Origin of the sequence: Mycobacterium pseudokansasii (assembly GCF_900566075.1) — a bacterium.
In the GTDB taxonomy this organism is placed as follows: domain Bacteria; phylum Actinomycetota; class Actinomycetes; order Mycobacteriales; family Mycobacteriaceae; genus Mycobacterium; species Mycobacterium pseudokansasii.
In genome coordinates this window covers 4,896,351-5,011,693 of sequence record NZ_UPHU01000001.1, presented here as the reverse complement: position 1 = coordinate 5,011,693, position 115,343 = coordinate 4,896,351, and the positions used below count along the sequence as shown (strand labels likewise).

At 66.1% G+C, this 115,343-nt stretch carries 100 protein-coding genes, 2 tRNA genes and 5 pseudogenes (2 of these 107 cut by a window edge); 53 read left to right on the top strand and 54 right to left on the bottom strand.

The genetic code is table 11. From position 1 onward, the window contains the following. The 3 genes from EET10_RS22475 to EET10_RS22465 all read left to right on the top strand — a co-directional run. A protein-coding gene (locus EET10_RS22475; RefSeq protein WP_122502503.1) for a glycosyltransferase family 4 protein crosses the window boundary here: on the top strand, positions 1–88 show its final stretch. The gene continues 1,034 nt to the left of window position 1, outside the view; the window shows 88 of its 1,122 coding nt (coding positions 1,035–1,122); its start codon lies off the left edge, out of view; its stop codon occupies positions 86–88. Between the two features lie 94 nt (positions 89–182). Beyond that, positions 183–932, top strand: a complete 750-nt coding sequence (locus EET10_RS22470) for a class I SAM-dependent methyltransferase (protein ID WP_063468409.1) — start codon at positions 183–185, stop codon at positions 930–932. A gap of 245 nt (positions 933–1,177) precedes the next feature. After that, positions 1,178–1,840, top strand: a complete 663-nt coding sequence (locus EET10_RS22465) for a class I SAM-dependent methyltransferase (protein ID WP_063468410.1) — start codon at positions 1,178–1,180, stop codon at positions 1,838–1,840. A gap of 97 nt (positions 1,841–1,937) precedes the next feature. Here the strand turns inward: EET10_RS22465 and EET10_RS22460 are convergent, their stop codons facing one another. Both EET10_RS22460 and EET10_RS22455 read right to left on the bottom strand, forming a co-directional pair. Then, positions 1,938–2,747: a class I SAM-dependent methyltransferase gene (locus tag EET10_RS22460; RefSeq protein ID WP_244602050.1), complete on the bottom strand. Its 810-nt coding sequence runs from the start codon at positions 2,745–2,747 to the stop codon at positions 1,938–1,940. A 126-nt stretch (positions 2,748–2,873) separates the two neighbouring features. After that, positions 2,874–3,836: an FkbM family methyltransferase gene (locus tag EET10_RS22455; RefSeq protein WP_246013674.1), complete on the bottom strand. Its 963-nt coding sequence runs from the start codon at positions 3,834–3,836 to the stop codon at positions 2,874–2,876. 306 nt (positions 3,837–4,142) lie between these two features. Here EET10_RS22455 and EET10_RS22450 point away from each other — a divergent pair, with 306 nt between their 5' ends. Next, positions 4,143–5,207 carry a polysaccharide deacetylase family protein gene (locus tag EET10_RS22450; protein WP_099188520.1) on the top strand — a complete coding sequence of 355 codons (1,065 nt, stop codon included), beginning with the start codon at positions 4,143–4,145 and terminating at the stop codon, positions 5,205–5,207. On the opposite strand, the gene EET10_RS22445 is transcribed toward EET10_RS22450, so the two are convergent. The 3 genes and pseudogenes from EET10_RS22445 to EET10_RS31130 all read right to left on the bottom strand — a co-directional run bounded on the left by EET10_RS22445 (position 5,143) and on the right by EET10_RS31130 (position 7,321). After that, complete coding sequence (locus EET10_RS22445; protein ID WP_244602049.1) at positions 5,143–6,354, bottom strand: glycosyltransferase family 4 protein; 1,212 nt, start codon at positions 6,352–6,354, stop codon at positions 5,143–5,145. The two genes, EET10_RS22450 and EET10_RS22445, sit on opposite strands and share 65 nt — an antisense overlap. Before the next feature lie 98 nt (positions 6,355–6,452). Then, positions 6,453–6,967: pseudogene (locus EET10_RS22440) on the bottom strand (transposase); the annotation flags it as partial. A 144-nt stretch (positions 6,968–7,111) separates the two neighbouring features. Continuing rightward, the gene (locus EET10_RS31130) at positions 7,112–7,321 is read right to left on the bottom strand and encodes a hypothetical protein (RefSeq protein ID WP_051490434.1); all 210 of its coding nucleotides are present in this window, start codon (positions 7,319–7,321) and stop codon (positions 7,112–7,114) included. 561 nt (positions 7,322–7,882) lie between these two features. Here EET10_RS31130 and EET10_RS22430 point away from each other — a divergent pair. The 3 genes from EET10_RS22430 to EET10_RS22420 all read left to right on the top strand — a co-directional run bounded on the left by EET10_RS22430 (position 7,883) and on the right by EET10_RS22420 (position 12,914). Next, a complete protein-coding gene (locus EET10_RS22430) occupies positions 7,883–9,430 on the top strand; it encodes an amidohydrolase family protein (protein WP_051490433.1) in 1,548 nt (515 codons plus the stop codon). A gap of 438 nt (positions 9,431–9,868) precedes the next feature. After that, the gene (locus EET10_RS22425) at positions 9,869–11,902 is read left to right on the top strand and encodes a hypothetical protein (RefSeq protein ID WP_051490432.1); all 2,034 of its coding nucleotides are present in this window, start codon (positions 9,869–9,871) and stop codon (positions 11,900–11,902) included. Between the two features lie 61 nt (positions 11,903–11,963). Beyond that, positions 11,964–12,914 (top strand): class I SAM-dependent methyltransferase, encoded by a 951-nt coding sequence (locus tag EET10_RS22420; RefSeq protein ID WP_036401935.1) that lies wholly within the window; start codon positions 11,964–11,966, stop codon positions 12,912–12,914. Here the strand turns inward: EET10_RS22420 and EET10_RS22415 are convergent, their stop codons facing one another. From EET10_RS22415 to EET10_RS22365, 12 genes are all read right to left on the bottom strand, one after another. Then, entirely contained in the window at positions 12,915–13,961 is a 1,047-nt protein-coding gene (locus EET10_RS22415) for a glycosyltransferase (protein WP_036401932.1), read from the bottom strand. Then, positions 13,958–15,931, bottom strand: a complete 1,974-nt coding sequence (locus EET10_RS22410) for a glycosyltransferase (RefSeq protein WP_063468436.1) — start codon at positions 15,929–15,931, stop codon at positions 13,958–13,960. Before EET10_RS22410 ends, EET10_RS22415 begins: the two co-directional genes overlap by 4 nt. Positions 15,932–16,230: 299 nt before the next feature. Then, the gene (locus EET10_RS22405; RefSeq protein ID WP_036402251.1) at positions 16,231–16,788 is read right to left on the bottom strand and encodes a serine O-acetyltransferase; all 558 of its coding nucleotides are present in this window, start codon (positions 16,786–16,788) and stop codon (positions 16,231–16,233) included. 196 nt (positions 16,789–16,984) lie between these two features. Then, entirely contained in the window at positions 16,985–18,460 is a 1,476-nt protein-coding gene (locus EET10_RS22400) for a flippase (RefSeq protein WP_036401929.1), read from the bottom strand. Positions 18,461–18,473: 13 nt separating this feature from the next. Continuing rightward, positions 18,474–19,991, bottom strand: a complete 1,518-nt coding sequence (locus EET10_RS22395; RefSeq protein WP_063468437.1) for a sugar transferase — start codon at positions 19,989–19,991, stop codon at positions 18,474–18,476. Positions 19,992–20,007: 16 nt separating this feature from the next. After that, a complete protein-coding gene (locus tag EET10_RS22390; protein WP_246013673.1) occupies positions 20,008–20,904 on the bottom strand; it encodes a WecB/TagA/CpsF family glycosyltransferase in 897 nt (298 codons plus the stop codon). Positions 20,905–20,912: 8 nt separating this feature from the next. Continuing rightward, positions 20,913–22,064 (bottom strand): PPE family protein, encoded by a 1,152-nt coding sequence (locus tag EET10_RS22385; RefSeq protein WP_036401927.1) that lies wholly within the window; start codon positions 22,062–22,064, stop codon positions 20,913–20,915. After that, the gene (locus EET10_RS29735; RefSeq protein ID WP_167480210.1) at positions 22,061–22,228 is read right to left on the bottom strand and encodes a hypothetical protein; all 168 of its coding nucleotides are present in this window, start codon (positions 22,226–22,228) and stop codon (positions 22,061–22,063) included. Before EET10_RS29735 ends, EET10_RS22385 begins: the two co-directional genes overlap by 4 nt. Positions 22,229–22,637: 409 nt before the next feature. Continuing rightward, entirely contained in the window at positions 22,638–23,060 is a 423-nt protein-coding gene (locus tag EET10_RS22380) for a DUF5313 domain-containing protein (RefSeq protein WP_036401924.1), read from the bottom strand. Positions 23,061–23,154: 94 nt separating this feature from the next. Next, positions 23,155–23,979: a hypothetical protein gene (locus EET10_RS22375; RefSeq protein WP_122502502.1), complete on the bottom strand. Its 825-nt coding sequence runs from the start codon at positions 23,977–23,979 to the stop codon at positions 23,155–23,157. Further along, positions 23,976–24,602 (bottom strand): TetR/AcrR family transcriptional regulator, encoded by a 627-nt coding sequence (locus EET10_RS22370; RefSeq protein WP_122502501.1) that lies wholly within the window; start codon positions 24,600–24,602, stop codon positions 23,976–23,978. The genes EET10_RS22375 and EET10_RS22370 overlap by 4 nt, the downstream gene beginning before the upstream one ends. Positions 24,603–24,664: 62 nt before the next feature. After that, the gene (locus tag EET10_RS22365; RefSeq protein ID WP_036401915.1) at positions 24,665–25,174 is read right to left on the bottom strand and encodes a hypothetical protein; all 510 of its coding nucleotides are present in this window, start codon (positions 25,172–25,174) and stop codon (positions 24,665–24,667) included. 346 nt (positions 25,175–25,520) lie between these two features. Between EET10_RS22365 and EET10_RS22360 the strand changes: the two genes are divergently transcribed. Next, positions 25,521–25,772 (top strand): hypothetical protein, encoded by a 252-nt coding sequence (locus EET10_RS22360; RefSeq protein WP_036401913.1) that lies wholly within the window; start codon positions 25,521–25,523, stop codon positions 25,770–25,772. Positions 25,773–25,891: 119 nt separating this feature from the next. Then, the gene (locus EET10_RS22355) at positions 25,892–27,292 is read left to right on the top strand and encodes an IS1380 family transposase (protein WP_122502310.1); all 1,401 of its coding nucleotides are present in this window, start codon (positions 25,892–25,894) and stop codon (positions 27,290–27,292) included. A gap of 327 nt (positions 27,293–27,619) precedes the next feature. Here the strand turns inward: EET10_RS22355 and EET10_RS22350 are convergent, their stop codons facing one another. After that, a complete protein-coding gene (locus EET10_RS22350) occupies positions 27,620–29,155 on the bottom strand; it encodes a phospholipase C (protein WP_036401912.1) in 1,536 nt (511 codons plus the stop codon). A gap of 299 nt (positions 29,156–29,454) precedes the next feature. Then, complete coding sequence (locus tag EET10_RS22345) at positions 29,455–30,201, bottom strand: class I SAM-dependent methyltransferase (protein WP_036401910.1); 747 nt, start codon at positions 30,199–30,201, stop codon at positions 29,455–29,457. Between the two features lie 138 nt (positions 30,202–30,339). On the opposite strand from EET10_RS22345, the gene EET10_RS22340 reads away from it, so the two are divergent. Genes EET10_RS22340 through EET10_RS22330 form a run of 3 tightly spaced genes read left to right on the top strand, consistent with a single transcriptional unit; the run spans position 30,340 to position 32,712 of the window. After that, entirely contained in the window at positions 30,340–31,341 is a 1,002-nt protein-coding gene (locus EET10_RS22340; protein WP_122447257.1) for a GNAT family N-acetyltransferase, read from the top strand. 12 nt (positions 31,342–31,353) lie between these two features. Beyond that, positions 31,354–32,031 (top strand): DUF5642 family protein, encoded by a 678-nt coding sequence (locus EET10_RS22335; protein ID WP_063468415.1) that lies wholly within the window; start codon positions 31,354–31,356, stop codon positions 32,029–32,031. Positions 32,032–32,058: 27 nt separating this feature from the next. Further along, positions 32,059–32,712, top strand: coding sequence for a DUF5642 family protein (locus tag EET10_RS22330; protein WP_036402242.1), 654 nt, complete (start codon positions 32,059–32,061; stop codon positions 32,710–32,712). 9 nt (positions 32,713–32,721) lie between these two features. On the opposite strand, the gene EET10_RS22325 is transcribed toward EET10_RS22330, so the two are convergent. After that, a complete protein-coding gene (locus EET10_RS22325; RefSeq protein ID WP_211187979.1) occupies positions 32,722–33,318 on the bottom strand; it encodes an alpha-ketoglutarate-dependent dioxygenase AlkB in 597 nt (198 codons plus the stop codon). A 78-nt stretch (positions 33,319–33,396) separates the two neighbouring features. On the opposite strand from EET10_RS22325, the gene arcA reads away from it, so the two are divergent. Further along, positions 33,397–34,602 carry an arginine deiminase gene (gene arcA / locus EET10_RS22320; RefSeq protein WP_063468416.1) on the top strand — a complete coding sequence of 402 codons (1,206 nt, stop codon included), beginning with the start codon at positions 33,397–33,399 and terminating at the stop codon, positions 34,600–34,602. A 625-nt stretch (positions 34,603–35,227) separates the two neighbouring features. Then, positions 35,228–35,560, top strand: coding sequence for a DUF732 domain-containing protein (locus EET10_RS22315; protein ID WP_051490431.1), 333 nt, complete (start codon positions 35,228–35,230; stop codon positions 35,558–35,560). A 179-nt stretch (positions 35,561–35,739) separates the two neighbouring features. On the opposite strand, the gene EET10_RS22310 is transcribed toward EET10_RS22315, so the two are convergent. Beyond that, the gene (locus tag EET10_RS22310) at positions 35,740–37,296 is read right to left on the bottom strand and encodes a dolichyl-phosphate-mannose--protein mannosyltransferase (protein WP_063468417.1); all 1,557 of its coding nucleotides are present in this window, start codon (positions 37,294–37,296) and stop codon (positions 35,740–35,742) included. A gap of 24 nt (positions 37,297–37,320) precedes the next feature. On the opposite strand from EET10_RS22310, the gene rsmI reads away from it, so the two are divergent. After that, positions 37,321–38,178: a 16S rRNA (cytidine(1402)-2'-O)-methyltransferase gene (rsmI, locus tag EET10_RS22305; protein WP_036401898.1), complete on the top strand. Its 858-nt coding sequence runs from the start codon at positions 37,321–37,323 to the stop codon at positions 38,176–38,178. 33 nt (positions 38,179–38,211) lie between these two features. On the opposite strand, the gene EET10_RS22300 is transcribed toward rsmI, so the two are convergent. From EET10_RS22300 to EET10_RS22285, 4 genes are all read right to left on the bottom strand, one after another. Further along, positions 38,212–39,507 carry a hypothetical protein gene (locus EET10_RS22300; protein WP_246013672.1) on the bottom strand — a complete coding sequence of 432 codons (1,296 nt, stop codon included), beginning with the start codon at positions 39,505–39,507 and terminating at the stop codon, positions 38,212–38,214. 128 nt (positions 39,508–39,635) lie between these two features. Continuing rightward, positions 39,636–40,919 carry an aminodeoxychorismate synthase component I gene (locus tag EET10_RS22295; RefSeq protein WP_218028480.1) on the bottom strand — a complete coding sequence of 428 codons (1,284 nt, stop codon included), beginning with the start codon at positions 40,917–40,919 and terminating at the stop codon, positions 39,636–39,638. Positions 40,920–40,966: 47 nt separating this feature from the next. Continuing rightward, positions 40,967–41,872, bottom strand: a complete 906-nt coding sequence (locus EET10_RS22290) for an RNA polymerase sigma-70 factor (protein ID WP_122502498.1) — start codon at positions 41,870–41,872, stop codon at positions 40,967–40,969. Then, the gene (locus tag EET10_RS22285; RefSeq protein WP_122502497.1) at positions 41,869–43,083 is read right to left on the bottom strand and encodes an NAD(P)/FAD-dependent oxidoreductase; all 1,215 of its coding nucleotides are present in this window, start codon (positions 43,081–43,083) and stop codon (positions 41,869–41,871) included. The genes EET10_RS22290 and EET10_RS22285 overlap by 4 nt, the downstream gene beginning before the upstream one ends. Before the next feature lie 475 nt (positions 43,084–43,558). On the opposite strand from EET10_RS22285, the gene EET10_RS22280 reads away from it, so the two are divergent. The 4 genes from EET10_RS22280 (at position 43,559) to EET10_RS22265 (ending at position 48,971) form a co-directional block, all read left to right on the top strand. Further along, complete coding sequence (locus EET10_RS22280) at positions 43,559–45,424, top strand: putative bifunctional diguanylate cyclase/phosphodiesterase (RefSeq protein ID WP_036401894.1); 1,866 nt, start codon at positions 43,559–43,561, stop codon at positions 45,422–45,424. A 13-nt stretch (positions 45,425–45,437) separates the two neighbouring features. Continuing rightward, positions 45,438–47,141 (top strand): hypothetical protein, encoded by a 1,704-nt coding sequence (locus EET10_RS22275; RefSeq protein WP_036401892.1) that lies wholly within the window; start codon positions 45,438–45,440, stop codon positions 47,139–47,141. A 354-nt stretch (positions 47,142–47,495) separates the two neighbouring features. Then, a complete protein-coding gene (locus tag EET10_RS22270) occupies positions 47,496–48,191 on the top strand; it encodes a TetR/AcrR family transcriptional regulator (RefSeq protein WP_036402239.1) in 696 nt (231 codons plus the stop codon). A gap of 114 nt (positions 48,192–48,305) precedes the next feature. Beyond that, positions 48,306–48,971, top strand: coding sequence for a TetR/AcrR family transcriptional regulator (locus EET10_RS22265; protein WP_036401889.1), 666 nt, complete (start codon positions 48,306–48,308; stop codon positions 48,969–48,971). Positions 48,972–49,023: 52 nt separating this feature from the next. Here EET10_RS22265 and EET10_RS22260 read toward each other — a convergent pair whose 3' ends face one another. Together EET10_RS22260 and metG are read right to left on the bottom strand one after the other, a co-directional pair. Then, positions 49,024–49,428, bottom strand: coding sequence for a PAS domain S-box protein (locus EET10_RS22260; protein WP_036401887.1), 405 nt, complete (start codon positions 49,426–49,428; stop codon positions 49,024–49,026). Positions 49,429–50,022: 594 nt separating this feature from the next. Then, positions 50,023–51,576, bottom strand: coding sequence for a methionine--tRNA ligase (metG, locus tag EET10_RS22255; protein ID WP_036402236.1), 1,554 nt, complete (start codon positions 51,574–51,576; stop codon positions 50,023–50,025). A 41-nt stretch (positions 51,577–51,617) separates the two neighbouring features. Here metG and EET10_RS22250 point away from each other — a divergent pair, with 41 nt between their 5' ends. From EET10_RS22250 to EET10_RS22220, 6 genes are all read left to right on the top strand, one after another. Beyond that, positions 51,618–52,487 carry a TatD family hydrolase gene (locus EET10_RS22250; protein WP_063468423.1) on the top strand — a complete coding sequence of 290 codons (870 nt, stop codon included), beginning with the start codon at positions 51,618–51,620 and terminating at the stop codon, positions 52,485–52,487. Between the two features lie 171 nt (positions 52,488–52,658). Further along, positions 52,659–53,786, top strand: coding sequence for a resuscitation-promoting factor (locus EET10_RS22240; RefSeq protein ID WP_036401884.1), 1,128 nt, complete (start codon positions 52,659–52,661; stop codon positions 53,784–53,786). Next, positions 53,750–54,703 carry a 16S rRNA (adenine(1518)-N(6)/adenine(1519)-N(6))-dimethyltransferase RsmA gene (gene rsmA / locus EET10_RS22235; protein WP_036402233.1) on the top strand — a complete coding sequence of 318 codons (954 nt, stop codon included), beginning with the start codon at positions 53,750–53,752 and terminating at the stop codon, positions 54,701–54,703. The genes EET10_RS22240 and rsmA overlap by 37 nt, the downstream gene beginning before the upstream one ends. 59 nt (positions 54,704–54,762) lie before the next feature. Then, complete coding sequence (locus EET10_RS22230) at positions 54,763–55,725, top strand: 4-(cytidine 5'-diphospho)-2-C-methyl-D-erythritol kinase (protein WP_211187978.1); 963 nt, start codon at positions 54,763–54,765, stop codon at positions 55,723–55,725. A gap of 350 nt (positions 55,726–56,075) precedes the next feature. Then, positions 56,076–57,710, top strand: coding sequence for a fatty acyl-AMP ligase (locus EET10_RS22225; protein ID WP_036401881.1), 1,635 nt, complete (start codon positions 56,076–56,078; stop codon positions 57,708–57,710). A gap of 306 nt (positions 57,711–58,016) precedes the next feature. Then, positions 58,017–58,991: a DUF302 domain-containing protein gene (locus tag EET10_RS22220; RefSeq protein WP_063468424.1), complete on the top strand. Its 975-nt coding sequence runs from the start codon at positions 58,017–58,019 to the stop codon at positions 58,989–58,991. 52 nt (positions 58,992–59,043) lie between these two features. On the opposite strand, the gene pth is transcribed toward EET10_RS22220, so the two are convergent. The 7 genes from pth to EET10_RS22185 form a co-directional block, all read right to left on the bottom strand. Continuing rightward, positions 59,044–59,625, bottom strand: a complete 582-nt coding sequence (gene pth / locus EET10_RS22215) for an aminoacyl-tRNA hydrolase (protein WP_036401879.1) — start codon at positions 59,623–59,625, stop codon at positions 59,044–59,046. An 11-nt stretch (positions 59,626–59,636) separates the two neighbouring features. Further along, a complete protein-coding gene (locus EET10_RS22210) occupies positions 59,637–60,302 on the bottom strand; it encodes a 50S ribosomal protein L25/general stress protein Ctc (RefSeq protein ID WP_036401877.1) in 666 nt (221 codons plus the stop codon). Between the two features lie 171 nt (positions 60,303–60,473). Next, on the bottom strand, positions 60,474–61,088 hold the full coding sequence (locus EET10_RS22205; protein WP_051490455.1) for an LpqN/LpqT family lipoprotein: 615 nt from the start codon (positions 61,086–61,088) through the stop codon (positions 60,474–60,476). Between the two features lie 44 nt (positions 61,089–61,132). Beyond that, positions 61,133–61,489 (bottom strand): arsenate reductase (glutaredoxin), encoded by a 357-nt coding sequence (gene arsC, locus EET10_RS22200; protein ID WP_036401874.1) that lies wholly within the window; start codon positions 61,487–61,489, stop codon positions 61,133–61,135. Further along, positions 61,490–62,470 (bottom strand): ribose-phosphate diphosphokinase, encoded by a 981-nt coding sequence (locus EET10_RS22195; protein WP_036401871.1) that lies wholly within the window; start codon positions 62,468–62,470, stop codon positions 61,490–61,492. A gap of 85 nt (positions 62,471–62,555) precedes the next feature. Beyond that, a complete protein-coding gene (glmU, locus tag EET10_RS22190; RefSeq protein ID WP_036401869.1) occupies positions 62,556–64,049 on the bottom strand; it encodes a bifunctional UDP-N-acetylglucosamine diphosphorylase/glucosamine-1-phosphate N-acetyltransferase GlmU in 1,494 nt (497 codons plus the stop codon). A gap of 53 nt (positions 64,050–64,102) precedes the next feature. After that, a tRNA-Gln gene (locus EET10_RS22185) sits at positions 64,103–64,174 on the bottom strand. 344 nt (positions 64,175–64,518) lie between these two features. Between EET10_RS22185 and EET10_RS22180 the strand changes: the two genes are divergently transcribed. Then, the gene (locus EET10_RS22180; RefSeq protein ID WP_036402227.1) at positions 64,519–65,112 is read left to right on the top strand and encodes a TetR/AcrR family transcriptional regulator; all 594 of its coding nucleotides are present in this window, start codon (positions 64,519–64,521) and stop codon (positions 65,110–65,112) included. 5 nt (positions 65,113–65,117) lie between these two features. Here EET10_RS22180 and lysA read toward each other — a convergent pair whose 3' ends face one another. Further along, entirely contained in the window at positions 65,118–66,458 is a 1,341-nt protein-coding gene (gene lysA, locus EET10_RS22175) for a diaminopimelate decarboxylase (protein WP_063468427.1), read from the bottom strand. Between the two features lie 107 nt (positions 66,459–66,565). Between lysA and mfd the strand changes: the two genes are divergently transcribed. From mfd to EET10_RS22135, 8 genes are all read left to right on the top strand, one after another. Continuing rightward, positions 66,566–70,276 carry a transcription-repair coupling factor gene (gene mfd / locus EET10_RS22170; RefSeq protein ID WP_122502496.1) on the top strand — a complete coding sequence of 1,237 codons (3,711 nt, stop codon included), beginning with the start codon at positions 66,566–66,568 and terminating at the stop codon, positions 70,274–70,276. Next, a complete protein-coding gene (locus EET10_RS22165; RefSeq protein ID WP_036401860.1) occupies positions 70,273–71,295 on the top strand; it encodes a nucleoside triphosphate pyrophosphohydrolase in 1,023 nt (340 codons plus the stop codon). The genes mfd and EET10_RS22165 overlap by 4 nt, the downstream gene beginning before the upstream one ends. Positions 71,296–71,581: 286 nt before the next feature. After that, positions 71,582–72,322: a lytic transglycosylase domain-containing protein gene (locus tag EET10_RS22160; protein ID WP_036401858.1), complete on the top strand. Its 741-nt coding sequence runs from the start codon at positions 71,582–71,584 to the stop codon at positions 72,320–72,322. A gap of 80 nt (positions 72,323–72,402) precedes the next feature. Then, positions 72,403–73,692, top strand: a complete 1,290-nt coding sequence (gene eno, locus EET10_RS22155) for a phosphopyruvate hydratase (protein WP_036401856.1) — start codon at positions 72,403–72,405, stop codon at positions 73,690–73,692. 34 nt (positions 73,693–73,726) lie between these two features. After that, the gene (locus tag EET10_RS22150; protein ID WP_036401853.1) at positions 73,727–74,401 is read left to right on the top strand and encodes an FtsB family cell division protein; all 675 of its coding nucleotides are present in this window, start codon (positions 73,727–73,729) and stop codon (positions 74,399–74,401) included. After that, the gene (locus EET10_RS22145; RefSeq protein ID WP_036401851.1) at positions 74,394–74,885 is read left to right on the top strand and encodes a DUF501 domain-containing protein; all 492 of its coding nucleotides are present in this window, start codon (positions 74,394–74,396) and stop codon (positions 74,883–74,885) included. Before EET10_RS22150 ends, EET10_RS22145 begins: the two co-directional genes overlap by 8 nt. Beyond that, positions 74,882–75,841, top strand: a complete 960-nt coding sequence (locus EET10_RS22140; RefSeq protein ID WP_122502495.1) for a Ppx/GppA phosphatase family protein — start codon at positions 74,882–74,884, stop codon at positions 75,839–75,841. The genes EET10_RS22145 and EET10_RS22140 overlap by 4 nt, the downstream gene beginning before the upstream one ends. 105 nt (positions 75,842–75,946) lie before the next feature. Beyond that, complete coding sequence (locus tag EET10_RS22135) at positions 75,947–76,249, top strand: hypothetical protein (RefSeq protein WP_063468430.1); 303 nt, start codon at positions 75,947–75,949, stop codon at positions 76,247–76,249. A 443-nt stretch (positions 76,250–76,692) separates the two neighbouring features. On the opposite strand, the gene EET10_RS22130 is transcribed toward EET10_RS22135, so the two are convergent. From EET10_RS22130 to EET10_RS22085, 10 genes and pseudogenes are all read right to left on the bottom strand, one after another. Next, positions 76,693–77,373 carry a response regulator gene (locus EET10_RS22130; protein WP_036401846.1) on the bottom strand — a complete coding sequence of 227 codons (681 nt, stop codon included), beginning with the start codon at positions 77,371–77,373 and terminating at the stop codon, positions 76,693–76,695. Continuing rightward, positions 77,370–79,310: pseudogene (locus EET10_RS22125) on the bottom strand (DUF4118 domain-containing protein); the annotation flags it as partial. The gene EET10_RS22130 and the pseudogene EET10_RS22125, both read right to left, overlap by 4 nt. A 171-nt stretch (positions 79,311–79,481) precedes the next feature. Next, entirely contained in the window at positions 79,482–80,882 is a 1,401-nt protein-coding gene (locus EET10_RS22120; protein ID WP_122502310.1) for an IS1380 family transposase, read from the bottom strand. Positions 80,883–81,003: 121 nt separating this feature from the next. Further along, positions 81,004–81,657: pseudogene (locus EET10_RS22115) on the bottom strand (histidine kinase); the annotation flags it as partial. After that, entirely contained in the window at positions 81,645–82,556 is a 912-nt protein-coding gene (locus EET10_RS22110) for a potassium-transporting ATPase subunit C (RefSeq protein WP_063468431.1), read from the bottom strand. The pseudogene EET10_RS22115 and the gene EET10_RS22110, both read right to left, overlap by 13 nt. Then, positions 82,557–84,668, bottom strand: a complete 2,112-nt coding sequence (gene kdpB / locus EET10_RS22105) for a potassium-transporting ATPase subunit KdpB (protein WP_246013671.1) — start codon at positions 84,666–84,668, stop codon at positions 82,557–82,559. Positions 84,669–84,670: 2 nt separating this feature from the next. Beyond that, positions 84,671–86,341 (bottom strand): potassium-transporting ATPase subunit KdpA, encoded by a 1,671-nt coding sequence (gene kdpA, locus EET10_RS22100; protein ID WP_036401842.1) that lies wholly within the window; start codon positions 86,339–86,341, stop codon positions 84,671–84,673. Continuing rightward, positions 86,341–86,430 carry a hypothetical protein gene (locus EET10_RS22095; protein WP_064774912.1) on the bottom strand — a complete coding sequence of 30 codons (90 nt, stop codon included), beginning with the start codon at positions 86,428–86,430 and terminating at the stop codon, positions 86,341–86,343. The genes kdpA and EET10_RS22095 overlap by 1 nt, the downstream gene beginning before the upstream one ends. Before the next feature lie 219 nt (positions 86,431–86,649). Continuing rightward, on the bottom strand, positions 86,650–88,164 hold the full coding sequence (locus EET10_RS22090) for a sensor histidine kinase (protein ID WP_036401840.1): 1,515 nt from the start codon (positions 88,162–88,164) through the stop codon (positions 86,650–86,652). Positions 88,165–88,171: 7 nt separating this feature from the next. After that, entirely contained in the window at positions 88,172–88,945 is a 774-nt protein-coding gene (locus tag EET10_RS22085) for a response regulator transcription factor (protein ID WP_036401838.1), read from the bottom strand. A gap of 335 nt (positions 88,946–89,280) precedes the next feature. Here EET10_RS22085 and EET10_RS22080 point away from each other — a divergent pair. Beyond that, positions 89,281–90,603: pseudogene (locus EET10_RS22080) on the top strand (PPE family protein, SVP subgroup). A gap of 65 nt (positions 90,604–90,668) precedes the next feature. On the opposite strand, the gene EET10_RS22075 reads toward EET10_RS22080, so the two are convergent. The 4 genes from EET10_RS22075 to EET10_RS22060 all read right to left on the bottom strand — a co-directional run bounded on the left by EET10_RS22075 (position 90,669) and on the right by EET10_RS22060 (position 93,538). Then, positions 90,669–90,953, bottom strand: a complete 285-nt coding sequence (locus tag EET10_RS22075) for a WXG100 family type VII secretion target (protein WP_023363993.1) — start codon at positions 90,951–90,953, stop codon at positions 90,669–90,671. Between the two features lie 38 nt (positions 90,954–90,991). After that, positions 90,992–91,288, bottom strand: coding sequence for a WXG100 family type VII secretion target (locus EET10_RS22070; RefSeq protein WP_036401836.1), 297 nt, complete (start codon positions 91,286–91,288; stop codon positions 90,992–90,994). Between the two features lie 194 nt (positions 91,289–91,482). Beyond that, positions 91,483–92,658, bottom strand: a complete 1,176-nt coding sequence (locus EET10_RS22065) for a PPE family protein (RefSeq protein WP_036401833.1) — start codon at positions 92,656–92,658, stop codon at positions 91,483–91,485. Between the two features lie 55 nt (positions 92,659–92,713). After that, the gene (locus EET10_RS22060) at positions 92,714–93,538 is read right to left on the bottom strand and encodes a PPE family protein, SVP subgroup (protein WP_036401831.1); all 825 of its coding nucleotides are present in this window, start codon (positions 93,536–93,538) and stop codon (positions 92,714–92,716) included. Positions 93,539–93,895: 357 nt separating this feature from the next. Between EET10_RS22060 and EET10_RS22055 the strand changes: the two genes are divergently transcribed. From EET10_RS22055 to EET10_RS22030, 6 genes and pseudogenes are all read left to right on the top strand, one after another. Next, a tRNA-Leu gene (locus EET10_RS22055) sits at positions 93,896–93,969 on the top strand. 219 nt (positions 93,970–94,188) lie between these two features. Beyond that, positions 94,189–94,601 (top strand): annotated as a pseudogene (locus EET10_RS31115) (SDR family NAD(P)-dependent oxidoreductase); the annotation flags it as partial. A 483-nt stretch (positions 94,602–95,084) separates the two neighbouring features. After that, positions 95,085–95,969 (top strand): TIGR03619 family F420-dependent LLM class oxidoreductase, encoded by an 885-nt coding sequence (locus EET10_RS22045; RefSeq protein ID WP_122502494.1) that lies wholly within the window; start codon positions 95,085–95,087, stop codon positions 95,967–95,969. A gap of 9 nt (positions 95,970–95,978) precedes the next feature. Next, positions 95,979–97,121 carry a sulfotransferase family protein gene (locus tag EET10_RS22040; protein WP_244602046.1) on the top strand — a complete coding sequence of 381 codons (1,143 nt, stop codon included), beginning with the start codon at positions 95,979–95,981 and terminating at the stop codon, positions 97,119–97,121. Beyond that, positions 97,111–98,469: a hypothetical protein gene (locus EET10_RS22035; RefSeq protein WP_036401816.1), complete on the top strand. Its 1,359-nt coding sequence runs from the start codon at positions 97,111–97,113 to the stop codon at positions 98,467–98,469. Before EET10_RS22040 ends, EET10_RS22035 begins: the two co-directional genes overlap by 11 nt. Positions 98,470–98,660: 191 nt before the next feature. Next, positions 98,661–99,176: a hypothetical protein gene (locus EET10_RS22030; protein ID WP_136623005.1), complete on the top strand. Its 516-nt coding sequence runs from the start codon at positions 98,661–98,663 to the stop codon at positions 99,174–99,176. A gap of 5 nt (positions 99,177–99,181) precedes the next feature. Here EET10_RS22030 and EET10_RS22025 read toward each other — a convergent pair whose 3' ends face one another. After that, on the bottom strand, positions 99,182–99,970 hold the full coding sequence (locus EET10_RS22025; RefSeq protein ID WP_051490429.1) for a TolB family protein: 789 nt from the start codon (positions 99,968–99,970) through the stop codon (positions 99,182–99,184). A gap of 173 nt (positions 99,971–100,143) precedes the next feature. After that, entirely contained in the window at positions 100,144–100,521 is a 378-nt protein-coding gene (locus tag EET10_RS22020) for a DUF5709 domain-containing protein (protein WP_063468011.1), read from the bottom strand. A gap of 44 nt (positions 100,522–100,565) precedes the next feature. Here EET10_RS22020 and EET10_RS29295 point away from each other — a divergent pair, with 44 nt between their 5' ends. The 3 genes from EET10_RS29295 (at position 100,566) to EET10_RS22010 (ending at position 103,316) form a co-directional block, all read left to right on the top strand. After that, the gene (locus EET10_RS29295; protein WP_136624754.1) at positions 100,566–100,805 is read left to right on the top strand and encodes a hypothetical protein; all 240 of its coding nucleotides are present in this window, start codon (positions 100,566–100,568) and stop codon (positions 100,803–100,805) included. A 79-nt stretch (positions 100,806–100,884) separates the two neighbouring features. Next, positions 100,885–101,667, top strand: a complete 783-nt coding sequence (locus EET10_RS22015) for a hypothetical protein (protein ID WP_036401809.1) — start codon at positions 100,885–100,887, stop codon at positions 101,665–101,667. Positions 101,668–101,714: 47 nt separating this feature from the next. Continuing rightward, positions 101,715–103,316, top strand: coding sequence for an esterase-like activity of phytase family protein (locus EET10_RS22010; RefSeq protein WP_081260726.1), 1,602 nt, complete (start codon positions 101,715–101,717; stop codon positions 103,314–103,316). A gap of 4 nt (positions 103,317–103,320) precedes the next feature. Here EET10_RS22010 and EET10_RS22005 read toward each other — a convergent pair whose 3' ends face one another. Further along, the gene (locus EET10_RS22005) at positions 103,321–103,833 is read right to left on the bottom strand and encodes a nitroreductase family deazaflavin-dependent oxidoreductase (RefSeq protein ID WP_244602044.1); all 513 of its coding nucleotides are present in this window, start codon (positions 103,831–103,833) and stop codon (positions 103,321–103,323) included. Between the two features lie 71 nt (positions 103,834–103,904). On the opposite strand from EET10_RS22005, the gene EET10_RS22000 reads away from it, so the two are divergent. The 7 genes from EET10_RS22000 (at position 103,905) to EET10_RS21970 (ending at position 110,791) form a co-directional block, all read left to right on the top strand. Continuing rightward, positions 103,905–104,660 carry a dienelactone hydrolase family protein gene (locus tag EET10_RS22000; protein ID WP_122502493.1) on the top strand — a complete coding sequence of 252 codons (756 nt, stop codon included), beginning with the start codon at positions 103,905–103,907 and terminating at the stop codon, positions 104,658–104,660. Positions 104,661–104,672: 12 nt separating this feature from the next. Beyond that, positions 104,673–104,954 (top strand): DUF6295 family protein, encoded by a 282-nt coding sequence (locus tag EET10_RS21995; RefSeq protein ID WP_036401802.1) that lies wholly within the window; start codon positions 104,673–104,675, stop codon positions 104,952–104,954. A 7-nt stretch (positions 104,955–104,961) separates the two neighbouring features. Beyond that, a complete protein-coding gene (locus EET10_RS21990) occupies positions 104,962–105,732 on the top strand; it encodes a DUF427 domain-containing protein (RefSeq protein WP_036401799.1) in 771 nt (256 codons plus the stop codon). Positions 105,733–106,124: 392 nt separating this feature from the next. Continuing rightward, on the top strand, positions 106,125–107,318 hold the full coding sequence (locus EET10_RS21985; protein ID WP_036401796.1) for a YncE family protein: 1,194 nt from the start codon (positions 106,125–106,127) through the stop codon (positions 107,316–107,318). A gap of 136 nt (positions 107,319–107,454) precedes the next feature. Next, positions 107,455–109,086, top strand: coding sequence for a long-chain fatty acid--CoA ligase (locus EET10_RS21980; protein ID WP_099187647.1), 1,632 nt, complete (start codon positions 107,455–107,457; stop codon positions 109,084–109,086). 108 nt (positions 109,087–109,194) lie between these two features. Then, positions 109,195–110,253 carry an NAD(P)H-dependent amine dehydrogenase family protein gene (locus tag EET10_RS21975; protein WP_122502842.1) on the top strand — a complete coding sequence of 353 codons (1,059 nt, stop codon included), beginning with the start codon at positions 109,195–109,197 and terminating at the stop codon, positions 110,251–110,253. Positions 110,254–110,317: 64 nt separating this feature from the next. Beyond that, on the top strand, positions 110,318–110,791 hold the full coding sequence (locus tag EET10_RS21970) for an SRPBCC family protein (RefSeq protein ID WP_036402207.1): 474 nt from the start codon (positions 110,318–110,320) through the stop codon (positions 110,789–110,791). Between the two features lie 37 nt (positions 110,792–110,828). Here the strand turns inward: EET10_RS21970 and EET10_RS21965 are convergent, their stop codons facing one another. After that, positions 110,829–112,448, bottom strand: a complete 1,620-nt coding sequence (locus EET10_RS21965) for an amidohydrolase (RefSeq protein ID WP_036401791.1) — start codon at positions 112,446–112,448, stop codon at positions 110,829–110,831. 164 nt (positions 112,449–112,612) lie between these two features. Between EET10_RS21965 and EET10_RS21960 the strand changes: the two genes are divergently transcribed. Together EET10_RS21960 and EET10_RS21955 are read left to right on the top strand one after the other, a co-directional pair. Continuing rightward, a complete protein-coding gene (locus EET10_RS21960; protein WP_122502841.1) occupies positions 112,613–113,467 on the top strand; it encodes a class II glutamine amidotransferase in 855 nt (284 codons plus the stop codon). A gap of 6 nt (positions 113,468–113,473) precedes the next feature. After that, on the top strand, positions 113,474–114,325 hold the full coding sequence (locus EET10_RS21955) for a patatin-like phospholipase family protein (RefSeq protein ID WP_122447256.1): 852 nt from the start codon (positions 113,474–113,476) through the stop codon (positions 114,323–114,325). A gap of 1 nt (position 114,326) precedes the next feature. Here the strand turns inward: EET10_RS21955 and EET10_RS21950 are convergent, their stop codons facing one another. Next, positions 114,327–115,343: the 3' portion of a patatin family protein gene (locus EET10_RS21950; RefSeq protein ID WP_122502840.1), read on the bottom strand. Its footprint extends 93 nt past the window's final position; 1,017 of the gene's 1,110 nt are visible here — the last part of the coding sequence; its start codon lies beyond the right edge, outside the window; it ends in the stop codon at positions 114,327–114,329.

The following is a 115,343-nucleotide window of genomic DNA, read 5'->3' as shown; positions in this document are numbered from 1 at the left end:
CGGCGACTTCGGGCTTGACCGTTGGTATCAGCAGCTGACGCAGCTGTGGACCCGGCTGGCGAGCAGGCCGCCAGCACTTTCTCGGTGAGCAATCTTGGCGACTGCCTAGCTGAAGGTATATGTGAAAGCGGCCGTCCCGGGCTAGATTCGGTTGCCGACCCCCAGAGAACGGAAGCGACGCGTTGACACAAAGCGAAGAGTCCGCCCTGCAGTACTTCGAATCGCAATCGCAGTCCAACGAAGAGTATTGGCGTCGGTTGGGTACTGCGCCCCCGGACTGGACCGGCAAACGCGTGCTCGATGTCGGCTGTGGCGTCGGGGCGCTGTCCATTGAAATGGCGCAAGCGGGGGCCATGGTGCTGGGCGTTGATCTGGACGAGAACCTCATCGCCTTCGCCGACCGCAATCTGGTGCAGCGATTCCCCCAGGTGCGCGACCGCGTGACATTTCGAGCGGTCGACGCGCTGTCGCTCCCGGTAGCGGAACCATTCGATGTGATCGTTTCCAAGGACACCTTCGAGCATGCCCCGGACGTGGCCTCGTTGCTGAAGGCACTCGACAAGCATCTGGTCCGGCCGGACGGGATTCTCTACGTGGGCTTCAGTCCGCTGTATTACAGCCCTTACGGCGACCACGGCCGCACCGGCCTGAAAGTGCCCTGGGCGCATGCAGTATTGCCCAAGCGCGTGGTCTATGCAGCCGCGGCCCGACACAACGGCCATCCGGTGAGTTCGCTGTTGGACATCGGCCTCAACGGCACCACCCCCGACCAATTCCGGGCCGCGTTCGATGAATGCGGCCTGCGGCTTATTCACCTCGCCTACAACTGCGGCGACAAGCGGTTGCTGCCGGTGCTTGATAAAGCCCGCAAGCGGTTCCCCCGACTCGACAGATTTACCACTGTCAGCATTTACGCCGTCTTCGCTGTCTGATTGTCGTCGATCGAATTTCTGCCGCCGTCGCCGCGCGCGGTATTCAGCCTTCTTGTCTGATCGCGTGACTCGATAAATCAGTTGGCGCGGAGCAACATTGCCTGCGTTAAACCAGCGATCGTCCATTTTCTTGCGGCCATCGGTGGCAGCGATTACTCTCACTACGCAACGCTTTCCGCGAGGTGTGACGCGGAACGCCGCAAGGAAGATTCTCGGACGGGGAACCTCAAAAAGAGTCGGAGTAAATGTCCACCTGGTTACGGAACGTCGCCACGGATGTCAATTCGCGGCGATCGCTGTCTGGGCGCGCTCGGGCACGACGATGGCAGCACCTCATCGAGGCATTCCCGTCCTTGGCCGACATGCGCGTGCTGGATCTCGGCGGAACACCCGAGTCCTGGCACATGGCGCCGGTGCTGCCCAGGTCTGTTACCACGGTAAACCTGCTGCCGCAGGAGTCGCCGGTCAGCGGTGTTGTCGCGATCCAGGGCGACGCGTGCGACCTGCCTGGCGCGGTCGCGAGCGATCACTTCGATCTGGTGTACTCCAATTCGCTGCTCGAGCATGTGGGTGGCCATGTGCGGCGGCAGCGACTGGCTGACAACGTCCACTCACTCGCCGACCGCCATTGGGTCCAGACGCCCTACCGGTATTTTCCGATCGAACCGCACTGGCTGTTTCCCGGCATACAGTGGTTGCCCTACGAGGCGCGCGTGCAGGTATCGCTGCACTGGAACCGCGGCCATATTCGGACCTACACGCGTGAAGAGGCGCAGGAACAGGTCGACGAAATCGATCTGATCGGCATTTCGCAGATGCGTCGGTACTTCCCGTCATCGAACATCTGGTACGAACGATTCGGTGGTTTGATCAAGTCGTTGGTCGCTATTCAAACCGGCCCGGCGTAGGGCAGATCATCCTCGGCCGAATACCTCGCGGTGCTGAATAGCCGGCGCTCGCCCTCGACACGATGGCCCACAGGCGAATGGTTGTTATGGAACTTGGTCATCCCTCGAGCGAACCAGCTTCTCGCTTGCGTATGACGTAGGTGAGATTGTTATGCCGCCACGATAGGGCGCCAAGAGACAGGGCCCACAATGCTTTCGCATATGCCCGAGTTATCCGGATCCGAGCGCCCCTGCCTCGCACATAGTACGTGTGTCCCCGTTCTTCGAGGATCGTGCAGCCGTTTCTGTTGCAAAAGTCGCGTACCCCGGCACGGGAGATGAGCGGCGCATAATAGGTGGGAAATGGCGAATGGCCGGGCTTTCCAGCATGCGGGTAACGAACAAAGTACCGGTAATAAGCGATATGAAGTCGAAAGGGCATCCGTCTTGCGGTCCAGCCGTACACCGAGTCCCGGTCCGGGATGCGCAGCACCAGAAGCCCGCCCGGCTTGAGCCCGTTGAGCATGTTGATCAGCGCGCCCTCGGCGTCGGGTATGTGCTCGAGGACGAAGGAGTTGTAGATCACGTCGTAGCGGCCGGCTGGAATGGTCGCCGGTGCCGCGAGGTCGCCGATGATCGCCTCGTGCAGGTCACCCATCTTCTGGATACGGCTTTGCAGCGCATCCTCATCGAGGTCGATACCGGTCAACCGATAGTCGACGCCGTCGAGATCGAGCGGCCAGTCAAGCCCGCAACCGGCTTCCAGGATCTCCAGTGGGCGGCCAAGACTTTTGATGATCGACGACACCAGGACCGCATCCTCGTTGTAGGCGTCGACGGTCTTCAGCGCTGTTCGAGTGCTCACCCGGTCCTCCGCAAGTCCTCTGCAAGCTTTTCGCGCGCGACCGGCCTTCGGCGTTTCGCGCATGCCCGAAACCGTAACCGCATCGCAGAGTCAGCTCATCCAAACATGCGGCTCGCCGGTGGCGGGCGGTGTCCGCGCCGGTCGGGCTCGGTGCGAAAGGATTATGTGGCACCCGCCGGCGGCGCAACGTCAGTCGCGACCATAGGCAGTGGCGGCCGAGTTGGCCCATGTCCTCAGTCGATACTTCAGCCGCGCCGCGCTATGTTGCGCCCACCAGATCGCTCGTTTGTAACCAACGGCGCTCTGACAAACCTCCAGGTACCGGCGCGAACTCCCCGCCTGCACAGCGTTCCTGTCTTCCAATAACCGCACACACCGAAATGCCAAGTCGAACGACCCATAACAGTGATGCGCGATCATCGCCAAATGCTTCAACTGCTCGTCACTCATCCCCCCGGGGTGGATAAAGTCACGCACATAGACGACGTCGGTCTCCAAGATCTGATTCAGCGCCCGGTACGGATCGCCGATCGCAAAGTCGCCGATCACCCATCTCTTGACCTCGCCGGGGATGCAGTGCGGGACAAACCCCTGCCGTCGTAACTCTAAGTCGACCTCTCCGAATGGGGGCTGGTCTTGATACACGGTGATAAAGGACACCTCGGTCTGAATTGCCACCGCTTCAGCGAGCTTGTTGCGCCCATTTTGAAATACGGTCAGCTCACCTCCCTGGATGTCGATCTTCAGAAAATCGAGATGCTCGATTTCGCCGATGTCATCGAGCCGATGCGTGTCGAGCGGGACTCGGGCGGTCACCTGTCCGAACGGGTCGAAGAGCGTGAACAGTCCCTGCGCCAACGGGTCGGGTTCGAGCAGGCTGGTCATGGCTCCCGGAGCGGGACAGATCTTCAGAGTTGCAGGGTGGCCGTCGCCCAGCGCGTAGGGCAGGTAGCGCTCGTTGGGTCCGCAGGTCTTTTGCAACTCGAGCAACGCCTCGCGCCCCGGCTCGAACCCTGTCACACAGCACAAGCCGGCGTCGAGCATCGGCGTGTACGGCCAGTCGCCGCAGCTGCGGTTGGCCCCGACATCGACGACATAAGTGAGACGCGACGGGGCCAGGATGTCGCGCAGTGCGCCCGTCAAGAACGTCACCCCCGGTTGCTCATGCTGTGTGGGCGAAAGATCGGCTCTGCGGACGCGACGGCGACGTTGGTCTGGCATCTGAGTCTCATTGCCGCACCGGCCGATCTCGGCCAGCCGTTCATCGTTGGATTGGCCACCGACGAGAGCCTAGCTCCCTTTGCCAAGTCATACGAACGGCTCCGCGGACGGCCAAGCCCAGAGGTGCAGTGCCGGTGCTGACGCGATGCCATCGAACGCGTGCATGCCCGACGCGTCCGTTGCTTGCCTCCGGTCTTGCAGCTAGACCGGTGAGCGCTGATTAGAGTTCGGCCAATGATGGCAAGACTCATAGGCCTCACGCCGCATGCCGCCCGCGCGACCCTCAAGAACTTCGCGGCCGGATTGCTGTGCGCCGCAGGGGTGCCGGCGTTGGCCCGGCGGCGACACCGCGACCTACTCGCGATCGTGATGTTCCACGGTGTGGAGGACGAACCGTTGTCGCCGCCTTGCTGGCATGTGCTCGGTTCGCAGCTGTACCGCCGTCAACTCGAGTACGTCCGCAAGTATTTCAACGTCCTGCCGCTCGAAGAGGCCCTCGATCGCCTTGCGGCAGGGACATTGCCGCCGCGCGCGATGGCGATAACGTTCGACGACGGCACCCGCAATCTGGCCACGCACGCGGTACCGGTATTGCGCGCTCTGAAACTACCCGCCGCGGTATTTCTGGCGACGGGCCCGATGGGCAGCGACGAAGCCCTGTGGCCCGACCGTCTCTGGCTGGCGATCGCGCGCACCAAGGCAACCGCGGTCGACCTGGCCGCGCTGGGCCTGGGGACCCGTTCGCTCGACGGCACCGCCAACCGCGGTGCGGTCTACTCGGCCGCGGTTGAGCGGCTGAAAGGTTTGGCCGATGCGCAACGGATCGCCGTGCTGGACGAGATGCTCGGGGCGCTGGACTGTCGCGAGGGCGGCCCCGGTCCGTTCCAGATGCTCTCATGGGACGAAGCGCGCGAGATCGCGGACGACGGTCTGGTGACGCTGTACCCGCACACGGTGACCCACCCCGTCCTCGCCCGCTGCAGCGACGACAAGGTCGAGCAGGAGATCACGGATTCCTGTGCGACACTTGAACGTGAGATAGGTTGGTCACCAACAATTTTCGCATACCCCAATGGCCGGCTAACGGATTTCGACGCGCGCGCCAAGGAGGTGCTGCGCAGCCGCGGTGTGCGCTGGGCGTTGACCGCTGTAGCGGGATTTGCCGATAGCCGCTGCGACCCGCTGGAATTGCCGCGGTTGGCAGTCGGCAGCGATTCGTCGTTCGACTATTTCCGGCTCATGGTCTCCGGCGGCCTGCCGCGTCGCTATGGCGGTAGCCGTGGAATGGCCACCGTGGGCTGAGAGCACTGCGTCGCTGCGTCGCGGCGGCCAGCCACACGTCGTGCAGTGCTTCCCGCCAGCGGGCGACGTCGAACGTGCGGGCGCGGGCGTAGGCGGCCGCAGCCAGGCGATTGCGCAACTCCGTATCGACGATCAGGGCCTGCAGCGCCGCCGCCAACTGGGCCTGCTCGCCGGGTTTGACCAGCAGACCGTTCACCCCGTCGGTCACCACTTCCGGTATCGCGCCCACGGGCGTGGTCACCGGCACCACCCCGTTGGCCATCGCCTCGAGCACCGACATCGGAAGACCCTCGCTGTAGCTGGGTAACACGAAGATCGCCGATTCGGTCAACAGTCGGTCCCGGTCCGCGGGGCCGACCCAGCCGACGACGTCAATGGTGTCGTCGAGTGCATTGGCGCGGACAAACTCGCGCACCTGTTCCACCTCGCCGTCGCCGGCCAGTGTGACCCGCAGATCTGCCCGAATGTCGTTGGGCAGCAAACCAATTGCCCTGACAAGATCATAGCTTCCCTTGTTGGTGCCCAATCTGCCCAGCGACACCGCCGACACTGGTCGGCGGGTCCGAAGCGGTGGCGCGTCACGAGGCATGACCACGGGGTTATAGAGAAGTCGGGCTTTGGACACCTCGAAGCCGAGTCTCGCAGAGGACGCCACCATGTGAGATTCACCGAGCAGCACCACGTAGTCGGCGCGCAGCGCCGCCCGCACGGCGCGGCGCAGCGGCGCCGGCAGCCCATCGAACCAGGTGAAGAAGTGCGAGCTGTGACAATGGATAATCGTCGGGATGCCCCGCATTCGCGCTACGAACAGCGGTAGGGACTTGCGGACGACGCTGCCGCGCAACGAAAAGTGGACGTGCAGTACGTCGACCACGCCGGCCAACAACAGCACTGAAGCTTTGAGCATGCCCGAGATCCCCGTCCATAGCCACACGGGAAGGGAGTCATCTACGTAGGTGGGAACGGAGCGGATGTGGAACCGCGGGTCGTTGTCCTCGATCAGCAATTGCGTTACGGCCGCCATGCCGCCGCGGCTGTTGGGTCCAGTCGGCGCGGTCCCGACCGTAAGTACCCGGATCGGATAGCGCACTGATGCCGTCGACCGCTTGCCGCCTGGGGCATTCTCGCCGAGCCGTGGTTCAGGCAAGGACAGGGCCTCCTTGCTCCGACCTGCTGCGTCGCGGGCGGGCATCCGATGTGCGCCCCGCATCCGGGGCTCCGAAGTCAGCCGAAACTTTAGCAAAGTCACAGCGCCCCGCGTTGGCTGAAATTCGGCATTTTCCAGAGCAATAGCCAATGCCTGCGGATTGGCGCGTTACGCGGCTTGATCCGCACCGCTGATTCGTCGGGTCGTTCGACGAATTTGCCGTCCGTGAATTCGGCTCCGGCACGGACGAGGGCGACCAGGTGGGATGCGTTGGACCAGCCGCCAGCGGCGCAGGGCGGACTCGATGAGTTTGAACGCGATCGCGACACGGCGGCGCGGGAACCGGGACCTTTGGTGACCCGCTGCCGCAACCGCACGGTCGCGAAGGTCGATTCGATCGGTTCGTGTTGCGCAAATGCAGCCAATGCTCAGCCGGGAAAGCGTAGAACGCGAGCAGCACATCGACATCGTCGGTGATCTTGGCAGCAGCTTTCGGCCACTTCGCCCCGTACTCGGCGGTGAACGCCTTCGCGGCTTGCATTGCCTGCGCATTGTTTTCAGCGTTGTAGATCTCGGCCGGCTTCGCGCCCGGATGAGCCGATTTCGGTGGCGCCCAGGCAACCAGATCTGTTGCGGTCAGAACGATTTCGGGCCAGGCGGTATTGGGGTCAAAGCGTGGCAGGGCAGGTTGGCCAGACCGGCGGCTTTGGCTTCACGGACATGGGTCCTCGACGCGCGTGTTGGCGATGGAGCAGTTTCAGGCCGGCGAGTTGCCCTGGAACCACCTTGGGTGCGTGTCGGTGATGAAGGCAGCCACCCGTCTGCCGTCGGCGTCGGTGAAGCGCAGCTGCGCCCCCGGTTGCCGGCGTTCGTTGCGCAGGACCAACCGGGTCCCGGCAGGCCAAGCGGACAGGTTGACCGGGCCGGTGGCCTCGGCCACCCACGCCGCGTCGCCTCGGCCACCCACGCCTCGTCACGGATCTGAGCCTCAGCATCGGTCGCACGGTGCCAGGCATCGCCGAGGTTGACCATACCGTTGACTTGTGCGACTATTGCCGATACGTACGTATAGTTATTGATACACACGGATCGGGTGTGTGGGCGGCGGGAAGGCCATGCCGGATACGCGGTCTGCACCAGGCGCACCGGCGACGCAATGGAGCAAGGCCGTCGGCGCAGCATGCGATGCGGTGTTGGCGTTCACCCGCGCAATCTCCACGACACTGCGCATCGGCGGTCAGGCTTTGCACTCCCGCCGCCGTCGTCGTACCCGATCTGGACTCAGAGTGACGGTGATGTCACGACCGCTGTCCGGAGGCGTAACCACGCCATTGGCTGCGCTGCTTAGAAGGCAAGGTTCGACAGCGTCTACACCCGCGATTTTCAGGGTAGCGCAGCGCACGTTTACGGATGCGGATCCGGTTCTGTATGGCGCTGTCGGAGTCGATCGAACGCCAAGACCCCGCCGATTAACCAAAGGGCAACGACAATGGCTAAGCAACGTCGACTAGCGATCGCAGTCGCCTGGATGGTCGTTCTCGGCGTGTTGCTCGCTGCCTGCCGCGAGCCCGTCAGCTGGGCGATGGGAACGCCCAAACGGGATTCTCAGTTGAGCGAGGCTCGGACGGCCGCCTTCTTTGACACGATTCGCGATGATCCGGCTGCGCTCGCCGCCTTCCTCCACGCGATGCCGAAAGGCGGTGATCTGCACAACCATCCCAGTGGCGCTGAGTATGCCGAACGCTTTATCAGCTATGCCGCCGGCGATGGCCTATGCGTCGACCTCGCCCTAATGACGCTGGTGGCCCCGACTCCGCCCTGCGACGCGGGCGCTGGACGCCCGGCCGCCGCGAGCGCTCTTGCCGACCCGTCGCTGTACAACGCACTGGTCGATGCCTGGTCGATGCGGGATTGGGATCCGCAACGGCCCGGGCGTGGCCAGTTCTTCGCTACGTTTCGCCGGTTCGGCTTAGCGTGGGACCGCCACTACGAGGATGTTTTGGCCGACATAATTTCCCAAGCTGCGGCTGAAAACGTCTATTACCTCGAGCTGATGTACGGCGACGACCAGGGCCGCGCCAGTGGTGTCGGCGCGCGGATCGGATGGGACGACAATCTCGAGCGCCTGCACGGTCGGCTGCTTGCCGCGCGCATCGCCGATGCTGTGGCCATCGCACGCCGTGACCTCGATACGGTCGAAGCCCACGTGCGCAGCCGTTTACGGTGCGGCACCCCCGTGGCCGACCGCGGCTGCGCCGTTATGGTCCGCTACCTGCGGACGGTCAATCGTGCATTGCCGCCTGAGCAAATTTTCGCCCAGCTTGTGGCCGGGTACCAACTCGTTCAAACCGACCCTCGCGTGGTCGGTATCAATCTTGCCGGGATCGAAGATGGCTACGTGGCGCGGCGCGACTACCGCCTGCAGATGGCGATGCTCGACTACTTGCACGGGGTGGCACCTGACGTGCCGATCGCCTTGCACGCCGGCGAGCTGGCGCCCGGCCTCGTTCCGCCCGAGGATTTGCGATTTCACATTCGCGAAGCCGTTGAGCGCGGCCACGCACGCCGGATCGGCCACGGTGTGGACGTGATGTCGGAGGATGACCCGTCCGGCCTTCTCGCGGAGATGGCGAAGCGCAAAGTCTTGGTCGAGATCCTGTTCAAGAGCAATGCCGAAATCCTGGGCGTTACCGGCGATCAGCACCCGTTCATGACCTATCGGGCCGCCGATGTGCCGGTCGCTCTTGCCACCGATGACGAGGGGGTGTCCCGCTCCGACATGACCGCGCAATTCCACCACGCCGTCAACGCGTACCACCTCCGCTATACCGACCTCAAGCAGCTCGCGCGTCAAAGCCTCGAATACGCTTTCTTGCCTGGCAACAGCCTTTGGGCGCGGCTGTCGACAGCAGAGCCGGTGGCCGCCTGCACCGGCGATCGGCTCGGCGGGGACTCCCTCAGTCGGTCATGCAGCAACTACCTCGAGTCCAATGAACGTGCCCGCGAGCAGTGGCGACTAGAAAGCGCCTACATCCGGTTCGAAAGCGGCTACTTGCAGCACACTCAACGCACGTAGACCGGTGTGGCCCATCACCGACGTTGATCTTGATCAGAACTACATGGGCCTTCGGATCATCCTCGGAAAGGTGCGGGGTTTCTGCGCCGCCTCGCCGAGGCTCATCCACAGACCTCTGAACATTGCTCCATTTCCACGCCCACGCCGCAAATGACGTGAGGCGCGGCAAGAACCGATGCCGCGTCGGTGATCCAAAGTTCCGGTCGTCCGGCGATCGTTGCCGTGGGTTATCCGGGCAGCGTCTGCTAGGGATTGCATTGGCCGAATCGGCACGTCATTCGTGGTAGCGAGCCGGTTGCTCGTGCGAAATGGTCGTCACCGCGGCTCAGGCTCACCGAAACACCGGCGTGTCTTCGTAAGGCCGTTACAGTGCCTGCGTAGGCGCGCAGTAGTCGTCGCGGCGTTTCAGCTCGATTGGCTCTCGATGCGGTTTCAGCAATGCATACTGTTCCGGTGATGGGTCGGAAATACCTGGGCAGAGTCCTTGCATTGGCCGCTGTCATCGGCTGTTTGACCACCAGTTCCCCCGCATCCTGGGCCGAGCCCACCGAACCGGGCACCACGACCGAACCCGGCGAACCGCCCAGAACGACGGCGTCGCTGACCCTGTCCTTGCCTGACCTCGGGACTAGCTCGACCCTGGGCTTCTACGGCTTGGATGGCACGGTGCAGCTGAGCCTGCCGGTCCCGCGCGGGCTGGCGCCGGCGGCGTTGAACGCGATCGTGGAACCGCCGATCAACCTGCGGTCGGGCACGATCACCGTCACGCAGGACGAGCGCCAAATCGCGAAGGTGAACCTGCCCACCACCGACCAAGCGCCGATCGTCATTCCGCTGGCCGGGACGCAAGCGGTCAACGACTTTGCGACGGTGACACTGCGCGCGCATCTGGTGCCTCAGGACGGGTTCTGCGTCTACCCCTGGAGTCCGTTGCGACTGATCAACGCAACTGTCGGCTTCACCGGAGTCGAACAACCGCCCACGACCGTTGCCCATTTCTTGCCCCCGGTGCTGCGGAAGCTGTCCATATTTGTGCCGCAATCGCCGTCGACGGCCGAGTCCGACACGGCGATTCACGTGGCCACCTCCGCCGCCGTGCACTACGGCAAACAGAACCCGGAGATCGCCGTGGTGGCACTGAAAGAAGGACAGGCGGCGCCGCCGACGCCGCCGCAACCTCAGGAACGCCAGATCGTCGTCAAAGAAGGATCCGACAACGGGCTTTCCCTTCAGGGGCCGGGCATGCCGTGGCTGTTGATCTCCGGACCGTTGGGACCAAGCAACCAATCAGATATTGCGTTGCTGTTCGGCGACCTGTCCGCACTGGCTCTTGCCTCGAAGGCCGTCGTGACGTCGCTGAAGTCGAGTATCCAACTACCCGGCGACACCACTACGCTGCGCGAACTGGGGATGCCCGTCGTCACCTCCTCGGGGCTGCAACCGCGGCTGTCGATCGGACTGGACCAGACCCGGTTTGGCAGGTCCATTCGTGGGGTGCGCGTGCATCTGCTGGGGTCCTATTCGCCGACACCGACCACCATGGGCGGCCAGATTGAAGCAACGGTCGGCTCGGAGACCGTCGACCACTGGCCGACGGACGGCCACGGTTCCATCGACCGCTGGATCGATATCCCGGATCGGCTGCTGCAGCGCTGGACCGGTCTGAACCTGACGTTGGATGTTTCGGGCAACGTCGGGCGGTGTGGAGACTTCTATATCGCCGGAGCCGGAGACCAGCTGCTCACGCTGACGATCAACGGCGACAGCACCGTGCAGAGCAGCCCCGCCAAGCCGCCGGTGCCGGAGGGCCTGTCCTCGGTGCCACAGGCGCTGATGCCCAAGGTCCAGGTCGGCATCGAGCCGCACTCGTTCAGCGACACCGCGCGCGCCGTCGACATCATGGTGGGCCTGCAGCGAACCAGCTCCCTACCCATCGACACCGCTGTCACGGGTGTGAAACAAGCGATCGAGTCGTCGAATCCCGCGGTGGTGATTGCCGCCGACGGCTGGAATCACCCCGATATCGTGCTTCCGGTGTCGGCAGGACCCACCGGGCCGATCACCATCAACGCTCTCCAGTCCGACGGCAAGCCCACCACGCTCGCCCTCGACCCCACCGTGCGGTTCGCATCTCTTCAGACCGTCTTCAACCGCGGCCGGTCCATGTTGGTCGCAACGTCCAACGGCGCATCCGGGCAGCTCGACGAGCTGCTCAGATGGCTTGACGGCGACAGTTCGCGCTGGCCGAGCATCAAAGGTGTGGCGCTGGTGTCCATACCCGGAGAGGATCCGGTGACCGTCAATCCCATGGGTATGCCCGGCATGTCCGGCATGTCCGGTCCGGGCGCTCATTCCCCAAGTCATTCGGACTGGGGATGGCTGTGGTGGTTCGGCGGAGCGTGGGTTGCCGTGGCCGTCGTCGGCGCAGCGGTGATCGTGTGGCGCAACCGACGCGGCAGACTACGTAGCTGATTTGTCCGCGCCGCAGCGCCGCGCCCCGTGCCGTTAGCTTGCTGACCATCGAGGACTATAAGTGGAACCAAGGGGAAACAAGTTAATCGCACGCTACAAAAAAACCTACCGAATTCCCGCTGAGGCACCTATCACCGAACAAATGATATTGACTCATTGGAATTTGGAAAAGCAACTGACGCGGGAGCTGCTCGAATCTGACCCCGAGGATCGCTGGGACACTTTTGACCGGTGCTACACTCGTCTTTACGCCGAATTAGAGTGGCTCAATCAGCTTTCCGGGGAAGCCGATTCCACGACACCTCACGAAAAATTCGGCGGCTGGCTTGAACTCATCGGCGAACCCCCGAAAACAATCTATGAAATCGGCTCCGGCCAGGGCGGCCTGATCTCGTTCCTGGCCGGTTGCGGATACGATTGCAGAGGGACGGAGATTACCCGCGAACGCGGCAAGAAGTTGATATCCGAATCGCCCGCGAATCTTTCCTGGGGAATATCTGACGGCGTGCACCTCGACGAGTTCGAGCCCGCCGAAACGTACGATGTGGTGGTGTCTGACCAGGTTGTCGAGCACATACATCCCGACGATCTCGATAGTCATCTACGTAGCGTCCGCACCATATTGAAGCGCGGCGGGCACTACATATTCAATACTCCCAGCCGGTACACCGGGCCGCACGATGTCTCGCGGGTGTTCAATCGCGGTGCGCCAGAAGGGATGCACTTGAAAGAATATACCTGCCGCGAATTAGTGGAATCGGTGCGGGGGGCCGGCTTTGTATCCGCACGTTATGGATTTGCGCCCCGCCGATTCCGCATGCTGCTGACCGTGCTGGGCGCAAGAAAGGTCGCCCGGTCGGACGAAGCGGGGATGTTGTTCCTGCGGATCGTATTGTGGGTGGAGAGATTTCTGGAAATTTTACCCGTGCCCGCGTTGCGCCGTTCCAGCGGAAAGGTCTTGGGCAAGCTCGGCGTTTTCTCCGAAACTATCTCGCTGGTCGCCGAGAAATAATCAGCGCGCCGCAACCTCGGTGATGACCTCCAGCAGGCGATCCGCGACATGGTCGACTGCGAATCGCCGCGCGTAGTGGCGTGCCGCCGCGGCGCCCTGCTGTGCCGCGGTGGCCGGGTCGGCAAGGGCGTCGAAGGCGGCGGCGAGTCCGGCAACGTCGTCGACATCAATTGGGGGGCAGCCCGGCGGCTGGTATTCGGGCAGGGCGCCGGTGGTGGACACGATAGGCATGACTCCCAGCTGCATCGACAGCACTTGGACGCCGCTTTGCGAGGCGCGCCGGTAGTGGGCGACAGAGCCTTTCGCGGCGGCCAATGTCGTGACCACGTCGGAGTAGCGATAGCTGCCTGGGAGCCAACGCGCGTGTTTGGGCAGGGCGGTGGCCTCGAGTGGCCCGCCGATGAGCACCAGGTTGTCACCGCGCCAGCCGCCGCCGACGTGCCGCCGCCAGGCGTCCAGCACCACCTCAACGTTCTTGTAGGGGTGGAGCCGGCCGATCATGACGAAGTCATGGCGCCCTTCAGCCCCCACGAGCGGCGGCACCAGGTCCGGGGCAAGGTCGCTGGTGAGAGGCACGACGTGCACGCGCGTGCCGGCGACGTCGGGGCGCGTGGTGACGGCGGCTGCGACGTAGTCGCTGTAGGTGATGGTGGCCGCCGATCTGGCGCCCCAGCGGTCGAAGACGGCATGTTCGTAGGCGGGGCGACGTTCGACGGGGTCGTGCGGTCTATCGTCGTGCACCAGCTGGATGCGCGGAACGCGCCCGGCCAGCATGATCCAGCGGGGATCGCGGACCAGCTCGGCGAACACGACATGTGGACGGTATTCGCGGACACGGCGCCGGGCCGCGAGCAACGCGGGCCAGGTCGCAGCCGTGCGTATCCGCGGATCGAGCACCAGCTCGTAGTCACGGGCGGCATCGGACTCCGGGTGCAGGTCGGTGGTCACCAGGAGTACGTCGACTCCACGCCGGCGCAAGGCTTCGGCCTGTACCCGTGCCAGCGGACGCATCCAGGGTGAAAGCCATAGCGCTCGAGGCGAATTCATAGCACCGCGTCGATCGCGTCGAGGTAGGCATCGGTCATTGCCTGCACCGTGTAGTGCTGACGCATGCGAGCGAAACCGAGCCGTCCGACCGATGGCAGCGCGGTGGGCGCCGCCAGGATCCTGGCCAAGTGCTCGCGCCATCCCAACACCGAAACGGGCTCGATGACAAAGCCCGCCCTTCCGAAGTCCAGCATTTCGGGGACGGCGCATACGGCCGATGCCGCAACAGGCACCGCCCGAGCCATCGCCTCGAGAATCACCAGCGGGAACGCCTCGGAACGACTTGGGACGCAAAGCAGGTCGGCGTCGGCCAAGGCCGGCCCGGGACCCGGCGACCAGCCGCGCCACTGAACCCGATCACGCAACTCGGTCGGAGTGCGTGCCTGCAAGCGCTCCCGGTCGGGTCCATCACCGAAAATCGAGAGTTTCCAGCGCATGTCGGCAAGGCCGCCGAGCGCCTCGATCAGCAGGTGCGGGTTCTTGTGCTCGACGATGCGGGAGAGCATCACCAAATGTGGCGGGTCACCGACGGTCCGGATCGGCGGGGCCGGGTCGTCGGTGGCGACGACGCCGTTGGGTACCACGAATCGCCGTTCGCCAAGCCGATGGTGTGCGGTCAGCATGTCCCAATGGCGTTGCGCCAGCACGATGAAACCGTCGGCACGGCGCATCGCCGCGACTAAGGGCCGGGAGTAGATGGGCCGGTCGTCTTCGGGAGGAATGTGCGCGGCGACCAACCAGCGACGGCTCCGGGCGGCTGCGCGCCACAATGTGGCAAATCCTGTCTCGGTGTTGGTGTCGCCGCTGATGAGCACCGCAGGACCCGGGGGGAGGTCGATGATCGGGGCCCACCAGGGCTGGCGGACCACGCGCACACTGGGTGGGATTTCGTCGATCAGCGGGCCGAACCGTTGCACGCAGACAACGGTGACCGGGTAGCCGCGGCGGTCCAATTCCGTTGCCAGCAGCGCTTTTTGACGCTCGGCACCGCCGTACACCAGGCGGTTGGTGGCGATCACGATCGCCGGCAAGCCGTTGCGTTGGCCGGTGCGAGCCCCTACGCCGGCCCCACGCCTTGACACCTGCAGCCGCTCCAACACTTTGGCGCCGGCAAGATACACGTCCGCGTGGTGAACGCTGTGTTGATGTTCGAGCTGCAGCGCGGTATCGGCCTGCGCCAGGTCCCGGTCGCGGCGGTGTCCGGCACCCCCGCCGGTTGCCGGATCGCTCTGTTCGGCGCCGAGTTCGTCGGCCAACAGCACGCGCCAGCCCGCCGCACGGGCACGGCTTTGCCAGTCGGCCGCAGCGCCGTAGTTCACGAACTCCTCGTCGAAGCCGCCGACGGTGTTCCATGCCGCACGGCTGATCGCCAGACAGGTAGCCCCCAAAACGCCTCGGATACCCCGTGATTCGGCAGGCTGGCGGGCATAGAGGGCAGAGATCGGTGTGCCGCGTAGCGAGCCGGCGTAGCCGGCAGCGGCAACCAACGCCCGGCTCGGCGTCAGGCGGCGGGTCGCGATATCCCACGGTGGACGAGCGGGTGCGGTGTTGTCATCCACCATCGGCGAAACTGCCGCCACTCGAGGTAGGTGAAGCAATTCTCTGGTGCGCGTCAACGGTCCCCGCAGGCGGGCATCGGCATTGAGCAACAACAGGTCAGCGTCGCTCGGCGTGTGCTCCACCAGCGAGTTGAAGGCCGCGGCGAAGCCAAGAGTGACCTGTCCGGACACCCAGTGCACGCCCTTGTAGCGGGCAGCCAATTCCTCGCGACCGGGAAATGCTTCGCCGCTGTTTTCGTGGACATAGACCGTTAGCCCGGGCACATGTTCGGCGACGCTGCCGAGGCAGGTCTCGAGGAGATCGTGGTCACCGCAGGTCACGATCAGTACCGCTAGCGACCGTGTGGATGGCAGCGCCGCTGTGTCGCCGACGGGAGGCTTCAGATATGCCCGGTCCACCTCACGAGTCATGCCATTGACGCCTTCCGGCGCCACGTTCGAATAGATAGGAGCGCCGACCGGTAGAGCTGGCGAACCACCGCGGCTATGAAGACGACAGCGGTAGCCGCCGGAAGCGAAACCAGGTGGTGACGTAGGAGCACCGACGGGACACCGACTCTCGCTCCCGTTGACAGCAGTATCCGCAGAAGATGCATCACCGCGTACGGTAGCCGCACCGACGGGATACCCGCCCAAAAATCACCATGTTGGAAATACTTCATGCACCTGCGTGGGCCACTGTAACGGCGCTGCAGCGCAACCGAAAACGGTCAGTGATCGATGATTGACCGGTGTGGGCTGCGGTCCTTGACGATCCGGGCCGGGCACCCGCCGACATCGACATCGTCGGGCACCGATGTGGTGACAACCGTGCCCGGGCGGATGGCGACGCGGCTGCCGACGTCGGCGCCCAGCACCATGGCCATGGGCGAGATGAATACGTCGTCCCCGATGGTTGGGTAGTGACCGGGGCGCCCTTCGCCGATCGTCACTCCGTGATGAATGCGGCAATTCGCGCCGACCCGGGCCTTGTAGTGCACGACTATCAAACCTGCGTGTGCGATCGACAAGCCCGGCCCAAAGACGTTGCGTGGGATGTCGAATCCGAGCCTTTCGCCCAAGAGTTTGGTTCGAAGCCTCAGATATGCGGCGACGGCGTGTCCCGCCGGCGTGCGTGCCGTGTTGGTCCAATACTCGGATTTGCGTAGCAGCCGCTGAAAATGGGCCGGGCGCGCCGAGATCCGGTGGCGCAACCGCCAACGCGTTAGGCCGTGTGCTTTCAGGTCCGCAGCCAGATAAGCCCGCAAGTCTTCGCGAGTCCTGATCACGGCCACACCGTACTACCGTTTGGCAACAGGGTGGAGGTGGCTGCGGAGTTTCGCGCAGACCAAAACCCAGAACTGCCCCGTTGTTTGGGTTCGGCGATCGACTCGGGTGTCAAATCGGCAACTCGGGGACATGCTCGGCGACCCTCTTCGGCGATGTTCGTCTGCACCATGAGAAGTCGCCGGTCCATTTCGGGAGTCACGCCAGCCGCTGATTCCGGCGCGAAGAGTCCCGCAACGAGGCCAGGGCCGACCAGGTGAGCGGGCCGATCACCGCGCTGGTCGCCAGGTAGCCCGCAGCGGCGGCGCCCAGAACGAGAACCACATGCTGACCCCAAAGCAGCAGCGTCACAGCGACACTCGCTGCCGTCGGTAGCAGCAGCCGCAGCAGGAACGTCACCGGCGTCCGGTAACCGCACTGGCGGTGTAGGCACCAGCTGGCAACCATCAGGTTGGCCAGCTCCGTGCACACCAGCGCAATGCCGGCTCCCACCGCGCCCAGCCGCCAGCCCAGGGCCAGGTTGAGCACGACGTTGAGCCCGAGGGTGGCCACCGACAGCCAGAACCAGAAGCGCTGCCGGTGGCTGGCGAACAGACCCTCGCCCAGGGTGGTGGTGACGAAGCGTAGCGCTACCGCGACGAACAGCAACGCCAGCGTCGGTGTGCCGCGGCCGACGAATGCCTGGTTGCCGAACAACCTGATCAGCGGTCCGGCGAGTAACGCGCCGACCACGGCGACCGGGACGGCCAGGAAGAACATCAGCTCGACACTGCGGCGCATGAAGCCGGCGAATGCCGCGACATCGCGGGAAAACAATTCGGTGGCCGTCGAGAGCGTGGACTTGAGGAAGAACACCGAGACCACCAGGGTGTTGAGCGCGATCGACGAGGCCAAGCCGTAGACACCCACCTCGGAATGGGTGTTCACCAAGGACAAGATCACGCCGTCGGCGCGCCAGTACAAGACGGTGACCATGGTCACGCCCATCGGAAACAGGCTTTCCCGCAACAGATCTGCGGCCTCCCGCGGCGCGAAGATGGGACGCAGCGAAACATGGCGCGCCGCGGCGCCGCTCTGGATCAGCACCTGCAGGGTCGTCGGAATGAGCTGCACTGCCGCGAACCAGATGACGTCCGCGCGTTCGGCTACCAGAAACACAATCACGGCAAGCGTGGCCAACCGCCCGACGACGTCGGAGACCGCCACCGCGACGAACTGAACTTTGGTCTGAAACACCGGCTCGAGCCGCACCGTCATGGTCACGATGAGCAGCTGCGCGGACAACACGACAAGCATCACGCGCACGTCGTGGTCGCGGTAGACCAGCAACCCGGTTCCCGCCGCCAATGCCACGAGTGGAACGCAGTACAGCAGGGACAGCCCGTTGTAGATCCGGACCAGGCGCTCGAGATCGTCGCGGCCCGAGGTCACGCGACGCACGATCACCCGCCCGACGCCGAGGTCGATCAAGCTGGCCCACATCCCGATGAAGGCGACGGCAATGGTGAGCTGGCCGTAGCGGTCGGGACCCAGATAACGAGCGGTCATCGCAACCGAGACCACCGAGGCCAGCATCCCCAGCATCCGGCAGATCAGCTGGATCGAGAACGCGTGAGCCAACCGAGCGACCGGCACCGTTGGCGCAACCGCACCGGGTGCCGTCGGCTCAGTCATGGCTCACGGCCACCTAGTATGCTCCGTGCCCCGTCAGGACGGCTTTCACCGTCTTGGCGATGATCATGAGATCACCCGCCATCGACCAATTGTCGACGTAGGACAGATCCAGCCGGACCGACTCGTCCCAGGAAAGTTCGGAGCGGCCGCTTACTTGCCATATTCCGGTAACACCGGGCTTGACCAGCAGCCGCCGCTTCACGTCGACGTTGTAGTTGTCGACTTCGCGGCTCAACGGAGGCCGCGGGCCGACCACGCTCATGTCCTGCTTGATGACGTTGATGAATTGGGGGAGCTCGTCGATGCTGTATCTGCGGAGTATTCTCCCCACGGGGGTGACCCGGGGATCTTGACGAATCTTGAACAGTATTCCGCCGGCACCCTGATTCTGGGACAAAAGGCGCTCGAGTTGGGTGTCAGCGTCCACCTTCATTGTTCGGAATTTAAGCATCATGAAGGGTTCGCCATTAATGCCAATACGCTCGGAGCGGTAGAAGACGGGGCCCTTGCTGGTCAGCTTGATGGCGATAGCAGCCGCAATAAGGATTGGCGATGCCATCAGCAGGGCTGTCAGCGCGAAACAGAAGTCGAATGTTCGTTTTTGAAACCGCTGGGCGCCGGTGTAGAGCGGCTTTTCGACATGCAGCAACGGGAATCCGGCGACCGGCCGCACCGTCAATCGCGCTTCCGCGATGTCCATCATCCCCGGTGATACCACCAGGTCGACGTCCTTCGTCTCCAACTGCCACATCAAGTCTCTGATCGCGTGCATGCCGAACTGTTCCGTCTGCGTCACCACCACCGTGCCCGCGCCGCAGTCGTCAACCGCAGCCACCGCATAGGATTCGTCCCCCAGAATCGGGACATGGCGATCTTCGACCGTCAGGGTTTCGCCCCGGGGGACGCCATATCCCGGTATGCAGACTCCGACGACGACGTAACCGTCGCGTGGATTACGGTCCAGTTCATGTATCAGGCGGGAGAGTCCTTGCCGGTCTCCGATTGCCAAAGACGCCGTCTGGTATTCGCCATGGGCTCGCTTACGGCAGATATACCTACGCCAGCTGTTGCGGCTTGTCAGCAGTCCGAGCGTGCCGACGGGAAGCGCAACCGCCAGATAGCCGCGGGCCAAATCGATCTTGGCGAGCAGCGTCACCATTGCGATGATTCCGAATGTCCAGAATGACGCACTGCTGATTCGCCGGTACTCGTCGATCCCCACTCCGATAACGTGTGGTGATCGTGTGTTGAATATTGCAAGAGACGAGAGCCACAGCGCCGCGAAGAGAAATGAAAAGAGCGTCATCACCGGGCCCGGGTAGCCCGATTTGTTCGGCGAATCGCCGAACCGGACGTATTGCGCCAGCATGACGGAGGCGAAGACGATCACGGAATCGCTGATACGCAGATGGTGTGAATACCGGTGTTGCCAGCGCCGCGACGTCGTGGGATCGGGCGTGCGCACCGTACTTGACGCCGTACTTGAAGTCGCCGGCGAAACGTCGGTTCGGCGGTGCAGCAGCGAAGTCACGTCGGCGCGCTTTCCCTTAAACGGTCGCGGGTTGGGGTCGTGCGGCATCGCGGCCGGCGCTGGCGATATCGGCATGATCACTCCTTGGCGTGCTCACGCAATACGCGTTCGGATAGCAGATCAGCTGCGCTCGCACCGTACGGAGCAAAGCGATAGGACCCTGCAGCAGGTAGCGCCGGCCCAACCGCCGCGGTTCTCTGGCCAACCGGTGCAACCATTCCAATCCGATTCGCTGCATCCAGCCGGGCGCTCGGTTGGTGCTGCCCGCCAGGAAGTCGATGGCCCCGCCGCAGGCCAAGAAGACGCGAGAGCCCGTCGCGGAGCCATAACGGTCAACCCACTGCTCTTGGCGCGGCTTGCCGAGGCTGACGATCAGGATGTCGGTGCGCGCGTCACGAATCGCCGCTGCCAAGTTGTCAGACAGCGACTCGATGGTGGGCGCGTCGGGGGACCACATCCCCGAAATGGCAAGCCCTGGATACCTTTTCCGCAAGGAGTCGGCAAGCAGGCGGTGAGTTTCGGCGCCGCCGCCGAAAAAGCCGACACGGGCACCGGTATCTTCGGCCAGCGCCAACACGCCGGGAAGCAGGTCGGCGCCGGTGACTCGGGGCCACGGCTTCGCGGTGAGCAGTTGGCCCCGCCAGGCGATCGGCATGCCGTCGGCCAGTAGCAGCCATTCCAGCGGAGCGGCGGGCGCTGCCGTGACTTTCCGGAAGTGGTAGAGGTGGTCGAGGTTCACCGAGCCCACTGCCAGACCCGTCGCGGATGAGGATTGCAGCCGCGACGCGATGATCGACAGCACGTCGTCGAACTCGCGGCGCTCGACGATGGTGCCGCCGATGATCATGCGGGCAGGGGCTTCGGCCAGCGTGTCCGGGGAGGTAGCTGCGTAGGTCAGGCGCGCCGCGGTCACGTCAGGGCCTACGTGTATCCGGCCGATGGCGGGCGCGTCATCACGGTGGGCACCACCCCGTATCGGGGCCCGGCAAATCTGTTCGCGCCGGTACCGTTTCGCGGCGCCGCGCCCAACATCGCTGGCGCCGCGTTGGCGGCATCGAGACCGGCGTTCGGCAACGCGGTTACGGCACCCGTATGCGCCGCCGGGATCACACTGGTCCAGCTCGCCGGCACCGACAACGGGCCCAACGACGCTGCACTGCCCAGGCTTCCGGTCACGCCCGGTCCCACCGACGAGATCAGACCTGCCCCGGAGCTGACCGCACCGGCTGCCCCTTCTGTGACCGCTTGCGCAGCAGCAGCCGCTGCCCCGGTCAGCAAACCCTGTGCGGTCTGGGCGATTCCGAGGATGGAGGACATCGAATAGAGTGGGGTCGCTGCGGCCATGAAGTAGCTCGGAAGTGCGTAGACCGGGACGGTTGCCAGGGTGGGCATCAGCGACGAGTCGGCAAGCCCGGACAGCGGTGAAGCCAGCCCGTCCAGCAAGGCCGGAACCGAGGACACCAAGCCGGCCAGCGAGAGCTGCTCTGATCCAGCGGCAGCCGCCGCATTGGCAACGGCGCTGGCCTGCCCGGCCTCGCCGACGGGGTTGACCACCTCCGGTGGGGTCGTCAACAAGGTCAGCTCGCACGCGGTCGCCGAATTCGCGGCATACTCGTACATCGCCGCGGCGTCCTGCGCCCACATCTCGCCGTAATGGGCTTCGGTGGCGGCGATCGCCGTCGAATTCTGGCCGAAGAAGTTGGTGGCGACCAGGGCCGCGAGCAGAGCCCGATTGGCGGCCACCACCGGTGGCGGCACGGTCATCGCGAAGGCGGCCTCGTAGCCCTCCACGGCAAACGTGGCTTGGCTGGCCGTTTCCGCGGCCCGCGCGGCTACCCCGGCCGTCCAAGCCACATACGGCCCGAGTGCGGACGCCATGGACAGCGATGCAGGTCCCAGCCAGCGCCCGCTCGTCAATCCCGCGATCACCGACCGGTAGAAACCTGCGGCCGCGTGGAGTTCGGCGGCCAAGCTATCCCACATCACGGCGGCCGCCGACAGCGATGCCGGACCGGGCCCGGCATACATTCTCGTGGAGTTGATTTCTGGCGGTAAGGCGCCAAAATCGATCACTTCAGGCCCCAGGGGTAGATGGGTTCCTTGGATGCGGCGAGTCGCAACTCCGGTGCGGCCGACAATCCGCCGGCTGCCGCAGGCGCCACTTCAGCCGTAAGAGCTGCGGAGGAGGCCAGCTTGCCGCCGTTCATCGCGAGCGAGAACCCGGTGGCGAAAGACATTCAGTTCTCCCCTAACGCGTGCAGGGCGACGGAGGCGGGACCGAGCTGCAGACTTCCTTGTCTGAACGTCAGTAACCGAACCCGTTACCTGCCCTCATTGGTGTCAAGATGTTCACCCTGTCAGTAGACTGACAGTCGTATGATAACGGGCTGAACATCCGATTCGGATCGTTTTCCGCCGCTGAGCTCGCCAACTCCCCGCTTTCCAGCTGGAGAGGCCGTTCACGGGCGTTCAGTGGCGCGGGCTCCCGCCGATCGCGCGGCTACGCCGCGGACGCAGACACCGCGACCACATGCCGATCAAGCACTGGGGTCTTTCCGCACTACGTCGCATGTTGGCCCGGCCGGCGGAGACCCCAGCACGCTGGGTCCGGATTTGCGCATCAGGCCACCCGGCTCGGCGGTGTCCTCAGAAAAAGGGATTGCTGTTCGAGTACCGCTGCGCCTCTTCCGGGCGCGGTCCGTAGCGCCGGATGTACCGCTCGTGCATCTTCGCGTCCTTCTGCCGCTTGATCGCGTCCACCAGGTTCGGGTCCAGGCCATGCTGGGCCAGCCGGTGCCGGCGCCACACCTTGTTCAGCGCAAGCGAGATCAGCAACGCCCACAGGTAGATCGGCAGCGTCATCTCGAGGTGCACATACAGCGACGCGGGCAGCAGCCAAAACGGTGCCAGTACCAGAAGGGGCGGTATTGCCGTCAGCAGCAGGTACCGGCGGATCGCCCCCTTACCGGCCAGATCACGTGCGACCCAACTCCGCATCGAGTTGGGCAACCGCCGGAGCCCGTAAGCGTACGCGATGTATTGCGCGAAATTGGGTCGCCCGCTTGCCATGGCCGCTCCCGTGGTTGGGTGGTTCCTAAAGATACCCGCGCATACCCGCACGCGCGGACGCTAACAGGCCGGGCTCGTCACCCAATCCGACATGTCATGGATGTGCGGCGAGGTAGGTTTCGTTGCTCAGCGCGGCGGTCAGTTCCTCGACGTCGAACGGCCGGTCGAGCCGGGCGCGTAGCTTCCGGGGGTCCACGAGGAGTCTGACCTCGACCGTTTGCCCGGCAAACAGCCGCCCGATCAGTGGGTAGAGCCGCCGCATGATGGCGCGTTCGGCAGGGGTGCAGCGCGACGCGCAGTAGCCCACATGGCCGATCTCGTCGGTCAGGATTTCGCTGTATAGCAGTTCGATCCGTCCGGCCACGTCGGGTTCGCCGGCGAACAGGTCGCTGCCGGTGCGGCGCAGTTCGTCGAACACGATGCACCCGGCCATCTCGGCGGCGCCGACGAACACGAAGCCGCACCTTTCCGGGAGGAACACGCCTGCCTTGACGAGCTGTCGCATCAGGAATGGCGGAGCGGCCACCTGGAGCGGCAGGTCGAAAATGTCCAATGCGTATGCCAGCAGCCGGGTGTGGTAGTGCTCTTCGAGTTCTACGTACACCCGCTCGGGCGCCACGTTCTCGGCGCTGTTGCGCCCGTACGTTTCGCCGAGCCCCACGCCGAAGCGCTCCGCCTGATTGAGCTTCGCCGTCGCCAGCAAGAACAGCATTTTCGGGTCCAAGCCCGGTTCGGGTCGACGCCGGCGCAGGTTTCGTAAAAACGTCGATCGATCTGCCGGACAGACCGACCGCACCGGATGCGCCGCAAGGTCTTTGATGAACTCTTCGCGATTGGACAAGCGTCGGTTGAGCAGGTCCGCTTCGCCGTCACGCCGCACCAGGAAATCCCGATAGCCATCAATACCGGTGGTTTTCATCGTGTCTCCATCCCTTTGACAATCGTTGTCACGTACCGGCTCAACAGGGCGTCCGCCGTCGCAGAATGGTGGGCTCCCGTGGCCAGGAGGGCGTAGAGCCCGGTCAAGAAGAACACTGCGAGATCGCGCGCGTCCGCAGTCGGCGTGACCTGCCCGGCGTCCTGTGCCCGGCTGATCACGTCGATCAGGAACTCCGCCAGCGGGTGCCGGCTCAACTCGTCGTCGCCCGGTCGCGTCGACGAGAAGTGCAAACCCAGCATGTCCCGAAAAACCACTGTCCCCAAACGACGTTCGGCATCCAGCACGTGGTGTACCAACCGGGTGAACACCGATATCAGTTCACCGGCCGCGGCCCGGGCGTCGACGAGGTCGGCGACGATCCGGGACTCCTCGTTTCGCTCCAGCTCGACCAGCACTTGTTCCTTGGTGGGGAAGTGGAAGTAGAACGTCCCCCGGACCACGCCTGCCGCCGCGGCGATGGAGCTGATGTCGGCGCCGGCTATTCCGTTCCGCGCGATCTCCGCCAGCGCGGCGTCGAAAAGGCGTGCCCTCGTGTCAAGCCGTCGAGCCTCCCGGGTGCCGGCCGGCAATTCAGCCGCAGCGGTTTCCTGTGGTGACCGCACAGGGCAACCCTACGTCCATTCGCTGGCACCCGTCAATGACGGTCGTCAGCGAAGGGCGGCGCCTACGACCCCAGCGACAACAATCCGGGCGCCACGGTCCGGGTCGCATAGGTGCGTCCGCCCGAGGAAACGATGGGCACGATTCGCGGCGGTTGAGCCGCAGCGGCCGCGAACGCCGTGACGTGCTGCAGGTCGGTGCGGAAGAGAGCCGTCTCACCCGGCGGTATGTCGTACGGCACCGGGGTGCCCGACGTCTGGGCCGGCTCCAGCGACGTGCCGTCCGGCTCGGACCGGATCGCCCATCCCGCCACGGGTAGCGGGACCGGACCCACGTTGACGACCCTGACGCCGATGACGTACCGGCCGTCCGGAAGGTGGGCTGCGGCGTTCACCAGCGACGCGCGCACCTGGCTGTCGTCGTCGTTGGTCACCAGCCCGTCGGGCGTCAACCAACCCACGACCGGCGTCACCTTGGGTCCCGGGCCCGTGCGCGCCCGCCAAACCTGCCAGGTCAGCAGGGCCACCGAGAGGACGGTGGCGACCAGGCCGAGCACGAATCCGGCGACGCTCACCGGGTCGCCCTCCAGCAGTCGATCATGACCGTGAAGGCTACTGCCCGAAGGTGTTCGAAGTCGAAGCGCCGCGGTGTCCGGGCAATCGTTGGATCGCAACAACATCCCGTCGTCACCGGTATGGCCGCGCCCCGAACCATGCCATGACCATGCCGTGCCGGCGCGATTGCATCGATTCCCCGCCGACGCCGGCCAGGCCCCGGCATTACCGTTGGATAACGGTAATGCGTTGCAGCGGAGGCGATCCGGCGCCAATTCTGATGAAGTTCCAAGTTTCAACTGAGCATTTGCTAAGACCGCGTTTCGCGAGCAGTGCTGCCTACTGCTGCGGACCTAGAGTCAGGACATGAGCACGAAGTACTACCTGCAGAAGGTGCCCGTCGAATCGGTGGAACCGGGCTTTTCACTGGCCGTTCACCACGACGGCGACTATCAACTGTTCCAGGTCGAATGCACGCAACTGTCCCGGCGCAGCGGCCAACCGGTGATCATCACGCTCACTTCGGAGCCCGTTGACGGCGGCGATCCGTGGATCTTGGAGTACGAAGCCGGGACGCCGGTGGTGCGGCTCCTGGGCGTCTGCGAGGCCGCGTCTTAGCCTGAATCCGTGGATCGGCTGGTGGTTTGATCGGCGTGTGAACAGCGAAAATGCCTTCTGGCCTGGGATAATACGAGTGCTGAAGTCGTCTTTTTCCAGTGTTCAGGAAGGCATTTTCGGTGCATTCATCGTATACGTTCACTCTCGGGTCGGCGGTGTTTGACGAGCCGAATCTGGTGTCGGCCGCGGGTTTGGTTCCGGTGCTGGAATTGGCTGAGCAGACCGGGCTTTCGGAATTGATCGGTGAGCATGTGGATCTGCCGTCGACACGGGTGGCCTCCGGTGCGGTCAACCCGGTCGGGAAGCTGACCTCGATCATCGCCGGGATGATGTGCGGCGCGGACTGCATCGACGACGTCGACGTGTTGCGTGCCGGCGGCACGCCACGGGTGTTCAACGAGGTGTATGCGCCCTCGACATTGGGGATCTTCTTGCGCGAGTTCACTTTCGGGCATGCCAACCAGCTCGCGGCCGTGGCTCGCGCGCATCTGGTGGCGCTCGCGCAGCGGGTGCCGCTGTTGCCCGGCATCGAAGAGCGCGCCTTTTTGGACATCGACTCGCTGCTGCGTCCGGTCTACGGGCGCCATAAGCAGGGTGCTTCGTTCGGGCACGCCAAGATCGCCAGCCGTGCGCTGCTGCGGTTGGGTCTGTCGCCGCAGATCACCACGATCTCGACCGCGCAGGCCCCACCGGTGATCGCCGAGGCGCGGCTGCGCAGCGGTAAGGCCGGCTCCGGCCGCGCCGCGGCCTGGCAGGTCAAACAAGCCATCACCACCGCCCGCGGGTGCGGGGCCGGCAAGATCATGCTGCGCGGCGACACCGCGTTCGGCAATAAAAAGGTGATCGGCGCCTGCATCGCCGAAGGCGTCGAGTTCTCCCTGTCGATGACCCGAAATCGGGCCATTACCACCGCGGTCGAGGGCATCGACGAGGCCGCCTACACCCCGGTGCACTACCCGGGCGCGGTCGAAGACCCTGACACCGGGGCGCTGATCTCCGATGCCGAGGTCGCCGAAACTCCCTACACCCTACGGCTGGGGCGGGGCAAGAAGATCACGGCCCGACTGGTAGTGCGCCGGGTCAAAGACGCCCGCTACCCGGATGCGTTGTTTCCGGTGTGGCGCTATCACCCATTTCTGACCAACTCCGAGCTGCCCACTGCCGAGGCCGACATCACCCACCGCCGCCACGCCATCATCGAGACCACCTTCGCCGACCTGATCGATGGCCCACTGGCTCGGATCCCTTCAGGGCTGTTCGCCGCGAACTGCGCCTGGTTGGCCTGCGCGGTGATCGCCCATAACCTGCTGCGCGCCACCGGGACCCTCGCCGGCGGTCACCACATCGTGGCCCGCGGTGCCACCCTGCGCCGCGACCTGGTCAACGTGCCCGCCCGCTTCGCCGCACCGGCCCGCAAACCGATGCTGCACCTACCCGTCCACTGGCCCCGGCAAGTCGAGTGGAAAGCCCTGTGGGACAGCGTCATCGGCTACCCGACTGCGCAACCCCGCGCCGCTTGACCAAGCGGCCAGCCCCTGTCCACCCCGCCATCCAGGCCCGACCCGAGGAACCCCTAAAGGAAAAGCTGGTGCAGGCCAGCGGATCACATACACGCCAAAGTGTCCACGCCCCAGCGCCACTCGCCCGAACCCGCCGATGACCACCCGAAATCATCGATCCACGGATTCAGGCTTAGCTCACAACGCCTCACAACGCCTCACAACGCCTCAGCCTGGCGGGCGTGCTCAACGGACACCAATTCCGATGCCGCACATGGGCACTGGGCTTGGGCCTTTATGCTGTCCCGGCCGTGGCCGAGCGGATTCTCGGCGGTGTGGGATCCAGCTTCAGCACGGACCGCTGGGAATCCCGCGGACGGGTGTCGTTTCCTGAGTGGGCATTACCTGAGGGAAGGGCACCCGGTAAGGGGGAGTGACCTTCGCGAACGTTGCGACGGTGTCGGGAACGCATTGCACCTGTGGCGGAATGGCTTGCAGCGCGGGGTGGTCCAAGTTCGGCGGCGCTGGGTTGGGCGGGACGGCGAAGTTGAACGTCGACGTCATATCGCCGGTCACGCTTCGTCGCCAGGCACTCAGGTTGGGGACCGGTACACCGAACCGTTTCTCGAGCAACCGCAGCTGCGAGGTGTGGTCGAAGGTGTCGTGCACCATCAGCGGGCCACGGCTGTAGGGCGAGATGACGAAGCAGGGCACGCGATAGCCCAGGCCGATCGGCCCGCGGATGCCGCCGGAACCCGTGACCGCATCGATATCGGGCACCGTGACGTACTCTCCGGGAGTTCCCGGTGGCGCGGTAGGCGGTGTCACATGGTCAAAGAAACCCCCGTTTTCGTCGAAGCTGACGATCAACGCGGTCTTTTCCCACACCTGGGGATTGGACAGCAAGATGCGGAGGATATTGACGATCGCGGTGCCACCGACGGCCGGTGTTACCGGTAGTCCGGGATGCTCGGACACCTGAAACCCGGGCAGCACCCACGAAACCTGGGGCAGCCTGTTGGCTGCGACGTCGGCGACGAAGTCCAGGGGGTAGGTCGGGGCGATGCCGTTGCGGGCGATGTTGGAGCGCGGATCCTGAGCCTGCTTGAAGTCAACGAGCATCCCGTTGTAACCGATGACCGTGTTGTTGAGCGCTCCCAGAAGCTTGTTTTGGTACACCTTCCAACTGATGCCGGCGTCGCTGAGGTTGTCCGGCATGGTGCGCCAACTGAATTGGCCTTGCGGTTGGATGTTGGGGTCTATCAGCAGCGGACCGCCCGCAACGCCGTCTGGGTCGATCCAGGCGCTGATCCAGTACAGCCGGTTGGGCGAAGTTCCGCCCAGCAGCGAACAGTAATAGCCATCGCAGAGGGTGAAGGTATCAGCCAGCATGTAATGGATCGGTTGGTCTTGGCGCGTGTAATAACCCATCGACACCGGGACGTTGCCCTGCAGCGTTTGCTGTTCGGCCTGCGCGGGCAACCAATTGTCGTTGGCGCCGTTGTTCCATGACTTGTGGATGGTGATCCATTGATGGGCGGGGTCGTTCACGCACGCGCCGTTGAGGACGGGGCCCCTGGTGGTGTCGAAACGGTATGGGATGGTCACGCCGGTGGGATCAATCGACTGGGTCTGCGGGTTCCAGCCTTTTTGCTGGAATGCTGGCGAGGGCGTGTCGAATCCATTGATGCCCGACAGCGTGCCGAAGAAGTGATCGAATGACCGGTTCTCCTGCATCAACAACACAAAGTGCTCGATGTCGGTCAAATGGCCGGAGCATGGGCCGGCCCCGTAGGCCCGTTCGATCACCGGGCCAGCCAGGGACATCAGCGCGCCGGCGCTGCTTGCGGCGGCCATTCTGGCCATGAACTCTCGCCGCGACATCCCGTCGACCGGGTGCCTACTCACCACCACGTCCTCCCTGCGCACGCTGGGTTCAGGGTAGATTTGCGCTGACGATTAACCGGGACACGAATCCGGTGTGTCGGGCGCCGATTTTGGCGTTGCTCGCCACAAGCAGTGCGTCGTTTCGCAAGGCCCGGGCGTTTCCGGAGTTCCTGGCAACCAACGGCCCAGGTCTTTGGTGAACCGGCCCTGATTGCACCGGTGGTTTGCTGGTATCCGCGTGGCGCTGTCGAGTCGCGGCGCTGGACGGGTTTTGCGTCCGGTCGCCGGGGCGGGCCTTACCGGGGCCGGGTGGCCGCGACGAACTGCAGCGCACGCTGTGTCTGCTGCTCGATGTCGACCAGACCGGCCGAGGAGAACAGGTCGACGAAGCTGTGCCCGTCGAACATGGTCAGCCCGATCAAGTCAGCTGTTGCCGTCAGTGCCTTGCGAACCGGCGCCGCTTGCCCGGCATAGCTGGTCAGGATCGCGATCCGGCCGCCGGGCCGCAATACCCGCAGCATTTCACCGGTGACCCGGAACGGTTCGGGCATCAGGTACAGCGCGCCGAAACAGCAGACAGCATCGAATGTTTGGTCGCCGAACGGCAGCGTGCGCGCGTCGCCGCGGACGTAGCAGGTCTGCGGCCCGCAGTTGTCCACCACGGCACGAGTCAGCATCGGTTCGGAGATGTCGAATCCCACCGCGAGGCCGCCGGCCGGCAGGCACCGGGCCAGTGGCGCGGTGAAATTGCCTGGGCCGCAGGCCACGTCAAGCAACCGGTGGGCGCGCGATAGCCGCAATGCCGTGGCCGCGCGGCGCTGCTCGCCGCGGGTGGTGACACCACTGGCGAGGTAGAAGGACGTCGGCCGCCACAACCGCTCATATACGGTCGCGACGAACCGGCTGTTCATCGCCTTCTGCGCAACCGTTGGAACGGGCGAACTCGTGGACTCACCGAGCACGTCGAGGAAGCCGTGCCGCAGCACCGCCGGCGCCGCGAGCAGACCACGGGTCAACTCGCGCGGATCCTGGCTGGTGTTCATCGCAGGTTTGGTCCGAGAGGCCGGGGTTGAATTGTCTGGTGTCAGGCTAGTCTGCGCCGTGCGGTGTTGCCGCAGCGGCGGCCGACGCCATAGCCTGGGGCGGATCGGACCGCGAGCCGGGCTTGGCGCTGTGGCGGATTGGACGGGATGGCCGAATTGACCGGCGCTAGGACAGCAGAGCTCGCCGGAATGGACATCTTCGCGGGATGTCCGGCCGATGACCTGCTGCCACTGGCTGCCCGGCTGGCTCCGCTGCGTGCCCCGGCCGGCCAGGTCCTGATGCGCCAGGGTGAACAGGCGGTATCCTTCCTGCTCATCTCGGCGGGTAGTGCCGAGGTCATCCATGTCGGCGACGACGGTGCGGTGATCGTCGAGCAGGCGCTGCCGGGCATGATCGTCGGGGAAATCGCCTTGTTGCGTGACATCCCGCGGACCGCGACGGTCACCACCGTCGAGCCGCTGGCCGGCTGGATCGGTGGCAGCGAAGCCCTGGACCGGATGGTCAACATCCCCGGGATCATGGAGCGGCTGGTACGCACGGTTCGCCAGCGCCTGGCCGCGTTCATCACCCCGGTCCCGATACGGGTTCGCGACGGCACCCCACTGCTGCTGCGCCCGGTGCTGCCCGGCGACAGCGAGCGCACCGTACACGGGCACGTCCACTTCTCCAGCGAGACGATCTACCGCCGGTTCATGTCGGCCCGGGTCCCCGACGCGGCGATGATGCACTACCTGTCCGAGGTGGACTACGTCGACCACTTCGTGTGGGTGATGATCGACGGCGTCGATCCCGTGGCCGACGCGCGTTTCATCCGTGACGAACATGATCCGACGGTCGCCGAAATCGCGTTTACCGTCGCCGACGCCTATCAGGGCAGGGGGATCGGCAGCTTTCTGATCGGCGCGCTGTCCGTCGCCGCCCGCGTCGGCGGCGTCGAGAGGTTCTCCGCGCGGATGCTTTCGGACAACGTGCCGATGCGCACCATCATGGACCGCTACGGCGCGATCTGGCAGCGCGAGGACATCGGGGTCATCACCACGGTCATCGACGTGCCCGGCCCGCGTGATCTGGGCTTCGGGCGCGAGCTGGCCGAGCAGATCAGGGGAGTGGCCCGCCAGGTGATCGAGGCCGTGAGCTGAGGGCCGGCGACCTTGCGGCCGTGGTGGATTGGCGCGATGGCGACGGTGCTGGCGGCCGCATGTGCGCAATCGCCGGCGCCGGTGACCGCACCGACCCATACCTCACCGCCGGCTCATCGCGCGACCGTCAACCCGGCCAACATCAAAAGACTCAGCCGTGAGTTGCCGCCCGGCTACGAGGTGACCAAAGACATTCCCGCCGGGGCAGCACCGCGAGTGGTCTGGGGTCTTGGTGCCACTGCGATCACCGTGCCCGCCCAATGCGCGATACTCGCCGACCCGGCCGGCGGCCGCGGCCAGTCCGCGCAGGGCGTATCCGGCTCTGGCGCGGGTGGCATTGTCGACGCCATCGTGGTTTCGGCTCCGCCGGGTCCGCTTTCCCCGGCCGCCGGACTGGTTGCGGGCTGCGCGCAGTGGACGATGTCCGACGGGCACACCACGGCCAGCATCCGTCTGTCCGACCCGCCACGCATCGACGGTGCCGAAACCGCGGCCATGGTGGCAGACGTTCGTACATCCGTGGAGTCTGGTACCGAAATCGATTCGCGCACCTATACTTTCGTGGCCTACCTGGGTGACTACTACGCGTTCACCACGCTGACCACCGACCCCGGGTCAATGCTTCCCCCGCTGCCACCGCAGTTTGCCGCCGATCTGCTGGTCAAAACGGTGTCGGCGGTACGCGGCTGAGCATCCCCGTTGGGTAGGGTGGCCACGATGTCGAAGGTGGTACTGGCGCTGGCAGCGGTGTGCTTGCTGGTCGGTTGTTCGCCGGGTGCCTCCCAGTCGACAAAGGCCGACATCGCCAAGGTCATCGACGTCAAGTCCAGCTTCGGACCCGGGTTCACTGTCAACGACGTCCCGCCCAGGGCTATCGATCCGCAGTTCTTCGCGGCCCGCAAGCTGCCCGACGGCCTGAGTTTCGATCCGGCGAACTGCGCCAAGGCGGCCCTGGGGCCGCAGATGCCGCCCGGCGTGCAGGGCAACATGGCGGCGGTCTCGGCCGAGGGCAACGGCAACCGGTTCGTGGTGATCGCGGTGGAGACCTCCCAACAGCTGCCGTTCAACGACCCCGGCAAGGAATGCGGCCGGATCGCCTTCTCCGGGGCACAGGTGCGCGGCGGCATCGAGGTGGTCGCCACGCCGCACATCGACGGCGCCCAGACGCTCGGTGTGCACCGCGTGCTGCAGGCGCTGGTCGACGGGTCGGCGCGCACCGGCGAACTCTACGACTACTCGGCGCAGTTCGGTTACTACCAGGTCAACGTGATCGCCAACCCGCTGGTGGTTCCCAATCAGCCGGTCGCCCCAGTCGATGTCCAGCGTGCCCGCGACCTGCTCGTCAAAGCGGTGGCCGCGATCCGGGGTTGACACCGGCCGCTAGCGCACGTCGCGGGGCCGGAACTGGATGCTGACCCGCGGGCCGGTGGGCGCCGACGTCTTGGGCACCGAATGTTCCCAGGTGCGCTGACACGATCCGCCCATCACCAGCAGGTCCCCATGTGCCAGCGGAAATCGCAACGAGGTTCCGCCGCCGCGCGGGCGCAGCGCAAAGGACCGGGTGGCGCCGAGGCTGACGATCGCCACCATGGTGTCCTCGGTGCTGCTGCGGCCGATGGTGTCGCCATGCCAGGCGACGCTGTCGGAGCCGTCCCGGTAGTAGCACAGGCCGACGGTGGTGAACGGCTCACCCAGCTCACCTCCGTAGATGTCATTGAGGCGCCGGCGAATTCGCGTGAGTTGCGGATGCGGCGGGTCCTCGACGGTCAGGTCGTGAAAACTGACCAGGCGCGGCACGTCGACCACGCGGTCGTACATCTGGCGCCGTTCGGAGCGCCACGGCACATTGGCCAGCAGCGTCGCCAGCAGGTCATCGCCACCGTGGAGCCAGCCCGCGCGGATGTCGATGAAGGCGCCGTTGCCGAGTTGTCTCCGCTCGTTGTGCTCGAACAGCGAGCCCTGAATCGCTAACGCCACGACCGCAAGTTTATCGCACACCAGTTCGAGGAACGGGTATACGGCGCCTGCGCGCTGGCCACGGCTACGGTTTGAGCTGTGGGCGTCGAGTTGGGATCCAATTCCGAGGTGGGCACGTTACGGGTCGCCATCCTGCACCGCCCCGGTACCGAACTGCGCCGGCTCACCCCGCGCAACAGCGACCAGCTGCTGTTCGACGGGCTGCCCTGGGTGTCGCGCGCGCAGGAGGAGCATGACGAGTTCGCCGAACTGCTGCGCTCGCGCGGGGTGGAGGTATTGCTGCTGTCGCAGCTGCTGACCGAGGCGTTGGACAGCGGGGCCGCCAGGATGCAGGGTGTCGCCGCCGCGGTTGACGCGCGCCGGCTTGGATTGCCACTGGCGCAACAGCTCTCGGCGTATTTGCGTAGTCTGGACCCGGTTCGGCTGGCGCATGTGCTGACGGCGGGGATGACGTTCAACGAGCTGCCGTCCGATATCCGGACCGACGTGTCGCTGGTGGTCCGCATGCACCATGGCGGGGATTTCGTCATCGACCCATTACCGAACCTGGTGTTCACCCGCGACTCGTCGATCTGGATCGGTCCGCGGGTGGTCATCCCGTCGCTGGCGTTGCGGGCGCGGGTTCGTGAGGCATCGTTGACCGACATCATCTATGCCCATCACCCGCGGTTCACCGGGGTGCGGCGGGCCTACGAATCACGCACCGCTCCCGTCGAGGGTGGCGACGTGCTGTTGCTGGCCCCCGGCGTGGTCGCCGTCGGGGTCGGCGAGCGTACCAGCCCGGCCGGCGCGGAAGCCTTGGCGCGCAGCCTGTTTGACGACGACCTTGCGCACACCGTGCTCGCGGTGCCGATTGCTCAGAAGCGTGCGCAAATGCATCTGGACACCGTGTGCACCATGGTGGACGTCGACACCGTGGTGATGTATGCCGCCGTCGTCGAGCACCTGTCGGCGTTCACCATCCAGCGTTCGCCCAAAGGCGTGGCGATCAGCGATGCGGCCCCATTTGTGCGGGCTGCTTCCGACGCGATGGGCATCGACAAGCTGCGAGTCATCGGCACCGGCCTGGACCCCGTCGTCGCCGAACGCGAACAATGGGACGACGGCAACAACACCTTGGCACTGGCCCCCGGTGTCGTCGTCGCCTACGAGCGCAACGCGCAGACCAACGCCCGGTTGGAGGCTGCCGGCATCGAGGTGCTGACCATCGCGGGCTCGGAGCTGGGCACCGGCCGTGGCGGGCCGCGCTGCATGTCCTGCCCGGCCGCCCGCGACCCGCTTTAGGGTGCGGCATCTGCGTCGCAATGCTGCGCACCGGCGCCCGTACCCGCCCTGCTTCGGCAACTGCGCGCCGCCGGCACGACCGAGTGTGATTGGCCCTTGTCAAATTCGTTGCCGCAGAACAACTATCGCTACAACACCACAATGGCAAGCTGGTGTTTGTTTGGCGCCCCGACCTTGGAGCACGGGGGCTTGGCGCAAACCGCAAAAGTCGGCGTCGACGACTCGCAACCAGTGCGCTGTAGCGCTTCGCGGAAGCCGCGGAGGCGGCGACGGGCAGACGATTGCGCGGACTAATCATTGCTCGCGGTTATCAATGGTTAGGCATTACATATTGGACCACTGGCGTTCTCTATTGGCATGCTGCGTGTCGGGAAGAAGACTTTATGAAACAAATGGCTTGCGGGAAGATGACGATATTGACCAGCGCATTACGGGCGACAGTGAATCCTTTTTGTCGCAAAGGGCTGAGCAAGCGCCACAGAATCCACGGTCAGCGCAGCGATTCCGTGCCGGCCAGCTCGCCGCCGGCATTGTATCGAGACGACGCTACGGGTATCGGCGACATCGGCACGTACCCGCGCCATCATGCAAAGGCGCTTGGCGCCCACGCGCCAAGTATAGGAACATGGGTACAGCTGTGAAACTGCTCATGGGGCTACTGATAGGTATTTTCACCACGATCGGCCTCGCCGCGCCCGCGCTCGGCGACGCGAGCGTTGACGGCGACGGTCGCGATGTGGGTTTCCTGGCTGCTCTGCAGGATGCCGGCATCACGTATTCAACTCCAGAGCACGCCGTCGGGTCCGCCCATGCGATGTGCACGAACTTACATCACGGCGAATCAGGGCTGCGCGCTGTCCAGCAGGTGAAAATCCAGAATCCGCCAATTGATTTGGAGACTGCATCCCGATTTGCCGTGATAGCCGCGAAATACTATTGTCCTGAACAACTCTACTAGGTAATAGCCGGTTGTCTCATACTGTTGATAGGCGATTTCACGCCGCGGTGCGGAAGTTTCAACGTCGCAATGACCGGGCAGTCACCGTCGTAACCGGCTACCGGCAAATTGGCGCGCATCGCAGGCGGACCTTGGGTGGGGCTTCGAGTCGGCACGCCAATGCCACCGCCAGATAAGGCTCATCGCCAGCTGGGCAGCCAGATCTCCAGGTTCCAGATCTGCTGTGAGATCGGCAGGCCGGTGAGTATCGGGAAAAGCCAGGCGAAGTTGGTCACCACCAAAGCGACATAACAACTCACCACGATCAGCCCCAGGGTGCGCCGCTCCCGGTTCTGACCGGGTTGGTAGAGGATGTCGCCGAGAATCAACGCGATGGCCATCACCAGAAACGGCGCCATGGTCGCGGCGTAGAAGAAGTACATCTGCCGGTCGATGTCGGCGAACCACGGCAGCCAGCCGGCGCAATAGCCGACCAACACCACCGCATAGCGCCAGTCCCGCCGGACGAACATCCGCCAGCCGGCATACACCAGGACCGGCACCGCCAGCCACCACATGGCCGGAGTGCCGACCAGCATCTCGGCTCTGACGCACGACTGGCCACCGCAGCCCGCTACGTTTTGTTGGTCGATGGCATACAGCACCGGCCGCAACGACATCGGCCAACTCCACGGCTTGGACTCCCACGGGTGATGGTTGCCGGCCGAATTCGTCAGCGTCGCATGGAAGTGGAATGCCTTGGCGGTGTAGTACCACAGCGAGCGAACCGCGTCGGGCAGCGGGATGACGCTGTCCGGGCCGATCGTCTGACCTACCTGGTGGCGGTCGATCGCGGTCTCGGAGGCGAACCAGCCGGCGTAGCTGGCCAGGTAAACCGTGAACGGAATGAGCGCCAGCGCGTATCCGGTAGGCAACAGATCGCGCCGCAGCGTCCCCAACCACGGCCGCGGCACCTGGTACTGGCGGCGCGCCGCCACGTCGAACGCCAACGACATCGCACCGAAGAACGCCATGAAGTACAGACCGGACCACTTGGTCGCGAAGGCCAATCCGAGTAGTACCCCGGCGCCGAACCGCCACCAGCGCACCCCCAGCCGTGGTCCCCACACCGTCTCGGCGACCCGGTTCTGTGTCAGGGCGACGTGCATGCGTTGGCGAACCTGATCGCGGTCGACGATCAACGCGCCGAAAGCCGCGACCACAAAGAACGTCAGGAAGCCGTCCAGCAGCGCGGTGCGCGCGGCGACAAAGCTGACCCCGTCACAGATCAGCAGCACGCCGGCGATTCCCCCGACCAGGGTCGAGCGGGTGATCCGCCGGACGATCCGGGTCACCAGCGCCACCAGAACGATGCCCAGCACCGCGCCGCTGAACCGCCACCCGAACCCGGTGTAACCGAACAGCGCCTCGCCGATCGCGATCATCTGCTTGCCGACCGGAGGATGGACGACCAGTCCGAAGCCGGGATTGTCTTCGACGCCGTGGTTATGCAGCACCTGCCAGGCCTGGGGGGCGTAGTGCTTCTCGTCGAAGATCGGAGTGCCGGCATCGGTCGGCGAGCCGAGGTTCAATAACCGGGTCACCGCGGCGAGCAGCGTGATCACGGCGGTGACAATCCAGCCACGCATCCGGTCTATCGGTCCGAAATCGGCGATCGGCACCCGCGGCCCGGGGCTGATGACGGATACCGCACGCTCCTCGGCCAGGCCGGAAGTTTGTTGGGGCGGGGCGGTCATCAGCTCGATCGTAGGCTGTCCGTCATGAGTTCCGGCCGCCTGTTGCTCGGCGCCACTCCGTTGGGCCAGCCCGCGGATGCGTCGCCACGCCTGATCGACGCGTTGGCCGGTGCCGACGTGGTGGCGGCCGAGGACACCCGCCGGGTGAAAACATTGGCCAGGGCGCTTGACGTCGAGATCAGCGGGCGGGTGGTGAGCCTGTTCGACCGGGTCGAGGCGTTGCGGGTGACGGCGCTGGTCGACGCGATGCAAGCCGGCGCCACGGTGCTGGTGGTCAGCGACGCAGGATTGCCAGTGATTAACGATCCGGGATATCGACTGGTCGCGGCCTGTATCGATGCCGGGATTACGGTGACCTGCTTGCCCGGGCCGTCGGCGGTGACAACCGCGCTGGTGGTGTCCGGCCTGCCGTCGGACAAGTTCTGCTTCGAGGGGTTCGCTCCGCGCAAGGGGGCGGCGCGGCGGGCGTGGCTGGCCTCGCTTGCCGACGAGCAGCGCACCTGCGTGTTTTTCGAATCCCCGAGACGGCTGGCCGCATGTCTGCGCGATGCCGTCGACCAGCTCGGCGGGGCGCGTCCGGCCGCGGTCTGCCGGGAGCTGACCAAGGTGCATGAGGAAGTGGTGCGTGGATCTCTCGACGAGTTGGCGGACTGGGCGACCGGCGGCGTGCTCGGCGAGATCACCGTGGTACTCGCCGGCGCCGGCGCGACCCCGTACGCCGACCTGCAGTCGCTCGTCGAGGAGGTCGAGACCCTGGTCGCGGCCGGTATTCGCGTCAAGGACGCCTGCAGTGAGGTGGCCGCGGCGCATCAGGGCGTGCGCTCACGTCAGCTCTACGATGCGGTCCTGCTGGCCCGCCGTGAAACCGGCGCGGCGCCCTAGAAAAACCTTGCGACCGGTAAGTCCCGGTCCTGGTCAGGGTGTGCAGGAACTTCCGATGGGACCGATTGTCGGGGTGCACAGCTGCGGGTGCGGGGGAATGGGGGGCCCCTGGATGGTCGGCAGCTGTGGCGGCGGAGGCAGCGCCGGCAGACCACCCGGCAGCGCCGGCAGACCGCCCGGCAGCGCCGGCAGACCACCCGGCAGCGCCGGCAGACCACCCGGCAGCGCCGGCAGACCACCCGGCAGCGCCGGCAGACCACCGGCGGTCAGTGCGGGCAGTGCCGCGGCCAGCATCGCCGGGTCAACCGCCGGAAGGCCTCCCGGCAGACCTGCCGCCAGCGCCGGCAGTGCCGCGGCCAGCATCGCCGGATCCACGCCCGGCAGCGCCGGCAGACCGGGCAGAGCGGACGCCAACTGCGGCAAACCACCGGCCGCCAGGGCCACCACATCGGTGGGTGACACGCCGGGGAGACCGGGCAGGCCGGCGGCCGCCAGCCCCAGCAGATTCGTCGGCGACACTCCCGGCAGACTCGGCAAGCTCAGGTTTGGCAGACCGCCCACCCCCGCCAGCGCGATCAGGCCCGCCGGCGACACCCCCGACAGCGCCGGCAGGCCCGGCAGACTCAAAGTCGGCAAACCGACCGAGGGCAGCCCCGAGGGAAACAGCATTGAGCCGATCGTGTTGGCGGTTGAGTTGAGTTGCGGCAGGATGCCCGAGGACTGCAAGGCGTTGTAGGCGAGCACCACATATGTGACCGCCAGCGCGCTGGACGTCGTGACGCCGGCGATGGTGCCTCCGATCCCCAGGATGCCGTTCACGACCGAGGTGGCCGTGCCGACCGCGGCAGGTCCGTTGGCCAGGTTCGGTACCCCGGGCAGGCCGAGGCCGGGGATCCCGAGGTTCGGCGTGCCGATGTAAGGCGTGCCGATGTCAGGCAGGCCGGGACCCGGCGGAAGCGCCGCGTTCGGCAGGGGAGGGGCGGCCGGCAGCGCGGCCGGACCCAAGTCGGTGACACCAGGCAGTCCCGGGCCCACCGGCGAGGCCACCCCGGGCACTGCGCGGGCGGCCTCCGGCGCCGCTCGGGGCGCCAGCACGGGGGTCAGCGCATCCGTCGGTAACTGTGCCGGCGCCGGCGCCGCCTGCGCGGGCTTGCCCGGCTGCGCACTGGTCCCTGGCATCAGCACGGAGGCCAGGCGGTCGCATTGCTGGCCGGCGGTACACGTCCCTTGATTCGGGGTGCGCATCGGCCCGCTCATCGTCAGCGGCGCAACCGCCAGCGTCCCCCCCACCATGGCCGCGGCCGCAACGCCGACGACGCCGACTCTCATGACGGACCCCTCTCGCATTCGACCACGCGATACACGCGGGTCGCCGATTAGGAGCTTAGGCGCACCAGGCGTGCCATGTGGGCGTTACGCGAAATTCCGCCGAGCCGCACCTCGCCACAATTTGCTGACTAGCCGACGCGAGTGGCGCTCGCCGGCACCGCCATCCCGACGATGGGTGCGGCCTTGTGCAGGCATTCCTGCCACTCGGCGTCGGGGTCGGAGTCCGCGGTGATCCCGCCGCCAACGCCCAGGACGGCGTTGCCCGCGGTGTCGAATTCGACGGTGCGGATCGCGACGTTGAGCTCGGAACCGGCGATTGGTGATGCGAAACCAACTGTGCCGCAATATATTCCGCGACGACGCTGCTCCCACTGTGAAATCAGTTGGCGGGCCCGCAGTTTGGGCGTTCCAGTAACCGACGCCGGCGGGAAGGCGGCGTCCAGCAGCGCCGACATCGGCAAGTCGGCCGGAACCTGGGCCGCCACGGTGGACACCAGGTGCCATACGCCTGGCGCGCGGCGCACCACCAGTAGCTCGGGCACGGTGACCGTGCCGGTAATGGCCACTCGGCCAAGGTCGTTGCGGACCAAGTCCACGATCATGATGTTCTCGGCCACTTCTTTGGGTGACGCGCGCAGCGCCGACGGCCAGGCCTCCAGCGGCAACGTGCCCTTGATCGGGCTGGAGGCCACAACGGTGCCGCGGCGGCGCAGGAAAAGTTCCGGGGACAGCGATGCCACCGCGCCCCACGGGCCGCCGACATAGGCTGCCCGGGACGGGGAGGTGCGGGCAACGTCGACGAAGTCGATGAAGAAGTCCAGCGCGGACCCGCTGACGGTCCCGGTGAACTGCGTGCACACGCAGGCCTGATAGACCTCGCCGGCGGTGATCGCCGCCAGGCAGGCCAGCACCCCGTCGCGGTGAGCCTCCCGGTCGGCCGCTGCCCAATCGATCCGGCACGCCCCCGGCACCGGCCGGCCGGCCGGCGCCGGTGTCGTCGCCAGGGCGCTGGCCAGCCAGTCCGCCATGGGTGCGCCCGACAGGCTCTCGTACCACCAGTGGCCGTCGCGGTCGCGGCGCAGCACGCAATCGGTCCAGCCCCCGGCGGCTTCGGGGATCCGGCTCGCCCGCCCGTCCGCGCCGGAATCGGGATAAGACAGATAGCCGACCCAGCCGCCGCCCACCGCGCCCGAGACGGGCGCCACCCGTTCACCGGGGGCCTCCCGGAGTCGAAACGCGTCGCCGCGGTCCATCGGCTGGACCGACACACTCGGTGCGATCACCGCCAGCGCGCCGAACCATTCGCCGGTCAACGCGGCCGGCGGCGCCAAGCCCAGTCGGACGGTGGCACGAGCGACAGCGCGCAGCACCTGTGGTGCCCCGCCAAGGTCGCCGAGCCGATCGATTCGCACCGCCCTAGCTTGACAGAGTGGCGGACTTCGCACGCCAGGAGTTCCGATCAGCCGCGGCTGATCTCGCGCGGGCTGGCCAATGCCGTCAGCTTCTCGGGATTGCGCATCACGTAGAAGTTGGTGATCTTGTCCTCGACGATCTCCAGCGTGATCACGCCCTCTAAGTGTTCACCCAGATAGAAAAGCACCGCCGGCGCGCTGTTACAGGTCACGACCTTCACCTGCAAGTGCGCTGCCGCCTTGCGGATCAGTCCGGTGATGGCCTTGGCCACCCGTTCGGCGCCGACCACCGGCCTGCGCGCCGCAGACACCTTGCCGCCGCTGTCGGCCATCCAGCAGGCATCCGGAGCAAGCATTGCCATCAGCCCCTGCACGTCGCCGCTGGTGGCCGTCTCCAGGAATTGTGCGGTGATCTCAGCGTGGCGCTGCGGGTCGACCGGCCGTGCGCCGTATCGCTTGCGCCGCGCCTGCACGTGTTCGCGCGCGCGATGGGCGATCTGGCGCACCGCCGGCGCGGACTTGCCCACCGCGTCGGCGATCTCGGCGTAGTCGAATCCGAAGACTTCGCGCAACACGAATACCGCCCGTTCGTCGGGGCTCAACGTCTCCAGCAAGACCAGCATCGCCATCGACACCGATTCGGCCAGTACCACGTCGGCAGCCGGGTCCTGCTCGTCGAGCAGCAGCGGCTCGGGCAGCCACGGCCCCACGTATTCTTCGCGGCGGCGGGCGCCGGCCCGCAGGGCGTTGAGTGCCTGGCGAGTGACCAGCTGAGCCAGGTAGGACTTGGTGTCGCGCACCGTCTTCAGGTCGACGGCAGCCCACCGAATATAGCTGTCCTGCAGCACGTCCTCGGATTCGGTTGCCGAGCCGAGGATTTCGTAGGCGATGGTGAACAGCATCGGCCGCAGCAGGGTGAACCGTTGGGCGTGCTCGCCGGGTGACTGCGTCATCGGGACCTCAGCGGGACGTCATCGGGATGAGCCTGTCGCTCGGCCGGCAGCTGCGCGGCCCGCTTGCCGCCTTTGAACCAGAAGTACGAGCCGGGTTTGGCGGCTTCGTGTCGGATGGACCACACCGTGCCCTTGCAGATCGCTTCCTTGATCGCGGCGCCGGTTCGGCCCCCCACGACCACATTGATCGGAGTGTCGTCGGAGCGGGACAGCTGCACGGTGCCGTGGGAGCGGCCCAGGCTGATGCACTGCCCGACGAACGCCTGGCTGAGCACGGCCGGGGTTTCGCCCGCGATCCTGCTGAGCACGGTATTGGCGGCCTGGGCCCCCAGCGGCCCGGCCGCCTGGCAGCTCATCCGCAGCGGCCGGCCCGACGGTGCGGCGCAGTCGCCGGCGGCGACGATTCGGTCGTCGTCGGGGCTGGTCAGTGTTTCGTCAGTGAGCAGCCGGCCCAGACCGTCGGTGCGAAGCCCGCTGCGTGCGGCCAGATCCGGCACCTCGAATCCGGCGGTCCACACCGTGGCCGCGCTGGGCAGCACGATGTGGTCACTGAGCACCACGGCATCCCAGCGCACCTGGCTGACCGAGACAGATTCGAGCACCGCGACGCCCAGTCTGCGCAGCTGCTTGGCTACCGACCGCCGGCCTCGCTTGCTCAGCGAAGGCCCCAATGGGCCGCCGCAGACCAACGTCACCGGGCGGCCCTGCTCGGCAAGCTCCGAGGCGGCTTCGATGCCGGTCAACCCGCCGCCCACCACGACGACGGGAGCGGCGGCGGGCAGGTCGACCAGCGTGTGCCGCAGCCGGGTCGCGCCGTCCAGATCGGCGAGCGAGTATGCGAATTCGGCAGCTCCGGGAACCGCCGGCATGGTCCCGGTGCTGCCCACGGCATAGATGAGGTAGTCGAAGTCCAGTTGGGCACCTGAAGCCAGCAGCAACCTGTGGTCGGCGGAGTCGATGCGGTCGACGGTGTCGACGATCAGCTCGATGCCCTCGCCCAGCAGCGTGCCGTACTCGACGGTGGCGGTGCCGCTGCCGGCCGCCAACTGGTGCAGCCGGATCCGTTCGACGAACACCGGGCGTGCGTTCACCACCGTGATGTCGATGTCGGCGTTGAGGCGCAGGTGGTTGGCGGCCACCGCTCCTGCGTAGCCGCCGCCGACGACGACGACGTGAGTCCGTGGGCTGGTCAAGGGGGTCGGCTCAAGCATTGGGAGTCTCCTGTTCTTCGTTGTGGCGGGATCATCAGGGATCACCGATGACTGCTGAACTGGAGACACCACAGACCGGCCTGCTGTGACAGCCGCGATGGAGATTGTGAGCCGGTTCACTTTTCCGACTTTTCCAGGACCGGGCGGCGGGCGCTGAGTTTCGGCCCTCGACAAGCCGAGACATGTCAGCGACAAACCGAGACATGACAACGACGCGTCGAGGCGGCGGAATCGAGGTCGGCGCTTGCGCATTGGAGCAATGCGAGTGCTCAATTCCGGGCGGTCGAAATGGGGCGCCATGCTAGGCTGTCGCAACGAAAATGTCTGAATTCCCAGGTGAACCCGGTAGACAACCAGGCAGACCAGGGCCCCTTCAATGCGCAGCGGCGAGCATTGGACAGGAGCGACCCCTAAGACCGTCCGTCAACCGAGTAGTCGCCCACATTGGACACGTGAACACATCGGAGGGGATCCCTTGCCGCGCAGCTTGGACCTCGTCGTCACCTCCGTAGCCACCCAGCTGATGGAGGCGACCGCATCCACCGCAACACAGGTGAGCCAGCGGGTGCTCGCTCAACTGGTCGAGCAGTTCGATGTGGACGCCAGCTTCTTGCGCCACCACGACCACGAGATTCGCGCCTCGGTCCTGGTTGCGGAGTGGCCGCCGCGGCGTGACGTCGCGGACCCGGATCCGCAGGGCGTCGTCCACTTCACCAGCGCCGATCCGGTGCTCACCCAGTGCGAGCACGGCAGGAAGCCGGTTGTCATCCGGCCGCACCGAAACAACCGGTTCTTCCGGCGCTGGGCGGGCGGATCCACACAGGCGGCGTTGCCATCGGTGGCTGCGGCTCCGCTGGTCTCGGGGGAGGCGACCACCGGCGTGCTCGGCTTCGTGAAGTTCGGCGCCAGGAAGTGGAGACATGAAGAGATCAACACCCTCGAGGCCGTCGCCGCGTTGTTCGCACAGCTGCAGGCACGAATCGCCGCCGAGGAGAAATTGCGCTACCTGGCTGAGCACGACGATCTGACCGGCCTGCATAACCGCCGCGCGCTGCTGGCGCATCTGTCCGAACGGCTCGCGGCGGGTAAACCCGGGCCCGTCGCCGTGCTGTACCTCGACCTCGACCGACTGAAGTCAATCAACGACTATCTGGGCCACAATGCGGGCGACTGGTTCATCCGCGTCTTTGCTCAGCGCCTTCGCGGGTGCGTCGGCGGTGAAAGCATGATCGCCCGACTGGGCGGCGACGAATTCGTGGTGATCCCCGACCAGGCGATGCCCAAAGGAGCCGCCGAGTCGTTCGCCCGCCGGCTTTCGGCAACGCTGCGGGATCGGCTGGCAATCGGTGGCCATCAGATCACCCGGACGGTGAGCATCGGTCTGGCCGTGGGCATGCCTGGCCGCGACGACGGCACCGATCTGCTGCGCCGGGCCGACGAGGCGGTGCTGGCCGCCAAACGCGCCGGCGGCAACCAGGTGGCGCTGTCTACCGACGACATGTCGCTCAAGAACGCGTTCCGCAACGACATCGAGTTGCATCTGCAGGGCGATATCGACAGCGATGCGCTGTTGCTGCACTATCTGCCGGAGGTCGACTTGTGGACCGGCGCGGTCGTGGCGGCCGAGGCGCTGGTTCGCTGGCGCCACCCCATTTGGGGGTTGCTGCTGCCGGACTCGTTCATCGGGGTGGCCGAGTCCAGCAATCTCGCCGGCGAACTCGGCCGATGTGTGATGCGCAGCGCGTGCGCCGAATTCAGCCGGTGGCGCAAGAACGGCGTCGGGCAGAGCGCGGTGTTGCGCATCAATGTGTCGCCCGTCCAGCTGATAACCCGCGGTTTTGTCCGCAGTGTGGCCGACACCATCGAGGAGTTCGGCATCGACGGCGGATCGGTGTGCCTGGAGATCACCGAACGTGCGGTCGTGCACGACATCGAGGCGACGCGAAAGACGTTGTCGGAACTCAAGGACGTTGGTGTGCAGGTGGCCATCGACGACTTCGGCACCGGTTACGCGGTGTTGTCGCATCTGAAGTCGCTTCCCGTCGACATGCTCAAGATCGACACCGGCTTCGTCCGCGACCTGGGCACCAACGCCGGCGACCTGGCGATCGTTCGCGCCATCATCGGGCTCGCCGAGGCGTTCGGGCTGCAAGTGGTCGCCGAGGGTGTGGAGACCCCTGCGGCTGCGCTGACTTTGATGCAGCACGGTTGCCACCGGGCGCAGGGATTCCTGCTGTCGCGCCCCGTCCCGGGCAACGCCATGGAGGCGTTGCTGTCCGCCCGCTGGATGCCGATGCCGTTCCTCGCCGACCGCGAGGCACTGACGCTCGGCGCAATCTAGCTCAAATGTGAAAATGGTTCGAGCAATTAGAAAATCATCGATCGTTGCCGCGTGCGCCGTCTTGCTGCCGGGTGGGGTGCTCACCGGATGCGGCAGCCACCAACCCGGCAACAGCCCGCTGAGCGCGATGGTCAGTCCGGCGATACCGTCGACGGTTCAGGAGATACCCAACCCGCTGCGCGGCCAATACGAAGACCTCTTGGAACCGCTTTTCCCGCAACGCGATCCGGCCCAGCAGCGGTATCCGGCGTGGCCGGCGTCCTACGATGCCAGCCTGCGGGTCTCGTGGCGTCAATTGCAGCGCACCGACCCGGCTACGCTGCCGCCGGACGCTCCCGACGAACGCAAGTACGACTTCAGCGTGATCGACGACGCGCTGAGCCGGCTCGCCGAGCGGCGCATGCGGATGACGCTTCGGGTGTACGCCTACAACTCCTGCTGCAATGCGACGTATCCCAACAACACCAACACCGCGATTCCCGACTGGGAACGCGCCCGGCCGGGCACCAACACGACCTATCCGGGGCCGGCCAACGGTGCCGCGGCGGGGGTGCTGCAGGTGGTGCCGAACTTCAACGATCCGACCTATCTCAACGACTTCGTGCAGCTACTGGCGGCACTGGGTCGCCGCTACGACGGCGACGAACGACTCAGCGTTTTCGAATTCTCCGGGTATGGGGATTTCAGCGAAAACCACATCGCCTACCTGCGCGACTCGCTCAACGCCGCCGGTCCGGCGCCCCAGGATAGCGTTGCGGCATTGGGGTATTACAGCCAGTTCCGTGATCAGAACATCACCAAGGCGTCCATTCAGCGCCTGGTCGAGGCGAACGTCAGCGCCTTTCCCCGCACCCAACTGGTGACCAGCGCCGCCAACCCGGAGATCGTGCGGGAACTGCTCGGAGACGACGTCACCAAGAAGCTCGCTGCGCCGGTGGGAATCCGCTCGGACTGCCTGGGCGTCTATGCGCCCATGCCGGCGTGGGCCGACGGCAGCACTGCGCACTACGTGCAGACCAACGATCCGGTGGTCGCCGCACTGCGCAAGCGGCTGTCGACGGCTCTGGTGATCACCGAATGGTGCCAGCTGCCCAGCGGAACCACACGGCAGGCCTACTACGAGAAGGGTCTGCGCGACATCATGAGATATCACGTCTCGATGACCTCGAGCATCAACTTCCCGGACGACAATGCGACCTCGCCGATGGACACCAAGCTGTATGTGCTGTGGGCGCAGGCCAATGCGACGGCGGGCTACCGGTACTCGGTGGAGGCCAAGCCCGGCTCGCAGGGGCTCAGCAAGGACGGCAAGGTCGCGACGATCTCGGTTGTCTGGACCAATTTCGGCTCCGCGGCCGCGAGCGAGAAATGGGTCCCGGGTTACCGATTGGTGGATTTCACCGGGCAGCCGGTTCGGACGTTGCCCGCAAGCGTGGATCTGAAGTCGCTGGTCCCGGAGGCGCCCGGGGACCGCACCGCCCAGCAGCCCATACCGGCTTCGGCCTCCGATACTGTTCGCGTCGAGCTGGCCGGCTTGCCGGCGGGGCATTACACGTTGCGGGCGTCGGTAGATTGGCAACAGCACAAGGCGAACGGTTCGCATGTGGTCAATTACCCTCCGATGCAATTGGCCCGCGACGGCCGCGACGATTCCGGCTTTTATCCCGTCGCGACCCTCGACATCCCGCGCGTGCAGACCGCAACGAACGGTGCGTGACGCGGCTTAGCCAGGCCGAAGTCCGGCCGTGGGGCATACCGCTCGCACGGAAATATCCAGTAAACGTACCGCGAGTATTTCGTTTAGCGGATGGTGCTGCCCCGCGTGAAGCGTCGCGGGGAGAAACCGGGCTGATACCCTCGAGATCGGCGTCAATGCAACCTGAGGCACAGCCGGTAAGCCATCACGAGATGACCATCTGGCTTCCCCGCTCGAGGAGGGCATCGCGAAGGTGACGGCGATCGTCCCGGCCGGTGGTTCCGGTTTCGGAACCACTCGAGACAGCCTGGAAACAGACGCCGCCGAGGCGCAGCGCGACCGTCAGTGGCGGCCAGCAATGAACTCTTCGGCTCCATGAACTCTTCGGCTCAGAGCACGACCGACTCGACGAGCGGGCGAGCGGACACCACGCGCCAGCAGATTCTGCAGGCCGCCGCGCATCAGTTCGCTCGGCGCGCGTACCACGATGTCGGGCTCGACGACATCCTCGCGGCGGCCCAGCTCACCAAGGGTGCGATGTATTTCCACTTCCGGTCTAAGCATGCGCTGGCCGTGGCCATCATCGAGCAACACACCGCCGCGGGCCGGGTTGCGGTCGAGGAACTGCTAGCCAGGCAGCTTTCCGGCCTAGAGACCCTGGTCGACTTCGTTTACCTGATCGCCGTCCGCGACGTCAGCCAGGACATGGCCAGGGCGGCCCTACACCTGCTCGACTCGGTCGGTCGCGCCGAAGGCCTGCACGCAAAATTGCTGGACGGGTGGATCGAAGCCCTCGCGGCTGTGGTACGGCGCGCGATCGTTGAAGGCGACATGGCCGAAGGCTGCGACCCGCAAGACGTTGGCCGTCTGATCGTGTCGATGTATCTGGGTTTGCGGCAGGCCAGCGACCTGGACGCACCGGAGCGGTTTCTCCGCGATCTCGAGAAGAGCTGGTTGCTGGTGCTGAGCGGAATGGTTCAGCCGGACAGAATCGACTACTTCACGCAGTTCGTCACGCGGCGGACCGCGCTGGCCATCCGTTCGGCAACGGCCCAGGTGGCGCCGGGTTGACAAAGATCGAAGCCATGGCGGCGGCTGTTAGGCTAGCCGGCTGACCAGGAAAGTAAGCGATGCGGAGGTCCGGAGCTTCATCGGATCCACCGCACTGGCGGAGGTACGGGAGCGATGGCACGCCAGGTTCGATCCGAGGTAACCCGGCGAAAGATCCTCGATGCCGCCGTCGACGTTTTCGGCGAGGTCGGGTACGCGGCCGCCAATTGGGGCACGATCATCGAGCGGACGGGCATGACCAAAGGTGCCCTGTACCACCACTTTGATTCGAAGGAAGCGTTGGCGTCAGCGATCATCGAGGAAGGTTCCGACGCGCTTCTCGGTGCATTTCGCAACGTATGCGGGTCGGCGTCGCCCGCCCTGGAGAACATGATTCACGGCACCTTCGCCGTCGCGCACCTTCTCCGTGCCGACGAGACGGCTCGTGCGGCCGAGCACCTAACCGCTGTCCTCGCCGGATTTAACGCCGCTGCCGCGCAATTTTTCGGGGTCTGCGCGGGGGAGATGGCCGGCCAGGCCCGGCGGGCGATTGCCGAAGGCGATCTCCGGGACGACGTCGATCCCGAATTGGTCGGGGAGTTGATTGTCGGCGCGACGTTCGGAATGCGGTTGCTCTCCAACGCGTTATCCCGACCCGGCGCCAATGGGCACCAAGTAGAGAGCCCCGGACATCGATTGGGTCAGCTATGGGGACTTCTGCTTCCCGGCATGACCGTTGAAACGTCGCTGCCCTACTTCCGGGAATTCCTTGCCCGCGAGGCGATGCGTAGCCGCCATTGATCGCGGCCGTGCGCTATGAAGTCCGACGCCGGCCGTCGTGGCAGCACAGCGATCAGCGCTCCTCTTCCCACAGTTGCTCAGTCAGATCCTGAAACACCGCGAGGGCAAAATTGTCGTCCGCGCGTCGTACGGCCGACCTGCTCATCAGCGCTCGCACCACCGAGCCGTCCTTGTGGGCCAGCTCGACGACCATGTTGGCCAGCGCATGCACGAAGGACAGCGTCGACGATTCCGAGTCAGGACACTGATGGAAGATCTCGTGGAACCGCAGCAACAGCACCTCGTCCGGGTCGCGGCCCACCATCTCGGCGAATGCGGTGTTGGTGAACAGGATGCTGCCGTCATCTCCGGTGGCGAGCACGGGGACCGGAATCCGCTCCAGAACGACCAGCGCGGGCAACTGCTTCAACGCGATTAGCGGCGATTGACTTGCCTGCCGGTTCCGTCGGCGCTCCACAGCCCCTGATTATTGCCTATGACAGCGAGTTGGCCGGGCGGTTTCGGGTAAGTCGGAGTTCGCTGCGGGTTCGCGACAGGGGCCGCTGCATTTCGTTGCGAGGCACCGGGCGACAGGGGGTCGGTGACGACGGCGCCGCGGCGGCCACAGCAGCGAGCGGCAACGAATTTGCTTGTAGCACAAGGCAACTATGACCTCGTGCCGAGATGTCCGGTTCCTGACGACGCGCCTGGGATCGGGGTGTCCGGCGTTTGGCTCGCTCCCGGCTGGGCTTTGCTGTAGCCCTCGTTCCGCTCACTCGACTTCGGTGCCTGATGCTCGTCTCGTTCCCGTCACTCGCTGCGCTCGTTCCGCTCACTCGACTTCGGTGCCTGATGCTCGTCTCGTTCCCGTCACTCGCTGCGCTCGTTCCGCTCACTCGACTTCGGTGCCTGATGCTCGTCTCGTTCCCGTCACTCGCTGCGCTCGTTCCGCTCACTCGACTTCGGTGCCTGATGCTCGTCTCGTTCCCGTCACTCGCTGCGCTCGTTCCGCTCACTCGACTTCGGTGCCTGATGCTCGTCTCGTTCCCGTCACTCGCTGCGCTCGTTCCGCTCACTCGACTTCGGTGGGCGGCTGGTACCGCGGGAATACCCCCACAGGCGACGGCAGCTGGGTGCCCGGCGCGAGCCGGGAGCCGACGGCGCTGAACGCTCGCTGGTCCTCGGGTTGGCCGAGCAGGTCCAGCATCTTGGCCGCCGACTCCGGCATGACCGGCTGCACCAGCAGCGCCGCGATGCGCACCACCTCGCACGTCGTGTAGAGCGTGGTGCGAAACCTCGCCTGGTCGGCCTCGGATTCGCTCTTGCGCAGCACCCATGGCTGCTGTGTCGAAAAGTATTTGTTGGCGTCGCCGAGCATCAGCCAGATCGCCTCCAGCGCCAGATGCATCGCCTGACGGTCGAAGTGGGCGCGCACCCGATCCAACAACCCGTCCGCCGTCGCCAACAACTCGGTGTCGGCATCACAGAACTCCCCGGGTTCGGGCACCACCCCGCCCAGGTTCTTGGCAACCATGGACAACGAGCGCTGGGCCAGGTTGCCGAGCTCATTGGCCAGATCGGTGTTGATCCGGGTGACGATGGCCTCTTCGCTGTAACTGCCGTCCTGCCCGAACGGCACCTCCCGCAACAGGAAATAGCGGACTTGATCCACGCCGTAGGCCTGGATCAGTGCCACCGGATCGATGACGTTGCCCACCGACTTGCTCATCTTCTCGCCGCGATTGTGCAAGAACCCGTGGGCGAACACCTTTCGCGGCAACTCGATGCCCGCCGACATTAGGAAGGCCGGCCAGTAGACGGCGTGGAACCTGATGATGTCTTTGCCGATCATGTGCAGGTCGGCGGGCCAGTAGCGGCGGAACGACTCCGAACCGGTATCCGGGTACCCCGCACCGGTCAGGTAGTTGGTCAACGCGTCCACCCACACGTACATGATGTGGTCGGGATGCTCCGGCACGGGCACGCCCCAGTTGAACGACGTTCGCGACACCGACAGGTCTTTGAGGCCGCCGGACACGAAGCTGATCACCTCGTTACGCCGAACCTCGGGCGCGATGAAGTCGGGGTGGGCGTCGTAGTGAGCCAGCAGCCTGTCGGCGTAGGCCGACAGCCGGAAGAAGTAGGTCTGCTCCTCGGTCCAGGTCACCGGTGTGCCGGTCTCGATGGCGATCCGGGTGCCGTCGACAAGTTGGGTCTCCGACTCGACGAAAAACCGCTCGTCGCGCACCGAGTACCAGCCGGAATAGTTGTCCAGGTAGAGATCACCGGCCGCCTCCATCCGGCGCCAGATCGCCTGCGACGCCGCGTAGTGGTCGGGGTCGGTGGTGCGGATGAACCGGTCGAAGGAGATGTTCAGCGCCTCCTGCATGCGCTGGAAGACGTCGGAATTGCGCCGGGCAAGCTGCGCGGTCGGCACGCCCGCGGCCGTGGCGGCCTGCGCAACCTTCAGGCCGTGTTCGTCGGTACCGGTCAGGAAGCGCACGTCGAAGCCGTCGAGCCGCTTGAACCGGGCGATCGCGTCGGTGGCGATGTATTCGTACGCGTGACCCACGTGCGGCGCCGCGTTGGGATACGCGATCGCGGTGGTGACGTAATAGGGCTGCAATGGCTTCATCGGGATTCCACCCTATTGGGTGGCCCTATTGTGTGCGCGTGAGCTCCAACCGTGCCGCCCGACGAGATGCGCCGCCCGCCCCGGAGCCGTTGGCCCCGCTGATCGATGCCCATACCCACCTCGATGCGTGCGGCGCCCGCGACGCCCGGGACGTCGCTGACATCGTCGAGCGTGCCGCGGCCGTCGGGGTGCGCGCGGTGGTCACCGTCGCCGACGACCTGGAATCGGCGCGCTGGGTGACCCGGGCGGCCGAGTGGGATCCGCGGGTCTACGCCGCGGTGGCACTGCACCCCACCCGCGCCGACGCGCTCACCGATGCCGCGCGTGCTGAGATCACCGAACTCGTGGCCCACCCGCGCGTCGTGGCCGTCGGCGAGACGGGCATGGATCTGTATTGGCCAGGCCGCCTCGACGGGTGCGCGCAGCCCGGCGTGCAACGCGAGGCCTTTGCATGGCATATCGACCTGGCGAAGCGCACCGGAAAACCGTTGATGATCCACAATCGGCAGGCCGACCGTGAGGTGCTCGACGTGCTGCGGGCCGAGGGGGCTCCGGACACCGTGATCTTTCACTGCTTCTCGTCTGGCAGACTGATGGCCCGCGAGTGTGTGGCCGCCGGATGGTTGCTGAGTCTTTCTGGAACTGTGACCTTTCGCAACGCCCGAGACCTCCGCGAAGCCGTTCGGCAGATGCCGCTGGAGCAGATCCTGGTAGAAACTGACGCACCGTTTCTGACACCGCACCCCTACCGCGGCGCGGCGAACGAACCGTATTGCCTGCCCTACACCGTTCGGGCGCTGGCTGAGCTGGTCGATCGTCGCCCCGAAGACGTGGCCCACAGCACCACCAGCAATGCGCTGCGGACATATGAACTGAGTCACATTCCTGGTGGGTTGCCCTAACACCCGGCGCGCCGGAGTTGCTCAGCCTTGATCGGTTCGTTACCGTCTTGTGATCGTACGGGTGGGCCTCTGGGCCCATTTTGGCGTTTTCAGCCGAATTCGGCTGGAATGTGTGGATCTTGCTACTGGGTCGTTGCTGAGGTTGTTGGTTAGGTCGGGGATAGTCGCACATTGAATCTGCTTACGAAACTTCATCAAACCGAATCACCGATGTTGCGCCTGCTAGTGGGCGCCCTGCTGTTGTGTCTGGCGTTCGCCGGCGGGTATGCCGTTTCGGCGGCCAAGACCGTGACGCTGACCATCGATGGAAGCTCGATGCGGGTGACAACGATGAAGTCGCGGGTGATCGACGTCGTCCAGGAGAACGGCTTCTCGGTCGACGCGCGCGACGACCTGTACCCCGCGGCGGATGTGGCGGTCCACGACTCGGAGAACATCGTGTTGCGGCGCAGCCGCCCGCTGGAGATCTCGCTGGACGGTCACGACGTCAAGAAGGTCTGGACGACGGCATCCACGGTGGACGAAGCGCTGGCGCAGCTGGCCATGACGGATACCGCCCCTGCGGCCGCCTCTCGCGGCAGCCGGGTCCCGCTGGCGGGGATGGCGTTGCCGGTCGTCAGCGCCAAGACCGTGGAGATCAACGACGGCGGGGTGGTGCGTACGGTGCACCTGGCGGCGCCCAACGTAGCGGGCCTGCTCGACGCCGCCGGCGTGCCGCTGCAGGGCAGCGACCAGGTGGTGCCCGGCGCGACGACGCCGATTACCGACGGCATGCAGATTCAGGTGACCCGGTACCGCATCGAGCGGGTCACCGAACGGTTGCCGCTGCTGCCGAATGCGCGTCGCATCGAAGACCCGGAAATGAACATGAGCCACAAGGTCGTCGAAGACGCGGGTACTCCCGGCGAACAGGATGTGACGTTCGCGGTGGCCGAGGTCAACGGCGTGGTCACCGGAAAGCTGCCGATCGCCAACGTCGTGCTGACGCCGGCGCGCGACGCCGTGGTGCGGGTGGGCACCAAGCCGGGCACCGACGTGCCCCAGGTGAGCGACGGAGACATCTGGGACGCCATCGCGGGCTGCGAGGCCGGGGGCAACTGGGCGATCAACACCGGCAACGGGTATTACGGTGGTGTGCAATTCGACCAGGGGACCTGGGAGGCCAACGGCGGGCTGCGGTATGCCCCCCGCGCGGACCTGGCCACCCGCGAAGAACAGATCGCCGTTGCCGAGGTGACCCGCCAACGGCAGGGCTGGGGCGCCTGGCCGGTGTGCAGTGGGCGAGCGGGGACACGCTGACTATTCGGCTGCTCGGACGCAATGAGATCAGGCGACTGGCCAAAGACCTCGAATTCCGGCCACGCAAATCGCTCGGACAGAATTTCGTCCACGACGCCAATACCGTGCGCCGGGTGGTCGCGGCCTCCGGGATTACCCGCTCGGACCAGGTGCTGGAAGTCGGACCGGGCCTGGGGTCGCTGACGCTGGCGCTGCTCGACCGCGGCGCCAGTGTGACGGCCGTCGAGATCGACCCGGTGCTGGCCGCACGTCTGACGCAGACCGTGGCCGAGCATTCCCACAGTGAGATCCAGCGCCTGACCGTGCTCAACCGCGACATCTTGAGCCTGCACCCGCAGGATTTGGCCGTCGAGCCGACCGCTGTGGTCGCCAATTTGCCGTACAACGTCGCGGTTCCGGCGTTGTTGCATCTGCTGGCCGAGTTCCCGTCCATCCGCGTGGTGACGGTCATGGTGCAGGCCGAGGTCGCCGAACGGCTTGCCGCCGAGCCGGGCGGCAAGGAGTACGGCGTGCCCAGCGTCAAGGTGCGCTTCTACGGACGGGTTCGGCGTTGCGGCATGGTGTCGCCGACCGTCTTCTGGCCCATCCCGCGCGTCTACTCCGGACTGGTCCGCATCGACCGGTATCAGACGTCACCGTGGCCGGCCGACGACGCGTTTCGCCAGCAGGTGTTCGAACTGGTGGATATCGCCTTCGCGCAGCGCCGCAAGACGTCCCGCAACGCGTTCGCCCAGTGGGCGGGCTCGGGCAACGAGTCGGCGAACAGGTTGCTTGCGGCCAGCATCGACCCGGCTCGACGCGGTGAGACGCTGTCCATCGCCGATTTCGTGCGTTTGCTGCGGCGCTCTGGGCCGGGGTCTGGCGAGCTGGCGCAGACCGGCGGCACCGCCGGCGAACAGCAGGTCCCGGCGGGTTGATCATGAGCTGCTGGGCGCCGTTGCGTGTGGTTCGCCGGTTACAGCGATAGTCTGCTGCGGTGGTCAGGGCGTCGGACGGCAACACCGCTGAGTTGTGGGTGCCTACCGGGTCGGTCACCGTACGGGTGCCCGGCAAGGTGAACTTGTACCTTGCGGTCGGCGACCGCCGTGGCGACGGCTACCACGAGCTGACGACGGTGTTTCATGCCGTCTCGCTGGTCGACGAGGTGACGGTGCGCAATGCCGATGTGCTGTCGCTGGAGCTCGTCGGCGAGGGGGCGCACGAGCTGCCCGTCGACGAACGCAATCTCGCCTGGCAGGCGGCTGAGCTGATGGCCGAACATGTGGGCCGGGCACCGGATGTGTCGATTCTCATCGAGAAGTCCATCCCGGTGGCCGGGGGGATGGCGGGCGGCAGCGCCGACGCGGCTGCCGTGCTGGTCGCGATGAATGCCCTGTGGGAACTCAGCCTGCCTCGCCGCGACCTGCGCCTGCTTGCCGAGCGGCTGGGCAGCGATGTGCCGTTTGCGCTGCACGGCGGCACCGCGTTGGGCACCGGCCGCGGCGAGGAGCTGGCAACGGTGTTGTCGCGCAACACCTTCCACTGGGTGCTGACGTTTGCGCACAGCGGGCTGTCCACCCCGGCGGTATTCACCGAACTTGACCGGCTCCGCGAGGTGGGTGACCCGCCGCGGCTCGGCGAACCCGGACCGGTGTTGGCAGCGCTGGCCGCGGGCGATCCGGAGCGGCTGGCGCCGCTACTGGGTAACGAAATGCAGTCGGCCGCGGTAAGCCTGGACCCGGCGCTGCGTCGTGCGCTGCGGGCAGGTGTGGAGGCCGGCGCGCTGGCCGGCATCGTGTCGGGTTCCGGTCCGACGTGTGCGTTTCTGTGTGCCTCGGCGGAGTCGGCGATCGATGTGGGCGCGCAGCTGTCGGGGGCGGGTGTGTGCCGTACCGTGCGAGTTGCCGCCGGACCGGTGCCGGGCGCCCGGGTGGTCCCGGCTCCGGTAACCCCCGAATAAACCGGGTGTGACTTGGCTGTGAAATCCACCTCAAACGCCCCAAGAGTTTGGCAGTTACTTAAGAGTTGCTTAAGATAATCGGCGGTGACGGCTAGCGGTAAGCAAGGGAATGCGATTTCGTCGTCCGCCGGGCAACGCGCCGGGCGGTCCGCGAACCGCCTTCGGTCCGGGCAGGTCCAGGCATCGGGCCAGGTTCTTGCGCATCGTGCGGTCCGGCGTTGGATCGTCAGCTCATCACCGAACCGAGACCTAACTGCTCCCCAACTGTGTGCGCGCGCCTGCTACCAAGTGCCGTCCAGCAGGCGGAACATAAGAACCCGGACCCCCGGCCCGGAACCGAGGAGGATGCTTTGAGCAGGTTTACCGACAAGATGTTCCGCAACGCCCGCCAGAGCGCGAAGGGCATGGTGACCGGTGAACCGCACACCCCGGTTCGGCACACCTGGGGTGAAGTCCACGACCGAGCGCGGCGGATCGCCGGCGGTTTGGCGGCCGTCGGCGTCGGCCACGGCGACGCGGTCGGTGTGCTGGCCGGCGCGCCGGTGGAGATCGCCCCGACCGCCCAGGGGCTGTGGATGCGCGGTGCCAGCCTGACCATGCTGCATCAGCCGACCCCACGCACCGACCTTGCGTTGTGGGCCGAGGACACCACCACCGTGGTCGACATGATCGAGGCCAAGGCGGTCATCATCTCCGATCCGTTCATGGCCGCCGCTCCGGTGCTGCAGGAGCGGGGCATCAAGGTGCTCACCGTCGAGCAGCTGCTGGCGTCGGAGCCTGTCGACCCGATCCAGACCGACGAGGACGATCTGGCGTTGATGCAGTTGACGTCGGGGTCGACAGGTTCACCCAAAGCTGTTCAGATCACCCACCGCAATCTGTTCGCCAATCTCGAGGCGATGTACATCAGCGCCGAGTACAACGAAGACACCGACGTCATGGTCAGCTGGTTGCCGTTGTTCCATGACATGGGGATGATCGGCTTTTTGACCGTGCCGATGTACTTCGGCGGTGAGCTGGTCAAAGTCACCCCGATGGACTTCATGCGCGACACCCTGCTGTGGGCCAAGCTGATCGACAAGTACGGCGGCACCATGACCGCGGCCCCCAACTTTGCTTATTCGCTGTTCGCCAAGCGGCTGCGTAAGCAGGCCAAGCCCGGCCAGTTCGACCTGTCCACGTTGCGGTTTGCGCTGTCGGGTGCCGAGCCGGTCGAGCCGGCCGACGTCGAGGACCTGTGCGAGGCCGGCGCGCCGTTCGGGCTCAAGCCGCAGGCGATCCTGCCCGCCTACGGGATGGCCGAGATCACGCTCGCGGTGGCGTTCTCCGAGTGCGGTGCCGGTCTGGTGGTCGACGAGGTGGACGCCGACCTGTTGGCCGCGCTGCGGCGCGCGGTGCCGGCCACCAAGGGCAACACCCGTCGGCTGGCCTCGCTGGGCCCGCTGCTGCAGGGGATCAAGGCCCGCATCGTCGACGAGGACGGCAACATCCTGCCGCCGCGCGGCGTCGGGGTGATCGAGTTGCGGGGCGAGTCGGTGACACCGGGTTACATCACGATGGGCGGATTCATCCCGGCGCAGGACGCGCAGGGCTGGTATGACACCGGTGACCTCGGCTATCGGATGGAGAACGGACACGTCGTCGTCTGCGGCCGCGTCAAGGACGTCATCATCATGGCCGGCCGCAACATCTACCCGACCGACATCGAGCGGGCCGCCGGCCGGGTCGAGGGGGTGCGTCCGGGTTGTGCGGTGGCGGTGCGCCTCGACGCCGGGCACTCGCGCGAGACTTTCGCGGTGGCGGTGGAGTCCAATGCCTTCGAAGACCCCGTCGAGGTGCGCCGCATCGAGCACCAAGTGGCCCACGAGGTGGTCGCCGAGGTCGACGTACGTCCGCGCAACGTCGTGGTGCTCGGGCCGGGCACCATCCCGAAGACGCCGTCGGGCAAGCTGCGGCGAGCGAATTCGGTCACCCTCGTCACCTAGCTTTCGGTCGCGAGTAGACGCAAAATCGCCCATTTCCCAAGGAAATTGGGCGATTTTGCGTCTGCTCGCAAGCGGGAGGTACCCCCCAGCTCGCAAGCGGGAGGTGCCCCATCCCGCAGATGCGGGCGCCGCGGGTTATGCCGGGTTGCGGGCCGGGTTGCGGCTACAAACCACCTCGCCGGAGAGCCAACCAGTGGTGGAATGGTCTTTGCCTACCGATAGTGGGCGGCCCGAATGATGTGTGACCGCTGCGGTGTGCTGGTTGCCGAACAGCTGGCCCCATCGAGACCGAAGGGAGCAGTACCCATGTTGTTCGCCTCCCGTGCAGCGGTGATGAGAATTGTCGCTGGCCTTTCCGTCGTCATTCTGATCGTGGCTGCCTGTAGCAGCACCAAAAATAGCGCTCCGCAGTCAACGAATGCACCGGCAACGACCACTGCGGCAAGCCAGCCGCGGGCCGTTTCGACGACCTTCATCAGCTATACCTCGAACCAGAAGTTCGAAGCTACTGTCGATGCGCTGCAGAAGGCGGCCGCCGACAACGGGATGATGATGGTCGGAGACCTCAACCAGGACGCAGTGCTGGCGGCTACCGGCCTGCAATTGCCGGGGGCGCATAGTTTCTTTGTCGGCAATCCGCGGATCGGCAAGACCTTTTTCGACGCCACTCAGGCGATCGGCGCGGTGATCCCGGTACGTGTGCACGTCTGGGTGGACGGAGACGGTCCGGCCCATATCAGCTACTTCGACCCGGCCCCGGAGTTCACCGCCGTCGATCCGGCTCTCGGCGATGCCGGGCGGCAGATATCCCAATCGATTCGCACCATCGCCGAAGCCGCGGTGGGCGCCGGTGGCGCACCTCAGACGACCCCTCAGGTAACGAAGGTCGACACCACATTCATCACCGTCGACACGTCAAGTTCGTTCGAGGGGACGATTGGCGCGTTGCACACCGCTGCCGACCAGAACGGCATGACCGTCCTCGGCGACGTCAACCAGGCCAGCAGGCTCGAGGCGATCGGACTGCAGTTGCAGCGGTCGCACAGTTTCTTTGTCGGCAATCCGCAGATCGGCAAGACGCTCTTCGGCGCAACGCAAGCGATCGGCGCGGTGGTTCCGGTACGCATGCAGGTCTGGGCGGAGAGCCGCGGTCCGGCGCACATCAGCTACTTCGACCCGGCGCCGCTGTTCAGCGTCGTCGACCCGGCTCGCGCCGACGTCGGCAAGCAGGTGTCGCAGGCAATCCGCACCGTTGCCGACGCCGCGGCGGCGACGCACTAGATGCCATTCGGCTTGCCGTAGCCGGCTTCCAGCGGCACCGCCCCGCCCGGGATCACCCCTGCCAGGCATGGACCCGATTCTGCGCGGGCTCTAATCCCATTTCGATGAGCAACTCGGTGGCGTCTGCCGCCTGCTCGCAGATGGTCGGGACTTCGGCGCGTTCGGCGGTGGTGAAGTTCTCCAGGACGAACGCCGCGGGGTCCTTTCGCCCGGGCGGACGGCCGACGCCGATACGCACCCGCTGAAAGTCCTTGGTGCCCAATGCAGCCGCCACCGAGCGCAGCCCGTTGTGCCCGCCCTCGCCGCCACCGAGCTTGAGCCGGATGCGACCGAAGTCCAGGTCGAGGTCGTCGTGGATGACGACGACGTCGGCCGGTGCCACCGAGTAGAACGTGGCCAGCGGGCCCACCTGGCGGCCCGATTCGTTCATGTAGCAGCGCGGTTTGGCCAGCACCACGGCGTGCCCCGCCAGCCGGCCGGTGACGACCTCGGCCCCGGAACGCTTGTGCCCCTTGAATTTCGAGCCCAACCGCGCAGCCAACAGGTCGGCGACCATGAACCCGAGATTGTGCCGGGTGCGCGCGTAGGTGTCTCCGGGGTTGCCCAGGCCGACGACCAGAAACGGCTCGGCCACGTCGCGAGCCGCTACTCGGACGCTGCCGCGGCGGATTCGGCTTCTGCGGCCTCTTTCCGGGCCTCTTCTTCGGCTGCTGCGGCTCCGGCAACCTCGCCCGCGCCCTCTTCGGCCAGATCTTCGGCCGTCGGCGCGGTCACCACGTTGACCACCAGCAGCTCCGGGTCGGAGATCAAGGTGATGCCGCGCGGCAGCTCGATCCGTCCGGCGGTGAACTGGGTGCCGGGCTCTGCATCCTCGACCGACACGGTCAGGTGCTCGGGAATCGACAGCGCCTCCGCCTCGATTTCGATGGTGCTGGTTTCCTGGGTAACCAGGGTGCCCGACGCAGCCTCGCCTTCCACCACGACGGCGACCTCGACGACGACCTTCTCGCCACGCCGGACCACCAGCAGGTCGGCGTGCTGAATGCTGCGGCGGATCGGGTGGATGTCCAGCGCTTTGGTCAGCGCCAGCTGCTCCTTCCCGGCGATGTCCAGGGTCAGCACCGCGTTGGTGCCCGAGTGCCGCAGTACCGCGGCAAAGTCGTGTCCGGGTAGCTCCAGGTGCTGAGGCTCGGCGCCGTGGCCATACAGAACGGCTGGAATCTTGCCGTCGCGGCGGGCTCGCCGGGACGCGCCCTTGCCGGTCTGGGTCCGCACCGTGACCTTCAGTTGGTTGACTGCAGCCTTGGCCATTGTGTCGCTCCTGTGTGCTCGAAACCCTGGTCATAGGAGGGCACGGCAAGGATCGCGACGAAACTGTCGGTCTCCGTCGATAACGGTGCTGGACTACGCACCCTCGCCGTGACGCCCGGCCAGGTTAGCGCATCGGCACCGCAGAGGGGAAATTCGGCTGCCGTCGCGTCATCACCGCGACTTCACGGCTACCACGAAACCGCGGATGATCGCCTCGATGTCGGGCGCATTCGCGGCCGCCTCGGCGGCCAGGCTGGTGATCGTGAGCTGAACCAGATACCGCTGATTGTCCGGCGGTGGCCCGGTGGGAACGACGACCCGGTTCCAGCTGTGCAGCCGGGTGCCGTCGAGGTCGTAGCTGCCTTGCATCATCGACGACGGAAAGCCGTTGAAGTCTGCCGTCGAGGCGTCCAGTTGCTTGAAGTTGTCGAACAGTTGGGCGTCTTCGTTGCCGCGCCTGGCCACGTCGGCGGGATTGAAGTCTCCGCGGAGCGTGAACACCACCAGCCTGGCGGTCGGATACTTGCCGCCTTTGGAAATGATCACCGTCTCCGGGGTGATCTTCGGACCGCTGTACGGCGACCAGCCCGGCGGTGTCGGAATGGACACCGTCAGACCCCTCAGTTTGCTCGGCGCCACCTGTTCTCCGCTGACACCGATGCTTTCCAGGTACTTCGACAGCGGAACGGGCCGTGCCGTCGTAGTCGGGGTGCTAGTGGTCGCACCCGTCGTCAAGATGGACTGGAAGTCGGGGGGCTTGGCCGGGGAGCAGGCGACCGACGACATCGCCACCGCGATGGCGACGACGGCCGCGCTGCGCCGGCGAGCGATCACAGAATCTCGCGAACGGCGTCGACCGGCCGAGCCAGCCGGGTGCCCTTCGAGGTGACCACAAAAGGCCGTTCGATCAGGATGGGGTGCTCGGCCATGGCGTCGAGCAATTCGTCATCGGTGGCGTCGGCGAGATTGAGTTCGGTGTAGAGCGGCTCGCGTTTGCGTACCGCGGTCCGTACCTCGATGCCGGCGTCTCGGATCAGCTGCACCAGCTGGTCGCGGGACGGCGGGGTTTTCAGGTATTCGACGATGACGGGCTCGAGGTTGTTGTCGCGCAACAACTCCAGCGTCTTGCGGGAGGTGCTGCACCTGGGGTTGTGGTAGATGACGGATTCCCCTGCGGCGGCGGGCATCTAGGCGTCTCCGTCGAAAAGCCCTGTGACTGAGCCGTTTTCGAAAACCGCACGAATGGTGCTGGCCAGCAGCGGCGCGATGGACAAGACCGTCAGCTGGGGGAAACGCTTCTGCTCGGTGATGGGAAGCGTGTTGGTGACGATCACCTCGCGGGCGCCGCACGCCGCCAGCCGCTCGGCGGCCGGGTCGGACAGCACACCGTGGGTGGCCGCGATGATCACGTCGCGGGCCCCGTCTTTGTGCAACAGCTGTACCGCGCCGGCGATGGTGCCGCCGGTGTCGATCATGTCGTCGATGAGCACACAGGTGCGGCCGGAGACTTCACCGACCACCCGGTTGGACACCACCTGGTTGGAGACGCGCGGGTCGCGGGTCTTGTGAATGAAGGCCAGCGGAACGCCGCCCAACGCGTCGGCCCACTTCTCGGCGATGCGCACCCGGCCCGAGTCGGGGGAGACCACCACCATGTTGCCGTCGGGGTAGTTGTCCCTGATGTAGCCGGTCAGCAGGTTCTGGCCGCGCATGTGGTCGACCGGTCCGTCGAAGAAGCCCTGGATCTGGTCGGTGTGCAGGTCGACGGTCACGATGCGGTCGGCGCCGGCGGTCTTGAGCAGGTCGGCGACCAGCCGCGCCGAGATCGGCTCACGGCCGCGGTGCTTCTTGTCCTGCCGGGCGTAGGGGTAGAACGGCATGACCGCGGTGATCCGCTTTGCGCTGCCCCGCTTGAGCGCGTCGATCATGATCAGCTGTTCCATCAGCCAGGTGTTCACCGGTGCCGGGCAGGACTGCAGGACGAACGCGTCGCAGCCGCGCACCGATTCGTTGAAGCGCACGAAAATCTCGCCGTTGGCGAACTCCCGCGCGTCCTGCGCGGTGACATGGACGTCGAGTTCCTTGGCGACCTGCTCGGCCAGCTCCGGATGAGCGCGGCCGCTGAAGAGCATCAGGTTCTTGCGATTGTCGGTCCAGTCGTGGCTCAACGCGCTGCCCTCGCCGTATCGGGATCGAAATGGATGACTTATCGTACGGGGCCTGCTGGTGTTGCCGGGTGGCCGGCACCCTGATTCACGCTGTCTGGTTGCCTTCGGAATTCTGCCGGGCCTTTTCGGCGGCTTCGGCGGCTTGGGCGGCCTGAGCCGCCGCCGTCCCGGGCCGTTTGCGTGGCACCCAGTTTTCGATATTGCGTTGCGGACCCGCGGACACCGCCAGCGCCCCCGGGGGCACATCCTCGCGGACGACCGTGCCGGCCCCGGTGTAGGCGCCGTCGCCGACCGTCACGGGTGCCACGAACATCGTGTCCGAGCCGGTGCGAACGTGCGAGCCGATGGTGGTGCGCTGCTTGGCGGTGCCGTCGTAGTTGACGAACACGCTGGACGCGCCGATGTTGCTGTGCTCGCCGATGTCGGCGTCGCCGACATAGGTCAGGTGCGGAACTTTGGTGCCGGTGCCGATGGTGGAGTTCTTGACTTCGACGAACGCGCCCAATTTGCCGTCGGCTCCCAGCACGGTGCCCGGCCGCAGATAGGTGAAGGGGCCGACCGTGGCCCCGTCGCCGATCGACGACGATGCGCCGTGCGTTCGGATCACCGTGGCGCTGTCGCCGACGGTGACGTCGGTCAAGGTGGTGTCCGGACCGATGACGCAGTGGCCGCCGATCTGGGTCCGGCCCAGCAGCTGGGTGCCGGGGTGGATGACGGTGTCGCGCCCGATCGTGACGTCGACGTCGATCCACGTGGTGGCCGGGTCGATGACGGTGACGCCGGCCAGTTGGTGGGTGGCCACGATCCGGCGGTTGAGTTCGGCGCCCAGTTGTGCCAGTTGGACGCGGTTGTTGACGCCGGCCACCAGCGCGCTGTCGTCGACGTGGCGGGCACTTACGGTGTGCCCGTCGCGGCGCAGGATGGCGATGACGTCGGTCAGGTACAGCTCCTGCTGAGCATTGTTGGAGCTCAGCCGGCTCAAGGCGGACCGCAGGGCAGCGATGTCGAAGGCGTAGACGCCCGTGTTGACCTCGCGAATCTCCCGCTGTGAGGGCGTCGCGTCGGTTTGCTCGACGATCGCCATCACCTCGTTGTCCTGGGTCCGCAGGATGCGGCCGTAGCCGTGCGGGTCGCTCAGCGTCGTGGTCAGCACGGTGACCGCGGCCTGTCCTGCGGGGTGGGCCGCGCTGTGGGTGGCGATCAGATCGGCCAGGGTGTCCGCGTCCAGCAGCGGCGTATCGCCGGAGGCGACGACCACGATGCCGGCGTAATCGTCGGGCAGTGCGGACAGGCCGCACCGCACGGCGTCCCCGGTGCCCAGCGGCCGGTCCTGCAATGCGACGTCGATGGTGCGTCCTAGGGTCTGGGCCAGCTCGGCGACCAACGGGGAGATGCGCTGGTGATCATGGCCTAGCACCACGACCAGATGCTGCGGCGCCAGCTTCGTCATCGCGTGCAGAGAGTGCGCCAGCATGCTGCGCCCGCCCAGGGTGTGCAGCACCTTGGGGGTGTCCGACCGCATCCGGGTGCCGGGTCCGGCCGCGAGGACCACGACCGCGGTGTCACCACGAAACGTCATCGACCCTCCTTAGGTTCGGCTCGCGAACGCGCACGCCCGCGGCAACAACCACGCTCCGTCGCCAGGACTCGAACCTGAACTCTCAGAACCAAAATCTGATGTGCTGCCGATTACACCACGACGGATTGCCGGTCGACGGTGAGCATTTTGCCCGCTCACCACCATGAGACTCTAACGTTAAGCGGATCGACTCCGGAGCCCCCGGCGATGATTGTGGAAACGATTGTGAAGTTGTGGCCTCGGGTGTGCATGTTGGGCGGCAAAATCACGGCTCCTCGGCCCCTGACGCACAGTCGATGCCGTCAGCTCACGCTCGGCGCCGTCAGCTCACGCTCAAAGCCCTCAGCTCACGCTCAAAGCCCTCAGTGCACGCTGAAGACCGCCGACACCCACGCGAACGGATACCCTGATTGACGTGGCTGTGGCCGATAAGGATCCGGAAAGGGAACCGCGGGCGCCGCGCGCCCGGATGACCGGTAGCGAACGCCGGCATCAGCTCATCGGCATCGCCCGCTCGTTGTTCGCCGAGCGCGGCTACGACGGGACCTCGATCGAGGAAATCGCGCAACGCGCCAACGTCTCCAAGCCGGTCGTCTACGAGCATTTCGGCGGCAAGGAGGGCTTGTATGCGGTGGTCGTCGACCGGGAGATGCAGGCGCTGCTGGACGGCATCACCTCGTCGCTGACCAACAACCGTTCCCGGGTGCGCGTCGAGCGGGTCGCGTTGGCCCTGCTGACCTATGTCGAGGAACGGACCGACGGCTTCCGCATCATGATCCGCGATTCGCCGGCGTCGATCAGCTCGGGCACCTATTCCAGCCTGCTCAACGACGCCGTCAGCCAGGTCAGCTCCATCCTGGCCGGTGACTTCGCCCGCCGCGGACTCGACCCGGACCTGGCGCCGCTCTATGCCCAGGCGTTGGTGGGTTCGGTGTCGATGACCGCGCAATGGTGGCTCGACGCGCGGGAACCCAAGAAGGAAGTCGTCGCCGCCCACCTGGTCAACCTGGTCTGGAATGGCCTGACCCATCTCGAGGCCGATCCCCAGCTGCAGGGCGAGTAGGCCCGTTACCCGCAATCGCGCGACAGCAGGTCGGCGATCGTTTCGCGACGAACCAGCTCCCGGGCCCGGCCGCCGTTGACTGCCACCAGCGGCGGCCGCCCGACCATGGTGTAGTTCGACGCCATGCTGTGGTGATAGGAGCCGGTACACGCCACCGCGAGCAGGTCGCCGGCGTGGATATCCGACGGCAGCTCGACAGCGCGGGCGATCTCGTGGCCGGCGCCGCAATGCCGGCCCGCCACGCTGACGGACCGCTTGATGCCCAGGCCATGCCGGTTGGCCAGGGCGACCGTGTACCGCGCGCCGTCCAGCGCCACCCGCGGGCTGTCGCTCATTCCACCGTCCACTGCGACCACGGTGTGGCCATTCGGCCGGGTCTTCACCGAGCAGACGCGGTAGAGCGTGACGCCGGCGCGCGCGCTGATGCCGCGACCGGGTTCGACGACGACGGCCGGGCGGGGGAAGTGTTCGGCGGCGCAGCCCTCGTCCAGCGCGTCTTCGATGACGGCGGCCAACTCGGCGAGGTCGAGCTCCCGATCCCCGCGCAGGTAGGGCACGGCATGGCCGCCGCCGATGTTGAGTTCGGTGAGGATGACGCCGTGGTGTGCCCGGATGTCGGCCATGGCCGCGATCAGGCGGCGGATCGCTTCGCCGAAGCGGGCCGGGTCGGTGACCTGCGGGCCCAGGTGGCAGTGCAGTCCGATCAGGTCGAGGATGGGATGCGCCAGGACCGCCCTTACCGCCTCGGCGGCATGGCCTCCGGTGAGGGTGAATCCGGGCTTTGGGTCACTGGTCCCGGCCGTGACCGCGGCGTGGCCATGGATGTCGGTGTCGGGGGTCACTCGGATGAGCACCCGCTGGCGCCGGCGCGCCAGGCCGGCCAGGTAGGCGATGTCGAGACTGGAATCCAGGACCAGGCGCCCGACCCCGACGGCCACGGCATCGCGCAGCTCGCCGGGCGATGTGGCGTCGCCGTGCATGACGATGCGCGACGGATCCACACCGCCGGCCAGGGCGACGGCCAGCTCTCCCGGTGAGCAGATGCCGACGCCGAGTCCCTCTTCGCGGGCCCAGCGTGCCACCGCTGTGGTCAGCAACGACTTCCCGGCATAGACGATCTCGGCATCACGCAACGCCGCGCGGTATCGACGGGCGCGGTGGCGGAAGTCGCTCTCGTCGATCACGTAAGCCGGGGTGCCGAACTCGTCGGCCATGTCGGCGAGCGGCACGCCGCCGATGCACAGCCGGCCGTCCTCGTCGGAACTGGCGGTGGTCGGCCAGATCGCGGGGTCGAACCGCCGCGGGGCCGCGTGGCCGATAGATGGCAGCAGGTCGAGCAGTGTCATGGCTCCACCATGTGCCGCGGCCGGGGCGGGTACCGGTGTCCTTACATTTTCTTGACGGCGGCGGGCTTGATATTGATGAATCGGCTGCGCCCTAGAATGGCCGCATCATGACCGCACCGGGGGCTGCTAGCCCAGATACCCCGATCGCGGGGCTCGTCGAATTGGCGCTGGCCGCGCCAACCTTCCAACAGCTGATTGCGCGCGCCTCCGATCGCCCCGAGGAATTGACCCTGGTAGGGCCGGCTAGTGCGCGCCTGTTCGTCGCCAGCGCACTGGCGCGGCAGGGTCCGTTGCTGGTGGTCACCGCCACCGGCCGCGAGGCCGACGACCTGACGGCGGAACTACAGGGTGTTCTCGGCGGCGCGGTCGCGGTGTTTCCGTCGTGGGAGACGCTGCCGCATGAGCGGCTCTCACCGGGTGTCGACACGGTCGGTGCCCGCCTGCTGGTGCTGCGCCGGCTGGCCTATCCCGACGACGCCAGGCTGGGCCCGCCGTTGCGGGTGGTGGTGACCGCGGTGCGCTCCCTGCTGCAGCCGATGACGCCGCAGCTGGGGCGGCAGGAGCCGGTCACCTTGAGGGTGGGCCAGGAGGTCGGCTTCGACGACGTGATCGCCCGGTTGGTCGAATTGGCCTACACCCGGGTGGACATGGTGGGACGCCGCGGCGAGTTCGCCGTGCGCGGCGGAATACTCGACATCTTCGCCCCGACCGCCGAGCATCCGGTGCGCGTCGAATTCTGGGGCGACGAGATCACCGAAATGCGGATGTTCTCGGTCGCCGACCAGCGCTCCATTCCGGAGATCGAGGTCGACGCGCTGGTGGCGGTCGCCTGCCGTGAGCTGCTGCTGACCGACGACGTGCGGGCGCGGGCCGCCGAATTGGCCGCGCAGTACCCGGCCGCCGGAGACGCCGCCGCCGGCAGCGTCTCCAACATGTTGGCCAAGCTGGCCGAGGGCATCCCGGTCGACGGGATGGAGGCCCTGCTGCCGGTGCTGCGTCCCACGGAAGGCGGGGCAGATGCGGCCCATGCGTTGCTGACCGACCAGCTGGCCGAGGGCACCCCGGTGTTGCTGTGCGACCCCGAGAAAATCCGGACCCGGGCGGCTGACCTGATCAAAACCGGGCGAGAATTCCTGGAGGCGGCGTGGTCGGTGGCCGCACTCGGCACCGGTCCCGAAGATCAGGCACCCGTCGACGTCGAGCAACTGGGCGGATCAGGCTTCGCCGAGCTGGACGAGGTGCGCACCGCGGCGACCCGGTCGGGTCATCCGTGGTGGACGTTGAGCCAGCTGTCCGACGAGTCGGCGCTCGAGCTGGACGTCCGGCCGTCGCCGTCGGCGCGGGGGCATCAGCGGGATATCGACGCCATCTTTGCGATGGTGCGCGGGCACGTCACGGCCGGCGGGTATGCAGTGATGGTCGCGCCCGGGACCGGCACCGCGCATCGGGTGGTGGAGCGGCTGACCGAATCCGACATCCCCGCGACCATGCTCGAACCCGGCGCCGCGCCCAAACTCGGCCTGGTCGGTGTCGTCAAGGGTCCGCTGCGGGACGGCATCGTGGTACCGGGCGTGGTGTCGGGCGCCGATCTGGTCGTGGTCACCGAAGCGGACCTGACCGGTAGCCGGGTCACCGCTGCCGAGGGCAAGCGGTTGGCCGCCAAACGACGCAACACCGTGGACCCGCTGGCGCTGACGGCCGGCGACCTGGTGGTGCACGATCAGCACGGCATCGGCCGGTTCGTCGAGATGGTCGAACGCACCGTCGGCGGCGCCCGCCGCGAATACCTGGTACTCGAGTACGCCTCGGCCAAACGGGGTGGTGGATCAGACAAGCTGTATGTCCCGATGGACTCGCTGGACCAGCTGTCGCGGTATGTCGGCGGACAGGCGCCGGCGCTGAGCCGGCTGGGCGGCAGCGACTGGGCCAACACCAAGACCAAGGCACGACGGGCGGTGCGTGAGATCGCCGGCGAGCTGGTCTCGCTGTACGCCAAACGGCAGTCCAGCGCCGGACATGCGTTCGCACCGGACACGCCGTGGCAGGCCGAGATGGAGGACGCGTTCGGCTTCACCGAGACCGTCGACCAGCTCACCGCGATCCAAGAGGTCAAGGCAGACATGGAAAAGCCGATCCCGATGGACCGGGTGATCTGCGGCGACGTCGGCTACGGCAAGACCGAGATCGCGGTGCGGGCGGCGTTCAAGGCCGTTCAGGACGGCACACAGGTGGCGGTGCTGGTGCCCACCACGCTGCTGGCCGACCAGCATCTGCAAACCTTCGCGCAGCGAATGTCCGGGTTCCCGGTCACCGTCAAGGGCCTGTCACGGTTCACCGACGCCGCCGAGTCCCGAACGGTGATCGAGGGCCTGGCCGACGGGTCGGTGGACATCGTGATCGGCACGCATCGGCTGCTGCAGACCGGCGTGCGCTGGAAAGACCTGGGCCTGGTCGTCGTCGACGAGGAGCAGCGCTTCGGCGTCGAACACAAGGAACACATCAAAGCGCTGCGCACCCACGTCGACGTGCTGACCATGAGCGCCACCCCGATCCCGCGCACCCTGGAGATGAGCCTGGCCGGGATCCGCGAGATGTCGACCATCCTGACCCCGCCCGAAGAGCGCTATCCGGTGCTGACCTACGTCGGCCCGCACGACGACAAGCAGGTCGCGGCCGCGTTGCGGCGCGAGCTGCTGCGCGACGGGCAGGCCTTCTACGTGCACAACCGGGTCAGCTCCATCGACCGGGCCGCGGCCCACGTCCGCGAGCTGGTGCCCGAGGCACGGGTGGTGGTCGCGCACGGGCAGATGCCCGAGGAGCTGCTGGAAAGCACCGTGCAGGGCTTCTGGAACCGCGAATACGACATCCTGGTGTGCACGACGATCGTGGAGACCGGCCTGGACATCTCCAACGCCAACACGCTCATCGTCGAGCGCGCTGACACCTTCGGTCTGTCCCAGCTGCACCAGCTGCGTGGCCGGGTCGGCCGCAGCCGGGAACGCGGCTACGCCTACTTCCTCTATCCGCCGCACACGCCGCTGACCGAGACGGCCTACGACCGGTTAGCCACCATCGCCCAGAACAACGAGCTCGGCGCGGGCATGGCGGTGGCATTGAAGGACCTCGAGATCCGGGGGGCGGGCAATGTGCTCGGTGTCGAGCAGTCCGGGCATGTCGCCGGCGTCGGGTTCGACCTGTACGTGCGGTTGGTCGGTGAGGCCGTTGAAGCCTACCGGGCCGCTGCCGACGGCAAGACGGTAACGACCGCCGAGGAGCCTAAGGACGTGCGCATCGACCTGCCGGTCGACGCGCACCTGCCGCCGGACTACATCGGCAGCGACCGGCTGCGTTTGGAGGCCTACCGGCGGCTGGCCGCCGCTTCGTCTGATGACCAGGTCGCTGCTGCTGTGGAGGAGCTCAACGACCGCTACGGGCCGCTGCCCGAACCCGCTCGGCGGCTGGTGGCGGTGGCGAGGCTGCGGCTGCTGTGTCGCGGATCCGGCATCACCGAGGTGTCGGCCCCGTCGGCGGCGACCGTGCGGCTGTCGCCGTTGAACCTGCTGGACTCCTCGCAGGTTCGGCTCAAGCGGATGTACCCGGGGGCGCATTACCGGGCGACCACGGCTACCGTGCAGGTCCCGATTCCACGTGCCGGCGGCATCGGTGCGCCGCGAATCCGCGATGTCGAATTGGTGCAGATGGTGGCCGACCTGGTGACGGCGCTGGCGGGTAAACCGCAGAAAGATATTGGTATAACGAGTCCGTCCGGCGACGATGCGGGGGCCCCCGTGTCGAGTAAGGAGCGACGAGCGCGATGATTGTCGTCCTGGTCGACCCGCGCCGCCCGTCGCTGGTGCCGGTGGAAGCCATCGAGTTGCTCGGCGGCCCGGTGCAATACACCGAAGAGATGCCGGTCGCGGTGCCGTGGTCGCTGCCCGACGCGCACCCGGTGCACATCGGAGACGACGCACCGGTGCTGTTGTCGTCGGACCCCAATCATCCGGCCGTGGTGGCACGACTGGCCGGCGGAGCGCGACTGATTTCGGTACCGGATCGCCATCGCGGGGAACGACTGCTCGACGCCGTGGCCATCATGGACAGACTTCGCACCGACGGGCCGTGGGAAAGCGAGCAGACCCACAACTCGTTGCGCCGTTACCTGTTGGAGGAGACCTACGAGCTGCTCGATGCGGTGCACAGCGGCGATGTGAACCAGCTGCGCGAGGAACTCGGTGACTTGCTGCTGCAGGTGCTTTTCCATGCCCGCATCGCCGAAGATGCAGCACTGCTCCCGTTCACCATCGACGACGTCGCCGACACGCTGATCCGCAAGCTGGCCAATCGTGCGCCGGGCGTCCTTGCCGGGCAAGAGATTTCGCTTCAGGAACAGATGAGTCAATGGGAAGAACGCAAGGCGGCCGAAAAGTCCCGCAACTCGGTCTTGGACGACGTCCATACCGGTCAGCCGGCATTAGCGTTGGCGCAGAAGGTTGTTCAGCGCGTCGGTAAGGCGGGATTACCTCCGCAACTGATCCCGTCCGGCATCACCTCGGTCACCGTTTCGGCGGAGGTCGATGCTGAAAACTCTTTGCGCGCAGCCATTTTGGATTTTGTCGACAAGGTCCGCAGCGCCGAGAAGGCGATTGCGGCCGCGCGCCGTGACGACAGCGTTGCCGAGGAACTCGACGTGTCGCCCATCGGCACCATCACCGCAGAAGAGTGGTTGGCCCACTGGCCCGGACCGACAGACGATGTGCTGGAAACCGGCCCCGAAACCGCGCCGGCAGCGGGTAAGGAATCCCGCGGCGGCCCGAAGAAACGCAAAGGCAGGCGGTAAGACCCCCCAACGGCAAGCGATCATCCCGAAGTTTGCGACAGATGCGTTTGCTAGCAACAGAAACGGGAACAGCGATAGCCAAACACGCTCACAGCTAACCGATATCCACGTGATAACAACGGTATGCCGGTGTGCTGAGCCGCAAATCAGAAGAGGCACGATCGCAACCCGTGGGACGATGATCATGACCAAATCGGTAGCAGACCGGAGGAGCACGTAAGGGGAGCGGCAGCCAGCCCCGAGCGAAGCCCTCAACGGAGCCCACGAGCAGCCAAGAAGGAGCAGTGTGACGCCGAGACGTTGGTTGCGCGCGGTCGCCGTGATAGGGGCGACCGCGATGCTGTTGGCGTCCAGTTGCACCTGGCAGCTCAGCTTGTTCATTCCCGACGGTGTGCCGCCGCCGCCGGGCGATCCCGTCCCGCCGGTGGATACCTACGCCAGCGGCCGGCCCGCCGATCAGTTGCGAGAGTGGGCCGAGCAGCGAGCCCCCGCGCTGGAAATGCCGGTCATCGCTCTCGAGGCCTACGCCTACGCCGCTCGCGTCGCGGAGGTCGAGAACCCCAAGTGCCACATCGCGTGGACCACACTGGCCGGTATCGGGCAGGTCGAGAGCCATAACGGCACCTATCGCGGCGCGACCATAGCGCCCAACGGGGACGTGACCCCGCCCATTCGCGGCGTTCGCCTCGACGGCACCGGTGGGACGCTGCGCATCGTGGACAGTGACCGCGGCGCTGCCGACGGTGCTTCGGACGGAGACGGGGTGCAGCGTGCGATGGGGCCGATGCAGTTCATCGCCGAGACCTGGCGGCTCTACGGGGTCGACGCCAACAACGACGGCATTGTCAGCCCCGACAACATCGACGATGCCGCACTCTCGGCGGCAGGTTACTTGTGCTGGCGCGGAAAGGATCTCGCGACGCCGCGCGGCTGGATCACCGCGTTGCGCGCCTACAACAACTCCGGTGTTTACGCTCGGGCGGTGCGGGACTGGGCGACCGCTTACGCGGCGGGCCACCCGCTGTAGCAGGATAAAGCGCCGAGCCAGGCTTTACGCTAATGGTCGGTCGGGGACCATAAGAGAACCACAGCGCAAAGGAGAATCCAGTGCCGATTATCGAGCAGGTCGGGGCCCGCGAGATTCTGGATTCCCGCGGCAACCCGACGGTCGAGGTCGAGGTGGCTCTGATGGACGGCACCTTCGCCCGCGCCGCCGTGCCCTCGGGCGCGTCGACGGGCGAGCACGAGGCCGTCGAACTGCGCGACGGCGGCGACCGCTACGGCGGCAAGGGGGTCAAGAAGGCAGTCCAAGCCGTACTCGATGAAATCGGCCCGGCTGTCATCGGCCTCAACGCCGACGACCAGCGGCTGGTCGACCAGGCGCTGGTCGACCTGGACGGCACGCCCGACAAATCCCGGTTGGGCGGCAACGCGATCCTCGGTGTCTCGCTGGCCGTTGCCAAGGCCGCCGCCGAATCGGCGGAATTGCCGTTGTTCCGCTACATCGGCGGCCCCAACGCCCACATCCTGCCGGTGCCCATGATGAACATCCTCAACGGCGGCGCACACGCCGACACCGCCGTCGACATCCAGGAGTTCATGGTGGCCCCGATCGGCGCGCCGAGTTTCGCCGAGGCGCTGCGCTGGGGTGCCGAGGTGTACCACGCGCTCAAGTCGGTGCTGAAGAAGGAGGGGTTGTCCACCGGTCTGGGCGACGAAGGCGGTTTTGCCCCCGACGTGGCCGGCACCACCGCGGCGCTGGATCTGATCAGCCGGGCAATCGAGTCCGCGGGTTTCCAGCTGGGCTCGGACGTGGCACTGGCACTCGACGCCGCGGCCACCGAGTTCTACACCGACGGCACCGGCTACTCCTTCGAGGGTTCGACCCGCACTGCCGCGCAGATGGCCGAGTTCTACGCCGGACTGTTGGCTTCCTACCCCCTGGTGTCCATCGAAGACCCGCTGTCCGAGGACGACTGGGACGGCTGGACCGCGCTGACGGCGTCGATCGGCGACCGGGTACAGATCGTCGGCGACGACATCTTCGTCACGAATCCGGAGCGACTCGAAGAGGGCATCGAACGAGGCGTGGCAAACGCGTTGCTGGTCAAGGTGAATCAAATCGGCACGCTGACCGAGACACTCGACGCGGTGGCGCTGGCCCACCACAGCGGATACCGCACGATGATGAGCCACCGCAGCGGCGAGACCGAGGACACCATGATCGCCGACCTGGCGGTGGCGGTGGGCAGCGGACAGATCAAGACAGGCGCACCGGCCCGCAGTGAACGGGTCGCCAAATACAACCAGCTGTTGCGTATCGAAGACACGCTCGGCGACGCCGCCCGTTACGCCGGCGACCTGGCCTTTCCCCGATACCTTGGGGACCAAAAATAGGTTGGCCGCCAACCCGAGGCGCGGCTGAAACGACATGCCCGACGCGAAACGACCCGATTCGAAACGCCGCTCCCCGGCTTCGCGGCCGGGGAAGGCCGGCGATACGTCCAGGGCCCGTCGCTCAGCGTCGCCGTCCCGGCCCGCGCAGTCGCCGGCCACCGGCCAGACCGCCCGTACCCTGCGCGAGCATGTCGTCGAACCCATCAAGCGCTCGTTCACCGAATCGTTGGAACAGCGGTCCGACCAGCGGCTGGGGTTCACCGCTCGGCGAGCGGCGGTGCTGGCCGCGGTGGTGTGTGTGCTCACGCTGACCATCGCCGGGCCGGTACGCACCTACTTCGCGCAGCGCACCGAGATGGAACAACTGGCCGCGACGGAAGCCGCGCTGCGTCGCCAGATCGCCGATCTGGAGCGGCAGAAGAATCAGCTGGCCGACCCGGCCTATATCGCGGCCCAGGCCCGCGAGCGTCTCGGGTTCGTGATGCCGGGCGACATCCCGTTTCAGGTCCAGCTTCCGCCGACGGCGGCGGTGTCGCCCCAGCCTCGCGGCGATGCGCCGACCGCGGCCAAGAACGAGCCCTGGTATACCGCGTTGTGGCACACCATCGCCGATGCGCCACACCTGCCGCCTGCCGCCGCCCCGGAGCCCACCACCGAGCCCGGTCCGCCCGGTGCGGTGCCGCCGAACCCGACGGCGCCCGGTGGTTGACCGGGCCGATCTTCAGGTGGTGGCGCGTCAGCTCGGCCGGGAGCCTCGCGGCGTGCTCGAGGTCGCTTACCGATGCCCCAACGGTGAACCCGGCGTGGTGAAAACCGCCCCGAAGTTGCCTGACGGGACGCCGTTTCCGACGCTGTACTACCTGACGCATCCGGGGCTCACGTCGGCGGCGAGCAGGCTGGAGACCACCGGGCTGATGCGTGAGATGACTGATCGGTTGCGATGCGACTCCGGCCTGGCCGCGGCTTATCGGCGCGCGCACGAGTCGTATCTGGCCGAGCGTGATGCCATCGAACCGCTGGGGACGGCGGTATCGGCGGGGGGAATGCCCGACCGGGTGAAGTGCCTGCACGTGCTGATCGCGCATTCGTTGGCCAAGGGTCCCGGGGTGAATCCACTCGGCGACGAGGCGGTGGCGCTGTTGGCCGCCGAGCCGGCGGCCGCCGATTTGATTGTGGGGGAGCAGTGGCGATGAGTGGATCGAGACGGCGAATCGCGGCGATCGACTGCGGTACCAATTCGATTCGCCTGTTGATCGCCGAGGCGACCGGCGCCCGCCTGCACGATGTGCATCGCGAAACGCGGATTGTCCGACTGGGTCAGGGAGTTGACGCGACCGGCGAGTTCGCCCCGGATGCGATCGCGCGGACCCGCGCGGCGTTGACCGACTATGCCGCATTGCTGCGGCTGCACGGTGTCGAGCGGGTTCGAATGGTTGCCACGTCGGCCACTCGCGACGCCGCCAATCGCGACGCCTTCTTCGCGATGACGGCCGAGGTGCTGGGCGCCGTGATCCCCGGGTCGATCGCGGAAGTGATCAGCGGCGCCGAGGAGGCCGAGCTGTCGTTCCGCGGTGCGGTGGGCGAATTAGACAGCGCCGGTTCGCCTTTCGTGGTCGTAGACTTGGGCGGCGGCTCCACCGAGATGGTGCTCGGCAAGGCCGGTGATGCAGTGGTCGCGAGTTACTCGGCTGACATCGGCTGCGTCCGGCTGACGGAGCGCTGTTTGCACTCCGACCCCCCGACGGCGCGGGAGGTCGCCGCGGCCCGAAAGGTGGTGCGGGAGCGGTTGGCGGTCGCGTTGCAGGTGGTGCCCGTCGAATCGGCGCGGACCTGGGTCGGTCTGGCCGGGACGATGACCACGCTGTCCGCGTTGGCTCACCGCTTGACAGCGTATGATGCTGCGGCCATTCACCTTTCGCGGGTGCCCGGTGATGAGTTACTGATCGTGTGCGATCGGCTGGTGAAAATGACTCGCAAGGAGCGCGCCGCGCTGCCGCCGATGCACGAGGGCCGGGTGGACGTGATCGCCGGCGGGGCGATTGTGGTCGAGGAGTTGGCCCGCGAGCTGCGCGACCGGGCCGGCATTGACGAGCTGACCGTCAGTGAGCACGACATCCTGGACGGTATCGTGCTGTCATTGTCCGGATGAGTCACATCTGTCGCAGGAGCCGCTAGGCAACAGGGGGGTGCTCTTTTTGCCCACCTAATAGCGACAACTCCGGCCGATGTCATACCGGCATGCGACGCTTCGGCAATGCACACCATGCTTCGCGGAATCGAGCTCCGCTACGTGCTGACCATGCAGTTGTCCCAACACGGACCGGCGAGGATCGCTGAAATGCTCGATGCGCTTGCCTGGCACGGATTTTCCTTGTGTGGCAGGGCATCCAAGGCCGTCTCGGACGCGTTGCGCTGGGAGATTGCACGCGGCCGGGTTCGCCCGCTCGGCCGGGGTCGGTGCGGCCCGTCGTACATCCCGCGAGCCACCGAACACCGGATTCATCGACGCGTGCTGGCGTTGCGGGCCTCGGCCCGGGCACCGGCGAAGTCGCCGTGAGCGGTTGTGGGGCTGTGCCCCGGTGTGGGAGAGGGAAATCGCGTGCTGGTGCGGTTGGGTCGGTGGCTGAAGGCACCGAGTGTGCGCCGATGGCACCGAGTGTGCGGTGGCGGCGCCGACTGTGCCGTCCGGGCGGTCGATCGTGGACGTTCCCGCCCTCGATGCACAGTCAAAGGCGTCACCGCACACTCGATACGACGCCCATGACTGCCGATACGGTGAGCACGTGCGACATCCCCCGATTGCCTGCCATCACAAGCGGTTTGAGCGAAGGTGCGGTATCGGCGTGCCGAAAACAGAGCCAAGGTGTGCCCAGAGCCAGGCATCCAAGGCTACGGAAGAAGACATCGTTGACCAGTCGCATTCGTGATCACCATGAATTTCCGAGTGAGGTGGGCAAAAAGAGCATCCCCCGCAACCAGTGACTCCTGTGGCAGCTGGGATCAGGCCTCGAAGCGATAACCCATTCCGGACTCGGTCAGCAGGTGCTCGGGGTGTGACGGGTCGTCTTCCAGTTTGCGCCGCAGCTGCGCCAGGTACACCCGCAGGTAATGGGTTTCGGTGGCGTACGCGGGTCCCCAGACCTCCTTGAGCAGCTCTTCGCGGCCGACCAGCTTGCCCCGGTTACGGACCAGGACCTCGAGCATGCCCCATTCGGTCGGGGTCAGATGCACTTCGACGCCGTTCTTGGTGACCTTCTTCGCGGCCAAATCGACGGTGAACGCGTCGGTTTCGACAACCGGCTGATCCACCTCCGACGCCGCGGCGTTGCGGCGCACCGCCGCGCGCAGCCTGGCCAGAAACTCGTCCATCCCGAAGGGTTTCGTGACGTAGTCGTCGGCGCCCGCATCCAGGGCCTCGACCTTGTCGGAGGAATCGGTGCGCGCCGACAACACGATCACCGGCGCTGACAGCCAACCGCGGAGACCGGCCAGCACGTCGATCCCCGAGATGTCGGGCAGGCCGAGGTCGAGGATCACCACGTCGGGCGGGTGTTCGGCGGCGGCGCGCAGCGCACCGGCGCCGGTCGAGGCGGTGATCACCTCATAGCCGCGCACGGTCAGATTGATGCGCAGCGCCCGCAGGATGTGCGGCTCGTCGTCGACCACCAACACACGGGTCATTCGCGCCGCTCTCCCCCGCAAGCGGGCGGGGCGGCCAGGTCGACGACGACGGTCAGACCGCCGCCCGGTGTATCTCCGGCCACGACGGTGCCTCCCATGGCTTCGACGAAACCGCGCGCCACAGACATTCCCAGTCCGACTCCGGTGGTGTTGTCGTTATCGCCAAGGCGCTGAAAGGGTTCGAAGATCTGGCTCTGGGTTCCGGGCGGGACCCCGGGACCCTCGTCGATGACGTTGATCAGCACACGATCGCCCACCCGGCCGGCGTTGACCCGCACGACACAGTCCGGTGCATAGCGCAGCGCGTTGTCGATCAGGTTGGCCAAGACCCGTTCCAGCAGGCCCGCGTCGGCCATCACCACGGCGCCTCCGACGTCGACCTTGACGCGGTCGATGGCCGACCGGTAGAAGCCGGTGGCACCCATGCCGATACTCACCAACGCGCGCTGCACCACTTCCTCCAGATACACCCGCTGCAGGTCCGGGCGCAGCACGCCGGCGGCCAGCCGTGAGGAATCGAGCAGGTTTCCGACCAGCGCGGTGAGCGCGTCGATGGATTCTTCGATGGTGGCCAGCAATTCGGCGGTGTCGGCCGGGGAGAAGGCGATATCGTGGGCCCGCAAGCTGGACACCGCGACCTTGGCCGCCGCCAGCGGGGTGCGCAGGTCATGGCTGACCGCGGACAGCAGCGAGCGCCGCAGCTCGTCGGCACGCACGATCGCCTCGGTGCGGCTGGCTTCTTCGGCCATCTCCCGTTGTCTGACCAGACCCGCGGCTTGTCGGGCCACCGCGTTGAGCACTCGTCGGTCCCGCGCCGACAGCTTTTTTCCGGCCATCAGCATCCAGAATTCGTCGTCACCGACCTCGATCGCGGTGTCGGCGGAATCGACTGTGGTGCAGGGATCTTTGCCAACGGAGGCCACCACCTCACTGAAGGTACGGTCTTCGCCGGCGCGCTCACGCAACATGCTGACCGCGCGTTGGGTGTACGTCTCCCGCACTCGTTCCAGCAGTGTGTCCAGGTCCGCGCCGCGCAGCACGGATCCGGCGAACAAGGTCAGCAGCTCGGCCTCCTGGGCGGCCCGGCGGGCTTCCCGGGCTCGGTTGGCCGCACCGTCGACAAGCACCGCGACCGCGACCGCGACCAGCAGCAGGACCGCCTCGGTCACGGCCGCGGAAGGTTCGGCGATGGTGAACGTGTGCCGCGGATCGGTCAGGTAATAGTTCAGCAGCAGGCTGGATAACACCGCCGAAAGCACCGCCGGGGCAACGCCTCCCAGCAGCGCCACCACGAGGACTCCGACGAAGAACAGCGCGCTTTCGCCGCTGGTGTCCAGATAGCGGTCCAGCACGGCCAGGGTGATCGCGCAGATCAGCGAGGGAACGATGACGGCCGCCAGCCAGGACGTCACTCGACGTCCCCGGGGCGCGACGGGGGTCGTTCGCAAGCCGCGCTTGGATTCCTCATGAGTGACCAGGTGCACGTCGATCTTGCCCGACCGCTCGACGATGGCCTGGCCGATACCGTCCTCCAACAGACGCGCCCATCGAGTCCGGCGCGAGGTCCCGATCACCAGCTGGGTGGCGTTGATTTCGCGGGCGAAATCCAGCAAGGCGTCGGCGACGTCGTCACCGACCACGGTATGCAGCGAGGCGTCAAGACTGCCGGCCAGTGCCCGGATCTTGCTCATCCGCGCCTCCGACAGACCCGCCAGCCCGTCACCGCGGATCACGTGCACCACCATCAGCTCGGCACTGGATTTCGACGCGATCCGCGACGCCCGTCGCACCAACGTCTCCGACTCGGGACCGCCGGTGACGGCCACGACGACGCGTTCGCGCGCTTCCCACAGGTCGGTAATCTTGTTCTCCGCGCGGTACTTGGCCAGCGCGGTGTCCACCTGGTCGGCCAGCCACAGCAGCGCCAGTTCCCTTAGCCTGAATCCGTGGATCGATGATTTCGGGTGGTCATCGGCGGGTTCGGGCGAGTGGCGCTGGGGCGTGGACACTTTGGCGTGTATGTGATCCGCTGGCCTGCACCAGCTTTTCCTTTAGGGGTTCCTCGGGTCGGGCCTGGATGGCGGGGTGGACAGGGGCTGGCCGCTTGGTCAAGCGGCGCGGGGTTGCGCAGTCGGGTAGCCGATGACGCTGTCCCACAGGGCTTTCCACTCGACTTGTCGGGGCCAGTGGACGGGTAGGTGCAGCATCGGTTTGCGGGCCGGTGCGGCGAAGCGGGCGGGCACGTTGACCAGGTCGCGGCGCAGGGTGGCACCGCGGGCCACGATGTGGTGACCGCCGGCGAGGGTCCCGGTGGCGCGCAGCAGGTTATGGGCGATCACCGCGCAGGCCAACCAGGCGCAGTTCGCGGCGAACAGCCCTGAAGGGATCCGAGCCAGTGGGCCATCGATCAGGTCGGCGAAGGTGGTCTCGATGATGGCGTGGCGGCGGTGGGTGATGTCGGCCTCGGCAGTGGGCAGCTCGGAGTTGGTCAGAAATGGGTGATAGCGCCACACCGGAAACAACGCATCCGGGTAGCGGGCGTCTTTGACCCGGCGCACTACCAGTCGGGCCGTGATCTTCTTGCCCCGCCCCAGCCGTAGGGTGTAGGGAGTTTCGGCGACCTCGGCATCGGAGATCAGCGCCCCGGTGTCAGGGTCTTCGACCGCGCCCGGGTAGTGCACCGGGGTGTAGGCGGCCTCGTCGATGCCCTCGACCGCGGTGGTAATGGCCCGATTTCGGGTCATCGACAGGGAGAACTCGACGCCTTCGGCGATGCAGGCGCCGATCACCTTTTTATTGCCGAACGCGGTGTCGCCGCGCAGCATGATCTTGCCGGCCCCGCACCCGCGGGCGGTGGTGATGGCTTGTTTGACCTGCCAGGCCGCGGCGCGGCCGGAGCCGGCCTTACCGCTGCGCAGCCGCGCCTCGGCGATCACCGGTGGGGCCTGCGCGGTCGAGATCGTGGTGATCTGCGGCGACAGACCCAACCGCAGCAGCGCACGGCTGGCGATCTTGGCGTGCCCGAACGAAGCACCCTGCTTATGGCGCCCGTAGACCGGACGCAGCAGCGAGTCGATGTCCAAAAAGGCGCGCTCTTCGATGCCGGGCAACAGCGGCACCCGCTGCGCGAGCGCCACCAGATGCGCGCGAGCCACGGCCGCGAGCTGGTTGGCATGCCCGAAAGTGAACTCGCGCAAGAAGATCCCCAATGTCGAGGGCGCATACACCTCGTTGAACACCCGTGGCGTGCCGCCGGCACGCAACACGTCGACGTCGTCGATGCAGTCCGCGCCGCACATCATCCCGGCGATGATCGAGGTCAGCTTCCCGACCGGGTTGACCGCACCGGAGGCCACCCGTGTCGACGGCAGATCCACATGCTCACCGATCAATTCCGAAAGCCCGGTCTGCTCAGCCAATTCCAGCACCGGAACCAAACCCGCGGCCGACACCAGATTCGGCTCGTCAAACACCGCCGACCCGAGAGTGAACGTATACGATGAATGCACCGAAAATGCCTTCCTGAACACTGGAAAAAGACGACTTCAGCACTCGTATTATCCCAGGCCAGAAGGCATTTTCGCTGTTCACACGCCGATCAAACCACCAGCCGATCCACGGATTCAGGCTTAGTGCGGTGAGATTTCCGCGGCGGAAGTAGTTGGACAACGCCGCGTCGATCTTGTCGGGAGCATAGACATTGCCGTGGGACAGCCTGCGGCGCAATGCCTCCGGTGTGATGTCGATGAGCTCCACCTGTGCTGCCTGCCGCACGACGGAATCCGGCACAGTCTCTTGCTGTTGGATGCCGGTGATCTGGGCGACGACGTCGTTGAGGCTTTCCAGATGCTGAATATTCACCGTGGAGATCACGGTGATCCCGGCATCGAGCAACTCCTCGACATCCTGCCAGCGTTTGTGGTTTTTGCTGCCCGGGGTATTGGTATGAGCCAGTTCGTCGACCAGTACCACTTGGGGATGGCGCGCCAGCACGGCGGGCACGTCGAGTTCGGGGAACATGGTACCGCGGTACTCGACGTAGTGCGGCGGGATGATTTCGATGCCGTCAAGCAGCACAGCGGTTTTCGTGCGTCCGTGGGTCTCGATCACGGCCGCCACCAGGTCGGTGCCGCGTTCCAACCGGCGGTGCGCTTCGCCGAGCATCGCGTAGGTCTTGCCGACTCCCGGCGCCGCCCCCAGATAGATGCGGAGTTCTCCGCGTTTGCGAGGGGGTTCGACGGCGCTCACACAACCATCATCCACCCGCAACGCTAGACCGGGTATCTGCGGTCGAGTTCCAGGTTGAGCCGCAGCACATTGACGCTCGCCTGGCCGAAGATGCCGAGGGCGCGGCCGCTTTCCGTCTGCGCCACCAGCGCCCGTATCTGATCCTGGCTGGCATGCCGGGCCCTGGCCACCCGGGGAATCTGCAGCTCGGCGTAGGCCGGGGAGATATCCGGGTCCAGCCCGCTGCCGCTGGCCGTGACGGCGTCGGGCGGAACTCCCGGGACCTCCGGAGCCGCGCCGCGGATGGGCACGATCTGGCCGAGCGAGTAGTTCTCGCCGAACGCCGCGCATTGGACCGGTACGCCCTCGTAGCGGTCCAGAAACAGCTGCTTGCCGGCGGCGCAGGGCTCGTTGACGCTGACCACTCGAACTGGGCGCGCGACATTGCCGCGCGGATCGCGGGGACCGATCACCGACAGCACGGCTCCGACGCCGCCCGGCGTGCAGAATGGACGTGATCCCCCCGCCTGGTCGAGGCCCTCGAATCGCGCCACCTCCGCACTGCGCGAACACACCTGGGTCAGCAGACTGGGCTGGTAACCGGCTTCGGCCGGACTTGCGCCGGCCGCCAGTTTTGCCGGGTCAGCGGGAATATCCACGATGCTCTCCGGTCCCAGATTGCTGCCGCCGCTGGATAACGGGTCATATCCGGCGCCTGCCTCTGAGGGCCGCCCCTGGAAGTACTGCGGCAACGGACGCCCGGCGGCATCGAGGTACAACTGTCCGATCAGGCTGCTGCCGACCGGCTTACCGCCGGCATCGACGATGGAACCTTGCGCCTGGTCGTGCAGCCCGGGAAGCCATGCCACCAACCAGACGAGCAGCGGGTAGCCGAGGCCGAGGATGACCGTGAAAACCAGCAGGGCCCGCAGTGCGGCCCAATATTGGCGAACCATCTACGACATCCCGGGCAATAGTTGGACGACCAGGTCGATGACCTTGATCCCGATGAACGGCGCGACCAGTCCGCCCATTCCATACCGGTAAAGGTTGCGGCTGAGCAGTTTCGAGGCGCGACTGGGCGTATACCGAACCCCGCGCAATGCCAGTGGAATCAGCGCGACGATGACGACGGCGTTGAAGATCACCGCGGACAGGATCGCCGATTGCGGGCTGTGTAGCCGCATCACGTTGAGCAGATCCAAGCCGGGAAACAGCGCCACGAACATCGCCGGGATGATCGCGAAATACTTGGCGATGTCGTTGGCGATCGAAAATGTGGTCAGCGCGCCGCGGGTGATCAGCAGTTGCTTACCGATTTCCACGATCTCGATGAGCTTGGTGGGATCGGAGTCCAGGTCCACCATGTTGCCGGCCTCCTTGGCGGCGGCGGTGCCGGTGTTCATCGCCACCCCCACATCGGCCTGGGCCAGCGCCGGGGCGTCGTTGGTGCCATCGCCGGTCATCGCAACCAGGCGGCCGCCGTGCTGCTCCCGCTCGATCAGCATCAGCTTGTCCTCGGGTGTGGCCTCGGCCAGAAAGTCGTCGACCCCGGCCTCGTCCGCAATTGCCTTGGCGGTCAACGGGTTATCGCCGGTGATCATTACGGTGCGAATTCCCATCTGGCGCATCGCGTCGAACCGGGTCCGCATGCCCTGCTTGACCACGTCCTTGAGGTGGATGACGCCGAGCACCTGCGCTTTTCGATGATCCACCCGGCCCACCACCAGCGGCGTTCCCCCGGCAGCGGAGATGCCGTCGACAATGTGCCCCAGTTCGGCCGGAACCTCGCCGCCGTTGCCACGTACCCATTCGGCGACCGAGCTGGCCGCTCCCTTACGCAGCTTTCGCCCGTCCAGGTCGACACCCGACATCCGGGTCACCGCAGTGAATTCCACCCAGCAGGCGTCGTCGAGATCACCTGGTGTGTGGGCGCGCAATCCGTAGGCTTGTTTGGCGTAGACGACGACGGAGCGGCCCTCCGGCGTTTCGTCGGCCAGGCTGGCCAGCTGAGCGGCGTCGGCGAGCTCGGCGGCGCTGATCCCGTGCACCGGAATGAATTCCGATGCCTCTCGATTGCCGAGGGTGATGGTTCCGGTTTTGTCCAGCAGCAGGGTGTTGACGTCACCGGCGGCTTCGACGGCCCGTCCGGACATGGCCAGCACGTTGCGTTGCACCAGCCGGTCCATGCCCGCGATGCCGATCGCCGACAGCAGCGCCCCGATTGTGGTGGGAATCAAGCACACTAGCAGCGCGACCAGCACGATGCCGCTGATGCCGTCGGCGCCGAGCGCCGAGGTGTCGGGCACACCGGGGTTGTTGGCCTTGGAGTAGATCGCCAGCGGCTGCAGTGTGGCGACCGCGAACACGAAGATGATGGTCAACGCCGCGAGCAGGATGTTGAGCGCAATCTCGTTGGGAGTCTTCTGCCGGTTGGCGCCCTCGACGAGCGCGATCATCCGGTCCACGAAGCTCTCACCGGGCTTTTGGGTGATTCGGATGACGATGCGATCCGACAGCACGGTCGTCCCGCCGGTTACCGAGGAGCGGTCGCCGCCCGATTCCCGAATGACCGGGGCGGATTCGCCGGTGATCGCCGATTCGTCCACTGAGGCAATGCCTTCCACGACATCACCGTCTCCGGGAATGACCTCGCCCGCTGCGACAACCACGATGTCGCCGGGCCGCAGCAGTGGCGCGGCAACGTCTTCAGGGTCTTCGGGTGTGCTTGCAGTTCTCGGTGACCAATCCCTGAGCCGGTGCGCGATGGTGTCGGCCTTGGCTTTTCGCAGGGAATCGGCCTGCGCTTGGCCGCGTCCCTCGGCGACCGCTTCGGCGAGGTTGGCGAAAATGACTGTCAGCCAGAGCCAGAACACCACGAGCCAGCTGAACCAGGTGTTGTCACCGAACGCCAGAATCGTCGCCCAGCCGGCGCCGATCTCCACGATGAACATCACCGGGTTGCGCCACAGGGTGCGCGGGTCGAGCTTGCGCAACGCGTCCGGTAGCGACTTCACCAGCAGCGCCGGATCGAGCAGGTGGGTGGCCGAAGTGGTGGTGCGCGTCACTTTCAGTGGATCCCTTCGGCGAGCGGCCCGAGCGCCAGCGCGGGCAGGAAGGTGAGTGCCACCACGACGACCGTCACCCCGACCACCAGGCTGACGAACTGCGGCCGGTGGGTGGGTAAGGTGCCGGCCGACTCCGGCGTGGTCCCCTGCCGGGCCAGCGAACCGGCCAGCGCCAGCACCAGAATCATCGGCAGGAATCGGCCGAAGAGCATCGCCAGGCCCAGGGCGGTGTTGTACCACACCGTATTGGCCGCCAGACCCGCGAACGCCGAGCCGTTGTTGTTGGCCGCGGAGGTAAACGCGTAGAGCACTTCCGACAGCCCGTGCGGCCCGGTGTTTGTCATGCCGGCCCGCTCGCCGGGCAGCGCTGTTGCGACGGCGGTGCCGAGCAGCACGATCAGCGGAGTCACCAGGAAGTATCCGGCCGCCAGTTTCATTTCCCGCGGCGTGATCTTCTTGCCCAGATATTCCGGGGTCCGCCCGACCATCAGCCCGGCGACGAACACGGTGATGACGGCCAGGATCAGGATGCCGTACAGGCCAGAGCCGGTGCCGCCGGGCGCGACCTCGCCGAGTTGCATGTTGAGCATCGTCATCATGCCGCCCAGGCTGGTGTAGGAGTCGTGAGTCGAGTCGACGGCGCCGGTGGACGTCAGCGTGGTGGCGTCGGCAAAGACCGCCGAGTCGGCGACCCCGAAGCGCTGTTCGACCCCTTCGCTCGACGCACCCACGGCGGTGGGCACGGTGCCGTGGTGCTGCACCTGGAACAGCAGCATGGTGGTCACGCTGACGGCGGCGATCACCGCGACGATCGCCGCGATCGCATAGCCGTGTCGCTTGCTGCCCGCCAGCCGGCCGAAGGTGCGGGGCAGCGCGGAACTGATGACCAGCAGCAGGAAGATCTCCACCCAGTTGGTCCAGGCGGTCGGGTTCTCGAAGGGGTGGGCAGAGTTGGCGTTGTAGAAGCCGCCGCCGTTGGTGCCGAGCTCCTTGATCACCTCCTGGCTGGCGACCGGACCGCCCGGGATGGTCTGCGGGGACCCGGCCAGCGTGGTCACGACTTGATCGTTGAGATGGAAGTTCTGCACAACGCCGCCCATGACGAGCATGACCGCGCCGACGACGGCTATCGGCAGCAGGATGCGCAGCGTGCCACGCACCAGGTCCACCCAGAAGTTGCCGAGTTCGCCGGTGCGGTTGCGGGCGAACCCGCGGACGAAGGCCACGGCCACGGCCATGCCGACCGCGGCGGACACGAAGTTCTGCACCGCCAAACCGGCCATCTGCACCAGATGCCCCTGGGTCGATTCGCCGGAATAAGCCTGCCAGTTGGTGTTGGTGACGAAGCTGACCGCGGTGTTCCAGGCCAGTGCGGGTGTCATCGGTGTGGCCGGATGGGCAAGGTGCAGCGGCAGCTTGTCCTGCACTAGCTGCAGGGCGAACAGGAATATGATGCTCACCGCCGAAAAAGCCAGCACGCTACGGGCATATGCGGCCCACGTCTGTTCGGCGTCGGGGTCCGCCCCGACCACCCGGTAGATGAATCGCTCTGCGCGCCAATGCTTTTCAGTGCTGTAGACGTGGTACATATAGTCGCCAAGCGGGACGTGTACCGCCGCGAGAGCGGCCACCAGCAGCCCGAGGAACAGGACTGCTGCGGTGCCGTCGCTCATCAGAACTTCTCCGGATACACCAGGGCCGCAACCAGCAGCAGCGCGACGAGCGCCGCAAGCGTTAGACCGACGGCGTTGGCGGTGCTCACAAATCCAACTTCAGCAGTGCGCTCAGCGCGGCAAAGACGGCTACGGTCAGCGCCAGGTAAACCACCACGGACATATCTGTCTTTCTCGACACGCAACGACAACCGCTCTCCGGTAGAGGGCCAGACAGAGGCTAGGCGCGACCGAGGCCGGGCGGGAGCGGCCTTAACGGTTTCTTTACGCCGTCAGACGCCAGTTTTACGGTCGTTGCGGTGGTGCGGCTATCCGGTGGCCGTGCCCGGTCGGTCCATCATCGGCAGTCTGACCCGAAAGACGGTGTGGCCGTGAGCGGACTCGGCGGTCACCGAGCCGTTATGCGCCTTGACGATCGAGTTGACAATCGCCAGGCCCAATCCATGGCCGGCCTCACCCGAGCGCGTCGTGTTGGCGCGCACGAACCGCTCGAACAGATGGGGTACGACGTCGGCGTCGATGCCGGGTCCGTCGTCGCTCACCGTCAGCTCGGCGTATGACCCGTTGGTCGCGTCGGTATGGCAGCTGATCGCCGTGGTCACGGTGACACCGGGCGGGGTATGCACCCACGCGTTGGTGAGCAGATTGCTGACGAGCTGATGCAGCCGGGCATGATCGCCGTTGACCCACACCGGTTCGTCGGGCAGCTCTTTGACCCAACGGTGGCTCGGCGCTGCCACCGTCGCATCGTTGACGGCGTTCATGACCAGATCGGTCAGGTCGAGCTCTTCGTTTTGCAGGTCTTCGCCTTCACCCAACCGGGACAGCAGCAGCAGTTCGTCAACCAGTGACGCCATCCGTCGGGCTTCCGACTCGATGCGTGCCAACGCGTATTCGGTGGTGGGGGGCAGGGCCGAACTGTCTTGACGAGTCAGTTCCGCGTAGCCCTGGATGGCGGCGAGCGGGGTTCGCAGCTCGTGGCTGGCGTCGGTGATGAATTGCCGCATCCGCAGATCGGATTCGACACGGTGCTGCAATGCGCTGTCGACGTTGTCCAGCAATCGATTCAGGGTCTGGCCCACGATGCCGACTTCGTTGTCCGGGTCGGTGTCCTCCGGCCGGACCCGCACGCTGATCCGGTGGTCTTCGCCGGCGAGCGGTAACGCGGCGACTTCGGCGGCAGTCGCGGCGAGCCGGCGCAACGGCCGAAGGGCATATCCGACCACCCAGACCGTGAGTACCGCCGTGATCACCAGCGCCGTGGCGACCAGCACGGTCGTGGTGATGTTCTTGCGGGAAATGATCTGGTCGGCGAGGTTGAGTGAGACGCCGACGATGAGTCGGTCGGATCCGGCGGCGCGGCTGGCAACCTGGTAGGAACCCAGGCTGCCCAGCGTTTCGACACGGGAGGGGCCGTCGTCCCAGGATTGGGCTTCGATGGCGCGGATGACATCGGCCGGCGCAGGCTGTGGTTCGTCCTCGGAGAAGACGGCCGAGCCGATGACCACACCGTCGCGCAGCACCGCGATGAGGTTGCCCGGGGTCTGCCCGGTGAATTCCAGCAGCGCCTGGGATACCGGGGGTGTGCCGGTATGTATCGACGTGTGTTCGCCGTTGCGGTATCTGGCGTATGCGTGACTGAGCGCGTGGAGGGACTCCGCGACCTCGGCGTCGTTCATCGCGGTGACGTAACCGCGCAGGCTGAGCACGGAGACGGCGCCCACGGCCACCAGCACCACGGTCACGACACCGAGCACGCCGAGCAGCAACTGCCCGCGTAACGAACGGGGAAACCAGCGAGGGGTGTTGCGGTCCCCGGTCACTGCCGGCTCATTCCGCTGGTCGCAGCATGTATCCAATCCCGCGGACGGTGTGGATCATCGGCTCGCGGTCAGCGTCGATCTTCTTCCTCAGGTACGAGATATAGAGGTCGACAATGCTGGTGCGGCCGGCGAAGTCGTAGTTCCAGACCCGGTCGAGGATCTCGGTCCGGCTCAGCGCGCGGCGCGGATTGCGCATCAGGAACCGCAGCAATTCGAACTCGGTCGACGACAGCGATATCGGCGTCCCGCCGCGGGTGACTTCCCGGCTGGCGGCGTCGAGCTTGAGGTCGCCCACCTTGAGGGATTCGTCGGCCGGGGGCGCCAGATGGCTGGAACGGCGCAGCAGCCCGCGCAGCCGAGCGACCAGTTCCTCGAGGCTGAACGGCTTGGTCATGTAGTCGTCGGCGCCCGCGGTCAGACCGGTGACCCGATCCATCACCGAATCCCGGGCGGTCAGGAACAGGGTGGGCGTGTAGTCGTCGGATTCGCGGACCCGCTGCAGAATCTGCAGCCCGTCCACATCGGGCAGCATGATGTCCAGAACGAGAACGTCCGGGCTGATTCTTTCGAACTTGGCGATGGCTTCCCGGCCGTTGTGGGCGATCTCGACGTCCCAGCCTTCGTAATGCAGCGCCATCTTGACCAGATTGGTCAGGGCCGGCTCGTCATCGACCAGCAAAACCCGGATCGGCGAACCGTCGGCACGGTGAATACGGGGCAGCTGCCCCAGGATGGCTTGGCGCGGACGTTGGCTGCGCGGTTGTCCGGTCATTGCGGTCATGTTTCCCCATACTGTCAAGCTCACATGGGATCGTCACGGAGTTCATAACAAGCTCAAATGTAGCCATGCCCGGCGACTGCCGGCGCCACCAACGGGGACCTCCGCCGTATATGTGTTGTATGCAAGTGTTTGATATGCATTTTGTCGGTATGGACTGTTGGGGCGCCCACATGCCCACCTGACAATGCTTCGCGGCTTGGCGGTTGCCGTGGCTATCGAGTGCCGTGCTCGGTACCGACGGCCGTCGTTGAGCTGGTACCGCGGCGCGGGTCACGCAGGCGATACCCAAGCCACGCCGGTTGAGCGAGGACGGGTAACACAAACAGCGAGGATCAATGGATTTTGGGGGACTGCCGCCGGAAGTCAATTCCGGTCGCATGTATACGGGGCCGGGCCCGGGGACGATGCTGGCCGCGGCCCGTCGGATGGGAGGATCTGGCAACCGAATTGCACTCCGCGGCAAACGGTTACGAGTCGGTGGTATCGAGCGTGACAGCGCAGTCGTGGGCGGGGCCCGCGTCGATGTCGATGGCTTCCGCCGCCGCACCGTACCTGGCATGGATGAGGGCGACCGCCACCGCCTGCGAACAAGTGGCCACTCAGGCTGTGGCTGCGGCGACCGCCTATGATTCAGCGTTCGCCATGACGGTGCCGCCGCCGGTGATCGCGGCGAACCGGGCTGAGCTCGCGGCCCTGGTGGCGACCAATATCGTCGGGCAGAACACCCCGGCGATCGCGGCGACCGAGGCGCACTACAGCGAGGTGTGGGCCAGGATGCCGCAGCGATGTACGGCTACGCCGACAGCTCCGCGGCGGTCACGAGACTGGCGCCGTTCGCTTCACCGCCGCAGACCACCAATGCGGGCGGGCTGACCAGTCAAGCGGCCGCGATGAGCAACACCGTCGGTGGCTCGGCCGGCGCCGATGCGCAGACCATGACGTCGTCGTTGTCCGCGGTTCCGCAGGTGCTGGAAGGGATGGCCACGCCGGGGCCATCCACCGGGGTGCTCTCGTCGACGGCCCCGGGAAACGCGGCGACGGTGGCGTCGTCCGGGGCCGGCGCGCCGATCACCGCCTTGTCGAGTCTGACCGGCGTATCCGGCAAGGGCGCGCTCAAGGGCGCCGGCAACAGTGTCGACGCTCTGGAGGGGGCGGCGACGGGCTTGACTGGCCTGAGTGGAAGCCAGCTGGGGCTGGCCGAGGATACGACCGGGCTGGGTATGGACGCGGCCGGTCTGGTCGGTTTGGACGGCGGTGGTGTCGGGCTGGACTTGTTCGGCGTGGGACTGGACTACCTAGGGGCCGACGAGTTGACCCAATCGGGCGGCCTAGGCCCGTTAGGTGCGGCAGGTGTGCCGGCGATAAGCGGCCCGGCCGCATCGGCGAGCGTCGGCCAAGCGGCCTCGCTGGGGACATTGTCGGTGCCGCCGAGCTGGGCCGAAACGCTGTCGGCGGCACCGGTGACCCCGGCCGGTGCCGTGGCGGTGCCGGAAGCCCAGGTTGGCGCGGTCCCGGCGGCGGCAAACGGCGCCAGCCTGTCCAGGCTGCCGCTCGGAGGCATGGTCGGGCGCGAGGCCGATGGCGCGGTTCAGCGCGTCGGAGTCCGTTCGTCGGTGATTCCCCATACGGTGATTCCCCATACGCCGATGGGCGGCTAGGTCTGGGTGCACACAAGTGTGGCCGCACACCTGCCGGTGTGCGGCCACACTTGTTGTTGTCGGTTTTAGGCCCAGCTGGAGCCGACGGCGCTGTCGGTCTGGGCCATGTTGCTGCCGGCGGCCTGGACCTTCTGGCCGTGGGCGTTGGCCTGCTCGTAGATCACCTGGAAGTTGCGACCCAACTGGGTGATGAACTCCTGGCAGGCCACCGAACCGGCGCCGCCCCAGAAGTCGCCGGCGGCCAGCACATCGCGAACGATGGCCTGGTGCTCGGCCTCGAGCGACGCCGCCTGGGCACGGATCGTGGCGCCGTGGGCGTCGACATCGCCGAACTGGTAATTGATAGTCATTGGTCTTGTCCTCCTGTATCGAAGCTGTCGGGCCGGGGCTAGCTGCTGAGGATCTGCTGGGAGGCCTGCTCTTGCTGCTCGTAGTTGTTGGCGTCACGGATCAGGCCGTCACGCACGCCGTGCAGCATGTTCACAATGTTGCGGAAGGCCTGGTTCATCTGACCCATGGTGTCCAGCGAGGTGGCCTCGGCCAGACCGCTCCAGCCCGCGCCGGAGATGTTCTGCGAGGACGCCCACATCCGGCGGGCCTCGTCCTCAACCGTCTGAGCGTGCACCTCGAAGCGGCCCGCCATCGCACGCATCGCGTGCGGGTCGGTCATGAAGCGTGCGGTCATGGTTCCTGTCTCCTTATCTCGCAGTCTGTAGTTTTAAGAGTTCTAGCACGTGATTGGTGCGGCGGTAGCCGCTTCGCGGAATACATTACGGCGCGCCGGTTAATTACCGGCCTCAAACGAGAGACATATCCCCTTTTCTCTGGCCGGGTTTTCTTTGGCCGGGTCCCCTTTTCTTTGGCCGGGTCTTGTCGGGGCTATACGACGACCTGTTTGGGCATGACGATCGGCTTGAAGCCGTAGCGCGGCCCGGCGTACGCGCCGGCCCCCTTGGCGGCCGCCGCCATCCCGGGCATCCCGGCCATTCCGGAGACCGGTCCGGCTTCCTCCGGGACGCTCCAGCCGCTGCCGGACAGCAGGCCGGCGGTGGAAGCCGCCGCCGGTGTGGCGCTCGACCAGCTGGCCGGCACCGACAGGCTGCCGACCAGTGACGCCTCGCCCAGACCGGCCGAGACCGCTCCGGCTCCGGCCGCCGGTGCGACCGTTTCCGCCAGCCCCACGCCCGCAGCGGCGGCCGCGCCGGCGGCACCTTCGATGGCTTCGGCGGCTGCCTCCGTCGGTGCGAGGGCGTTGGAGAGGAATATCGCGTTGGGGATCGCGGCCATGACGAACCACGCGGCGGTGTTGATCGCGCTGTTACATATGTTCGCTATGAATGGATTGGCCATGAGTGCGTCAATGTTAGCAATGATCCCGGTCAGTCCGGTCGCGTCGAGAACCGACGTGACCGGAGAGGCGAGCCCGGAAATCGTATTGGGCAACGCGGTGATCAGGTCAGTGAGTTGCGTGACGCCGGAAGACGCGGCCGCCTGGCTCACCGCGGCGGCCTGGGCGGCGATCCCACCGGGGTTGGTGGCCTGCGCCGGCGGGGTCAACGGGGTCAACATCCCAGCTGCGCCCGATGCCGCCGCGTAGCCGTACATCGCCATCGCATCCTGTGCCCACATCTCCATGTAGTGCGCCTCGGTGGCCATGATCGCCGGCGTATTGATACCCAGAAAGTTGGTCGCCACCAGCGCTGCCAGCAGAGCCCTGTTTGCAGCGATGATCGGCGGAGGAACCGTCGCGGCGAACGCCGCCTCGTATGCGGCTGCGGATGCCATTGCTTGCACACCTGCCTGCTCCGCAGCCGCTCCGGTATAGGTCAACCAGGCTATGTAGGGCTGAGCTGCGGCAGCCGCGGCCAGCGACGCTGGGCCCAACCATAGCTCACCGGTCAGCAGCGTGATGATCGACTCAATAGAGGCCGCTGTGGTGTTCAGCTCGACGGCCAGACCGTTCCAGGCGGCCCCGGCCGCAAGTAGCGGTCCTGCACCTGCACCGGTATACATCAGTCCCGAATTGACTTCTGGGGGCAAGGCTGCGAAATCCATTTCGCTCCTATCCTTTTGGCTTGTTTTCGCTCAGTGATCGCGTGGTGCCGGGTACTTAGACGCTCACCGGTTTCGGCATCACGATGGGTTTGACGCCGTAGCGTGGCGCACCGAAGCCGGCGCTGTTGCGCGCGGCCGAGGCCAGTCCCGGCACCCCCGGATAGAGCATGCCCGGAGCGGCTGCTGGTGCCGCGGCGGTCCATCCGGCGCCCTGCAGCGCTCCGGTGGTTGTGCTCGAGACCAAGGTGGCCTGTCCGGCCCAGCTGGGCGGCACCGACAATGCGCCGATCGCCGACGCCTCGCCGACTCCGGCCGCGATGGAACCTTCACCAAGCGCTGCCTCGGCCACGCCGAGTTCTCCCAAGGCGGCTTCCCCTCCGAGAAAGGAGTCGGCGGCAGCGGCCTCTTCGGCCGGAAGCAGCCCACCGCCGGCCAAACCGAGCAGGTTGGACGTGGCGGACGCCCAGTTCCCCATCCCGATGTTCATGATGTTGGCCATGCCGCCGGAGAACGGGTCGGGAATGGCCTCTGTCATCCCCTGCATGAGGCCGCTCATGCCCGACATCATTCCGGAGAAGGGCGAAGCGGCCGCCGACGAATTGAGGGTCTCGGTGGCACCGTATGTTCCGGCGCTGATCCCCAGGGTGTTCACAAACTGGTCGTGCAGGGCAGCTGCCTCGGCGCTGATCTGCTGGTAGAGGACGCCGTAGCCGGCGAACAGCGACGCCTGCAGTGCCGACACCATGTCGGCGGCTGCGGGAGCTATTGCAGTGGTAGGTGCGGCAGCGGCCGCGTTCTGTGCGGTCAACGAGGTGCCGAGCACCCCTAGCTGCGTAGCCGCGGCTGTCAGCTCTTCCGGCACTATCTGCAGGAATGACATTGGTGCCTCCTAATGTGAAACATGGCGACCTTTGACTCCCCGGGTCAACCCTGTGTGTTTGCGTAACGACCCCTGTGTATTGGCGTAACGCTAACCAGACGCGGCTCCACAGTGGCCGCCGAAAGCCATAGGTTGACAAACGTTTACGGCCTCTTAACGCTGATGTGGGCAGTTTTAACAAGCTCCTTGCGGGCGATACGGCCATGTCATATGACCCAGATGGGCGCCACTGCGGCCCGGCGCGCGGCGGGCGATCCTAGTCAAACTCCGGCCGAGGCGCACGCTAGTGTTTTCTGGGTTCGTATCCAGGAGCGGGTATCTCGTGCCCGGCCGTTCGCGCGCTACCTTCGCCGCCTGGCCCCCATAGCCCAATTGGCAGAGGCAGCGGACTTAAAATCCGCCCAGTGTCGGTTCGAGTCCGACTGGGGGCACGGTAAATGGCCTGGTCAGGAGTCTATTGTCGGTAGCGCCGTCGCTCGGCGGACGGGGAAACCGGCGAACTGCCGGTGCGTGGGCGCCGGTGCTGCGCCGTAGCCAAGTGGGCACGGAAACTGCGGCTGTTCTCCATTCGGAACATCGGGCGTGGTTGACGATCAGATAATCGGCTGACCTGTTCCTACCTGCTGCCGTCTGAGCGTTGAGGAGACACCATGCAGTTCGACGGCAAGGTTGCATTCATCACGGGGGCGCCACGGGGCCAGGGTCGCTCGCATGCGGTTCGATTTGCCGAAGAAGGCGCGGACATCATCGCCGTCGATCTCTGCGAACAAATGGACAGCGTGGCTTGCCCGATGGCCACGCGGGAGGATCTCGATGAGACCGTCCACCTCGTCGAGAAGACCGGACGCCGCATCGTTGCTGAACAAGTCGACGTCCGGAACTTCCGCCGCCTCCAGGCAGTGGTGGACAAGGGTGTGTCCGAGCTGGGACGCCTTGACTTCGTGCTCGCCAACGCTGGGTTGCGCCGGTGGCGACCAAGGCTTCCCAGGAAATCGACGCGTATCTGGATGCGGTGGACGTGTTGCTCAACGGGGTGTATTTCACGATCGAAGCAGCGCTGCCACGCCGCGCCTTCGCTGAGCACCACAGCTCTAGAGGTCAGCCGTCGTATTACCGCATCACTGGGGCCTGGTGTCGCGCCCGAGGTCGCGGCACCCTGCACATAGTGTTCTCCGGGGCCGCAGATGCATGCCCGATCGACACCGGGCGGCTACCGGGCCATCGCCGACAAGCTCGACGACGCGGTATCCCTGATCGTGAATTCGCAGCGAGACCCCCACACCGCCGGAAAACTATCGATATATATGCATTTCGGCATCGCCCTGTTGACAAGCGACCCCCGGATCACACCGCGGAAGCGGCAGCGGCGGCAAGACCCAACGGCTTCCCCACCTTCTCCAGAACACAGCCACACTCCGACCAATCCGGCCAGTGACGAGTCGCTACTCACCGGGCAAAACTCGTGATCGATGCCGGTTCATTCGCGACGAGAATGGCTGTTCTCGCCGTGAGAACGATGCGATCAAGGAACTGATGGGCGGCTGATATGCGTTTCACCTTCTCGGACTCGATGACGCGTTCGGAGTATCTGCCCAGCCTCGTGACTGCAGCGGAATCTGCGGGGTATCACGGGTTCGCCATCCCCGATTCCATCGGCTATCCGCAGCATTCCGATGCTGTGTACCCGTATACCGCAGACGGTGACCGTGGCTTCCTGGAGGGCAAGGAGTTCATGGAGCCGTTCGTGCTCGCCGCCTACCTCGGAGCGATTACCCGACGCATTCGCTTCAACACCTTCGTCGTGAAGTTCGCGGTCCGTTCACCGGTACTGGCTGCGAAGGAGGCGTTCTCGGTGGCCACACTGACCGGCAACCGTCTCCGCCTCGGCGTCGGCATCGGTAGCAGTCCGTATCCCGACGACTATTTGATGGCCGGCGTTGACCCCGCCCACAAGGGCGCCCGTCTCGACGAGGCGATCGACATCTTTCGGGGGCTGGAGTCCGGGCAATTCTTTGAGTTCCACGGCCGCTTTTACGACGTGCCGTCGATGAAGGTCTGTCCGGTGCCCACTCACCCCATTCCGCTGTTGATCGGCGGCCACTCGGAGGCCGCCCTGCGGCGCGCGGCGACCAAAGCCGACGGGTGGATGCACGCGGGCGGCCCGAACGACATGCTGGAGTCGATGCTGGGCAAACTGCAGGCGTTTCGCGCCGAGGCGGGAAAGTCCAACGAGCCCTTCGAGATTCATGCCGCCAGCCCCGACGGCCGCTCGGTTGACGGATGCAAGCGACTGGAGGACCTGGGTGTCACCGACGTCATCGTGGGTTTCCGAAATCCCGACACCAAGGGTGAAGATCCGCAGCGGCTGGAGGACAAGGTGGCCAAGCTTGAACGCTTCGCCGAAACCGTCATCGCCAAGGTCAACCCCTGAAAGGACGTCGTGAAGAACTTCTTCTACTTTGACTGGCGCATCTGGTGGGCGATGGTCCGCCTGGTGCGCTTCGAGCAGGACCCTGCCCGTCGTCGGCGCCAGTACCGCACCCTGTGTGTCGTCGTCCCGGCCATGGCTCTGCTGCACACGGTGACGTTCGCACTCGACCCGATCGTCTTCCCGGTGTTGCGGCGCACCGACGTCCGACAGCCCGTCTTCGTGGTGGGTCACGCCCGCAGCGGCACCACCTACGTGCACCGGATGCTCGCCACTGATCCCCGGTTCTCGTATGTCCTGCTGTGGGAAATGTTTTTCCCGTCGCTCATCGAGAAGAAGGTATTGCGGGCGGTGTTGCGGTGGGACCAGCGGCTGGGTGGCCGGCTGCGCAGGCGCATCGACGCCCTCGATGAACGGCTTTTCAGCAAGAGCAACCAAGTTCACGAGTCGGGGCTGTTCGCACCGGAGGAGGACGAGTTCCTGCTGACGATGTCGTGCGCCTCAGGCTATTGGGTGGTGCAGTATCCCCGGGCTCAGCACCTGGACTTCTACTACGTCGACGACCGGTGGCCCGCGCGCAAGCGGCGCCGCGTCATGCAGTTCTACAAAGAGTGCGTGCGACGCCAACTGGTCCTCAACGGTCCCGGCAAGACACACCTGTCCAAGGCGCCGATTCACTGCGGCCGCGTCGAAAGCCTGATCCAGACTTTTCCGGACGCCAAATTCGTTGTGCCGGTGCGCAATCCCTACGAAACGATCCCGAGCTTGCTGAAGCTGATGCGGTTTGCGTGGTCGGCCCGCAAGCAATCGGAGAGCGACATGCAGGAATCGTTCCGGTCGTTCGTGGAGTCGTCGTATCACTACTACCAGCACCCGCTGGAGGTGTTGGATGCCCACCCCGAGGTGCCCAGCGTGATTCTCAACTACAGCGACCTGGTGACCGATCCGTCCGGCACGATGCACCAGGTGTACGACAAGCTCGGTCTCGACATGGCCCCGGAGCAAGAGAAAGCGCTCGCGGCCGAGAAGGGGCGGGAGTACCGATCCGGTCACTCCTACAGCCTCGAAGAGTTCGGCCTGGAAGCCGACGCCATCCGTACCCATCTGGCGCCGCTGTTCGATCGGTTTGGTTGGGAGGCTGACCGTGTCGGATGACCACGCCGCTGGACTGCGCGCTGCCTGGGACGAGATGATCGAAGGGTTGGGCAGGGCGCGAAATGCCCTGGAATCTCCGGAGTTATACGCTCCGCCGCAGTCCGGGCCGCGCGAGCTCGCCGAGGGCTATCGCTATCTGCTCGGCTTCGTGCACTCGGCGGTGGAGCGCGCCTTCTTCGGTGATCCCGCGTTTCCATACTTCCGCCGCGCCATCGGGGTGCTCGACAAGGCCACCATCGACAATGCCGACGCGATGTACCTCGCGACGCCCATCGACGGCCGGTATGAGTACCGGATCACCGGCCAGGTACCGGACTCGCGCCACTGGCGCGGTGAGCCGCCGGCGCCGTCGGGTGCCATCGCGCCGCAGTACCTCATCGTCGAGGCCCATACCGGCTACGCCGGCGACACCGGCGACCTCGCTGAACTGCAGCCGGGTGTGCGCGGCAACACCGGCAAGCTGGACTCCGCCGAGCTGGCTATCGGGCAGTACGGACGTTTCGACATCCTCCTGGCCCCCGAGCGGCCAGCCGGGTACTCGGGGAATTTCATCTCTACCCAGCGCGTCTCGGAGCGCTCTGGGATGCGGTATTTCGCGGAGTACCTCACCGTGCGGGCGCTGTATCACGACTGGGACCGCGAGGAGGCCCCCGAACTGCTGATCCACCGGCTCGACAAGGTCGGTGAACATCCGCCCGCGTTGGACCCGGCCACGGCGGCCGCCGCAATGCGCCGCGTCGGCGAGATCGTCGACAACCAGACCCGGTTCTGGAACAAGTTCTACGACGTGGTGCTCGAGGCGCACGGAGATCGCAACGGCGACGGGCTGACCTTCATGCCGCGCAACGGCTTCAACGCGCCGGCTGGTGCGTCACTGGCCACTGGCGGCGGACAGAGCACCAACGTCTACTCCGGTGGCCTGTATGAACTCGATGAGGATGAGGTCCTGCTCATCGACACCGAAGTTTTCGAACCGCCCGCCTACATGGGCTTCCACCTGGCCAACGTCTGGGGCGAGTCACACGACTACGCCAACCACGTCAGCAGCCTCAACGGCAGGCAGGCCCGCCGCGACGATGACGGGCACTACCGTTACGTGGTCGCCCACCGCGACCCCGGTGTGCCCAACTGGCTGGACACCACCGGACTACGCCGGGGCTTCATGACCATGCGGTGGACCTATTCCCAGCCGACCGAGCGGCTGCCAGTGGTGACGGTGCGCAAGGTCGTTTTCGACGAGATTGACGATCACCTGCCCTCGTCGACACCCAGGTTCTCGCCAGAGGACCGGCGAGAACAAATACGCGTCCGCCAGGAACACGTCCAACGTCGCTACCGGCAATACTGAGTGAACACCATGCCCACCACGTCACCCGAGACGACACCAAGGCGTTCTGCGGCCACCGGCTCGACGTCAACCGCAACGCCGGACGATCCGGCGACTGGGAATCCATGGAGGATTGGCAGAGGGCCTCGACACCGTGCATTGAGGTCCAAAGTCCCTGTACGAGGAGCACCTCGAAGAACGAGCGTGGCTTCATGATTCGTTTGAGCTGCATCGTTGCCGCCGTTGTTGCGACAGCCGTGAGTACCGTCGCGCCGGCCAGCGCCGACCCGCTGAGCGACTTGACGGGCTTGCTGCCGGCAGGCTACGGCAGCGGCGTATGCAAACCGACCGCGGCTGGGGCGGCACTTGCCGCTGTGAGCTGCGGGGCCAACTCACTGCCCGGCGGCCCGACGGCAGCGACCTATTGGCTGTTCGGCGATGACAAAGCGATGCACGAGGCATTCGCGTCCGCCTTGAGTGGTCCGGATTGGACGCCTGCCGCCTGTCCAGGCATGCGATCGTCGCTTCCCATTCCGCTAACGAAATCGGACGGGACCAGATACGGGTCGGTGGTCTGCGGACGCGCGAGCACCTTCCTGCCCGACCGAGATGGCGGCATCGCGTGGACGCGAGACGCCGACAAGCTTCTCGGCGTGGCATATGTGGGGTATCAGGGCCAGGCGTATCCGGCCGGTCTGTTCGAGTGGGTGCGGGCGCAGCAGACCTAGAATCCTTATCGCGCCGCCGGCGCCCATGCAAAGGTGTCCACGCCGGTGTCGACCCGTGCAGGGCTGCGGTTGTCGAGATCCGTTACCACCAGCCCATTGCCGGCGGAAGTGTCCAGGTAGGCGACGAAGTCGCCGGCACCCCACACCGGTTCCTGGGCGGCATTACAAACGCTCCCTCCGCGAGTAGAGTCTTGACAGCTCAACATCACCGCGACGTCGGTGACCGTCGTGCGCGGCATCGACGAACCCGCATCGAGGACCTGGATCGTCTTCGATGGATCGGCGGCGCCCCGCCCGGCAGGTTGCGCCGTGAACGCCACAGCGCCGGAACCCAACACCGTGATGTCGCCGTAGTACGATCCCGGCCTGGTGAACAGCGGAGTGGGTGCGAGCGCACCAGTGTCGGCCGCCGCGACCAGCAGGTAGCCACCGTCCACCGCTCCACCGGTCGGGTTGTCGACGAGGGCAACCTGTTTTCCCGTCGGTGACCACCGGGGACTGGCGACCATCGCGGGTACGTCGCCGGTGCCATGCGTAAGGGCGGCTGGGTCCACCAGGCGCCGCGGTGGACCGACGGGTGCCAGTTGCGGTGACAGGTCGAGTATCCACAGTTCACCGCCATAGTCGGCGGCTGTCGCCTTGCGGACGAATGCCACGTGCGACAGGTCGGGGGACGGCGCCGGCTGCGCGTCCGCAGGTCCGTCTGGCAGCTTCCGGCCGGGGGTGCCGGCGGGTTCGCTGACGTAGAGCGACCCCGCCTTGGTGTAGAACAGCGCACCCGGTCGCATGGTCATCGGGGCAGTTGTCCCGGACGTCGCGGTGGGCGCCGGCTGTGTGGCGGGTGCATTCGTTCTGGTCCCCGGAGTGCATGCGACCAGCGCTGACACGGCCAGCAGTGCGGCCCACCAACTGCGGCGGCGCCGAATCGTGGGCGTCGCCCGACGGTGGGCACCCATGTCGAACTCGGTTAGTCGGTGTCTTCGATGATGTGCATCGCGGCTTCCTCAGCCGAGGCGGCGCCGCCGCTGATACCGACGTCCTCGGCGACCAGTTCTGCCTCGGTGTCTTCACCGAAGCCCAGGTCAGGCGCGACGAGGCGGCCCGCTCGGGCCCGTCCGACCTCGCTGCGCCGCGGAAACTCGGCTTCGCGCTCGGCTTCATCGGAGCGTTGCTGTTCGTCTTCGTCCAACAACACATCGATTCGCGACGCCGGATCCGGTTCTTCCTCCGCAAGCAGCTGGTCCAGCGTTTCGGAAGGGCCGAAGGCGCCAGGTGCGTACGGACGCTCCGGCGCGGAGTACCCCTCGTCGAGGATGTCGTCGATTCCCCGGTCGATCAGCGTGATGGTCGTGCGGCCTGGCCCCCAACGGCGGCCCGATCGGCTGCGACATGGTGCCCCCCGACGCACCGCCGGGCACCAACCAGACCTTCTCCGATGCCGCTCATCCCGCCGGATACCGCCAGTCCAATACTGCGACCTTCACCCGTGACGTCCCGGTGCTTCCCGCCGGTCAACGGGTGCAGACGCTTGGTGCCAGCTGCGCGATCGACGACACCGGCGCGGTGCACTGCCAGACGCAGGGCAACCACGGCTTCATCCTGTCCGCCGGCCACGGCGTGCTGTGGTAGTTGCTGCAGCACATCACAGCGGAAGGGCTCGGAAGGGCAGCGCGCTGCGGTTGCGGCACCGGCCATAAACTGAGCCTTCGTGGGCATGCTCTTTGGTTTCGCGCCGTGGATCGTCTACTGGGTGCTGGTCGGCAATGTCCCGTTCGAGATTGCCGTCGCGGTGGCGCTGTTGATCGCGCTGGCGGTGTTTGCGGTCGGGCGGGCCACCGACAAACCCGGCCGAACGATTGAAATCGGTTCTGTCGCAACGTTTTCGGTGCTGACGGTGCTGACCTTTGCGCTCAGTGAGCCGGTGATGGCGCGGTGGATACAGCCACTGAGCAACGCCGGGATTTTGGTTGCGGCCCTGGTCGGTCTGCTGGCCGGAAACCCGTTCGTCCGTGAGTTCGCCGCGGCCGAACAGTCGCCCGACGTGGTCAAGACCGAGCTGTTCAACCGGACGACCGCGACAGTGACCTGGGTGTGGGTCGCCGCGTTTGCCGGTATGACCCTGTCATCGGTGATCCCGCCGATCGTGCTGCGCGACGCCACCATCCTCGACACGAAGAGCCCGTTGTCGTTCATCGGTTACTGGGTCGTCCCGTTTTCGCTGCTGGGTCTGGCGGCCCTGGCGTCTCGGCTGCTGTCCGATCGGATGCTTGCCGGGGTGGACGACGTTGTCCGGGAAACCTCCTTCGTCGCCTACGACGAAGCCACCATCGACGAGCTTTACTACCTTGCCCAGGAGCACGCCAATCGCGAAGTCGGCCCAGGTAAGGAGGCCTACAACGTCAAGGTCGGCGGGATGGGGACGCCGCTGACGGGCGACGAGTCGCGCAAGTCGTGGCCCTCCACCTATAAGGTTCGCGACAAGAAGCACTAGCAAATCTCGGCTCCCGTTACCCGCGCGACAACTTCTCCTGCTAAATCATGCCCATGGCGAATAAGACGAGATGGTGGGTTGCGACGGTAGCGGTATCGACAGCGCTGACGGCCTGCTCCTCGAGCACGTCCGACTTCAGGGTCGCGCATCCGGGCAAGGTGGATCTGAGCACGAAAGCCGGGACCGCCCTCACGATCACCCCGGACCGCATGTTGGCTGCGACGGGTGGCCTGACACCAGTGGCCTTCGGCAAGCCTGCACACGGAACCATCGCCTACGGCGCAAACGGATCGATGACCTACACCCCCGACGCCGGCTTCACCGGTACCGACGAACTCAGCGTCACCGTCAGTCGCGCCGTCAAGACCTACGCCGAGAATCAGCTGCCCCTGGTCACCATGGGTGGCGTCACCATCAAGGCCAGCGCGCACGGGTCCGGGATCGCCGCGGTGCCCGGCGTTTCCGACGAAATCTATGGCCTCACCGACCGGGGCCCCAACGTCGTCGGGCGTAGCCCCAACGAAAGGGTGTTTCCGGTACCCGACTTCCAGCCGCATATCGCCAAGCTCAAGCTGGCCGACGGCGTGGCCACAGTCGAGCGGACGATCCCGCTGCGCGGTCCGGACGGCTCACCGTTGGTCGGGCTGGTCGACCGGCAGGCCAATACCGGCGAGTCGGCGGTGGACCTCAACGGCACGCCGCTGCCGACTTCGGACTACGGAGTCGACCCCGAGGGCTTGGTCGCCACACTCGACGGCAACTTCTGGGTTTCCGACGAGTACGGTCCCTACCTCATCCACTTCGACGCCAATGGCAAAGAGCTGGAACGTCTTTCACCGTTTGACGGCACATTGCCCAACGAGTTGTCGTTGCGCAGCCCCAACCGCGGAATGGAAGGACTGACCATCAGCCCCGACGGCACGATGTTGGCCGGGATCATGCAGTCGGCGTTGCAGACGCCTGGGCTGCAGGGCTCCGCAAAATCGGTGCCGCTGGCCCGTATCGTGACCGTCAACGTCGTTGACCCGCAAATCGTCCACGAGTATCTGTATCCGCTGGCCAATCCCCAGGAGACCGACGTCTCGGTATCGGAGATCACGGCGCTGAGCGCCACCACATTCCTGGTCGTTGAGCGGGACAGCAAGCCCGCACCCAACGCGAGCAAGAAGATCTACGCGGTGGACATTGCCGGGGCCACCGACGTCGGCCCCCGCTCGACGGTGCCCGGGGCGTCTTATCAGGCCGACCGCGGCGGCCTGCTCGTCAACGGGGTTCCGATCGAAACCACCGTCGGTGCGGGTAGCGATGCGGACGCCGTCGCCAAGCTCAGGGCCGCCGGGATCACCGTTGCCGCCAAGACACTCAAGCTCGACCTGGAAGCGCTGCTGCGAACGCTGTCGGCCCACGGTGACTTCTACGGACACGACAAGATCGAAGGCCTGCTCACCCCGGACGGTGGTAAGACGCTCGTCATCGCCAACGACAGCGATTTCGGCCTGGCCGGGCTGGCTTCGGCGACCCCGCCGATGCGCCTGCAGCCCAAGGTCCTGCCCAATGGAACTCAGGACAACGGTGAGATTCTCGTCGTCGACACCACGGCGCTGCCGGCGAAGACCGAATCGGTGACGGTCGCGATCAAAGTTCGCTGAACATTCAGCCGGTCAGCGGCCGCAGCCGAAACACCCTGATCTGTCGCGGAGCGCACTTGGCGCGGTAGCGCTCGTAGCCGGCGTAGAAGTCGGCGGCCGTGGCCCAGGCCTGGGCGCGGTCGTTGCCGGTGAGCAACTCGGCGCGGTACGGCCTGGGCGGTCCTTTGAACTCGACGGTGCATTCAGGGTGCGCCAGCAGGTTGGCGCTCCACCCGGGATGGTCGACCCGCCCGTAGTTGGAGCCGATGGCCAGCAGACCGTCGCCGTCTTCGAGAAACGTCAGCGGCTGGGTGCGCGGCCGACCGGACTTGGCGCCGGTCGAGGTGAGCAGACCGACCTTGTTCCAGCCGACCGAACTGAGCCGGCCATTGGTGCGCGGGATCAGTGCTTTGTCGACACGCGGCGCGACGTGCAGGACGAACAGATCACCCACCGGGCTGATCAACACGCGTTCCATCAGGGCCTCATCGAGCCGTAACCGTCGTCCGCGAGTCGGGCTTTCCCGCCGAAGTGTCACGGCTAAACGCTACTCGATAGGTTGGACCGGGCAGTGGCGAGGAGCAGCTGTGCCAGACAAGGAGTGTCGCGATGAACGCTGTCAGTCCGGATGCGATTCGCGCGGAGACGGTCACGATCACCGGGCACGGCGGCGACGAGATCGAGGCCTACCGGGGCATGCCGCTCGCCGCGGGGTCACGCGGCGGCATCGTCTGGATCCACCACATGCCGGACTACGACCGCGAGACCAAGGAGTTCGTTCGCCGGCTCGCGGTCAACGGTTACCACACGGTGGCCCCCAACCTGTATTCCCGCGAGGCCCCGGGCGCCGAACCGGACGACGCCGCCGCCGCGGCGCGGGCGGCGGGCGGGGTGCCCGACGAACGACTGGTCGGCGACGTCGCCGGCGCGGTGGAGCACCTGCGCTCGCTGCCGGGCGCAACCGGCAGATTCGGCGTGATCGGGCACTGCTCGGGCGGGCGCCACGCCTACCTGGCCGCGTGCTCGTTGCGGTTCGACGCCGCGGTGGACTGCTACGGCGCGTTCATCGTCGAGGATCCCCCCGAGGGGATACCCAAGACCATGAAACCCATCCGGAACCTGGCCGTGAACCTGAGCTGCCCGCTGCTGGGGTTGTTCGGGGTCGAGGACCGCTTCCCGGCGCCCGCCGGCGTGGCTGCACTGGATGCCGAGCTGACCAGGCTGGGCAAGCCGCACTCGTTCACCTCCTACGAGGGCGCGGGTCACGCGTTCTTCTCCGTCGACCGGCCGGCATACCGGGTAGAGGCGGCGCTGGACGGTTGGCGCCGCATCAACGAGTTCTTCGCTGCGCACCTGAAAGGCTAGGTCTGTCAACCCATGTGCACTTTCCTGACCGAACACCTGGACATCGACGGCAGCGGCAAGGGCGCGACGGGCTGGTTTGGCGCCAGCCGGGCCACGGTATATGTCGATCATCCCGTCCACGCCCCCTACGGCCACACGGTGAACATCGATGTGATCAATCCCGAGCTCGGACCGTCCGCGCGGGTCGCGCTCGAACTCACCGAGGAAAGCGCGCTGGCGCTGGCAGACGCAATCCGCAAAGCGATCGCCCACGCGCCGGTCGGCCTGGCTTCCAAGTACCAGAAGGACCAGTAGGCGACAGATGGGCACCGAGCACGACTACCCGCAGATGGCGGCCGCGCGCGGACGCATCGAGCCGGCGCCGCGCCGCGTCCGCGGCTACCTTGACGACGCACTGGTATTCGACACCACCGGCGCCCGCTATGTGTGGGAATTGCCTTACTACCCAACGTATTACGTGCCGATCGCCGATGTCCGCAGGAAATTCCTGCGCGACGAGGACCACCCCCAACAGGTCCAGTTCGGCCCGTCGCGGTTGCATTCGCTGGTCGGCGCACACCGGACCCACCCGTCGGCCGCGCGGGTATTCGACGCCGACGGCGACAGTCCACTCGCGGGCACGGTGCGCTTCGACTGGGACCCGCTGCGGTGGTTCGAAGAGGATGAGCAGATCTATGGCCACCCGCGCAATCCGTACACCCGGGTGGACGCACTGCGCTCGCGCCGCCACGTCCGGGTGGAGTTGGACGGCGTCGTGCTCGCCGACACCCGGTCACCGGTGCTGGTGTTCGAAACCGGTTTGCCGACCCGCTACTACATCGATCCCACCGACGTCGCTTTCGAACACCTGGAACCCAGCTCGACGCGGACGCTATGCCCGTACAAGGGAACGACATCGGGCTACTGGTCGGTGCAGGTCGGCGACATGGTGCACGCCGACCTGGCGTGGACCTACCATTACCCGTTGCCGGCCGTCGCCGCCATCGCCGGCTTGGTGGCGTTTTACAACGAAAAGCTCGACATCTTTGTCGACGGTGTCGTGCTACCACGCCCACGCACCGAATTCGGCTGAGGCGGCCGCGAGAGCCGGCTTAGCGCATTGTGATATTCGCCTCTTTTGGTCGCGCAATATAAGAATTTCTTATCTAACGACTGCGTAATTGCTTTGCAACAAGTTAGCCGTAACGTTTGAAATCGCTGATAACATGGCAATATAAGTTTGCTCTAGGGCGCCTTACCGAATACCCGATTACTGCAGTCTGAGTTTAGCCTGAGGCTGCGGAGTGACCTGGGTAACAATGCCGAAATCGAAATCTTTTCGTCGATAATTCAACGGCTAGACTCTTGCGAACGCGGTCAATCAGCGCTTTTTGGTGCTGAAATCCGGGTGGTCCCGGGCGGTCAGGTCGCACAGAGCAGTCGCGATGTCCGAAGCCCGCGCAACACAGCAAAGGCGGTGCCAACGTGAGCGATGTGAACGGCCAAAACACCAGCTGGGATGAGCGGGACGGCGCACAGGTCCAGCTTTTCGGGTCCGGCGCCACACCCGATTCGCCGGCCGCTGTGGAGATCCGCGTGAACAACGGTCCCATCGCCGGCATGGCCATGAGCCTCGACGGCAGCCGGCTGCTGGTGACCAATTACAGCGACCACAGCGTGTCGGTCATCGACACCGACAGGTGCCGGGTGGTGGAGACCATCGCCGGCGTCAACGAGCCGTTCGCCATCGCGACCGGCAGCGCGCCGGCCGAGCGGGCATACGTCAGCGTCGTGTCGCCGGCCTACGACTCGATCGGCGTCATCGACGCGTCCACCAACACCCTTGCCGCCACCCACCCGCTGACGCTCAGCGTCAGCGACCTCACCGCCGACCCCCGCGGCAACCACGTCTACGCCAGCCGGAACGGCGCCCGCAGCGCCGACGTCGCTGTCCTGGACACCGCCACGGGCGGCATCGAGGCCGTCGACCTCGCGGCCGCCCCGGGCACCACCGCCCAGTGCGTGCGGATCAGCGCCGACGGGAGCCGGCTCTACGTCGGCATCAACGGTCCGTCCGGCGGCCAGCTGGTCGTCGTCGCGACCCGCGCAGAGCCTGACGCGGATCGGGGCGCCACCGGCCGCTCGCGCTGGCGCCGCAAGAACCCCAAGAGCCCCCACAGCGACCAGCACGGTAAGCCGCAACTGCGCGTCGTCGGCACCGTCGACATCGGTTCGGCGGTTCGCGATGTCGCGGTGAGCCCCGACGGCGCCACCGTCTACGTCGCCAGTTGCGGCGCTGACTTCGGCGCCGTGGTCGACGTCGTCGACAGCCGTGCCCGCACGGTCACCGCTACCCGCAAGATCGACCAGATCGGTGGTTTGGTCACCCGCCTGACCCTCAGTGGTGACGGTGATCGGGCCTACCTGGTGAGCGAGGACCGGGTCACGGTGCTGAACACGCTCACCCAGGACATCGCCGGCACCGTCCGCGTCGCGCAACCGTCGTGCGTCATCGAGAGCCGGGACGGTGGCCATCTGTACATCGCCGACTACACCGGCACGATCACGATGGTGCCGGTCGCCGCGACCATCCCGGGCATCGACGACGCCCGCGCGCTCGAGACCTCGACGGAGTGGATCATGCCGGAGTTGCTGCAGTACGAGGCGGCGCTGGCCTGACGGCCGTGGCCGGGATCGGCCTGGCATTGAACGCGGTTCTAAGGGGAACCCGTAGCTCATGACCTGCCGCGGCGATAGCATTCGCCCGACCAGACATGAGGCGGTGCTGCGCCGAGACCCGTAAGGCGGTACATCGATGTACAGCACGATGCAGGAATTCCCGTTGACCATCACGGCGATCATGCGGCACGGCTGCGGTGTCCACGGCCTACGCGAGGTCGTGACGGCCACCGGCGACGGGTATCGGCACAGCAGCTACCGCGATGTGGGGCAGCGCGCTGCCCAGCTGGCAAACGGATTGCGCCGCCTCGGGATCACCGGGGACCAGCGGGTGGCCACCTTCATGTGGAACAACGCCGAACATCTGGTGGCCTACCTCGCCGTGCCGTCGATGGGCGCGGTGCTGCACACGCTGAACATCCGGCTGTTCGCCGAGCAGATCGTCTACGTGGCCAACGAGGCCGAAGACCGGGTCATCCTGGTCGACCTCTCCCTGGCCAGGCTGCTGGCCCCGGTGCTGTCCAAACTTGACACCGTGCACACGGTGATCGCCGTCGGGGACGGCGACACCGCGCCGTTACAAGAATCCGGCAAGACCGTGCTGCGCTACGCCGAGGTGATCGACGGCGAGTCGGCCGAATTCGACTGGCCGCAGCTCGACGAGTACTCCGCGGCCGCGATGTGCTACACCAGCGGCACCACCGGCAATCCCAAAGGCGTTGTCTACAGCCATCGTTCGAGCTTTCTGCACTCCATGGCGACGTGCACCACCAACGGCATCGGGGTCGGCTCGAGCGATCGGGTGCTGCCCATCGTGCCGATGTTTCACGCCAACGCCTGGGGGCTGCCGTATGCGGCATTGATGGCCGGTGCCGACTTGGTGCTCCCCGACCGGCATCTCGACGCCCCGTCGCTCATCCACATGATCGAGAACCTGCGACCCACCTTGGCCGGCGCGGTGCCGACCATCTGGAATGACGTCATGCATCACCTGGAGAAGGACCCCGGCCACGACGTGTCCTCGCTGCGATTGGTGGCGTGCGGCGGCTCGGCGGTTCCGGAATCGCTGATGCGCACGTTTGAAGAAAAGCACGGCGTCCAGATCCGGCAGCTGTGGGGCATGACGGAGACCTCGCCGATGGCCACCATGGCGTGGCCGCCGCCGGGAACCCCGCCGGACCGGCACTGGGCCATCCGCTCGACGCAGGGCCAGCCGGTGTGCGGGGTGGAGGCCAGGATCGTCGACGACAACGGCCAGGTGCTACCCAACGACGGCAAAGCCGTCGGCGAAGTGGAAGTTCGCGGTCCGTGGATCACCGGGTCGTATTACCTGGGATATGACGAGTCGAAGTTCGACTCCGGGTGGCTGCGCACCGGCGATGTCGGCCGCATCGACGAGCAGGGCTTCATCACGCTCACCGACCGGGCCAAGGACGTCATCAAGTCCGGCGGCGAGTGGATTTCGTCGGTCGAGCTGGAGAACTGTCTGATCGCGCATCCCGAGGTGGTCGAGGCTGCGGTGGTGGGCGTGCCCGACGAACGCTGGCAGGAGCGGCCGCTGGCGGTGGTCGTCACCCGTGAAGGGGTCGAGGTGAGTGCCGGGGATCTGCGGAAGTTCTTGGCGGACAAGGTAGCTCGGTGGTGGTTGCCTGAGCGATGGGCTTTCGCCGACGAGATTCCCCGCACCAGCGTGGGCAAATACGACAAGAAGACCATCCGCTCCCGCTACGGCGACGGTGTCTATGACGTTGTGGAGGTGCATGACTGAGCGCCGCGGGGGCGCCATCCGCTGTGCGCGAGCAGTCATAGAATCGCATGGCCACGCGGCAAAACGTGCGATTGTGTGTCTGCTCGCGAGGAAGGTGAGTTCGAGGACATGAGTTTGCGGGTCGTTCAATGGGCAACCGGGTCGGTGGGGGTCGCCGCGATCAAGGGTGTGCTCGAGCATCCAGAGCTCGAATTGGCCGGCTGCTGGGTGCATTCCGAGGCCAAGAAGGGCAAAGACGTCGGTGAGATCATCGGCACCGCACCGCTGGGAGTCGTCGCCACCAACAGCGTCGATGACATCTTGGCCCTCGACGCCGACGCAGTGGTCTACGCGCCGTTGCTGCCCAGCGTCGACGAGGTCGCGGCGTTGCTGCGCTCGGGCAAGAATGTCGTCACTCCGGTCGGGTGGTTCTACCCGAGCGAGAAGGAAGCTGCGCCGCTCGAGGTGGCCGCGCAGGCCGGCAATGCGACCCTGCATGGAGCCGGTATCGGGCCCGGAGCGGCCACCGAACTGTTTCCGTTGCTGCTGTCGGTGATGTCGACCGGCGTGACTTTTGTTCGCTCCGAGGAGTTTTCGGACCTGCGAAGCTACGGTGCCCCCGATGTGCTGCGCTATGTGATGGGCTTCGGCGGCACCCCGGACAGCGCGCTGACCGGGCCGATGCAGAAACTGCTCGACGGCGGGTTCATGCAGTCGGTCCGGCTGTGCGTCGACCGTCTGGGCTTTGCCGCCGATCCCAAGATCCGCACATCGCAGGAAGTCGCCGTTGCGACCGCGCCGATAGACTCGCCGATTGGGATCATCGAACCGGGCCAGGTTGCCGGGCGCCGGTTTCACTGGGAAGCGCTCGTCGGGGACGAAGTGGTGGTCGAGATCACCGTCAACTGGCTGATGGGGTCCGAAAACCTTGATCCGCCATGGTCTTTCGGACCGGCAGGGGAGCGTTACGAGATCGAGGTGCGCGGTAATCCCGACACCTTCGTCACCGTCAAGGGGTGGCAGCCGGAGAGCGTGGCGGCCGGGCTGCGGAGCAACCCGGGCATCGTCGCCACTGCGGCGCACTGCGTCAACGCGATCCCTGCGACCTGCGCCGCCCCGGCGGGCATCCAAAGTTTCTTCGATCTGCCGTTGATCAGCGCCCGGGCCGCACCGGAGCTGTCGCGGTGACCACCGGCCGATATCGCGGTTAGAGTTGTCCGCAAATCGACCTCGAGATAAAGGGGATGGGCAACTGACACGCTCTGTCGTAGTCGAGCAATCGCGGGCAATACCGGTCACCGTCGAGGACGCCTTCAGTCGAACGCTGCCGATAGCGCTGCCGGTGATCTGTTCTCAGTGGTATGGGGTGATCCCGCCGATCAAGGAGGTCCGGGACCAAACCGGCGATTGGGATGCGGCGGGCCAAACCCGTGTCATCGCCATGGTCGGCGGCGGCCTGGTGCGCGAGACGCTGACCAACGTTGACCCGCCGCGATCGTTCAGCTACACGCTCACCGACATCAAGGGTCCGTTGGCGCCGCTGGTCAGCCTGGTGGAAGGCCAGTGGAGCTTCGCGCCGGCGGGGACGGGAACCCGGGTCGCCTGGCAGTGGACCCTGCACCCCAAATCGGGCGTGAGCGCACCGCTGCTGCCGCTGTTCGGCAGGATGTGGAAGGGCTACGCCCGCATCGTGCTGGAGAAACTCGCCGACCAACTGGTGGGCTGAACGGCGGCGCGCGGCGCTCGCGAACCCGTCGACGGCCTCAGCCCAGAGTCGGGCCGTACACCTGCCGGCCGGCGAGAAACGTCGCGCGTACCTCGAGATCGGCGATCTCCTCGGGGGCGACCGTCCGCGGGTCTTGCGACAACACGACCATGTCGGCGTACTTGCCGACCTCCAGCGAGCCGATCACGTCGTCGGCGAACAACTGCCACGCCGCGTCCAGCGTCTGCGCACGGATCGCCTGGTCGACCGTCAACCGCTCCTCGGGCGCCAGTACCCGCCCGCTGGGCGCGGTACGGGTGGCCGCGACGCTGATGTTGCGCAGCGGTTCTTCGGGGGTGACCGGCGGATCATTGTGCAGTGAGATCCGCATTCCGGCGGCGACGGCCGAACCCGCCGGCGCCCACTGCGCCCCGCGCTCGGGCCCGAAAAGGCCGTCGACCAGGATGTCGCCCCAATAGTGGATCTGGTCGACGAACAGGCTGGCGGTGACGCCCAGCGCCGCGGCGCGCCGCAGCTGGTCCGGGCGCATCAGCGGGACGTGTTCGAGCCGTAGCCGGTGATCGGTTCGCGGGTGCTTGCGTAGTGCTTCCTCGTAGACGTCGAGAATGGTGTCGATTCCGGCGTCACCCATGACGTGGCACGCCATCGGCCAGCCGTGCGGGAAGTAGGCGTCGACGATCTCGGTCAACTGTTCGCGGCTGTAGTTGGCGTGGCCGCAGGAACCCGGCGCGATGCCCATGGCGCGGCTGGCACCAGTGTCGAGATAGGGGGCCGACAAGTCGATATTGCCCAGCCACGGCGAGCCGTCGACCCAGATCTTGATGCCCACCTGGCGCACCATGTCGTCGCCGTTGGCGGGGGTCATGTCGGTGCTCAGCGCCGCGTTGGAGATCTCGTAGGTGCGCAGCCGGACGGTCAGCTCGCCCGCCTCATGAACCTTGGCAAGCACCGGGCGGAAAGTGGGCTCGAACGCCATCTCCGAGCAGGTCGTCAGGCCCACCTGATTCAGCCGGGCGCACTCGGCGCGCAGCATGCCCGGATAGTCGGCCGGGTTGATCGCTCCGGCGACCAGCGGCAGCAACGCGGCGGTTTCCTCGGCGGTGCCGTCGAGGTCGCCGTTGGCGTCGCGACCGTAGTTGGCGCCCTTAGGGTTTGGCGTATCGCGGGTGATCCCGGCCTGCCTGGCGGCAGTCGAGTTGAAGTAGGCCTTATGACAGGAGTTGTGAAAGATGACCAGCGGGGTGTCTGCGGCCAGGCCGTCGAGCCAGTGCAGGGTCGGCTCCGGGAGACCTGGTTGCAGCAGCGGATCCCAGCCGAACAGGTAGGCGCCCGTCGCACCTCGCGCGGACACCTCCTGCCGAATCGCGCCGACCACGTTGTCCGCGTTGCGGACCGTGACCGGGCGGATGTCGACCATCCGGTCCGACAGCACCATCGACTCCAGCAGCGGGTGCCCGTGCGCCTCCACCAGGCCCGGCATGACACAGCCCGATCCGGTGTCGACGACCGGCGTATCGGAGCCGACCCAGCCCTCGACGTCCGACCAGTTGCCCACCGCGACGATCCGGCCGTCTTTGACGGCAAGGGCTTCGGCGGTAGGTCGGGCGTCGTCGACGGTCAACACCACACCGCGGATCACGAGGTCAGCAGCTGCCATGGGTGGCCTCCCGCCTGATCTGCCGCCGGCAACCGGGACGCCACCGAGCGCTAGCCCGTATTTGACCACACCGGAGCACCGCAGTCATGTCTTTGCTGATGTACAGCCGGGCTGCGTTCATGGCCGGCAATGCCGGCGCCGCGAGGTTGGGTAACGTCGAGGCCATGTGCCGACTCTTTGGCCTGCATGCCGGGAATGACGTTGTCACCGCCACCTTTTGGCTGCTGGACGCCCCCGATAGCCTGGCCCGGCAAAGCCGCAGAAACCCCGACGGCACCGGAGTGGGAGTGTTCGACGAACACGGCCGGCCGCAGTTGCACAAAGAGCCGATGGCAGCCTGGCATGACACCGCATTCGCGACCGAGGCCCGCGAGCTGACCGGCACGACGTTCGTCGCTCACGTGCGTTACGCGACAACCGGGTCGCTCGACGTCCGCAACACCCACCCGTTCTTGCAGGACGGGCGAATGTTCGCACACAACGGTGTGGTCGAGGGCCTGGACGTCATCGACGGACGACTCCGCGAACTCGGCGCAGCGGATCTGGTGTTGGGCCAGACCGATTCCGAGCGGGTGTTCGCGTTGATCACCGCCACGATCCGCGCTCACGGCGGCGACCCGTCAGCCGGCCTGGTCGACGCCCTGCGATGGTTGGCCGCGAACGTGCCGATTTACGCCGTCAACGTGCTGCTCAGCACCGCCACCGACATGTGGGCGCTGCGTTATCCGGACTCTCATGAGCTCTATGTGCTGGACCGGCGCGACCTGTCGGCATGCGGTCCGGAATTTCACCTGCGCAGCAACCGAATTCGCGCGTGGTCGTCGCACCTGTGCACCCGGCCGTCGGTGGTGTTCGCCACCGAGCCGATGGACGAGGACCCGCGTTGGTCGTTGCTCGAACCGGGCGAGCTGGTCCATGTCGACGCCGGGCTGCACATGACCGGCGGTGTGGTGCTGGCAGATCCGCCCGGTCACCTGCTGCGGCGGGCGGATCTGGGTTCGTCGGTGATGGCAGAGTAGATCGACGTGGCAAGCAGGCGGGCGCTCGTGCTGGCCGGCGGCGGCCTGGCCGGAATCGCTTGGCAGACAGGTGTTCTCCGCGGCGTGGCCGAGCAGTCGCCGGCGGCGGCCCGGCTGTTGCTGGATTCGGACCTGCTGGTGGGGACATCGGCCGGATCGGCGGTGGCGGCGCAGATCAGCGGCGGTCGGCTCCTGGAAGACTTGTTCGATCTGCAGCTCGCCGAGACATCGGCTGAGATCGACCCCGGCGTCGACATCGATGCCATCACCGAGCTGTTCCTGCAGGCCCTGCGAGAGCCGGGGGAGCGCGGGCCAGTGCAGCGGATCGGGGCCGTGGCGCTGGCGACGCACACCGTTGCCGAGCCGGTTCGCCGGGCGGTGATCGCCGAGCGGCTGCCGGTGCACGAGTGGCCGGACCGAGATCTGCGGATCACCGCGATCGACATCGCCACAGGCGAATTGGTGGTCTTCGACCGCCACTCGGGTGTGGACCTCGTCGATGCGGTGGCCGCCAGCTGTGCGGTGCCGGGAGCCTGGCCACCGGTGACGATCGGGGGCCGCCGGTACATGGACGGCGGCGTGGCCAGCTCGGTCAACCTCGGCGTTGCCGACGACTGTGCGGTGGCGGTGGTCTTGGTGCCGTCCGGCAAGGACACACCGTCCCCGTTCGGCCCGGGACCGGCCAACGAGATCGCGGCATTCCCGGGCAGCACATTCGCCGTGTTCGCCGACGACGAGTCGCTGACGGCGTTCGGTCCCAACCCGCTGGATCCGCGCTGCCGGGCTGCTTCAGCCATTGCGGGGCGAGAACAGGGCCGTCGGGAAGCGGCGGCCGTCGCCGGCTTCCTGGGCGTCTGATTCAGCCTTCTATTGCGGGAGGGGCCAGCTGCTCGTCGTCGGCTTCGAGGGCATCCAGGGCACGCGCGGCCAGGGCCCGACCGGTGGCGATCACTTCGACGGCCCGGTGGAATTCCAGACTTCGGCAGGTCGCACGGGGCACCTCGATCAGCAGGTCGGCGGGATAGGCCGCCAGAGTGTGGCGGGCCAGCGCGGACTGGGCGATGTCGATGGTTCGATTCATCACCTCGAAGCTGCCCATCCTGGGGAGTTCGGGTGCCTGATCGTCGGCATTGTCGGCATTGTCGGCATTGTCGGCATATTCGGCATTGTCGCGGTCGGCCGCGCGCTGTTCCAACTCCGCATCATCGGAAAAGGAATCCGATTCCTGGGAACCCGCCCCGAACCGGCTCAGGACCGCCCGCGCCGTCGGCCGATCAAGCAAGGCCCGCGCGGCGGTGGCGTCGAAGATCGCCGAGGTGCTGCGGACCACGCGGTTCAACCATTCGGCGGTGACCCCGGGTTCGGAGCCGCGCGGTAGTCCGGCTTCGCTGCCGTTGAGGCTGACCGCGATGGTCAGATCGGCATTGACCGCGGCGATCGGCGCAATCGGCAGCGGATCCAGGATGCCGCCGTCGGCGAGCAGGCGTCCGTCGAGTTCGTGCGGGGCGATGACCCCTGGTATCGCGATCGACGCTCGGATGGCCTCGTCGAGAGGCCCGCGCTGAAACCATACCGACTTGCCCGCCAACAGGTCCGTCGCTACCGCCGTATAGGGGATCGGCAGTTGTTCGATGGTGACAGGACCGAGGATGTCGCGGACTGCATCCAGGATCTTCTCGGCCCGCAGCACCCCGGCCGCGGAAATGGACGGGTCCAGCAGTCGCAAAATGGTGCGTTGCGTCAGCGACTTCGCCCAGTCGGTGAACTCCTCCAGCCGCCCGGCCGCGTGCAGACCGCCGACCAGTGCCCCCATCGAGGACCCGGCGATCCCGACGATGTCGTAGCCCCGCTCTCGCAGCGTCTGGATCACCCCAAT

What these genes read in the sequence shown, in the direction of transcription:
- EET10_RS22275 (WP_036401892.1), top strand. Translation starts at nt 45,438, where the DNA reads ATGGTTCGAGCAATTAGAAAATCATCGATCGTTGCCGCGTGCGCCGTC.
- EET10_RS22270 (WP_036402239.1), top strand. Translation starts at nt 47,496, where the DNA reads ATGAACTCTTCGGCTCAGAGCACGACCGACTCGACGAGCGGGCGAGCG.
- arsC (WP_036401874.1), bottom strand. Translation starts at nt 61,489, where the DNA reads ATGCCCGCCGCCGCAGGGGAATCCGTCATCTACCACAACCCCAGGTGC.
- EET10_RS22045 (WP_122502494.1), top strand. Translation starts at nt 95,085, where the DNA reads ATGCGTTTCACCTTCTCGGACTCGATGACGCGTTCGGAGTATCTGCCC.
- EET10_RS22070 (WP_036401836.1), bottom strand. Translation starts at nt 91,288, where the DNA reads ATGACCGCACGCTTCATGACCGACCCGCACGCGATGCGTGCGATGGCG.
- EET10_RS22010 (WP_081260726.1), top strand. Translation starts at nt 101,715, where the DNA reads ATGCCCATGGCGAATAAGACGAGATGGTGGGTTGCGACGGTAGCGGTA.
- EET10_RS22135 (WP_063468430.1), top strand. Translation starts at nt 75,947, where the DNA reads ATGCACACCATGCTTCGCGGAATCGAGCTCCGCTACGTGCTGACCATG.
- EET10_RS22210 (WP_036401877.1), bottom strand. Translation starts at nt 60,302, where the DNA reads ATGGCCAAGGCTGCAGTCAACCAACTGAAGGTCACGGTGCGGACCCAG.
- mfd (WP_122502496.1), top strand. Translation starts at nt 66,566, where the DNA reads ATGACCGCACCGGGGGCTGCTAGCCCAGATACCCCGATCGCGGGGCTC.
- EET10_RS22205 (WP_051490455.1), bottom strand. Translation starts at nt 61,088, where the DNA reads ATGTCGTCGGTCGCCTGCTCCCCGGCCAAGCCCCCCGACTTCCAGTCC.
- EET10_RS22030 (WP_136623005.1), top strand. Translation starts at nt 98,661, where the DNA reads ATGATTCGTTTGAGCTGCATCGTTGCCGCCGTTGTTGCGACAGCCGTG.
- EET10_RS22000 (WP_122502493.1), top strand. Translation starts at nt 103,905, where the DNA reads ATGAACGCTGTCAGTCCGGATGCGATTCGCGCGGAGACGGTCACGATC.
- EET10_RS22315 (WP_051490431.1), top strand. Translation starts at nt 35,228, where the DNA reads ATGGGTACAGCTGTGAAACTGCTCATGGGGCTACTGATAGGTATTTTC.
- EET10_RS21980 (WP_099187647.1), top strand. Translation starts at nt 107,455, where the DNA reads ATGTACAGCACGATGCAGGAATTCCCGTTGACCATCACGGCGATCATG.
- EET10_RS22330 (WP_036402242.1), top strand. Translation starts at nt 32,059, where the DNA reads ATGTCGAAGGTGGTACTGGCGCTGGCAGCGGTGTGCTTGCTGGTCGGT.
- EET10_RS22360 (WP_036401913.1), top strand. Translation starts at nt 25,521, where the DNA reads ATGAGCACGAAGTACTACCTGCAGAAGGTGCCCGTCGAATCGGTGGAA.
- EET10_RS22380 (WP_036401924.1), bottom strand. Translation starts at nt 23,060, where the DNA reads ATGGCAAGCGGGCGACCCAATTTCGCGCAATACATCGCGTACGCTTAC.
- EET10_RS22130 (WP_036401846.1), bottom strand. Translation starts at nt 77,373, where the DNA reads ATGACCCGTGTGTTGGTGGTCGACGACGAGCCGCACATCCTGCGGGCG.
- EET10_RS21975 (WP_122502842.1), top strand. Translation starts at nt 109,195, where the DNA reads ATGAGTTTGCGGGTCGTTCAATGGGCAACCGGGTCGGTGGGGGTCGCC.
- EET10_RS22465 (WP_063468410.1), top strand. Translation starts at nt 1,178, where the DNA reads ATGTCCACCTGGTTACGGAACGTCGCCACGGATGTCAATTCGCGGCGA.
- EET10_RS22425 (WP_051490432.1), top strand. Translation starts at nt 9,869, where the DNA reads ATGCATACTGTTCCGGTGATGGGTCGGAAATACCTGGGCAGAGTCCTT.
- EET10_RS21995 (WP_036401802.1), top strand. Translation starts at nt 104,673, where the DNA reads ATGTGCACTTTCCTGACCGAACACCTGGACATCGACGGCAGCGGCAAG.
- EET10_RS22450 (WP_099188520.1), top strand. Translation starts at nt 4,143, where the DNA reads ATGGCAAGACTCATAGGCCTCACGCCGCATGCCGCCCGCGCGACCCTC.
- EET10_RS22085 (WP_036401838.1), bottom strand. Translation starts at nt 88,945, where the DNA reads ATGACCGCAATGACCGGACAACCGCGCAGCCAACGTCCGCGCCAAGCC.
- kdpA (WP_036401842.1), bottom strand. Translation starts at nt 86,341, where the DNA reads ATGAGCGACGGCACCGCAGCAGTCCTGTTCCTCGGGCTGCTGGTGGCC.
- EET10_RS29295 (WP_136624754.1), top strand. Translation starts at nt 100,566, where the DNA reads ATGGTGCCCCCCGACGCACCGCCGGGCACCAACCAGACCTTCTCCGAT.
- EET10_RS21960 (WP_122502841.1), top strand. Translation starts at nt 112,613, where the DNA reads ATGTGCCGACTCTTTGGCCTGCATGCCGGGAATGACGTTGTCACCGCC.
- glmU (WP_036401869.1), bottom strand. Translation starts at nt 64,049, where the DNA reads ATGACGTTTCGTGGTGACACCGCGGTCGTGGTCCTCGCGGCCGGACCC.
- EET10_RS21965 (WP_036401791.1), bottom strand. Translation starts at nt 112,448, where the DNA reads ATGGCAGCTGCTGACCTCGTGATCCGCGGTGTGGTGTTGACCGTCGAC.
- EET10_RS22180 (WP_036402227.1), top strand. Translation starts at nt 64,519, where the DNA reads ATGACCGGTAGCGAACGCCGGCATCAGCTCATCGGCATCGCCCGCTCG.
- EET10_RS22060 (WP_036401831.1), bottom strand. Translation starts at nt 93,538, where the DNA reads ATGTCATTCCTGCAGATAGTGCCGGAAGAGCTGACAGCCGCGGCTACG.
- rsmI (WP_036401898.1), top strand. Translation starts at nt 37,321, where the DNA reads ATGAGTTCCGGCCGCCTGTTGCTCGGCGCCACTCCGTTGGGCCAGCCC.
- EET10_RS29735 (WP_167480210.1), bottom strand. Translation starts at nt 22,228, where the DNA reads ATGTCTTTCGCCACCGGGTTCTCGCTCGCGATGAACGGCGGCAAGCTG.
- EET10_RS22165 (WP_036401860.1), top strand. Translation starts at nt 70,273, where the DNA reads ATGATTGTCGTCCTGGTCGACCCGCGCCGCCCGTCGCTGGTGCCGGTG.
- lysA (WP_063468427.1), bottom strand. Translation starts at nt 66,458, where the DNA reads ATGACACTGCTCGACCTGCTGCCATCTATCGGCCACGCGGCCCCGCGG.
- EET10_RS22065 (WP_036401833.1), bottom strand. Translation starts at nt 92,658, where the DNA reads ATGGATTTCGCAGCCTTGCCCCCAGAAGTCAATTCGGGACTGATGTAT.
- EET10_RS22285 (WP_122502497.1), bottom strand. Translation starts at nt 43,083, where the DNA reads ATGCTTGAGCCGACCCCCTTGACCAGCCCACGGACTCACGTCGTCGTC.
- EET10_RS22400 (WP_036401929.1), bottom strand. Translation starts at nt 18,460, where the DNA reads ATGACTGAGCCGACGGCACCCGGTGCGGTTGCGCCAACGGTGCCGGTC.
- EET10_RS22310 (WP_063468417.1), bottom strand. Translation starts at nt 37,296, where the DNA reads ATGACCGCCCCGCCCCAACAAACTTCCGGCCTGGCCGAGGAGCGTGCG.
- EET10_RS22110 (WP_063468431.1), bottom strand. Translation starts at nt 82,556, where the DNA reads ATGGTTCGCCAATATTGGGCCGCACTGCGGGCCCTGCTGGTTTTCACG.
- EET10_RS22350 (WP_036401912.1), bottom strand. Translation starts at nt 29,155, where the DNA reads ATGTCGCGGCGAGAGTTCATGGCCAGAATGGCCGCCGCAAGCAGCGCC.
- EET10_RS22460 (WP_244602050.1), bottom strand. Translation starts at nt 2,747, where the DNA reads ATGCGCGAAACGCCGAAGGCCGGTCGCGCGCGAAAAGCTTGCAGAGGA.
- EET10_RS22140 (WP_122502495.1), top strand. Translation starts at nt 74,882, where the DNA reads ATGAGTGGATCGAGACGGCGAATCGCGGCGATCGACTGCGGTACCAAT.
- EET10_RS22375 (WP_122502502.1), bottom strand. Translation starts at nt 23,979, where the DNA reads ATGAAAACCACCGGTATTGATGGCTATCGGGATTTCCTGGTGCGGCGT.
- EET10_RS21990 (WP_036401799.1), top strand. Translation starts at nt 104,962, where the DNA reads ATGGGCACCGAGCACGACTACCCGCAGATGGCGGCCGCGCGCGGACGC.
- EET10_RS22410 (WP_063468436.1), bottom strand. Translation starts at nt 15,931, where the DNA reads ATGACTCGTGAGGTGGACCGGGCATATCTGAAGCCTCCCGTCGGCGAC.
- EET10_RS22220 (WP_063468424.1), top strand. Translation starts at nt 58,017, where the DNA reads ATGTTGTTCGCCTCCCGTGCAGCGGTGATGAGAATTGTCGCTGGCCTT.
- EET10_RS22025 (WP_051490429.1), bottom strand. Translation starts at nt 99,970, where the DNA reads ATGACCATGCGACCGGGTGCGCTGTTCTACACCAAGGCGGGGTCGCTC.
- EET10_RS22150 (WP_036401853.1), top strand. Translation starts at nt 73,727, where the DNA reads ATGCCCGACGCGAAACGACCCGATTCGAAACGCCGCTCCCCGGCTTCG.
- EET10_RS22075 (WP_023363993.1), bottom strand. Translation starts at nt 90,953, where the DNA reads ATGACTATCAATTACCAGTTCGGCGATGTCGACGCCCACGGCGCCACG.
- EET10_RS22300 (WP_246013672.1), bottom strand. Translation starts at nt 39,507, where the DNA reads ATGAGAGTCGGCGTCGTCGGCGTTGCGGCCGCGGCCATGGTGGGGGGG.
- EET10_RS22415 (WP_036401932.1), bottom strand. Translation starts at nt 13,961, where the DNA reads ATGAATTCGCCTCGAGCGCTATGGCTTTCACCCTGGATGCGTCCGCTG.
- EET10_RS22265 (WP_036401889.1), top strand. Translation starts at nt 48,306, where the DNA reads ATGGCACGCCAGGTTCGATCCGAGGTAACCCGGCGAAAGATCCTCGAT.
- EET10_RS22290 (WP_122502498.1), bottom strand. Translation starts at nt 41,872, where the DNA reads ATGACGCAGTCACCCGGCGAGCACGCCCAACGGTTCACCCTGCTGCGG.
- EET10_RS22430 (WP_051490433.1), top strand. Translation starts at nt 7,883, where the DNA reads ATGGTCGTTCTCGGCGTGTTGCTCGCTGCCTGCCGCGAGCCCGTCAGC.
- EET10_RS22345 (WP_036401910.1), bottom strand. Translation starts at nt 30,201, where the DNA reads ATGAACACCAGCCAGGATCCGCGCGAGTTGACCCGTGGTCTGCTCGCG.